Origin of the sequence: Streptomyces tubbatahanensis (genome assembly GCF_022699385.1) — a bacterium.
In the GTDB taxonomy this organism is placed as follows: Bacteria; Actinomycetota; Actinomycetes; order Streptomycetales; family Streptomycetaceae; genus Streptomyces; species Streptomyces diacarni.
Genome location: NZ_CP093846.1, coordinates 3,087,501 through 3,202,843 on the forward strand (window position 1 = coordinate 3,087,501; position 115,343 = coordinate 3,202,843).

88 protein-coding genes, 1 tRNA gene and 2 pseudogenes (1 of these 91 only partly in view) are annotated in these 115,343 nt (G+C 72.0%); 33 read left to right on the forward strand and 58 right to left on the reverse strand.

Annotated elements, in window-relative coordinates:
- Nucleotides 1–942, reverse strand: the 5' portion of a protein-coding gene (locus tag MMF93_RS13215; RefSeq protein WP_242751494.1) for a stage II sporulation protein M. 66 nt of this gene lie to the left of the window's left edge; 942 of the gene's 1,008 nt are visible here — the first part of the coding sequence; its start codon is at nt 940–942; its stop codon lies off the left edge, out of view.
- A gap of 95 nt (nt 943–1,037) precedes the next feature.
- Here MMF93_RS13215 and MMF93_RS13220 point away from each other — a divergent pair, with 95 nt between their 5' ends.
- Entirely contained in the window at nt 1,038–2,042 is a 1,005-nt protein-coding gene (locus MMF93_RS13220; protein WP_242751495.1) for an RDD family protein, read from the forward strand.
- A 231-nt stretch (nt 2,043–2,273) separates the two neighbouring features.
- Here the strand turns inward: MMF93_RS13220 and MMF93_RS13225 are convergent, their stop codons facing one another.
- Both MMF93_RS13225 and ahcY read right to left on the reverse strand, forming a co-directional pair.
- Nucleotides 2,274–2,900, reverse strand: coding sequence for a hypothetical protein (locus MMF93_RS13225; RefSeq protein ID WP_242751496.1), 627 nt, complete (start codon nt 2,898–2,900; stop codon nt 2,274–2,276).
- Nucleotides 2,901–3,183: 283 nt separating this feature from the next.
- On the reverse strand, nt 3,184–4,644 hold the full coding sequence (gene ahcY, locus MMF93_RS13230) for an adenosylhomocysteinase (protein WP_242751497.1): 1,461 nt from the start codon (nt 4,642–4,644) through the stop codon (nt 3,184–3,186).
- 751 nt (nt 4,645–5,395) lie between these two features.
- On the opposite strand from ahcY, the gene MMF93_RS13235 reads away from it, so the two are divergent.
- Nucleotides 5,396–7,774, forward strand: a complete 2,379-nt coding sequence (locus tag MMF93_RS13235) for a fructose-specific PTS transporter subunit EIIC (protein WP_274709458.1) — start codon at nt 5,396–5,398, stop codon at nt 7,772–7,774.
- Between the two features lie 141 nt (nt 7,775–7,915).
- On the opposite strand, the gene MMF93_RS13240 is transcribed toward MMF93_RS13235, so the two are convergent.
- The 6 genes from MMF93_RS13240 to MMF93_RS13265 all read right to left on the reverse strand — a co-directional run bounded on the left by MMF93_RS13240 (nt 7,916) and on the right by MMF93_RS13265 (nt 14,107).
- Entirely contained in the window at nt 7,916–8,884 is a 969-nt protein-coding gene (locus MMF93_RS13240; protein ID WP_242751498.1) for a cation diffusion facilitator family transporter, read from the reverse strand.
- A gap of 97 nt (nt 8,885–8,981) precedes the next feature.
- The gene (gene manA, locus MMF93_RS13245; protein WP_242751499.1) at nt 8,982–10,250 is read right to left on the reverse strand and encodes a mannose-6-phosphate isomerase, class I; all 1,269 of its coding nucleotides are present in this window, start codon (nt 10,248–10,250) and stop codon (nt 8,982–8,984) included.
- 75 nt (nt 10,251–10,325) lie between these two features.
- Nucleotides 10,326–11,657 (reverse strand): SIS domain-containing protein, encoded by a 1,332-nt coding sequence (locus MMF93_RS13250; RefSeq protein WP_242751500.1) that lies wholly within the window; start codon nt 11,655–11,657, stop codon nt 10,326–10,328.
- A 303-nt stretch (nt 11,658–11,960) separates the two neighbouring features.
- Nucleotides 11,961–12,134 carry a Trm112 family protein gene (locus MMF93_RS13255; protein WP_114014170.1) on the reverse strand — a complete coding sequence of 58 codons (174 nt, stop codon included), beginning with the start codon at nt 12,132–12,134 and terminating at the stop codon, nt 11,961–11,963.
- A gap of 103 nt (nt 12,135–12,237) precedes the next feature.
- Nucleotides 12,238–13,623, reverse strand: coding sequence for a phosphomannomutase/phosphoglucomutase (locus tag MMF93_RS13260; RefSeq protein WP_242751501.1), 1,386 nt, complete (start codon nt 13,621–13,623; stop codon nt 12,238–12,240).
- A gap of 85 nt (nt 13,624–13,708) precedes the next feature.
- On the reverse strand, nt 13,709–14,107 hold the full coding sequence (locus tag MMF93_RS13265) for a DUF3499 domain-containing protein (protein WP_181856274.1): 399 nt from the start codon (nt 14,105–14,107) through the stop codon (nt 13,709–13,711).
- Nucleotides 14,108–14,600: 493 nt separating this feature from the next.
- On the opposite strand from MMF93_RS13265, the gene MMF93_RS13270 reads away from it, so the two are divergent.
- Complete coding sequence (locus MMF93_RS13270; protein ID WP_242751502.1) at nt 14,601–15,050, forward strand: metallopeptidase family protein; 450 nt, start codon at nt 14,601–14,603, stop codon at nt 15,048–15,050.
- A gap of 167 nt (nt 15,051–15,217) precedes the next feature.
- On the opposite strand, the gene MMF93_RS13275 is transcribed toward MMF93_RS13270, so the two are convergent.
- The 3 genes from MMF93_RS13275 to MMF93_RS13285 all read right to left on the reverse strand — a co-directional run bounded on the left by MMF93_RS13275 (nt 15,218) and on the right by MMF93_RS13285 (nt 21,836).
- Nucleotides 15,218–16,849, reverse strand: coding sequence for a DUF5719 family protein (locus MMF93_RS13275; RefSeq protein ID WP_242751503.1), 1,632 nt, complete (start codon nt 16,847–16,849; stop codon nt 15,218–15,220).
- Nucleotides 16,846–20,784: a glycosyltransferase family 2 protein gene (locus MMF93_RS13280; RefSeq protein ID WP_242751504.1), complete on the reverse strand. Its 3,939-nt coding sequence runs from the start codon at nt 20,782–20,784 to the stop codon at nt 16,846–16,848. Before MMF93_RS13280 ends, MMF93_RS13275 begins: the two co-directional genes overlap by 4 nt.
- Before the next feature lie 788 nt (nt 20,785–21,572).
- Nucleotides 21,573–21,836: a WhiB family transcriptional regulator gene (locus tag MMF93_RS13285; protein ID WP_016910644.1), complete on the reverse strand. Its 264-nt coding sequence runs from the start codon at nt 21,834–21,836 to the stop codon at nt 21,573–21,575.
- An 823-nt stretch (nt 21,837–22,659) separates the two neighbouring features.
- Here MMF93_RS13285 and MMF93_RS13290 point away from each other — a divergent pair.
- The 3 genes from MMF93_RS13290 to MMF93_RS13300 all read left to right on the forward strand — a co-directional run bounded on the left by MMF93_RS13290 (nt 22,660) and on the right by MMF93_RS13300 (nt 25,788).
- Complete coding sequence (locus tag MMF93_RS13290) at nt 22,660–23,148, forward strand: cysteine dioxygenase (RefSeq protein WP_242751505.1); 489 nt, start codon at nt 22,660–22,662, stop codon at nt 23,146–23,148.
- A 154-nt stretch (nt 23,149–23,302) separates the two neighbouring features.
- Nucleotides 23,303–24,280: a 2-phospho-L-lactate transferase gene (gene cofD, locus MMF93_RS13295; protein WP_242751506.1), complete on the forward strand. Its 978-nt coding sequence runs from the start codon at nt 23,303–23,305 to the stop codon at nt 24,278–24,280.
- The gene (locus tag MMF93_RS13300) at nt 24,277–25,788 is read left to right on the forward strand and encodes a coenzyme F420-0:L-glutamate ligase (RefSeq protein WP_274709459.1); all 1,512 of its coding nucleotides are present in this window, start codon (nt 24,277–24,279) and stop codon (nt 25,786–25,788) included. The genes cofD and MMF93_RS13300 overlap by 4 nt, the downstream gene beginning before the upstream one ends.
- Before the next feature lie 91 nt (nt 25,789–25,879).
- On the opposite strand, the gene MMF93_RS13305 is transcribed toward MMF93_RS13300, so the two are convergent.
- The 3 genes from MMF93_RS13305 to MMF93_RS13315 all read right to left on the reverse strand — a co-directional run bounded on the left by MMF93_RS13305 (nt 25,880) and on the right by MMF93_RS13315 (nt 29,814).
- A complete protein-coding gene (locus MMF93_RS13305) occupies nt 25,880–26,803 on the reverse strand; it encodes a DNA-3-methyladenine glycosylase family protein (RefSeq protein ID WP_242751507.1) in 924 nt (307 codons plus the stop codon).
- Between the two features lie 179 nt (nt 26,804–26,982).
- Complete coding sequence (gene manB, locus MMF93_RS13310) at nt 26,983–28,065, reverse strand: mannose-1-phosphate guanylyltransferase (protein WP_242751508.1); 1,083 nt, start codon at nt 28,063–28,065, stop codon at nt 26,983–26,985.
- Between the two features lie 177 nt (nt 28,066–28,242).
- Entirely contained in the window at nt 28,243–29,814 is a 1,572-nt protein-coding gene (locus tag MMF93_RS13315; RefSeq protein WP_341483254.1) for an N-acetylmuramoyl-L-alanine amidase, read from the reverse strand.
- Between the two features lie 111 nt (nt 29,815–29,925).
- Here MMF93_RS13315 and MMF93_RS13320 point away from each other — a divergent pair, with 111 nt between their 5' ends.
- The 4 genes from MMF93_RS13320 to MMF93_RS13335 all read left to right on the forward strand — a co-directional run bounded on the left by MMF93_RS13320 (nt 29,926) and on the right by MMF93_RS13335 (nt 36,150).
- A complete protein-coding gene (locus MMF93_RS13320) occupies nt 29,926–30,690 on the forward strand; it encodes a TIGR03089 family protein (RefSeq protein WP_242751510.1) in 765 nt (254 codons plus the stop codon).
- A 352-nt stretch (nt 30,691–31,042) separates the two neighbouring features.
- Nucleotides 31,043–32,239: an LCP family protein gene (locus MMF93_RS13325; protein WP_242751511.1), complete on the forward strand. Its 1,197-nt coding sequence runs from the start codon at nt 31,043–31,045 to the stop codon at nt 32,237–32,239.
- Nucleotides 32,240–32,387: 148 nt separating this feature from the next.
- On the forward strand, nt 32,388–34,238 hold the full coding sequence (locus MMF93_RS13330) for an LCP family protein (protein WP_242751512.1): 1,851 nt from the start codon (nt 32,388–32,390) through the stop codon (nt 34,236–34,238).
- Between the two features lie 70 nt (nt 34,239–34,308).
- Complete coding sequence (locus tag MMF93_RS13335; protein WP_242751513.1) at nt 34,309–36,150, forward strand: LCP family protein; 1,842 nt, start codon at nt 34,309–34,311, stop codon at nt 36,148–36,150.
- 109 nt (nt 36,151–36,259) lie between these two features.
- On the opposite strand, the gene MMF93_RS13340 is transcribed toward MMF93_RS13335, so the two are convergent.
- A complete protein-coding gene (locus MMF93_RS13340) occupies nt 36,260–37,315 on the reverse strand; it encodes a glycosyltransferase family 2 protein (protein ID WP_423835415.1) in 1,056 nt (351 codons plus the stop codon).
- 192 nt (nt 37,316–37,507) lie between these two features.
- Here MMF93_RS13340 and MMF93_RS13345 point away from each other — a divergent pair, with 192 nt between their 5' ends.
- Nucleotides 37,508–38,932: an LCP family protein gene (locus MMF93_RS13345; protein WP_479685625.1), complete on the forward strand. Its 1,425-nt coding sequence runs from the start codon at nt 37,508–37,510 to the stop codon at nt 38,930–38,932.
- A gap of 164 nt (nt 38,933–39,096) precedes the next feature.
- On the opposite strand, the gene MMF93_RS13350 is transcribed toward MMF93_RS13345, so the two are convergent.
- Nucleotides 39,097–39,633 carry an acyl-CoA thioesterase gene (locus tag MMF93_RS13350; RefSeq protein ID WP_242751515.1) on the reverse strand — a complete coding sequence of 179 codons (537 nt, stop codon included), beginning with the start codon at nt 39,631–39,633 and terminating at the stop codon, nt 39,097–39,099.
- 129 nt (nt 39,634–39,762) lie between these two features.
- Here MMF93_RS13350 and MMF93_RS13355 point away from each other — a divergent pair, with 129 nt between their 5' ends.
- Entirely contained in the window at nt 39,763–41,067 is a 1,305-nt protein-coding gene (locus tag MMF93_RS13355; RefSeq protein WP_242751516.1) for an LCP family protein, read from the forward strand.
- A 139-nt stretch (nt 41,068–41,206) separates the two neighbouring features.
- Here the strand turns inward: MMF93_RS13355 and MMF93_RS13360 are convergent, their stop codons facing one another.
- Nucleotides 41,207–41,593 carry a VOC family protein gene (locus MMF93_RS13360; protein WP_242751517.1) on the reverse strand — a complete coding sequence of 129 codons (387 nt, stop codon included), beginning with the start codon at nt 41,591–41,593 and terminating at the stop codon, nt 41,207–41,209.
- Between the two features lie 103 nt (nt 41,594–41,696).
- Here MMF93_RS13360 and MMF93_RS13365 point away from each other — a divergent pair, with 103 nt between their 5' ends.
- Nucleotides 41,697–42,242 carry a CGNR zinc finger domain-containing protein gene (locus MMF93_RS13365; protein ID WP_242751518.1) on the forward strand — a complete coding sequence of 182 codons (546 nt, stop codon included), beginning with the start codon at nt 41,697–41,699 and terminating at the stop codon, nt 42,240–42,242.
- Between the two features lie 93 nt (nt 42,243–42,335).
- On the opposite strand, the gene MMF93_RS13370 is transcribed toward MMF93_RS13365, so the two are convergent.
- Nucleotides 42,336–43,679, reverse strand: a complete 1,344-nt coding sequence (locus MMF93_RS13370) for a UDP-glucose dehydrogenase family protein (protein WP_242751519.1) — start codon at nt 43,677–43,679, stop codon at nt 42,336–42,338.
- 176 nt (nt 43,680–43,855) lie between these two features.
- On the opposite strand from MMF93_RS13370, the gene MMF93_RS13375 reads away from it, so the two are divergent.
- A complete protein-coding gene (locus MMF93_RS13375) occupies nt 43,856–45,028 on the forward strand; it encodes an acyl-CoA dehydrogenase (RefSeq protein ID WP_274709460.1) in 1,173 nt (390 codons plus the stop codon).
- A 90-nt stretch (nt 45,029–45,118) separates the two neighbouring features.
- Here MMF93_RS13375 and MMF93_RS13380 read toward each other — a convergent pair whose 3' ends face one another.
- From MMF93_RS13380 to MMF93_RS13395, 4 genes are all read right to left on the reverse strand, one after another.
- Entirely contained in the window at nt 45,119–48,439 is a 3,321-nt protein-coding gene (locus MMF93_RS13380; RefSeq protein WP_423835416.1) for an amidohydrolase family protein, read from the reverse strand.
- 125 nt (nt 48,440–48,564) lie between these two features.
- The gene (locus MMF93_RS13385) at nt 48,565–49,764 is read right to left on the reverse strand and encodes a dipeptidase (protein WP_242751520.1); all 1,200 of its coding nucleotides are present in this window, start codon (nt 49,762–49,764) and stop codon (nt 48,565–48,567) included.
- Entirely contained in the window at nt 49,761–50,276 is a 516-nt protein-coding gene (gene purE / locus MMF93_RS13390; RefSeq protein WP_114014315.1) for a 5-(carboxyamino)imidazole ribonucleotide mutase, read from the reverse strand. Before purE ends, MMF93_RS13385 begins: the two co-directional genes overlap by 4 nt.
- Before the next feature lie 86 nt (nt 50,277–50,362).
- Nucleotides 50,363–51,475: a 5-(carboxyamino)imidazole ribonucleotide synthase gene (locus MMF93_RS13395; protein ID WP_423835600.1), complete on the reverse strand. Its 1,113-nt coding sequence runs from the start codon at nt 51,473–51,475 to the stop codon at nt 50,363–50,365.
- Nucleotides 51,476–51,892: 417 nt separating this feature from the next.
- Between MMF93_RS13395 and MMF93_RS13400 the strand changes: the two genes are divergently transcribed.
- On the forward strand, nt 51,893–52,600 hold the full coding sequence (locus MMF93_RS13400; protein WP_242751521.1) for a GtrA family protein: 708 nt from the start codon (nt 51,893–51,895) through the stop codon (nt 52,598–52,600).
- Here MMF93_RS13400 and MMF93_RS13405 read toward each other — a convergent pair.
- Both MMF93_RS13405 and MMF93_RS13410 read right to left on the reverse strand, forming a co-directional pair.
- Nucleotides 52,520–53,809, reverse strand: a complete 1,290-nt coding sequence (locus tag MMF93_RS13405) for an ATP-binding protein (RefSeq protein WP_242751522.1) — start codon at nt 53,807–53,809, stop codon at nt 52,520–52,522. The genes MMF93_RS13400 and MMF93_RS13405 overlap by 81 nt on opposite strands.
- A 118-nt stretch (nt 53,810–53,927) precedes the next feature.
- Nucleotides 53,928–54,608: a response regulator transcription factor gene (locus tag MMF93_RS13410; RefSeq protein ID WP_181856276.1), complete on the reverse strand. Its 681-nt coding sequence runs from the start codon at nt 54,606–54,608 to the stop codon at nt 53,928–53,930.
- A 339-nt stretch (nt 54,609–54,947) separates the two neighbouring features.
- On the opposite strand from MMF93_RS13410, the gene MMF93_RS13415 reads away from it, so the two are divergent.
- A complete protein-coding gene (locus tag MMF93_RS13415; RefSeq protein ID WP_242751523.1) occupies nt 54,948–56,441 on the forward strand; it encodes a peptide MFS transporter in 1,494 nt (497 codons plus the stop codon).
- A 154-nt stretch (nt 56,442–56,595) separates the two neighbouring features.
- Here the strand turns inward: MMF93_RS13415 and MMF93_RS13420 are convergent, their stop codons facing one another.
- The 5 genes from MMF93_RS13420 to MMF93_RS13440 all read right to left on the reverse strand — a co-directional run bounded on the left by MMF93_RS13420 (nt 56,596) and on the right by MMF93_RS13440 (nt 62,113).
- Nucleotides 56,596–57,987, reverse strand: coding sequence for a neocarzinostatin apoprotein domain-containing protein (locus MMF93_RS13420; RefSeq protein WP_423835417.1), 1,392 nt, complete (start codon nt 57,985–57,987; stop codon nt 56,596–56,598).
- On the reverse strand, nt 57,984–59,042 hold the full coding sequence (locus MMF93_RS13425) for a COG1470 family protein (RefSeq protein ID WP_242751524.1): 1,059 nt from the start codon (nt 59,040–59,042) through the stop codon (nt 57,984–57,986). Before MMF93_RS13425 ends, MMF93_RS13420 begins: the two co-directional genes overlap by 4 nt.
- 470 nt (nt 59,043–59,512) lie before the next feature.
- Complete coding sequence (locus MMF93_RS13430) at nt 59,513–60,298, reverse strand: LPXTG cell wall anchor domain-containing protein (RefSeq protein WP_242751525.1); 786 nt, start codon at nt 60,296–60,298, stop codon at nt 59,513–59,515.
- Between the two features lie 444 nt (nt 60,299–60,742).
- Nucleotides 60,743–61,219, reverse strand: a complete 477-nt coding sequence (locus MMF93_RS13435) for an ATP-binding protein (RefSeq protein WP_242751526.1) — start codon at nt 61,217–61,219, stop codon at nt 60,743–60,745.
- A 495-nt stretch (nt 61,220–61,714) separates the two neighbouring features.
- Complete coding sequence (locus MMF93_RS13440; RefSeq protein ID WP_114014196.1) at nt 61,715–62,113, reverse strand: STAS domain-containing protein; 399 nt, start codon at nt 62,111–62,113, stop codon at nt 61,715–61,717.
- Between the two features lie 261 nt (nt 62,114–62,374).
- Between MMF93_RS13440 and MMF93_RS13445 the strand changes: the two genes are divergently transcribed.
- The gene (locus tag MMF93_RS13445; protein WP_114025338.1) at nt 62,375–63,367 is read left to right on the forward strand and encodes an RNA polymerase sigma factor SigF; all 993 of its coding nucleotides are present in this window, start codon (nt 62,375–62,377) and stop codon (nt 63,365–63,367) included.
- A gap of 135 nt (nt 63,368–63,502) precedes the next feature.
- Here the strand turns inward: MMF93_RS13445 and MMF93_RS13450 are convergent, their stop codons facing one another.
- Both MMF93_RS13450 and MMF93_RS13455 read right to left on the reverse strand, forming a co-directional pair.
- On the reverse strand, nt 63,503–64,075 hold the full coding sequence (locus tag MMF93_RS13450; protein WP_242751527.1) for a MarR family winged helix-turn-helix transcriptional regulator: 573 nt from the start codon (nt 64,073–64,075) through the stop codon (nt 63,503–63,505).
- A complete protein-coding gene (locus MMF93_RS13455) occupies nt 64,072–65,526 on the reverse strand; it encodes an MFS transporter (RefSeq protein ID WP_242751528.1) in 1,455 nt (484 codons plus the stop codon). The genes MMF93_RS13450 and MMF93_RS13455 overlap by 4 nt, the downstream gene beginning before the upstream one ends.
- A gap of 430 nt (nt 65,527–65,956) precedes the next feature.
- On the opposite strand from MMF93_RS13455, the pseudogene MMF93_RS13460 reads away from it, so the two are divergent.
- Nucleotides 65,957–66,295, forward strand: a pseudogene (locus MMF93_RS13460) (helix-turn-helix domain-containing protein); the annotation flags it as partial.
- A 192-nt stretch (nt 66,296–66,487) separates the two neighbouring features.
- On the opposite strand, the gene MMF93_RS13465 reads toward MMF93_RS13460, so the two are convergent.
- The 6 genes from MMF93_RS13465 to hutU all read right to left on the reverse strand — a co-directional run bounded on the left by MMF93_RS13465 (nt 66,488) and on the right by hutU (nt 74,678).
- Nucleotides 66,488–68,416, reverse strand: a complete 1,929-nt coding sequence (locus MMF93_RS13465; RefSeq protein WP_242751529.1) for a hypothetical protein — start codon at nt 68,414–68,416, stop codon at nt 66,488–66,490.
- A 158-nt stretch (nt 68,417–68,574) separates the two neighbouring features.
- Nucleotides 68,575–68,889 (reverse strand): hypothetical protein, encoded by a 315-nt coding sequence (locus MMF93_RS13470; RefSeq protein WP_242751530.1) that lies wholly within the window; start codon nt 68,887–68,889, stop codon nt 68,575–68,577.
- Between the two features lie 215 nt (nt 68,890–69,104).
- Nucleotides 69,105–70,283, reverse strand: coding sequence for an imidazolonepropionase (gene hutI, locus MMF93_RS13475; RefSeq protein ID WP_242751531.1), 1,179 nt, complete (start codon nt 70,281–70,283; stop codon nt 69,105–69,107).
- 62 nt (nt 70,284–70,345) lie between these two features.
- Complete coding sequence (locus MMF93_RS13480) at nt 70,346–71,764, reverse strand: formimidoylglutamate deiminase (RefSeq protein WP_274709461.1); 1,419 nt, start codon at nt 71,762–71,764, stop codon at nt 70,346–70,348.
- Nucleotides 71,761–73,008: an allantoate amidohydrolase gene (locus tag MMF93_RS13485; RefSeq protein WP_242751532.1), complete on the reverse strand. Its 1,248-nt coding sequence runs from the start codon at nt 73,006–73,008 to the stop codon at nt 71,761–71,763. Before MMF93_RS13485 ends, MMF93_RS13480 begins: the two co-directional genes overlap by 4 nt.
- Nucleotides 73,008–74,678: a urocanate hydratase gene (gene hutU / locus MMF93_RS13490; protein WP_242751533.1), complete on the reverse strand. Its 1,671-nt coding sequence runs from the start codon at nt 74,676–74,678 to the stop codon at nt 73,008–73,010. Before hutU ends, MMF93_RS13485 begins: the two co-directional genes overlap by 1 nt.
- 380 nt (nt 74,679–75,058) lie before the next feature.
- Here hutU and MMF93_RS13495 point away from each other — a divergent pair, with 380 nt between their 5' ends.
- Nucleotides 75,059–75,772: a type 1 glutamine amidotransferase domain-containing protein gene (locus MMF93_RS13495; protein ID WP_242751534.1), complete on the forward strand. Its 714-nt coding sequence runs from the start codon at nt 75,059–75,061 to the stop codon at nt 75,770–75,772.
- Between the two features lie 138 nt (nt 75,773–75,910).
- Nucleotides 75,911–77,695, forward strand: coding sequence for an alpha-L-fucosidase (locus MMF93_RS13500; RefSeq protein ID WP_242751535.1), 1,785 nt, complete (start codon nt 75,911–75,913; stop codon nt 77,693–77,695).
- A 36-nt stretch (nt 77,696–77,731) separates the two neighbouring features.
- Here the strand turns inward: MMF93_RS13500 and MMF93_RS13505 are convergent, their stop codons facing one another.
- A complete protein-coding gene (locus tag MMF93_RS13505) occupies nt 77,732–78,910 on the reverse strand; it encodes a PP2C family protein-serine/threonine phosphatase (RefSeq protein WP_242757545.1) in 1,179 nt (392 codons plus the stop codon).
- 387 nt (nt 78,911–79,297) lie between these two features.
- On the opposite strand from MMF93_RS13505, the gene MMF93_RS13510 reads away from it, so the two are divergent.
- Nucleotides 79,298–79,708, forward strand: a complete 411-nt coding sequence (locus tag MMF93_RS13510) for a VOC family protein (RefSeq protein ID WP_242751536.1) — start codon at nt 79,298–79,300, stop codon at nt 79,706–79,708.
- An 8-nt stretch (nt 79,709–79,716) separates the two neighbouring features.
- Nucleotides 79,717–80,400 (forward strand): TIGR03086 family metal-binding protein, encoded by a 684-nt coding sequence (locus MMF93_RS13515; protein ID WP_242751537.1) that lies wholly within the window; start codon nt 79,717–79,719, stop codon nt 80,398–80,400.
- Nucleotides 80,401–80,461: 61 nt separating this feature from the next.
- On the opposite strand, the gene MMF93_RS13520 is transcribed toward MMF93_RS13515, so the two are convergent.
- The 5 genes from MMF93_RS13520 to MMF93_RS13540 all read right to left on the reverse strand — a co-directional run bounded on the left by MMF93_RS13520 (nt 80,462) and on the right by MMF93_RS13540 (nt 86,001).
- A complete protein-coding gene (locus MMF93_RS13520) occupies nt 80,462–81,313 on the reverse strand; it encodes a MurR/RpiR family transcriptional regulator (protein WP_242751538.1) in 852 nt (283 codons plus the stop codon).
- Between the two features lie 145 nt (nt 81,314–81,458).
- Nucleotides 81,459–82,706, reverse strand: coding sequence for a Gfo/Idh/MocA family protein (locus tag MMF93_RS13525; protein WP_242751539.1), 1,248 nt, complete (start codon nt 82,704–82,706; stop codon nt 81,459–81,461).
- A 103-nt stretch (nt 82,707–82,809) separates the two neighbouring features.
- Nucleotides 82,810–83,715, reverse strand: coding sequence for a carbohydrate ABC transporter permease (locus MMF93_RS13530; RefSeq protein WP_242751540.1), 906 nt, complete (start codon nt 83,713–83,715; stop codon nt 82,810–82,812).
- Nucleotides 83,708–84,715, reverse strand: coding sequence for a carbohydrate ABC transporter permease (locus MMF93_RS13535; RefSeq protein ID WP_242751541.1), 1,008 nt, complete (start codon nt 84,713–84,715; stop codon nt 83,708–83,710). Before MMF93_RS13535 ends, MMF93_RS13530 begins: the two co-directional genes overlap by 8 nt.
- Nucleotides 84,712–86,001, reverse strand: a complete 1,290-nt coding sequence (locus tag MMF93_RS13540; RefSeq protein ID WP_242751542.1) for an ABC transporter substrate-binding protein — start codon at nt 85,999–86,001, stop codon at nt 84,712–84,714. Before MMF93_RS13540 ends, MMF93_RS13535 begins: the two co-directional genes overlap by 4 nt.
- Before the next feature lie 167 nt (nt 86,002–86,168).
- Between MMF93_RS13540 and MMF93_RS13545 the strand changes: the two genes are divergently transcribed.
- Nucleotides 86,169–86,591 (forward strand): hypothetical protein, encoded by a 423-nt coding sequence (locus tag MMF93_RS13545; protein WP_242751543.1) that lies wholly within the window; start codon nt 86,169–86,171, stop codon nt 86,589–86,591.
- 1,182 nt (nt 86,592–87,773) lie between these two features.
- Here MMF93_RS13545 and MMF93_RS13550 read toward each other — a convergent pair.
- Nucleotides 87,774–89,162: a cystathionine beta-synthase gene (locus MMF93_RS13550; protein ID WP_242751544.1), complete on the reverse strand. Its 1,389-nt coding sequence runs from the start codon at nt 89,160–89,162 to the stop codon at nt 87,774–87,776.
- Nucleotides 89,163–89,579: 417 nt separating this feature from the next.
- Between MMF93_RS13550 and MMF93_RS13555 the strand changes: the two genes are divergently transcribed.
- The 3 genes from MMF93_RS13555 to MMF93_RS13565 all read left to right on the forward strand — a co-directional run bounded on the left by MMF93_RS13555 (nt 89,580) and on the right by MMF93_RS13565 (nt 93,719).
- Nucleotides 89,580–90,611 (forward strand): SGNH/GDSL hydrolase family protein, encoded by a 1,032-nt coding sequence (locus MMF93_RS13555; RefSeq protein WP_242751545.1) that lies wholly within the window; start codon nt 89,580–89,582, stop codon nt 90,609–90,611.
- A gap of 332 nt (nt 90,612–90,943) precedes the next feature.
- Nucleotides 90,944–92,164: an acetyl-CoA C-acetyltransferase gene (locus MMF93_RS13560; protein WP_242751546.1), complete on the forward strand. Its 1,221-nt coding sequence runs from the start codon at nt 90,944–90,946 to the stop codon at nt 92,162–92,164.
- A gap of 292 nt (nt 92,165–92,456) precedes the next feature.
- Complete coding sequence (locus MMF93_RS13565) at nt 92,457–93,719, forward strand: hypothetical protein (protein ID WP_242751547.1); 1,263 nt, start codon at nt 92,457–92,459, stop codon at nt 93,717–93,719.
- Between the two features lie 14 nt (nt 93,720–93,733).
- Here MMF93_RS13565 and MMF93_RS13570 read toward each other — a convergent pair whose 3' ends face one another.
- The gene (locus MMF93_RS13570) at nt 93,734–94,063 is read right to left on the reverse strand and encodes a hypothetical protein (RefSeq protein ID WP_242751548.1); all 330 of its coding nucleotides are present in this window, start codon (nt 94,061–94,063) and stop codon (nt 93,734–93,736) included.
- Nucleotides 94,064–94,177: 114 nt separating this feature from the next.
- Between MMF93_RS13570 and MMF93_RS13575 the strand changes: the two genes are divergently transcribed.
- Nucleotides 94,178–94,405 (forward strand): DUF4287 domain-containing protein, encoded by a 228-nt coding sequence (locus MMF93_RS13575; RefSeq protein ID WP_242751549.1) that lies wholly within the window; start codon nt 94,178–94,180, stop codon nt 94,403–94,405.
- 215 nt (nt 94,406–94,620) lie between these two features.
- Here the strand turns inward: MMF93_RS13575 and MMF93_RS13580 are convergent, their stop codons facing one another.
- Complete coding sequence (locus tag MMF93_RS13580) at nt 94,621–95,505, reverse strand: Bax inhibitor-1/YccA family protein (protein WP_242751550.1); 885 nt, start codon at nt 95,503–95,505, stop codon at nt 94,621–94,623.
- Nucleotides 95,506–95,732: 227 nt separating this feature from the next.
- The gene (locus MMF93_RS13585; RefSeq protein WP_242751551.1) at nt 95,733–96,359 is read right to left on the reverse strand and encodes a DoxX family membrane protein; all 627 of its coding nucleotides are present in this window, start codon (nt 96,357–96,359) and stop codon (nt 95,733–95,735) included.
- 128 nt (nt 96,360–96,487) lie between these two features.
- On the opposite strand from MMF93_RS13585, the gene MMF93_RS13590 reads away from it, so the two are divergent.
- Nucleotides 96,488–97,051: a MarR family winged helix-turn-helix transcriptional regulator gene (locus MMF93_RS13590; protein ID WP_242751552.1), complete on the forward strand. Its 564-nt coding sequence runs from the start codon at nt 96,488–96,490 to the stop codon at nt 97,049–97,051.
- On the opposite strand, the pseudogene MMF93_RS13595 reads toward MMF93_RS13590, so the two are convergent.
- Both MMF93_RS13595 and MMF93_RS13600 read right to left on the reverse strand, forming a co-directional pair.
- Nucleotides 97,000–97,913, reverse strand: a pseudogene (locus tag MMF93_RS13595) (nitroreductase/quinone reductase family protein). The gene MMF93_RS13590 and the pseudogene MMF93_RS13595 sit on opposite strands and share 52 nt — an antisense overlap.
- 508 nt (nt 97,914–98,421) lie before the next feature.
- A complete protein-coding gene (locus MMF93_RS13600; RefSeq protein WP_242751553.1) occupies nt 98,422–99,039 on the reverse strand; it encodes a TetR/AcrR family transcriptional regulator in 618 nt (205 codons plus the stop codon).
- A 196-nt stretch (nt 99,040–99,235) separates the two neighbouring features.
- Here MMF93_RS13600 and MMF93_RS13605 point away from each other — a divergent pair, with 196 nt between their 5' ends.
- The gene (locus MMF93_RS13605) at nt 99,236–100,756 is read left to right on the forward strand and encodes an MFS transporter (protein WP_242751554.1); all 1,521 of its coding nucleotides are present in this window, start codon (nt 99,236–99,238) and stop codon (nt 100,754–100,756) included.
- Nucleotides 100,757–100,982: 226 nt separating this feature from the next.
- On the opposite strand, the gene MMF93_RS13610 is transcribed toward MMF93_RS13605, so the two are convergent.
- On the reverse strand, nt 100,983–102,206 hold the full coding sequence (locus tag MMF93_RS13610) for an aminotransferase-like domain-containing protein (protein WP_242751555.1): 1,224 nt from the start codon (nt 102,204–102,206) through the stop codon (nt 100,983–100,985).
- A 292-nt stretch (nt 102,207–102,498) separates the two neighbouring features.
- Here MMF93_RS13610 and MMF93_RS13615 point away from each other — a divergent pair, with 292 nt between their 5' ends.
- Entirely contained in the window at nt 102,499–102,858 is a 360-nt protein-coding gene (locus MMF93_RS13615) for a hypothetical protein (RefSeq protein ID WP_242751556.1), read from the forward strand.
- 141 nt (nt 102,859–102,999) lie between these two features.
- Here MMF93_RS13615 and MMF93_RS13620 read toward each other — a convergent pair whose 3' ends face one another.
- The gene (locus tag MMF93_RS13620; RefSeq protein WP_242751557.1) at nt 103,000–103,638 is read right to left on the reverse strand and encodes a hypothetical protein; all 639 of its coding nucleotides are present in this window, start codon (nt 103,636–103,638) and stop codon (nt 103,000–103,002) included.
- Nucleotides 103,639–104,257: 619 nt separating this feature from the next.
- Here MMF93_RS13620 and MMF93_RS13625 point away from each other — a divergent pair.
- Complete coding sequence (locus MMF93_RS13625) at nt 104,258–105,301, forward strand: hypothetical protein (protein ID WP_242751558.1); 1,044 nt, start codon at nt 104,258–104,260, stop codon at nt 105,299–105,301.
- Nucleotides 105,302–105,578: 277 nt separating this feature from the next.
- Here the strand turns inward: MMF93_RS13625 and MMF93_RS13630 are convergent.
- Nucleotides 105,579–105,664, reverse strand: a tRNA-Leu gene (locus tag MMF93_RS13630).
- 487 nt (nt 105,665–106,151) lie between these two features.
- Here MMF93_RS13630 and MMF93_RS13635 point away from each other — a divergent pair.
- Together MMF93_RS13635 and MMF93_RS13640 are read left to right on the forward strand one after the other, a co-directional pair.
- Nucleotides 106,152–106,967 (forward strand): ABC transporter ATP-binding protein, encoded by an 816-nt coding sequence (locus MMF93_RS13635; RefSeq protein ID WP_423835418.1) that lies wholly within the window; start codon nt 106,152–106,154, stop codon nt 106,965–106,967.
- Between the two features lie 75 nt (nt 106,968–107,042).
- On the forward strand, nt 107,043–109,589 hold the full coding sequence (locus MMF93_RS13640; RefSeq protein WP_242751559.1) for an ABC transporter permease: 2,547 nt from the start codon (nt 107,043–107,045) through the stop codon (nt 109,587–109,589).
- Nucleotides 109,590–109,694: 105 nt separating this feature from the next.
- On the opposite strand, the gene MMF93_RS13645 is transcribed toward MMF93_RS13640, so the two are convergent.
- From MMF93_RS13645 to MMF93_RS13665, 5 genes are all read right to left on the reverse strand, one after another.
- A complete protein-coding gene (locus tag MMF93_RS13645; protein ID WP_242751560.1) occupies nt 109,695–111,065 on the reverse strand; it encodes an SAM-dependent methyltransferase in 1,371 nt (456 codons plus the stop codon).
- 245 nt (nt 111,066–111,310) lie between these two features.
- On the reverse strand, nt 111,311–112,753 hold the full coding sequence (locus tag MMF93_RS13650) for an NAD(P)/FAD-dependent oxidoreductase (protein ID WP_242751561.1): 1,443 nt from the start codon (nt 112,751–112,753) through the stop codon (nt 111,311–111,313).
- 467 nt (nt 112,754–113,220) lie between these two features.
- A complete protein-coding gene (locus tag MMF93_RS13655; protein ID WP_274709538.1) occupies nt 113,221–114,180 on the reverse strand; it encodes a Ppx/GppA phosphatase family protein in 960 nt (319 codons plus the stop codon).
- 2 nt (nt 114,181–114,182) lie between these two features.
- Nucleotides 114,183–114,743 carry a DUF501 domain-containing protein gene (locus MMF93_RS13660; protein WP_242751563.1) on the reverse strand — a complete coding sequence of 187 codons (561 nt, stop codon included), beginning with the start codon at nt 114,741–114,743 and terminating at the stop codon, nt 114,183–114,185.
- Between the two features lie 66 nt (nt 114,744–114,809).
- Nucleotides 114,810–115,289 carry an FtsB family cell division protein gene (locus tag MMF93_RS13665; RefSeq protein ID WP_114024579.1) on the reverse strand — a complete coding sequence of 160 codons (480 nt, stop codon included), beginning with the start codon at nt 115,287–115,289 and terminating at the stop codon, nt 114,810–114,812.
- Between the last annotated feature and the right edge of the window lie 54 nt (nt 115,290–115,343).

Here is a 115,343-nt window from a genome sequence, read left to right on the forward strand (position 1 = left end):
CGCCGCTCGACGGCCCACCACGTACACGTAGCCGAGGAAGGCGAGTTCGGCGAGCACGCCGACCAGGACGCGCGCCCACGTGGGAAGGCCGGACGGAGTGACGAAGGCTTCGATCAGCCCCGAGACGAGGAGTACTGCGGCGAGGCCGATGGCCATGCCGAGGGCGGAACGGCCCTCCTGCGCCAGTGCGGTTCGCCGGCTTCGTGGGCCCGGATCGATCACCGTCCATCCGAGACGGAGGCCCGTGCCTGCGGCCACGAAGACGGCTGTCAGCTCCAGCAGGCCATGGGGGAGGAGAAGTCCGAGGAACGTGTCGAGACGGTCTGCGGAACCCATGAGTCCCAGTCCGACGCCGAGATTGACGACGTTCTGGAAGAGCACCCAGAGCACCGGAAGTCCGAGGAGGGCGCCGAAGACGAGACAGATGGCGGCGGCCTGAGCGTTGTTCGTCCAGACCTGCGCGGCGAAGGATGCCGCCGGATGGCTCGAGTAGTACGTCTCGTACTGGCCGCCCGGACGTGTCATCTCGCGTAGCTGGTCCGGGGCGCCGATGGTGGCGCGCACTTCCGGGTGGGTGCCGATCCACCAGGCGATGACGGCTGCGAGAACGGTGGACAGCAGGGCGGTCGGCACCCACCAGTTGCGGGACCTGTAGACGGCTGCGGGAAAACTCGCGGCGAAGAAGTGTGCGGCATCGCGCCAGCCGGCTGCGCGTGCTCCTGTGACCGCGCTCCTGGCCCGGGCCACCAGGTGGGTGAGCCGGTCGGTGACGGCGGGGTCCGGCGCACTCGACCGGATCTGCGAGAGGTGCGTGGCGGCACGTTGGTAGAGCGTGACGAGTTCATCCGTCTCCGGGCCGGTCAGGCGGCGGGGACGGCGCAGCAGCTCGTCCAGGCGTTCCCAGTCGGCACGGTGGGCCGAGACGAACACATCCAGGTCCATGAGGAGAGCTTGGCAGAGCGCCAGGCGGATCGTCGTACTGGGAGACTGTGCGGGACGGGTCACGCGGGGCGCGGAGGGAGCGAGGGTGGTGCGCGGTGAGTGAGCTGATCACGGGGGACGCGGTCGTGCTGGGATTGCGCTCTGCCCGGCTGCCGAGCAGAGCACTGGCCGTCTGTCTGGACCTGCTGTTGGCATGGGTCATCTATCTCGCGCTGACGCTGGCTTTGTCCGTGGCCACGGCGTCACTCGACGCGGCGGCTTTCGCGGCCGTACAGGTGGCGCTTTTCCTGCTGATCCTGGTCGGGGTGCCGATCGCCGTCGAGACGCTGACGCATGGCCGGTCCGTAGGGAAGCTCGCCGCCGGCCTACGGGTCGTGCGGGAAGACGGTGGGCCGATCCGCTTCCGGCACGCGCTGGTGCGTGGAGCGATCGGTGTGGTGGAGATTCAGTTGCTGTTCGGCCTCGTCGCCTGCACGGCCTCCCTTGTGTCCGTACGGGGGCGGCGTCTCGGCGACGTCTTCGCAGGAACGCTGGTGGTGCGCGAACGGGTGCCTGTACCAAAGGGTGAATCCGTGCCGCCTCCACCGGCGTGGCTCGCCGGGGAGTTCGCCGCGCTCGACCTGTCGCGCGTACCGGATCCGCTGTGGCTCTCTGTACGGCAGTACCTGATGCGGGCCGCCCAGCTGGATCCCGCTGTGAGCCGTTCGCTGTCCGAGCGGCTGGCGGACGACGTCACGGCTTGGACCGGTGCGCCGGCTCCGCGGGGCATGTCGGCCGCTGTCTATCTGGCGGGCGTGGTGGCCGAGCGCCGTCGTCGAGAGGGAGAACGCTTCTTCCCCGCGGCGTCCGGCGCGCGTGCGGCTGCTGAGGGAACGACAGCGTCGCGGCTCCCCGCTTCTTCGGACGGTCCGGTTGCTTCGGAGTCGCCCCAGGCGGACACCCCCGGCCATGTGCACGCCTCGAACCGCCTGGACGGTTCGGACAGTGCGTCGCGCGCGGACGGCTCGGACCATCGACGCGGCAGCTCGGACGCGCCCTCCACCGACCACGATGAGGGGCCGACGACGCGTCGGGGCACCGGGTTCGTCCCGCCCACATAGCCGGGGCCCCGGCGAGAGGCGCCTGCCACCTCAGCCAGAGGCCGCAGTGCGCGTGCGCGGACGCGTTCGCGCTTTCGATTCGTTGTTCCCGGTTCACGGTTCGCGGTGCCGCGAGGGTCTTCCCCTGAGGCGCCCCCGCGCCTGGGGCGGCCCCGCACGCGTCGGCCACAGTGACGCCGCGTACGTCCACTGCGATGGCACCGCATACGTGTACGACGGTGGCGCATACGTCTACGACGGTGGCGCCGCGAAGCTCGACGGCGGCGATTCGAGGTCCTCCAGCTCGATGCCGGGCGCCGCGAGCACCACGTCGCCGGCGAGGTGCACGGCGTGCTGCTCCCCTGTCTCCAGGTCGTTGACCTGGTAGTTCTCCACGATGAGGGGGGCGTTGTCAGTGGCGTGTGCTTCGCTGTTCTCCAGTGCCCAGGACTGGTCGAGAGTGCGAGGTGCGAGGACGGGGGGTGTGAACGCGACGAGACGTACGCGGGTGGCCCGGTCGCCGGGGGCCGGCCGCAGCAGCCGGGACGTCGCGATGAGGAATGCGGGGGAAGCCCCGGTGAAGGTGTGCGCGGCGGCGTTGCCCTCTTGGGCTCGCTCGCCGGCCGGGTCGGAGCGCACCCAGGTGACGCCGTCCAGTGCCGCTCCGCGGACCTGCCAGCCGGCCGCGTGCAGCTCGAGGCGGAGGGGACGGCCGAGTTCGTCGAGGGTGAGGTCGACAGAGCCCGCGTGCTCGCCGGTGGGGGTGGTGAGTTGCGAGACGTAGCGCCAGCCGGAGGGGCCGGTGGCGCAGTGGAAGTGTTCTTCGCCGAGAAAGGAGTGATCGTGCGGATCGTGGAGCGAATAGCGGCCGCGGGGCATGGGCGGTTTCCAGGGTCGGTGCGGTGACGGGGCAGTTCTTCGCCCGATGACGCGGAGGAAGGCCGACACCCGGACGCCTCCTCGCTCGCCCAGGGTAGGCGGCTTCGACTCGGCCCTTTCCCGCGGCCGCCCCTGACACCTCTCCGGCTCCGGAGCACTCAGGGGCGCCCTTCCCGATCAAAGGCCTGGAACCCGCTGCGCCCCGCCGCACCGAGGTGCAGCGGGGCGCTGGACGCCGGCACCGGTCTGGCCCGGGCACACCGTGCCAGGCCGGTGGGTCGGGTCAGTAGCGGTAGTGGTCCGGCTTGTACGGGCCCTCGACCGGGACGCCGATGTAGGCGGCCTGCTCCGGGCGGAGCGTGGTCAGCTTGACGCCGAGCGCGTCGAGGTGGAGCCGCGCGACCTTCTCATCGAGGTGCTTGGGCAGGACGTAGACGTCGGTCGGGTACGACTCGGGCTTGGTGAACAGCTCGATCTGGGCGATCGTCTGGTTCGCGAAGCTGTTGGACATCACGAAGGACGGGTGTCCCGTGGCGTTGCCCAGGTTCAGCAGCCGGCCCTCGGACAGGACGATGAGGGTCTTGCCGTCCGGCCAGGTCCAGGTGTGGACCTGCGGCTTGACCTCGTCCTTGACGATGCCGTCGATGGCGGCGAGGCCGGCCATGTCGATCTCGTTGTCGAAGTGGCCGATGTTGCCGACGATGGCCTGGTGCTTCATCTTGGCCATGTCCGAGGCCATGATGATGTCCTTGTTGCCCGTGGTGGTGACGAAGATGTCGGCGGTCTCGACCGCGTCGTCCAGGGTCACCACCTGGTAGCCGTCCATCGCCGCCTGCAGGGCGCAGATCGGGTCGACCTCGGTGATCAGGACCCGGGCGCCCTGGCCCCGCAGGGACTCGGCGCAGCCCTTGCCGACATCGCCGTAACCGCACACGAGAGCGACCTTGCCGCCGATGAGGACGTCGGTGGCGCGGTTGATGCCGTCGACGAGGGAGTGGCGGCAGCCGTACTTGTTGTCGAACTTCGACTTCGTGACGGAGTCGTTGACGTTGATCGCCGGAAAGAGCAGCGAGCCGGCCTGCTGCATCTCGTAGAGGCGGTGGACGCCGGTGGTGGTCTCCTCGGTGACGCCGCGGATCTCGGAGGCGAGCTGCGTCCACTTCTGCGCGTTCTCGGACAGGGTCCGGTTGAGCAGCTGCAGGATGACGCGGTGCTCGTCGTTCTCCGCGGTGTCGACGGAGGGGGCCGCGCCGGCCTTCTCGTACTCGACGCCCTTGTGCACGAGGAGGGTGGCGTCACCACCGTCGTCGAGGATCATGTTCGGGCCGCCGGTGGGCGTGTTCGGCCAGGTGAGGGCCTGCTCCGTGCACCACCAGTACTCCTCCAGGGTCTCGCCCTTCCAGGCGAAGACCGGGATGCCCTGCGGGTTGTCCGCGGTGCCCTCGGGGCCGACGGCGATCGCGGCGGCCGCGTGGTCCTGGGTGGAGAAGATGTTGCAGGAGGCCCAGCGGACCTCCGCGCCGAGGGCGACGAGGGTTTCGATGAGCACGGCCGTCTGTACGGTCATGTGCAGGGAGCCGGTGACGCGGGCGCCGGCGAGCGGCTTGTCCGCCGCGTACTCCCTGCGGATCGCCATCAGGCCGGGCATCTCATGCTCGGCCAGCGTGATCTCCTTGCGGCCGAAAGCGGCCAGCGAGAGGTCCGCGACCTTGAAGTCCTGGCCGGTCGTGGAGGTCGTCGTCATGTGCGAGCTGCTCCTCGATGTCGAGATATGGGGCTGACTGGTCCGTGCTGCGGCGCGGGACGGCGGCGGCGCCGACCGCGCGGTGCGCGCTGTCGTCACCGGACACACTCGTCCCCTGCTCGCAGCTCAGTCCGTCGGAGGCCCTCTCTCCCTCGGTGGCCCGTCGTGCGGGCTCTCCCGACCGCCATCAGCAGCGACGTCTGACCCTACGAATTTACACCGCCTGTCCAGGGGACCGGATCGGCGCCGTCGACAGCAAGTACGGCTCGGGGTCGGTTTTCGGCCGCTTGCGTTCTTGTCGGTCCGGCTGGTTCTGTGCACTCTGCGGTCTCTGCGACCGCGGGAGCGACCGCGTCGGCCGTCGAGCACCGTCCGGGCTCTGTTCGGCCTCCGTCCGGACTCCGTTCGGGCACAGGCAACCTGGGAGCGCTCGCGCTACGGCACGTCCGGCGTACGCGCGTACGCGTCCGCGGCTCGACCGGGCCGCCGCGTGCGACTGCGGCTGCGACCGCGGCACGGCTGTCGGCGCGTGGCCCCGAGGCGCCTCGTGGTTCAGCGTGACGTCTCGTGAGTGCGGCGGGACACGGTCGGGCGTGGGGCTCGGTCCGGGCGCCAGGGGCCTGCGACCGGCTGCGGGAGTGAGCGGCTCGGCCGGGTCGCGCGAGCTGGGAGCGTCCGGTCGCGGCCGCGGCCGCGACTGGCGACGGCGCAAGAAACACCCTCCACATACCGGCTGATCTAGGAGTTTCACGTGACCGGTCCTGTCGATCCACGCGACGGAGCGTCGCCGCCGTCCGAGTCGGGGCGGAAACTGCTGGCTGTGACCGCGTGTCCCACCGGAATCGCGCACACGTACATGGCGGCGGAAAAAATGACCAAAGCGGCCGAAGCCCGTGGGATCGCCATGAAGGTGGAAACACAGGGCTCCATCGGGGCTGAGAACGTACTCTCTGACAACGATGTCAGCTCCGCTGACGGCATCATCATCGCCGCTGACAAGGACGTGGACCTCAGTCGGTTCGCCGGCAAGCGGGTGCTGCTCGCCGGGGTGGCGGACGGTGTCAGCGATCCGGACGGCCTCATCGACCGCGTACGCCAGGCCCCTGTGCACCACGACGGGATACCCGTCGCCGCCACCACTGGGGAGGGCGGCGCCCAGGAGGGCGAGGGTGGCGGCCCAGCCGGCCGGGACGGCAGCGGGCGCGGGCGCGGTGGCACGGGTCCGGGTCCGGATTCGGGTGCCGGTGGCGGTCGTGGGGGTCCTCACGGCTCCGGGTCCGCAGGTGCGGCACCGGGGCCTGCCGGAGCGAAGGGCCGGGAGCGCAGCGTCGGCTACAAGGCGCTGATGAACGGCGTGTCGTACATGATTCCGTTCGTCGTCGTCGGCGGGCTGCTGATCGCCGTCTCGCTCGCTCTCGGCGGCCACCCGCAGGCCGACGGCGGGCTGGTGATTCCGGACGGCAGCTTCTGGAAGCACCTCAACGACGTCGGCACCATCGGGTTCACGCTGATGGTGCCGATCCTCTCCGGCTACATCGCCTACGCGATCGCGGATCGTCCTGCGCTGGTGCCCGGGATGATCGGAGGCTGGATCGCCAACACGGGTGAGCTGTACGACTCCGAGTCGGGCGCGGGCTTCATCGGGGCGATCGTGACCGGGTTCCTCGCCGGCTACCTGGTGCGCTGGATCAAACTGGTGCCGGTCTCGCGCTTCGTCCGGCCGATCATGCCGATCATCGTGATCCCAGTCGTGTCGACGTCGGCGCTCGGACTGTTCTTCGTCTACGTCATCGGTAAGCCGATCTCGTGGGTCTTCGAGAGCCTCACCGACTTTCTCGGCAGCATGACCGGCACCAGCGCGGCACTGCTGGGCGTCGTGCTCGGATTGATGATCACGTTCGACATGGGCGGCCCCGTCAACAAGACGGCGTTCCTCTTCGGCACCGGCCTGGTCTCCAAGAGCCCCGAAGTGATGGGCATGTGTGCGGTGGCCATCCCGGTGCCGCCGCTGGGCCAGGGTCTGGCAACACTAATGCGGCGCAAGCTGTACTCGGATCAGGAGCGGGAGACGGGCCTGGCCGCCCTGTTCATGGGCTTCTTCGGCATCACCGAGGGCGCCATTCCGTTCGCGGCCGCGCGGCCCGCCCGGGTCATTCCGGCCAACATGCTCGGTGGCGCCGTGGCGGGCGGTGTCGCCGGTCTGGCGTCGGTCGGTGACAACGTGCCGCACGGCGGGCCCATCGTGGCCGTGCTCGGCGCGGTCGACGGCATCGCGATGTTCTTCCTGGCCATCGTCGTCGGTACGGCCGTGACGACGGCCACGACGGTCGGTCTGGCAACGCTCGGCGCCCGCCGCGAGGGGCGGAGCGCCAAGGTCGAGCGCTCCGCCCCGGCGGAGCGCGCCGCGGCCGCCAATGGGTCGGAGCCCGCGGACCGTAGGGAGCCCACCGACCGTTCGGGGCCCGCGGACCGTACGGAGCCCGCCGATGCGGAATCGCCCGATGCGGAGCTGCCCTACGCGGACTCCCCGGAAGAGAACGCGTCCACCGACGAAAGCGTGCCCTCCGACGAGAGCGCGCCCGCGGCGCTAGGCAGCGTCGGGGCCCAGGCCTCCGGTGCGCGGCAGCAAGGGACTTCGGGGCTGCCTGGGCCCGACGGGCGCGGTTCGCAGCCGCGGGTGCTCTCCGGTTATCTGACCGAGTCGACCGTCGCGGAGCAGTTGGCCGCCGGGGACAAGGAGGACGGTATCCGGGAGATGGCGGCGCTGTTGGGCCGCAGCGGCAAGGTCGTCGACGGTGAGGCACTCGTGCGGGCTGCGTTGGCCCGGGAGGAGCAGGGCACGACGGGGCTGGGTGAGGAGATCGCCATTCCGCATGCCAAGACGGATGCGGTATCCGCGCCGGTCGTCGGGTTCGCGCGGTCGGCTGAGGGGGTCGAATGGGGTTCGCTCGACGGGTCGAAGGCACGGCTCGTTTTCATGATCGCCGTGCCGGAGGAGGCGGCCGGCGACGAACACCTGCGGATCCTCGCGTTGCTGTCCCGCACGTTGATGGATCCGGCCTTCCGGGAGCGGCTGTTGGCGGCGCCCGACAAGGAGACCACCTTGCGGACACTCGCCGAGATCGGGTGATCCCGAGCCAAGAGCGCACGAGCCCCCCGAGCCCCTGAGTACATGAGCCCGTGTGCCCCCGTGAGAGGCGACGAGGCCCGCTCCGCGTGCGCGGAGCGGGCCTCGTCGCGTCCGGCCCTCGGCGCGGCTCCGGGAGGAGCCTCAGGCGCCCGGGCTCCCGGCGTCGGACGGTTCGGTGGCCGCGGTCGGCTCCGTACCCGTGGCGCGGTAGATGTCCGGCTCCAGGTAGATGACGCGGGCGATGGGTACGGCCTCGCGGATGCGCTGTTCGGCCGCGTCGATGGCGTGGGCGATCTCGACGGCCGTGTCGTCGTGCTGCACGGCGACCTTGGCGGCGACCAGGAGCTCTTCGGGGCCGAGATGCAGGGTGCGCATGTGGATGACGCGGGTGACGGTGTCTCCGTCGACGACGGCCGCGCGGATCTTCTCCCGTTCGGCGGGGTCGGCGGACTCGCCCAGCAGCAGCGATTTGGTCTCCACTGCCAGTACCAGCGCGATGACGACGAGGAGCGCGCCGATGCACATGGTGCCGACGCCGTCCCACACGCCGTTGCCGGTCAGCAGCGCGAGGCCGACGCCGCCGAGGGCGAGGACGAGGCCGATGAGGGCGCCGAAGTCCTCCAGCAGGACGACGGGCAGTTCGGGTGCCTTGGCGCGGCGTACGAACTGGCTCCAGCTGAGCTTCCCTCGGAGCTGGTTGGACTCCTTGATGGCGGTGCGGAAGGAGAACGATTCCGCGATGATGGCGAAGAGCAGGACGCCCACCGGCCAGTACCAGTGCTCGACTTCGTGGGGGTGCGCGATCTTTTCGTAGCCCTCGTAGAGCGCGAAAACGCCACCGACGGTGAACAGGACGATGGAGACCAGGAAGCCGTAGATGTACCGCTCGCGGCCGTAGCCGAAGGGGTGCTCCTCGCTGGCCTCCTTCTTGGCCTTCTTGCCGCCGAGCAAGAGGAGCGCCTGGTTGCCCGAATCGGCGACCGAGTGGACGCCCTCCGCGAGCATCGAGGCCGAGCCGCTGAAGGCCGCCGCCACGAACTTGGCGACGGCGATGGCCAGGTTGGCGCCCAGCGCGGCGACGATCGCCTTCGTTCCGCCTGATGCACTCACGTCTTCCGGGTCCTTCCTGCTGCGGATGCGGCCGTCCGCACGGACGACTCCTCCTGCGGTGCGGCCGCTCATGTAGGCGGCCACCGAGGCGCGTCTGTCAGACGGCCACCGTGGCGCGGAAGAGCGTACCGTCACCCGAGATCCGTACCTCCTCCCCGGCGGGCACGTAGGCGGAACGTCCCGGAGTGAGGGTCAGTTCGGCTTCGCCGTGGGGTCCGTCGGCCCCGCCCTTTGGCGCGCCGCCGCCGGAGGCCGCGCTCTCGCCGGAGCCCGTACTCTCGTCTGAGCACGCGCCCTCGGTGCCATGCAGCACGGCCGTCCCCTCCGTGCACAGCAGGATCTGTGCGGCGGGGGCGTGCAGCGCGTGCGGGACGGCTCCTGGTACGAGGGCGAAGCGGGAGAGCCTGAACTCGCCCGCGGGGGTCTCGTAGACCTCTTCGCCCGTGTTCTCGTCCGCCTCGGGACGCAGCACGCCGGGGTCCGTCGGTTCGAAGCGGACGATGCGCAGCAACTCGTCCACGTCCACGTGCTTGGGCGTCAGGCCGCAGCGCAGCACGTTGTCGGAGTTGGCCATGATCTCGACGCCGAGTCCGCTGAGGTAGGCGTGCGGGACACCCGCTCCGAGGAAGAGCGCCTCCCCCGGGCGCAGGACCACGTGGTTGAGGAGCATGGCGGCGAGGACGCCCGGGTCGCCCGGGTAGTGCCGGGCGATGTCCGCGTAGACGGCGTGCTCGGCGCTTCCTGCCGCCGCCTCGGCGGCCGCGGCGACCGTGGCGGCCATCTCGTCCTTGTCGGCCGTCAGCAGGGCGGTGAGGACCTCGCGCAGCGCGTCGGTCTCCGGGTGGGCGCGCAGGATGTCGGCGTACGGCTTGAGGCCGTCGACGCCGAGGCTCTCCAGCAGCGCCGCCGCCTGATGCGGGTGGCGGAAGCCGCACAGCCCTTCGAAAGGGGTGAGTGCGCAGATCAGCTCGGGTTTGTGGTGGGCGTCCTTGTAGTTGCGGTGCGGCGCGTCCAGGGGCACTCCGCGCTGCTCCTCGTCGGCGTGGCCCGCCGCCGCCTGGGCGCTGTCGGGGTGCACCTGGAGGGAGAGAGGGGCGTCCGCCGCGAGGAGCTTGAGCAGGAACGGCAGCCGGGGACCGTACGTCTCCACTGTCCGCGCACCCAGTTCGCGCTCCGGTTGTGCCGCGATCACCTCGGACAGCGGCTGCGGACCCGCTCCCCGCACGACGCGGGAGGGCGCGCCCGGGTGTGCGCCCATCCACAGCTCGGCCTGGGGCTCCCCGGTGGGAGCCTCACCGAACAGTGCGGGCAGGGCGGTGGTGGAGCCCCAGGCGTACGGCCTGACGGTGTTCTCCAGACGATCCATGAGGTGTGCGTTCCTACTCGTGCAGTGGCTGGAAGGGCGTACCGCCGCACCGGCACGGCGTGGTGCCGGGCCGGTTCATGCCCAAGGGGAGTCGGTGTCGGCGAGCGCGAGGTAAACGGCGCAGAAATCGGCGGTGGCGATCAGTTCGGCCGCCGCCTGGAGGGAGCTGCTGCCCTCGGCCGGCTCCAGCTCGCTGAGCGGTGTGTCGTGCGCGTAGACCAGGTCGCGCGCCGCGACCGTGGCCGAGTCGGCGCCCGGGGGCGCCTCCCGCAGCAGTACGACGCGTGGGCGCAGGATTTCGGGCTCCTCCACACGGTCGCGGAAGAAGTCGTCCTCTCCCGCACCTGAGGCGTACGGGCCCGCCAGCAGTGCCCCGTGCACGGTCATGGCCTCGGGCAGTTCTGCGGGGAGCGCCGGCCTGCCCGGCAGCGCCGTGAAGGCCGCCGTCCAGTGGCGGGCCGCGGCGCCCGCGATACCGCCCTCGCTCCACATCAGCGGGAGGGCACCGGCCAGTTCGACGGCCAGCGTCTTGCCCGGATTGCTGTACGGAGGGATAGCGGGGCCGCAGCGCTCGGCGACCTCGTCGAGCCGGTCGGCCAGCGCACCGAGTGCGGAGGGGCCGCTCTCGGTCAGTCCGAGCCGGTCGGTGAGCAGCAGCAGCGGTGCGAGGAGTGCCCAGAAGGTTCCGGGTGCGCCGACGGGCCGTCCCGCGTCGCCCACAGGGGTGCCGTTTCCGCGCCGGGCGGCGCTTCCACCCGCCGCCGCGGTGGCGCTCTCGCCGTCTGCTCCCACTGCGGCGCTCTCGCCGTCTGCCTGTTCCGCCTCGCCTGCGGTGGAGACGTCACGGAACCGGTCGTCCGTGTCCTCGGTAACGGGGCCTCCGGGCATGTCGGGGGAGGCGTAGATCTCGTACGGGCCGGGCGCCAGCGGCACGGCGAACCCGCGCCTCTCGCCCAGTGCGTCGGTCAGCGGGGCGCCCTCCGGCGTGACGGCGACGACGGCACAGCCGCGTCGGTAGGCCTGTTCGAGCAGCGCCGTCAGGCCGGGTTCCGTCCCATCAGGCGTGACGAGCAGCAGAAGGTCCACAGGGCCCGCCCACCCGGGCAGCGACCAGCGCAGCGCTCCGGCGGCCGTGTGCGCGCCGGAGGGGCGCAACAGTGTGACGGGTACGGCGCCTCCTGTGAGGGCGCCGAGCAGGTCGGCGACGCACGCGGTGGCAGGCCCGGGGCCGGCGACCAGGAGCGCGCGGGGACGGCCCTCCGGGCGGAGCTTCTCCAGGCCCGCCTCGGTGGCGTGCCGCACCCCCGTACGGACGCGTGCCCCGGCTTCCGCCACCCCGCGCAGCAGGCCGCGGACGTCGGCGCGGGCCAGCGCCTCGGGTGCGTCGAGGAGCGTCTCGTCGAGCATCTTCCGTAGCCTCCGATCGGCTTCCGGTTGCTTTCCGGTGGTTCCTTGGGCGCGGCCTGGGGGATCGGTGGGACGGCCGGTGGTACCTCAGCCCGGCCGGTGGCTTCCTCGTGGCGGCCGGTGCCGTCCTTTGGTGACCCCGGGCGCGATGCTGCCGCCACGGTTCTGTGACCCGAGGGACGTCCGGAAGGGCGCCGGAGAAGCCGTCCGAAGAGACACCCCGACGAGGCTCCGGCAGAGCGTCCGGGGAGAGCCGTCCGACGGGGCTCCCGGCGGGCACCGTCCGACAGCGACGCCTGCCGGTCAGGCGGGGCGGCGGGCCTCGTCCACCAGGAGGACCGGAATCCCGTCACGCACCGGATACACCAGGCCGCACTCCGCACCCTGGGTGCACTGCAGCTCGTCGCCCTCCTCGCGCAGCGGCGCGTGACACGCCGGACAGGCGAGGATCTCCAGGAGTCCGGCTTCGAGCGGCATGTGTTCCTCCAGGTGCGGGGCGCGACGGCGGTGTGCCGACTGTGTTGTGCTGACTGTGCCGTCAGGGTACCGCCGCGGACGGGGGACGGGGCCAGGGGCGCCGTCAGGCCTGGGCGTCCCGTTCGGTCTCCGCCCGCACGATGGCCAGCACCTCGTCCCTGATGCGCTCGACCGTCTCCGTGTCGCAGGCCTCCACGTTCAGACGGAGCAGCGGTTCGGTGTTGGAAGGGCGGAGGTTGAACCACCAGTTGACGCCCGTGACGGACAGCCCGTCCAGCTCGTCGATGGTGACGCCCTCGCTGCCCGCGAAGACGGCCTTTACCGCGTTGGTGCGGTTGAACTGGTCCTCGACGGTGCTGTTGATCTCCCCGGAGGAGGGGTAGCGGTCGTAGTGGGCGACCAGCTGGGAGAGCGTTCCCTCCTGCCCGCCGAGTGCGGCCAGGACGTGCAGGGCCGCGAGCATGCCGGTGTCGGCGTTCCAGAAGTCGCGGAAGTAGTAGTGGGCCGAGTGCTCGCCACCGAAGATCGCACCGGTGCGAGCCATCTCCGCCTTGATGAACGAGTGGCCGACGCGGGTGCGCACGGGCGCGCCGCCGCTCTCCCTGACGACCTCGGGGACCGCCCGGGAGGTGATCAGGTTGTGGATCACTGTGGCGCCCGGAGCCTTGGCCAGCTCGCGGGAGGCCACCAGCGCGGTGATCGCGGACGGCGGTACGGGCTCGCCCCGCTCGTCCACGACGAAGCAGCGGTCGGCGTCGCCGTCGAAGGCCAGGCCGATGTCGGCCCCGGTCTGGAGCACCCGGTGCCGCAGATCGACGATGTTCTTCGGATCGAGCGGGTTGGCCTCGTGGTTGGGGAAGGTGCCGTCCAGCTGGAAGTACATCGCGTCCAGTTCGACCGGCAGTTCGGCCAGCACGGTGGGCACGGTGTGGCCTCCCATGCCGTTGCCGGCGTCGACGACGACCTTCAGGGGACGGATGCCCGACAGGTCGACCAGGGACCGCAGGTAGGCCGCGTAGTCCTCCAGCATGTCCCGCTGACCGATGGCGCCTTGGGGAGTGTCGCCCGTCGGTGCACCGCCCGCGTCGAGCCACCGCTCGACCAGGGAGCGGATCTGTGCCAGCCCCGTGTCCTCGCCGACAGGCGCGGCGCCGCGGCGGCACATCTTGATGCCGTTGTACTGGGCCGGGTTGTGGCTGGCGGTGAACATGGCGCCGGCCATGTCCAGTTGGCCGCTGGCGAAGTACAGCTGGTCGGTGGAGCACAGGCCGATCTCGGTGACGTCGGCGCCCTGGGACGCCGCGCCTTGTGCGAACGCACGCGCGAGGCCCGGGGAGGAGGGCCGCATATCGTGCCCGACGACGATGGCGGGGGCCTCGGTGACGCGGACGAAGGCGGCGCCGAACAGTTCGGCGGTCTCCTCGTCCCACTGGTCCGGCACCACACCGCGCACGTCGTACGCCTTCACGATCTGAGACAGATCAGCCACGGCCAGCCCTTTCTGGGTTGTCGGTCGGCAACGGGCACAAATCTACCCGTGGGTGTGACAGGTGCGGCGCGGCAGCACGGGTGACCTACGGTTCCGGGGACCGCAGGACCCTCAGATGGCCGCGCCGGGCGACCTCCATCGGGTCGGCGTCCCGCCCGTCGGCACCCCGCAGCCCTTCCTGCGGTGACGGGTCCCGGGGGTCGGGGCGCGGCGTACGGGCGGCCTCACGCACGGCGTTGGCGAGAGCTTCGAGGTCGTCACTGCTGGGCCGGGCCGCGGCGGTGTCGACAGCGAGCCGTACGACCTCCCAGCCGCGGGGCGCGGTGAGCCGTTCGGAGTGCTCGGCGCACAGGTCGTAGCAGTGGGGCTCGGCGTAGGTGGCCAGCGGCCCCAGGACGGCGGTGGAGTCCGCGTAGACGTACGTGAGCGTCGCGACGGCGGGACGACCGCAAGCGGTGCGCGAACATCGACGTACAGGGCTCACGACGTTGGACCGTACCGCACTCACGAGCGGGCCGCGACGACTCTCCCCGACGTCACCCTGCCGTGTCGTCCGTGTTCGCCGGAAACGCCTGATCTGCAGAAAGGGCCCGCGGGAAGGGCTCGAAGACCCTTCGCCCCCTGCCGCCAGTGCGTGCCAGGACCCGGAAGCGGGCGCATTTCACCCGGTTACGGTCATTTCACACTCGGCGTTCGGCCGAAAGAGGCGCTCATCAGGGCAGAAGGGAGGCACCGTTCCACCCACGCGGACAAGGCGTCGACAAATTACCGGCGAGCCGCCGTCGGATGGTCGCAAGGGACCCGCAAGCGGCCCGCCAGGGCATCGCGAGGCGACCGTCGGGCGCGCGCCGAGGGTCCAGCAGTGCCCCGCACGAGGTGGCCGCGGGGACGCGGACCTGGCAGCCGCCTGACGACAGGGCTCCCGGCGCGCCGGTGGCCCCCCGCGCGACGTGCGCGGCGGGCTACGCTCAGGGGTGATGGACAGCCCCGTACCGCCGCGCAGGACCACTGCCCGGCCGCACAGCCGAGACCGCCACGGCCGTGGCATGCGCGGCCCCATCGCGCCGCCCCAAGTACCGCTCGCCGTCAGCCGTGCCGAGGCGTTCGACGACCTGGTGCGCGATTCGGTGGCCCGTCTGGAGCGGCACTGGCCCCAGCTGGCCGGTGTCGAGTTCGCCGTCCAGGAGGTGCCCCGCTCGGACAACGGAGAGGTGCGGGAGGAAGACGACGCCGTACCGCTCGGACGGGTCACCGAGGGCGGCGGCAGCCGGCCGGACCGCGTGATCGTCTTCCGGCGTCCGGTGGAGATCCGCAGCCGCACCAGGGACGAGCGCGCCCTCCTCGTGCACGAGGTCGTGGTGGAACAGGTGGCCGAACTGCTGGGCCTCGCCCCCGAGTCGGTCGACCCCCGCTACGGCCAGGACTGAGCCGGCCCGAGGGAGCCCGCCAGCGCCCCGGAGGGACGCAGCGCGGGTCCAAGCGGACAGCCGACCGGACGGTCAGCCGCCTGTACGGACAGTCGACCGGACGGACAGCCGGCCGGGCGGACAGCCGGCCGGGCGGACAGCCGGTGTCCGGTGACCCGCTCGGAACCTCAGTCGTCGTTCAGCACCGACAGGTCCTGTGCCGACCCGGGGACCGCGACCGTGCTCCCGTCGTCCGGCAGCGCCTGGAGCGTGAAGGCGGGCAGTCCCGACTGCTCTCGCTCCAGCATCCGCGAGGCGTACAGCGGTCCTCCCGTCAGGCGCTCCACCGTCACCGCGTAGGTGCCCTTGCCCCCGGACGGGTGCGGCGGGGTGACGGCTGTGGTGGTGTGCGCCTTCACGGTCACGGTGGTGCTCTTCGGGCTGCCACCGCCGCTGCCGGCCGACGCGGTCACCCGGACCTTCGCCTCGTCCTTCGGGGCGGTCAGCGACAGCGTGGAGCCCTTCTCGCTGTTGTCCGCGGCCGTCGCGCGCTTTTTCACGGGCTGTGTCGCCGGCACGAACGCAGACTCCTGCTTGTCGCCCTTGCCGCGCAGCACGCGGGCCGCTGCGACGATCCCGGGAGCCTCGGCCTCGCCCTCCGCCGGGGAGAGCACCAGGGAGCCCGCCTCGCCCTGTGTGAGGTCCTTGAGGTCGACCGTGGTCACCATGCCCGCCTTCACGTGCAGCCGCTCGTGCCCTGCCGGGCTGATCAGGCCGGAACGGCCGGCCAGCTTCACCGTCAGGTCGGCGTCGTGGCCGCCCGGGGCGAAGACGGCGAGCCGCACGGAGGTGGCGTCCTTGGGGATGCCGGGAAGGACAGCGCCGGGGCTCGGGGTGGCGGCGGGAGGGAGCCAGTCGCCGCCCAACTTCCGGTCGGACGCCTGCACCTGTGCGCCCACCCGGCCGGACCGTGCGGTGACGTGCAGCGTCACATTGGTGACCGGTTCGGGGGTCAGCGTGGACAGCAGGACGGGCACCGTGGAGCGCGGCGGGACGGTGATGCCCTCCCCCGTGCCGCCGCCGGCCTTGATTTTGCCCTCCTTGCCGTACAGGTCCAGATCGACGACCGCGCTGGTGCTGTCCGGGTTGGTCAGGTGCACGTAGTCCTGCCGGTCCTCGGCGGTGCTGGCGCCGGGGAACCAGAAGGTGGTGTCCGGGGCCGAGCACGAGGTACCCAGGAGCCCGCGTCCCGCGCCCGCGCTGATGCTCGTCGTCTGCTGCACCGTCCAACTCGGCGCGAACGGGCCGTCCGCCGTGCCGGTGAGCGCGGGCGCCTTGGCATCGCTGGTCTCCTCGGTGACCGGCGTGCCGGGGCTGCTGAGAGGGAGGAAAGGCTTGCCGTCCTTCTTGCCGTCGCCCTTCCCGTTCCCGTCGTCCTTTTCGCCCTTGTCTTCTTTCTTGTCTCCCTTGCTGTCCCCGTCGTTCTTGCTGTCCTTGCTGTCCTTGCTGTCCTTGTCGCCCTTGCTGCTCGATCCGGAGCCTGCGGGGGCCTCGGTGTCGGCGAGTTCGGCGGGGTAGAGGGCCGCGCTGCCCTTCTTGCCCGGGCCGCCCTTGGGCGTGAACGCCGTGTAGGAGGTCTCCGCGACGTCGGACGTGGTCGGCCGGGGGCACACCAGCGTCGAGCGCTCCACGGGCTTGTACGCGGCCGGCTTGGCGCTGTCCCCGTTTGCCGCCTCCTCAGGCGCCCAGAGGGTGGCCAGACCGGTCACGGCAGCCAGCGCGACGACGGTGCCGCCGAAGCTGAGGACTGTGCGGTTCACTGCTGCTCGCTCCCGTTGCCGTACCTGTTGTCGTAGCCGTCGTGCGCCGCCGTCCCGCCGTAACCGGGCGTGCCGTCGTAGCCGGGCGTGCCCTCGTGACCCTGCGCCCCTTCGTACCCCGTCCCCTGTCCCGGCTGGTAGCCGTAGGCCTCGGGGCCGCCCTGTGCCGCGTACTGCTGTGCCTGCCAGCTGTCGTAGCCGCCCTGCTGGTCGTAGGACTGCTCCCCGTACGCCTGCGGGCCGTGGGCCTGCCGGCCGTACGGCGGCTGATCGTAGGACTGCTGAGCGTAGGACTGCTGGTCGTACGGCGCCTGGTCGTACTGCTGTTGGTGCGGTACCTGGCCGTAGACCGGCTGCCCGTAGGCGTCGTACCCGTAGGCAGGCTGCTCGTAGGACTGCTGCTCGTAGGCCGACTGCTCGTAGGGGGCCTGCCCGGCGTACCCCGTCCCGGCCGCGGGATCGTACGGGGGCCCGGGGTGGTGCCCGGGCTGCTGCGGCACGTAAGGCTGCTCCTGGCCGTACGGCTCGTGGGCGGGCTGCTCGGGCAGGCCGTGCGGCTCGGCGCCGACGTCGGTCTCGGGGGCCGACGATTCCTCCGACCCGCCCGGTGCGGCTGCGGCCGCTTCGGCGGCCGCTCGCAGCCGGCGGGCCCTGCGGCCGTCTCCGACCGCCGGGTCGGGCGCGGGCGGAGCGTCCGGCAGGTCGTCGTCCACCTCGCGCCTGCGGCCCGGCAGGGCGAGGACGAGGACGACGAGGAGGAGGAACCCCTGGGTCCACACCCACACCGTGTGGGTGAAGGGTGTCTCGTACGTGAGGGACAGTTTGCCGCCCTCGGTGGGCAGTTCGAAGCCCTGCGCCCAGCCGTCGACCGTGGTGCCCTTGAGCGGGCTGCCGTCCAGGCTCGCCTGCCATCCGCTGTCCGCCTCGTCGGCGAGCCGCAGCACGCGCCCGGAGGGCCCGGCCGGCAGGGTCGCGTGCGACTCGACGGGGCCTGACGCCACGGCGACCGGCGCGGTCACCGCGCCGCCTGCGCCGCTCTCCTCGCCGCCCGGGACGATCGAGACCCGCGAGACCTGCCGGTCGACGCGCCACAGTGCGCTGCCGTCCTCCTGGCTGAGGCGGGTGAGACCCGGGGTCGCGTCCAGCGTGCGGCTGACCTGGCGTGCGGTGCCGTCGCGCAGCAGGACGTAGCGCACGGCGTAGCCGCCCAGTTGGCTCGTCTGGTCGGCTCCTGACCCCGCGACGAGGTGGGAGACCACGTCGTCCAGCCGCGCGTCGTCGCCGCCGACGGCGGCCAGGTCGGCGTCCCCCAGGCGGGCGCCTGAGCCCCGTACCAGGGTGTAGCCGACCTCGGCGGCGCCCTCGGGCTGATCGAGGACGAGGGTGCGGGCCTGGTCGCTGGTCGTGCTCTCCTCCGCGACGAAGGCGGGCACCTGCACCGGGTCGCGCCGCGAGAGGGGACCGTCGGCGCCACCGGCCATCCACCCCACGGCCGCGCACAGGGGCGCGAAGACGGCCGCGGCCGCGACCAGCGCGGCGACGGGCTGGCGCCAGCCGAAGCTCTGCGCCGCCACCCGCTCCTTCGCGCCCTCGGCACCGACCGCGGCGGCGCTCAGCAGCCCGATCCCGTACACGAGAGTGGCGGGACCCGCCCAGGCCGAACCGTTGGACAGCGCGGCGAAAACCAGCCCTGTCAGCGCCACGGCCCACGCCACGCGCACGGCCAGCTGCCGCTCGCCGCGCAGCAGTGCGGCCAGCCCGGCGAGCACCAGGCCGACGAGGAAGAGACCGTCCGTGGTGCCGGGGCCGCCCGGCGAGACCGTCAGCAGGTCGATGGCGGAGGCGGCACCGGTGCCGTACTCCAGACCGACCTCGCTCAGGAACATGCCGGGGTCGGTCAGCAGCGACAGCGACCAGGGGGCGAGCAGGAGCACAGGCGTCACGAGGGCGACCCCGAGACGCACCGCGCGCATGCCGGGCGAGCCGCCCTGCCGTACACGCACCACGAGCACGACGAGCGCCAGCACCAGAGCCAGCGGCCACACCAGGGGGGTGAACGCCGTCGTGAGCGTCAGCAGCAGCGCGTACGCCCACGCGGACCGCCAGCCGCCCTTGCCGTACAGCCCGCAGGCCGACACGGCGGCCCGCGCCAGCAGGGGCAGCAAAATCGCCAGGACGGCGGTACCGATGCGCCCCTGCGCGAGGGCGCCGGTGGCGGCGGGAAGGAACGCGTAGGCGACGCTCCCCCAGGCCCGCACCAGCCGGGAGTCGACCAGCGGACGGGAAGCGAAGTAGGCGGTGAGTCCCGCCAGCGGCACGGAGCACACGAGCAGCAGGGTCAACGCCAGGCTCGTACTGCCGAACAGCAGCGTGGCGAACGTGGCGAGGACGGCCAGATAAGGCGGGGCCGACTCGGTACCGCCCGTGCCGACGGGGTGCCAGCCGTCCAGATAGCGCGCCCACAGGTCCGAGACGGTGTCGGGCACGGGCAGCAGTGCCCCGCCCGCCAGCGCTCCGCCGCCCAGCAGCGACCGGCAGGCGACCAGGGAGACGATCAGCAGGACGGCGAAGAGGACGGGCCCCGGCTTACGCGCGACCCGTTTGACGCGCGCGAACTGCTCGACCTCCAGGAAGTCGGCGTCGTCGTCCGAAGGACCGGACTCCACGGCACCGTGCCGCCCTCCGGCGGACAGCTCCGCCTCGGAGCGGCCTGAAAAATTGCTGGTGATCTGCTCCACAGTGGCGCGCAGTGTGGCACCCGGCGGAGGGAACAGGGGGCGCAGCTCCTTGTGCGGCACCACGGGCCTGCCCCGTCTGCGCCGTGCGCCGAGCACCCGGCCGGCCCGCAGCAGCGTGCCGGACAGTCCCGTGATCTCGTCCAGCGCCTGCCCCGGCACCTTGCCGACGAGATAGGCGAGCGTGCGCACGAGAGTGCCGAAAACCAGCCGCAGCAGCACCCAGGGGAGCATCGCTCCCGACGTGTTGGCGAGCAGCGTGTAGACGGCACCCGCCTTGTCGACGCGGTGCGGGCTCGCACCACTGCGGCTCGCCCGCCCCACGCAGTCGACCGGACGGCGCTCCCGCGAGGCCGCCTCGGCGTGCCGCACCACGGCGTCCGGCGCGACCAGAACCCGGTGCCCCGCGGCCTGCGCACGCCAGCACAGGTCGACGTCGTCCCGCATCAGGGGCAGCGCGCGATCGAAGCCGCCCAGCTGGTCGAAGACGTCGCGGCGGATGAGCATGCCCGCCGTGGAGACGGCCAGCACGGGCCGCACCTGGTCGTACTGGCCCTGGTCCTGCTCGCGCCGGTCGATGCCCGTCCAGCGCCGGCCGCTGTTGGCGAGCGAGACGCCCGCCTCCAGCAGCTGCCTGTGGTCGTACCAACTGCGCAGCTTGGGCCCCGCGATGCCGACGGACGGATCCGTGTCGACGACGCGCAGCAGTTCGGCCAGGGCGTCCGCCTCCGGCGCGCAGTCGTCGTGCAGCAGCCACAGCCACTCGACGGGCTCCCCGTAGGGCAGCTCAGGCATGTCGTAGGCGTCGTCGCGCCAGGCCCTGTTGACCGGGTCCCAGCCGCTGGGCCGCTTCAGGTACGGCAGGTCCTCGGGGGTGAGTCTGCGGGCGGTGCGGGAGGCCTCCTCGACCGCGGTGCCGAACCCGGTGCGGCGCGCCATGTGCAGCACGCGTTCGGCACCGAGCGACTCGGTGAGCAGTTCGGCGGAATTGTCCGCGCTGCCGGTGTCGGCAGCGATGATGTTCTGCACCGGGCGGCTCTGCTCCAGCAGCCCGCGCAGCGCGTCGGGGAGCCAGCGCCTGCCGTCGTGCGCGACGAGCACGGCGGTGACGACGTGCCGGGGGAACTCGGGCGGCTCCACGGTGGCCAACCCTGCTGCGGCCGCCTCGTAATGGGCCGCCATATGGCTGTGCACGGACATCGAGGTAGGGGCCCTCCCCGGGGTGCCGGGGCCTCGCGGCGGTGCCGCGCTGTGGCTGCAAGCCCCCGGAAGACGCGAATCGGAGCGGTGAACGCACCCCCTGTGCCAGGGCGGTGCGTCGCGGACGGCCCCACACTAACGGCTCCCACAGGTGCGTCCGGCGCCTTGGTGCAACTGGCCCGAGAGGGCTTCACACGACCCGAGAGCGCTCACGGCGGCTCCCGCTCACCCGATACGGACAGCCGAACGCGGCGCGAACGGGCGGCCGGGGAGGCCGCCCGTAAGGCCGCTGTCGGACAGCAGGCAGGCCAGTAGGTCTCCGGCAGGCTCCGAGACGCCGGACGAGAGGGCGGTCAAACGGGAGGGGTGGGCAGGCGTCGGACGCCCAGCCGGGCGCCGGTCGACAGGCCGACCGGTACGCCGGTCGAACACCGCGATACGTCGTCTGTCGAACGCTGGAAGTCCCGGTCGGACACCACAGGTCTCGGCCGGACGCCGGGCGCGGCGCGAACGGGCGGCCAGACTCCGGGCGCCACACGAGCGGACAGCCGGACGCAGCCGGAAGGCCGGAGCGGCCAGAAGGCCGGAGGCAGGCCGTGCGAGGAGCGCGAGTTGCGCGCTCCGGCGGCAGGTGGGTTTCCGCTTGAGCGGCAGGCCGTCGGCGTGGCAGGCCGCCGACGCGGCGGGCCGTCAGCGCGGCAGACCGCCGACGCGGCAGACCGTCGGCGCGGCGGGCCGACCAAGCGGCGGAGCGGTGGAACAGCGGGGTCGGTGCGGTCGGTGCCCCGTCAGATGGCGGCTTTCTTCAGCCGACGCCGTTCCCGTTCGGACAGGCCGCCCCAAATACCGAAACGTTCGTCATTGGCGAGGGCGTATTCGAGGCATTCCGAGCGGACTTCACACGCGAGGCAGACCTTTTTCGCCTCGCGGGTTGAACCGCCCTTCTCGGGGAAGAACGACTCCGGGTCGGTCTGGGCGCACAGCGCGCGCTCCTGCCAGCCCAGCTCCTCGTCCGCCTCTTCGACCAGCAGTTGTTGGAACAGCTCGGTCATGTGCGCCCCTCGATCCGTCTCTGCGACCCCGTGATGCTGTCGTTATCGAACCTTCTTGAACGACACGAGTGAAATTACAAGTGTGCCGATCCGGGGCAGTCAAGCCGAGATCTGCTATTGAGCCCGTTATTCACCCGGCGGAACCAAGCGTTCGCCGTAAGTGTTCAAATCAGCATGAACTATGACACTCACATCCGGAGGCCGTCCTATTTGTCCGGCTTCTGTATGGAGAACGTGATGACCTGCTTTCACGTTCCGCACCAACCCCCGGATGGCCCTGATCACGTTCCGGTCACGGAAGGACAACGGCGATCCGAGTGCGGTTGGTGCGCCGTATCTCCCGTGCGGAGCAGCACAAACCTTTCGCCGTCCGCAGCGACCGGAACCGGTGAAACTTCACTCATCCACGCGGCGTCAGGTTGACACCGCTGTCCCGGAACGCTCTCCTTGGACGCATGTCAGCGACCTCTGAGATCCGCACGGCCCGTGGCGCCCTCGCCCTGCGGCCTGCCGGGGGTGCACACGTCTCCCCCGTCGCTTCTCACGTCCTGGAGCCCCGCCGCTGTCGCTGTTCCCACGACTGTCCGGCGCGCTGTCGCTGAACCCTCCACCCTGACCTCGGGCCGGGTCTCTGCCCGCCCACCGACCGGCTGACGAGCCGCGCGGCCACTGTCCGGCCGACGAGTACCGCTCCAGCCGGGCGGCACGCCAGGGTTCCTCCCGCACCTGTCTTCCCGCGTTGGCTGCCGCTGCCGAAGCACGCAGCCCTCCGGCGCGCCCAACCCAGCCTCCTGTCCAGCTCTCTGCGAAGGCACCGCCGCACGTGAACAGCGACGTCGAAATCGCGGGCGATCCGCTCGCCCTCCCGCACCTCCTTCCGCACGCGCCCGCGCATCCCGGCACCGTCGCGGGGTACGCCGGAGTGATCCGCGAACTGGCCGCCGACCGCGCCTCCTGGGCGCCCCTGGTGCGCTACGACCCCACCCTGCGCTGGTACCACCGTCTGCGCACCGGGCCCGGCTACGAGGTGTGGCTGCTCAGTTGGCTGCCGGGCCAGGGCAGCGGGCGGCACGACCACGGGCGCTCGTTCGGCGTCTTCGGCGTGCTGGCGGGCGAGTTGACCGAGCACGGGAGCGGCACCCGGCTGCTCGCCCCGGGCACGGTCCGGGTCTTCGCCCCCGGATACGTGCACGAGGTGGCCAACAACGGGCTGGACCCGGTCGTGAGTGTGCACGTCTACGCACCGGGACTGACCGAGATGCCCCTGCACTGCTCTGTCGGTGCTGCCGCCACCCGGAGCGCGCCGGCCTGACGGCGCCGTGCGGGCTGCCCGTGCTCTTCGACGGTCCGACCCCCGCCATGCCGCCCACCGCGCCATCCGCCACGTCACCCGTCGCGCCGTTTCCCAGGGGGTGGCCGGGGCGGGCTGATGTCCGCGGCGGGTGCCGGGCTGCGAGACTGGGCGCATGCAGCGCATTGTGGTTCTGGCCGGGGGCATCGGCGGTGCCCGTTTCCTGCGCGGACTCAGGTCCGCGGCGCCCGACGCGGAGATCACCGTCGTGGGCAACACCGGTGACGACATCCATCTGTTCGGACTGAAGGTCTGCCCGGACCTCGACACCGTGATGTACACCCTGGGTGGCGGCATCCACGAGGGTCAGGGCTGGGGCCGGGCCGACGAGACGTTCACCGTGAAGGAGGAACTGGCCGCCTACGGCGTGGGCCCCGAGTGGTTCGGGCTGGGCGACCGCGACTTCGCCACCCACATCGTGCGCACCCAGATGATCGCCGCCGGGTATCCGCTCAGCGCTGTCACCGAGGCCCTGTGCGCGCGCTGGCAGCCGGGGGTGCGGCTGCTGCCGATGACGGACGACCGCGTCGAGACCCACGTGCTGATCGACGATCCGGAGGCGCAGGGGGAGGAAGGCGGCCGCAAGGCCGTCCACTTCCAGGAGTACTGGGTGCGGCTGCGGGCGTCCGTGGACGCACACGCGGTGGTGCCCGTCGGTGCCGAGACCGCCAAGCCCGCACCCGGCGTTCTGGAGGCCATCGCCGCGTCCGACGTCGTCCTCTTCCCGCCGTCCAACCCGGTGGTCAGTGTCGGCACGATCCTGGCCGTGCCCGGTATCAGGGAGGCCATCGCGGACGCGGGCGTGCCGGTCGTCGGCCTCTCCCCCATCGTCGGTGACGCGCCGGTGCGCGGGATGGCGGACAAGGTGCTGTCGGCCGTCGGAGTGGAGACCACCGCGGCGGCCGTCGCCGCGCACTACGGTTCGGGGCTGCTGGACGGCTGGCTGGTGGACACCGTGGACGCCGGCACCGTCGGGGCCGTCGAGGACGCCGGAATCCGGTGCCGCGCCGTACCACTGATGATGAGCGACGAACACGCGACCGCCGAGATGGCCCGGGAGGCGCTCCGGCTGGCCGAGGAGGTGCGGGCGTGACAGCGACGACGGCCGCGACGCCGCCGCTCCCCGACCCGGACGGCTCCGCTTCGACCCCTTCCCCCGCGGACGCGCCACCCGCGTCCGGGCCGCACGCGACACCCGAGTCCCGGCCGCACGCGACACCCGAGTCCCGGCCGCACGCGTCCGGGGGGCACGCCTCCGCGTCACCCGCTTACGAGGTCTGGGCGCTGCCCGGCATCCCCGAGGTGCGGCCCGGCGACGACCTGGCCGCACTCGTCGTCCGTGCGGCGGGCGCGGACGGGCGCACGCTCGCGGACGGTGACGTCCTCATCGTCACGTCGAAGATCGTGAGCAAGGCGGAAGGCCGCGTCGTGGAGGCCGACGACCGCGACGCCGCAATCGACGCGGAGACCGTGCGCGTCGTCGCCCGGCGCGGCCCCGCGCGCATCGTGGAGTCGCGGCACGGGTTCGTGATGGCCGCCGCCGGAGTCGACGCCTCCAACACGCCCAAGGGCACCATTTTGTTGCTCCCGAAGGACCCGGACGCCGCGGCCCGCCGGGTGCGCGACGGGGTGCGCGACGCGCTGGGTGTCACAGTCGGCGTCGTGGTCACCGACACCTTCGGACGGCCCTGGCGCGAGGGACTGACCGATGTGGCCATCGGCGCCGCCGGTGTGCGGGTCCTGGAGGACCTGCGCGGCGGCGTCGACGCCCACGGCAACCCACTGGGCGTGACGGTCACGGCCGTCGGCGACGAGCTGGCCGCCGCGGGCGAACTGGTCAAGGGCAAGGCGGACGGACTGCCCGTCGCCGTGGTGCGCGGGCTGGCCCGGCACGTGCTGCCCGCCCCGCAGGAGGGCGGTGAGGACGGTGACACGGAGCCCGCGGCCACGGCACGGGCGCTGGTGCGGGACGCCGCGGCGGACATGTTCCGGCTCGGCACCTCGGAGGCCGTACGGGAAGCGGTGACGCTGCGGCGCACCGTACGGGAGTTCACGGCCGACCCCGTGGACGGGCAGGCGGTGCGGCGGGCCGTCGCAGCCGCTGTGACCGCGCCCGCGCCGCACCACACCACGCCCTGGCGGTTCGTCCTGCTGGAGAGCGAGAGCTCCCGGCTGCGGCTGCTGGACGCCATGCGGGACGCGTGGGTCGCCGACCTGCGCGCCGACGGCAAGAGCGAGGAGAGCATCGCCAAGCGCGTCAAACGCGGCGATGTGCTGCGCAACGCGCCGTACCTCGCCGTTCCCTGCCTGGCCACGGACGGCGCCCACACCTACCCCGATACGCGGCGCAACGCCTCCGAGCGGGAGATGTTCGTGGTGGCGACCGGCGCGGGCATCCAGAACTTCCTCGTCGCACTGGCCGGCGAACAGCTGGGGTCGGCGTGGATCTCCTCCACGATGTTCTGCCGCGACGTCGTCCGTGACGTCCTGGAGCTGCCCGCCGACTGGGACCCCATGGGCGCTGTCGCCATCGGGCGGCCCGCGGCACCGCCCCGGCAGCGCCCGGCACGCGCGGCGGAGGACTTCGTCGTCGAGAGGTGAGCCCCTCGGGGCCCCGCCTGCAGCGGTACGTCCCCGACTACAGCGGCACGTCCCACTAGACGGGTACGTCCCACGACAGGGGTACGTCCCCCTACAGCGGGGCGATGTTCCCCACCGGGAAGCGGGGCTGACGGCGCGGCATGCGGGGGCCGCCCAGCAGGACCAGGCGGGAGGCGCGGTGCCGCTGCCCCTCGTAGGGGGCCAGCAGTTCGAGCATGCCGTCGTCGTCGACGCCCCGCTCACCCGTAAGGGCGTACCCGACCAGGCGGGGCAGGTGCAGATCGCCGACCGTGACGGCGTCCGGCTCACCGTTGCAGCGCTGCAACACCTCCGCCGCCGTCCAGGGGCCGATGCCGGGGATCGCCTGGAGCCGGGCCTGCGCCTGGGCGAGCCCCATGTGCGCGGCCTCCTCCATGCGGCTCGCCCGCTGGAGAGCACGCACAACGGCGGCGGAACGCTTCTGGTCGACCCCGGCGCGGTGCCACTCCCACGAGGGAATGCGCAGCCAGTCACGCGGATGGGGCATCACCCACAGGTTCGGATGCGGCCCCGGGGCGCGCTCGCCGAAGCGGCGGACCAGCAGCCGCCAGGCGCGGTACGCCTCCTCCGCGGTGAACTTCTGTTCCAGGACGGAGGGGATCAGCGACTCCAGCACCCGCCCGGTGCGGATCAGCCGCAGCCCGGGGTGGCGGCGGTGCGCCTCACGGGTGAGGTCGTGGTGCGGGACGAAGGCGTCCGGGTCGTCCTCGGCACCGAGCAGCCGGGGAAGCCACTCCAGCAGCCATCCCGCGCCCGGCCCCCACGCCTCGGCGCGCACCTCGCCGTGCGCGCCGCCGGGCCGCAGCCGCACGCACAGCGCCGCGGGCCCTTCCGGGGTGCGCGTGCCGCGCCATACCGCGCCGCCGGTGCCGCCCTCGGCGCGGTACGTCGGATCGTAGGGACCACGGCACAGCACGCCCAGGCTGCCGTGCAGGTCGTACGGGCCCGGCGGGGTCCAGGAGCGGGTGAGTGACACGGAGAGCAAGGGTAGAGCCCGCCACCGACAGTCCCGCACCGGCAGTCCCGCACCGGCCGCCGCGGCAGCCGGCCGCTCCCGGTCCGGGCAGGGCTACTGGCCCGAGGGGGGCTCCCGGCCCGGACAGGGCCGCTGGCCCGGGAGAACCACTGTCCGAGAAGAACTACTGATCAGGAGGGCTACTGGTCCGAGGAGAAACGGACCGCGCCTGCGGGGATGCGGGCGTCGCACCAGACGCGGATACCGCCGCGCAGCTCGTTGCCCTCTCCGATGACGGCGCCGTCGCCGACGACCGCACCGTCCAGCACGGTGTCGGCACCGATCCGCGCACCGGCACCGATCAGCGAGTCCCTGATGCGCGCGCCGGGCGCGATCACGGCGCCGTCGAGCAGCGCGCTGCCGTCGATCCGGGCACCCGCTCCGACCTCGGCGCCCGCACCTGCCACCGAACCGCCCGTCAGCTTGGCGTCCCCGGCGACCTGCGCACTGGCCAGTATCAGCCGCTCACCGCACCGCCCCGGGACGGCGGGAGAGGGCGCACGGCCCAGTACCAGGTCGGCGGAGCCGCGCACGAACGACGCGGGGGTGCCCAGGTCGAGCCAGTAGGTGGAGTCGACCATGCCGTGCAGGTGCGCCCCCGCCTCCAGCAGCCCGGGAAACGTCTCCCGCTCGACCGAGACCGGGCGCCCGGCCGGGATGGTGTCGATGACCGACCGGGTGAAGACGTAGGCGCCGGCGTTGATCTGGTCGGTGACGATCTCCTCGGGCGTCTGCGGCTTCTCCAGGAAGGCCGCCACCCGCCCGGAGGCGTCGGTGGGCACGAGCCCGAAGGCGCGCGGATCGGTGACCCGCGTCAGGTGCAGCGAGACGTCGGCGCCCACCCGGGTGTGCTGATCGACCAGGGCGCGGATGTCGAGCCCCGAGAGGATGTCGCCGTTGAAGACGAGAACCGGTTCGTCGGGCGACGAGTACAGCCGGGAGGCGACGTTGCGGATGGCGCCGCCGGTGCCCAGCGGTTCCTCCTCCGTGACGTACTCCAGATGCAGGCCGAGCTGGGAGCCGTCGCCGAAGTACGGCTCGAAGACCTCGGCGAGGTAGGAGGTGGCCATCACCACGTGGTCGACACCCGCCGCACGGGCGCGTGCCAACTGGTGGGTGAGGAAGGGCACACCCGCGGCCGGGACCATGGGCTTGGGAGTGTTCACCGTGAGCGGACGCAGCCGGGTGCCCTTGCCCCCGACCAGGAGGATCGCCTCTGTCACCTGTCGTCTCTGCTTCCTGCCGGGGTCCGCCGGCCACCCTTCCGTGCGGCCGGCGGACAGTTTATGCAGACGCCCGCGCTCCGGTTCCCCGGCCCGGGCCCCTCCGTGCGCACGCCCGGCAGGCGCCCGACAGACCCCTCAGTCGCCCGTACGGTGCCGTGGCGGCCGGCCCGTCCGTCAGCGGCCCTGGAGGCGGGCCGCCGCGGTGCGGATCGTGCCGAGCTTCCCGTACAGCCGGGCTCCGGGGCACTCGGTGACGAAGCCGTCCTTGTGCCCCGACACCGTGTGGAACTCGACCTTCTTCCCCTTCTTGAACTTGCCTCCCCCAGAGGTCAGCCACGTCTTGCCCGCCGGGTCGACGCCGGAGAGGCCCAGCTTCCACGCGGTGAGCTTCTCCAGCGCTTCGAGGGCCTTTCGCGGGGGCTCCGTCTTGTCGTACGAACCGAGGACGGCGATGCCCGTGCTGTTCGTGTTGAACCCCAAAGTGTGGGCCCCCATCACCGGCTTGGCCACACCTCCGGCTCGTCCCTCGTAGATCGTGCCGCACTTGTCGACCAGGAAGTTGTAGCCGATGTCCCGCCACTTGCTGCTCTTGACGTGGTAGCGGTACATGCCCCGGATGATCTTCGGCGCCTGCTTGCAGCTGTAGTCGTTGGTCATGGCGGTGTGGTGCACGAAGGCCGCCTTGACCTTCTTGGTGTAGGAGAACCCGGACTCGCGCAGCTTCTCGTCCGCGTGCCAGCCCTTGCGAGTCACGATGCGCGGCCGCGGTCCCGCGTACTGACCGGCCGCCGGATACTCCGTCCGGGTCGCGTCCTTCGTCAGCGCGGGCAGGACGGCGCCCGCGGCGATCTGCGCGGACTCGGCCGGGTCGCTTCCCGCGCCTTCCCCGGCCGACTCCGCTCCTGATCCGGCCGCTCCGTTGTCCCGGGCACCCGCGCTCGGCGGGGCCGCCTCCTGGCCGGGAGACGCGGTGTCAGACGGTGCGCTCGGCTCGGGGGGCACGTTCGGATCGGGGGGTGCGTCCGTGGGAGCGGGCGCGTCCGTGGGGGCCGGTGCGTCTGCGGGGGCAGGGTTGTCCGTTTCGGGGCCGGGGTCGACCAGTTCGAGACGGAGCCCTTCGGGAAGCCGCACGGAAGCGTCCTCCTCGCCCGTCGCTTCCGTCCCCGTCGTTTCCGTCGCTCTGTCGGGCGTTTCCGTCGCTCCCTCCGGCGACTCCGCCGCCCCCTCCGACGCTCCCTCCGTGGCTTCCGGCGCTCCCTCCTGCGGCCTTTCCGCTGCCTGTTCCGGCAGCACGCGGGCCTCGACACCGTCCGAGGGACCGACCCAGAGGGGTGCCGTCGCGCCGCGCGCCTGGCGGTCGGCGACCTCGCGGCCGGCGTCGCCGGAGTGGGCGTCCAGGTCCTGCCATCCGGACCACTGGCCGGATCCGGCGTGCCGGGTGCGCACCTGGACGCGGGCCCCGAGAGGACGGTCCGCGCGGTCCCACACCACGCCCAGGAGGGAGTACGGGTGCACCGTACGGGCGGCGATCCGCACGGCGGAGCGGTTGTGGCCCCCGCCACGCTTCGTTGCCGTCTGCCCGGCGAAGGCCAGCGACTGGGTGTGGCCCGGTACCCGGTCCCGGGAGGCATGCGAGGAGTTCCGGGCCTTCGAGACCTTCGAGGCCTTCGTGGACGGCCCGGGTGCGGAAGGTGTCGTGGCGGAGGCGAGGGGGGTGAGCGACAGCAGCAGGGCGGCAGCGCCCACAACGCCGATCGAATGAGCACAATTGGCACGCATAGCCATGATCATGGGCATATCCGATCATCGGTGTCCATTACCGCACCGCCAGCCGGACGCAGGCGTACGCTGACGCGGATGAACGCCACTGACCGCACCCCCGCCGACCTGCTGCGGACCGCGCTGTCCGACGACCCGTCACGTCCGCTGGTGACCTTCTACGACGACGCCACGGGTGAACGCGTCGAGCTGTCCGTCGAGACCTTCGCCAACTGGGTGGCGAAGACCGCCAACCTCCTCCAGGACGAACTCTCCGCCGAGCCCGGCGACCGGCTCGCGCTCCTGCTGCCCGCCCACTGGCAGACGGCCGTGTGGCTGCTGGCCTGCTCCTCGGTGGGCGTCGTGGCCGATCTGGGCACGGGCGCCGAAAGCGCCGCCCGCGCCGACGTGGCGGTGTGCGGCCCGGACACGCTGGAAGAGGGCCGCGCCTGCTCGGGCGAGCGGATCGCGCTGAGCCTGCGGCCGATGGGCGGGCGCTTCCCGGAACCGCCGGAGGGTTTCCTGGACTACGCCGTCGAGGTGCCGGGGCAGGGCGACCAGTTCGCCCCGTATGTCCCCGTCGACGCCGACGGCCCCGCGCTGGTGCTGCCCGACGGCAGCGAACTGACGGGGGCACAGGTGGCCGACCGCGCACGCGCCGACGCGACGGACCGCGGTCTGACGGCAGGCTCGCGACTGCTCTCCGCGCTCCCCTACGACGGCTGGGACGGCTACAGCGCGGGGCTCCTCGCCCCTCTGGCGGCCGGCGGCTCGGTGGTCCTGGCACCACGTCTGGAACGGCTGGACACCGCGTCCCTGGACCAGCGCAAGGAGAACGAACGGGTGACCCACACGGCCGCCTGACGCCCTGCGGAGCGACGCTCCACAAGGCCGGCACTTCCCGGGAGTGACGCTCCACGAGGGCGACATCCAACGGGAGCGCGCTCCACGAGGGCGACATCCAACGGGAGCGCGCTCCACCAGAGCAGCGCTCCACCGACGTGACGCTCCGCAGGGGCGACGCTTCACGGCCGTGGGCCGGCGGCTGCCGGCCCACGCGTGGGCGGCAGCCGGGACGCCGCGGCCGCCCACCCGCCCCGCCCACTCCGCGCGGCACTGTCGCCTCAGATACAACCCTGCGCGGGTTTCGTACGTCTGTCTTCATGACCGGCGCAGCCGTACGTGTGTGCGGACCGGCGCTGCCGCGATGCGAGGGATGACACCAGCCGTGACCGACCCGGGCACCACCGACACCGATTCCGGCGCGTCCGCCACGGCTTCCGCCCGCCCCCGCAGACGCCGTCGGCTGCGCTGGGCGGCGCTCGCCACCGCGGGTCTGCTCCTGACCGTCGCCGCCACCGGCTGGTCCCTCTACACGAAGCTCGACGCCAACATCCGCACCGACTCGGACACCGCTCAGGCCCTCGCGCCCTACGAGCTGGAGCGCCCCGCGCCGGTCGAGGGGACCGGCGAGGCGCGCAACATCCTGCTGCTGGGCTCCGACAACCGAGGCGACGGCAACGGCGCGTGGGGCAGGGACGAGGGAAGTGAGCGTTCGGACACGACGATCCTGCTGCACATAGCGGCCGACCGGGACAGCGCGACGGCGATGTCGATACCGCGGGACCTGATGGTCGACATCCCCGACTGCCGGCGGCGGGACGGTACGCCGACGCGTGCGCAGTTCGCGCAGTTCAACTGGGCGTTCCAGAACGGCGGCGCGGCCTGCGCGATCCGGACGGTCGAGAAGATGACGGACATCCGCATCGATCACCATCTGGTCGCGGACTTCCAAGGGTTCACGGAGCTGGTGGACGCGGTCGGCGGGGTGGAGGTGTGCCTGGCGCGGCCGGTGCACGACCGGGAGGCGAAGCTGGATCTTCCGGCGGGGCGGCAGACGCTGGGCGGCCAGGACGCGCTCGGTTATGTCCGGGCTCGGCACGGTCTGGGCAACGGCAGTGATACCCAACGCATCGAACGTCAGCAGCGTTTTCTGGGATCACTCGTGAAGAAGGTGCGCAGTAACGGTGTACTGCTGAATCCGGCCAAGGCCTATCCGGTGCTGGATGCGGCGACCTCGTCGCTGACCGCTGATTCCGGGCTCGATTCCCTCTCTGAACTGTACGAACTGACGCGGAGTGTGCGGGATATCCCGCAGGATCACATCCGCTTTCTTACAGTGCCCCGACAACCGTACGAACCGGACATCAATCGTGATGCGCTGGTGCGCCCGGCGGCCGACGAGCTCTTCGCCAAACTGCGCGAGGACCGGCCGATACGCGTCGAGAGCAAGGACGCGGACAAGGGCGAAGCCAAGAAAGATAAGAACGACGTGGCGGAGGATGGGAGGGACAAGGCAGGTCAGCCCTATCGCGGAACAACAGCCGCCCGGGACATCTGCACGAACGAATGAAGCTGGGAATGGGCCGAATTGACCGTTTCCGGCTGCATGGAATTTGTCACCGGCGTCGCTAGCGGCCGAACCTGCCGGATAGTGTGAGCGCTCCGGCCGGCCCCGGGGCGGCCTCAGTAGCCGGTTCTTATGGAGGACTTACGCAATCGTGGACGCGCAAGGCCGTGGGCACGCGGGAGATGTCGACCCCGCGGATCAGTGGGTGTTCAACCCGAACACCGGCAGCTATGAGCTGCGACTGAACCCCGTCGCCGACGACTCCCCGAGTCAGTACGGCGGCCGCCGCACCTCCGCCCCGCGTCAGAGACAATCCTCCCCCGACGAGGACACCTCGACACCTTCCGGCGCCTCGGACGCCCAGGGACGCTCGGGGTCGCGCTCCGGCAGCCGCTCGGAGTCGGCCGGCCACGCCGGTGGCGGGCGGGCCGGGTCCAGGGCGAGTGACCGCCCGGGCTCGCGCGCCGCGCGCCGCGCCGAGGCCAAACTGCCCGCGCAGCGGCGGGCACGCGCCTCCGAGCGGTCCTCGTCGGCCGACGGCGGGCGCGGTGGTGGTCACGGCCGCAGGAAGGCCAAGCGGAGGCTGTCGAAGAAGCAGAAGGCGCTGCGGATCGGCGGCGGCGTCGTCGGGTTCGTGATGGTGGCCGGCTGCGTCGGCGGCGTGTACATGTACCAGCGGCTCAACGGCAACATCAACAAGGTCGACGTCGGCGAGGAGAACCCCGCGGTCAAGGACGGCCCGGTCAACATCCTCGTCATCGGTACCGACGCCCGCTCGGGCAAGGGCAACACCGGGTACGGCGACGCGGGCAGCGTCGGGCACGCGGACACCACGTTCCTCTTCCACGTCTCCGAGGACCGCTCCAACGCCACCGCGCTCTCGATCCCGCGCGACATGGTCACCGACATCCCCAAGTGCGAGACCAAGGGGGAGAACGGCGAGACCAAGGTGATCAGGGGCGAGCAGAACGTCCGCTTCAACACGAGCCTGGGCCAGGAGGAGCGCGATCCGGGCTGCACCTGGAACACCGTGGAGAAGCTGACCGGTGTGGAGATCGACCACTTCATGATGGCCGACTTCAACGCGGTCAAGGAGCTGTCCACGGCGGTCGGCGGCGTCGAGGTGTGCACCGCCAAGGACATCAACGACCCGAAGTCGCACCTGAACCTCAAGGCCGGGCGGCACACCGTCAAGGGCGAACAGGCGCTCGCGTTCGTCCGCACCCGCCACTCGGTGGGCTTCGGCAGCGACCTGAGCCGGATCAAGCTCCAGCAGCAGTTCCTCAGCGCGATGATCCGCAAGATGAAGTCCGGTGACACGCTCACCAACCCCTCGAAGCTGTTCAAGCTCAGCGATGCCGCGACCAAGGCGCTGACGGTGGACACGGGCATCGGCAGCGTCAAGAAGCTGATGTCGCTGGCCAACGACCTCAAGCGGGTCAACACGGACAACATCACGTTCGCCACCGTGCCGGTCCTGGACAACCCCGAGGACCCGGCGACCGTCATACTCGACGAGGCGAAGGCCGAGCCGCTGTTCAAGATGGTCCGCGCCGACAAGTCCCTGACCAAGACGGAGAAGGCCAAAAAGAAGAAGAAGGCGGAGCCCAAGCCGAAGGCCAAGAAGGCGCCCGTCTCCGAGGTCGACGTCTCCGTCCGCAACGGCGGCGGCCCCGCGGGGGCGGCGGCCGGGACGGTGGAGTGGCTGACGAACAAGGGGGTCGGCAACGCGACCTCCGGCGGCAACGCGCCGCAGAGCCTGGACAAGACCAGGATCGAGTACACCGCGTCGCAGGAAGGCCAGGCGGTCCGGTTGGCGGACATGCTCAAGCTGCCGGCGTCGGCGCTGAAGAAGACCGGGGACACGGGTTCCGGGTCGAGTATGACGCTGACGCTCGGCAAGGACTTCACGACGGCGGGGAAGCCGGTCGGGGCGCCCGACAAGGCCCCCTCCGGCGTCGAGAAGGTCAACGCCGGCGACAAGAACGTGTGCGCGAAGTGATGTCTACCCCTCCGGCGCGTCCCGCCAGGCGGCCGGGGGCAGCACGACCTGAAAACCCCGGGGAGGTCCCGTGCGGCAGTACAGCAGCGACGGCGGCGAGGGAGCGCGAAGTAGCGCTCCCACCGCTGCCGACCGCGGGTGGGACGAAAGCCTGTACGAGGACCGCCCCGCACCACAGTCCAACGCCCCGCAGGCCGGGAGCGCACCACAGTCCAACGCCCCGCAGGCCGGGAGCGGAGCGCAGCCCGGCGCCCCGCGGGCCGGTGCCCCACAGCACGGCAGCGCGGGACGCCCTGTGGCCGCGTCCGACGCGGCGGCGGGCCCCGAGCACGGGGGCTCAGGCCGCCGCCGTCGCAGGCAGCGCGGCGGCGGTCGCGGGGGTGGCAAGGTGAACGCGGCGGCGGCCGGCGGCCCTCCGCGGCGCGGGCGGCGCGTGCTGCGCTGGTCGGCGATCGTCCTGACGCTGCTCATACTCGCCACCGCGGGAGCGGGCTACCTGTACTACCAGCACCTCAACGGGAACCTCGACAAGGACGACCTGAACCTCGGCGACAGCAAGCTGGACAAGGCCGACCCCAACGCCGAGGGGCAGATTCCGATGAACATCCTGCTGCTGGGCTCCGACTCGCGCGCCTCCGCGGAGAACGTGCGGCTCGGCGGCTCCCGCGCGGACCGGGACCGGCCGCCGCTGGCGGACGTCCAGATGCTGCTGCACGTCTCCGCGGACCGCAGCAACATGTCGGTCGTCTCCGTACCGCGTGACACCCGTACGACGATCCCCAAGTGCACGGACCCGGACGACGGGAAGGTGTACCCGGAGACGGTCGACAAGATCAACACGAGTCTCCAGCACGGCGGCCCCGGCTGCACCGTGGCGACCTGGGAAGAGATGACCGGCGTCCCGATCGACCACTTCATGATGATCGACTTCGCGGGCGTGGTCTCCATGGCGGACGCGGTCGGCGGCGTCCCGGTCTGCGTGGACAACAACGTGCACGACCCGAAGTCGAAGCTGAAGCTGAAGAAGGGCACCTCCGTCATCAAGGGCGAGCAGGCGCTCAGTTGGCTGCGGACCCGGCACGGCTTCGGGGACGGTACGGACATAGGCCGCGCCAAGGCGCAGCACATGTACATGAACGCGATGGTCAGGCAGCTCAAGTCCGGCACCAAGCTGACCGACCCGGGCAAGCTGCGCAGCCTGGCGGAGGCCGCGACGAAGGCGCTCACCGTCGACAAGGGCATCGGCTCGGTCAAGAAGCTCTACGACCTGGGCAACGACCTCAAGCGCGTCCCCACCAAGCGGATCACCATGGCGACGATGCCGTGGGAGTACGGTCCCGGCGGCAGCTACGTGGTGCCCGCGAAGGACGACGCGGACAAGGTCTTCTCCCTCATCCGCAACGACGTGGCGTTCGACGGCAAGGACAAGAAGAAGGCGGAAGCCGGCAAGTCGGCGCAGCCGACCAAGCCCTCGCAGCCCAAGGGCGAGATTCCGGTCAGCGTGATGAACGGCACGGGCACCTCGCTACAGCCTCCGGTCACGGGCCGCGCCGGCCTCATCGCGGGCGAGCTGACGAACAAGGGCTTCAGCCAGGCGGTGGCCGACCAGACGCCCCAGTCGCAGGCGGACACGACCATCCGCTACGCACGCGCCGAGGAGCGGGGCGACGCGCTGGCCGTCGCCAAGGCACTGGGTCTTCCCGAGCGGCTGGTCAAGCACTCCTCAGGGGTGCAGAAGGTCACCCTCGTCATCGGCGCCGACTGGCGGGAGGGCACCGCCTACCCAGGCAGCGGCTCCGGGTCCTCCGACGACGGGAAGCAGGAAGAGCAGAAGGCGCCGGACAGCGCGGACGCGCTGCGCGGTGACGACAAGAAGGCGTGCATGGAGGTCAATCCGAACTACACGTGGTGACGCTCTGTGGAGCGGACACAGGTAAGGGGCGCCCTCCCCGGAGGGCGCCCCTTACCTGTGTCCGCTCACCCCTGTGCGCGTGTCACCGCGCTCGCCGCACTCGCCGGGCTCACTGCGTGGCCAGAACCGGCTCCCTGCGGCTGGCGATGACCTTGCGGGCCAGCTTCTTCGGGCTCGTCAGGAAACCCCAGCCCCAGGTCATGTGCATGGTCGCCAACGCCACCGGGATCTGGACCCTGGCCTTGAACGACAGACCCTTGCCCGCGGGAAGCGAACCGGCGACGATCGCCGCCAGGTAGCCGCCCGGCACCACCAGCGCCCACGGGGTGACGGAGACCCCCACGACGAGGCCGGCCGCGATGGCGCACAGGGCGACCGGAGGCGCCAGATAGCGCAGATTGATCGACCCGGCGTGGTAGCGCGCGACGACGTGCCGCCACCGGCCGTAGTTGCGGTACTGCTTGGCCAGCGCGCGCACGCTGGGCCGGGGCCGGTAGGAGACGCGCAGCTCGGGTGAGAACCAGACCAGCCCGCCCGCCTCACGGATGCGGTAGTTCAGCTCCCAGTCCTGCGCGCGGATGAACTCCTCGTTGTAGCCGCCCTGCCGCTCCAGCACCTCGCGGCGGAAGACGCCCAGGTAGACCGTCTCGGCCTCGCACGCGGCGCCGCCGGTGTGGAAGACGGCGTTGCCCACGCCGATCTTCGAGGTCATCGCCGCGGCGACGGCGTCCTCCCAGGCGTTCTCGCCCTCGGCGTGCATCACCCCGCCGACGTTGGCCGCGCCCGTCTCCTCCAGCAGCCGCACCGCGGTGGCGATGTAGTCGGCGGAGAGCATGCCGTGCCCGTCGACCCGGACGACCACCGGGTGCCGGGACGCCTGGATCGCGGCGTTCAGCCCGGCCGGGGTGCGCCCCGTGGGGTTGGGCACCGTACGCACGCGGGGATCCTCGGCGGTCAGCTCGGCCGCGATCTCGTCCGTACGGTCGGTGGAGGGCCCCAGCGCGATGACGACCTCCAGCTCACCCTCGTACTCCTGCTGGAGGATGTGGAGAACGGAGCTGCGCAGATGCCGCTCCTCGTTGAGCACCGGCATGATCACGGAGACGGGGCGCAGGGCCGCGTCCGCCAGGGCGTCCGGGGAAACACGTGGGTTCTCGCGAGTCACGGCCCTCACGTTACCGCGATCGGGGGAACGCTCCGCACGCCTGCGCCCCTCCTGCCACCGAGGCCCGCCCGGGACGGCGTGTACGCACGATCCGGAGATCGTACCGGCATACAGTGTGGGAACTTACCGTTGCCGTAACGTCACCGAACGTACAGCCCGCGTTCGTTTCTCCCCCGCGGAAGGTGGCCACCTTTGCCTCGACGCGCCCCCTCCCCCAGCAAGCGCCGCCCCCGGTGGGGTCTGCGGATCGCCACCATGACTTCCGTGCTGGTGCTGGCCGCGGGCGGCGTCGGACACGCGATGGTGACGGGACTGAGCGCCGACGTGCGCCGGGTCGACCCCTTCCACGGGCTCACCGACCGCCCCCGTGCCGACAACGGCGTCAACTTCCTCGTCGTCGGCACCGACCGGCGCGACGGGCTCTCCGCGGAGCAGAAGAAGCGGTACAACCTGGGCGGCTCGGCCTGCGACTGCACCGACACCATGCTGCTGGTGCACCTCTCCGGCGAGCGCAAACGCGCCAGCGTCGTCAGTCTGCCCCGCGACACCTACACCAAGCTGCCGCCCCACAGGAACCGCGCCACCGGCGAACGGGTGGACGCCAAGCCCGCCAAACTCAACTCCGCCTACACCGCGGGCGGCCCCTCACTCACCGTGCGCGCCGTGGAAGACCTGACGGACGTGCACATCGACCACTACCTCGAGGTCGACTTCACCAGCTTCATGAGCACCGTCGACGTGCTCGGCGGCGTCCCCGTGTGCACCGAGAAACCGCTCAAGGACAGCTACTCGGGGCTCGACCTGCCCAAGGGCACCACGAAACTCAACGGCGGCCAGGCCCTGCAGTACGTGCGGGCCCGCCATCTGGACGACGGCTCCGACCTGAGCCGGATGAAACGCCAGCAGCGCTTCATCGCCTCGGTGATCTCCCGGGCCACGGACACGGGCGTACTGATGAACCCGGTGCGCTTCGAGAAGGTCGCCTCCACCCTGCTGCGGTCCGTACGCGCCGACCACGGCTTCGGTACCGAACAGATGATGGAGCTCGGACAGGCGATGCGCGGCTTCAGCCCCGCCTCCTCCGAGTTCGCCTCCGTCCCCCTGGCCGACGCCGACTACCGGGTCCCCGCACTCGGCTCCACCGTCAAATGGGACCAGGAAGAGGCACAGAAGCTGTTCGAGGCCCTGCGCCAGGACGAGCCGCTGTCAGAGCCCGAGGAACCCGAACCCGAACCGCACGGCACCCCCCGCGTGGCCGTCCCGCCCCGCAGCATCAGCGTCGAGGTGGCGAACGCCACGGGGAAGCAGGGGCTGGGCAGACGCGTCGACGACGAGCTGCGCGACGCCGGCTTCTCCACCACCCGCACCCCCTCCAACGCGCCGCGCACCCAGGACGGCCGCACCACCCTCACCTACGACCCCGGCTGGGACCGCTCGGCGCGCTCCCTGGCCGCCGCGCTGCCCGGCGTGAAACTGGTGGAGGCCCCCCACCAGGGGGCCCGTATGAAAGTCGTCGTCGGCGATCCCGACCAGCGCGTACGCGAGGTCCGCGCGCCCGAACCCGGCAGCCGCCCCGCAGAGGCCCCGATGCGCGGGGACGAGGTCAGCTGCGACTAGGGATTTCCTGCGGGGGTTGTTCCGGACAGGGGGTGCCACTGTCCGCAGTGTGCGGTCCGCGGGTCAGTTGTGGCTTGCCGCGCCGTTCCCCGCGCCCCTCCGGGGCGCCTTCCACGTCCCCCTGGTGCCCTTGGGCAGCCCGAGAGATACGGCTGCCGAAACGGTTACTCCGCCGGGCGGGCCGCACGCAGGTCCTTGATGGCGCGGCGGCGGGCCAGGCGGTGAGTGCGGCGGATCTGGGCCTCCTGGTAGCGGCGGCGGTCCTGGTCCGTCTCGGGGACCACCGGCGGCACCGACCTCGGCTTGCCGCCCTCGTCGATCGCGGTGAACACCAGGTAGGCGGAGCCGACCTGGGTGGCCGGCGTCGACTCGTTCCACCGCTCGGCCAGCACCCGGACCCCGACCTCCATCGAGGTCCGTCCCGTCCAGTTGACCTGGGCCTTCACATGCACCAGATCCCCCACCCTGACCGGTTCGAGGAACACCATCTCGTCCATGGAGGCGGTCACGGCGGGCCCCTCGGAATGGCGCCCCGCCACAGCTCCGGCCGCGTCGTCGGCCAGCTTCATGATCACGCCGCCGTGCACGGTCCCGTACAGATTGGTCTCGCTGCCCGTCATGATGTGGGAGAGGGTCGTACGGGAGGCGGCCGTCGGCTTGCCCGGAAGCTCACTGTGCGCCGCATGCGCCTGATCGGTCATGACCTCCACCCTATGGGGCACCGCACAGGTCACCCGAGCCCGGCATTTTGCATCAGAACTGCTACAGCTCGTCCCCGAAGCGGTACCCGCCCTGTGTTCCGCCATCCGGGTGCAGGCACACTGCGGGACATGAATCAGTGGCCCGATGGCTGGACCGACAGCTCCCGGGGCCGGGAGGGCCGCGGCAGCGGTACGCCCCGCCCCGACCCCACACGTGTCATGCCCCACACATCGGCCCCCGGTGTCCCTCCGCAGACCCGGGGACCGGGCCAGGGTTCGCACTACGGACAGAACTACGATCCCGGACGCGATCCCCGTGACGGCCAGGGGTACGACCAGCCGCCTCCGGGCAGCTACGACTCGGGCTACAGCGACGGCCAGGTCTACGGCGGCGGAGGCGGCAGAGGTGCCGACCGCGGACCCGCCGGGTACGACGGCCGCCCGCGCCCCGACTGGCGGCGCCGGTTCAAGTGGGGTCTGATCACCCTGGTCGTGGTGGTCCTGGCCTGGTCCGTCGGCACCTACTTCTGGGCCGACTCCAAGCTCCGCCGCGAGGTGGACCTCAGCATCGTCGAGAAGCGGCCCGAGGGCGGGGACGGCACCAACTACCTGATCGTCGGCTCCGACAGCCGCGAGGGCATGACCGCCGAGGACCGCAAGAAGCTGCACACCGGCGGCCCCACCGACGGGGGCAGGACCGACTCGATCATGATTCTGCACGTCGGGGACAACGGGAGCACCATGGTCTCGCTCCCGCGCGACTCCGACGTCGAGGTGCCCTCCTACGTCGGCTCCGAGTCCGGCAAGCACTACCCGGCACAGCACCGCCACACCAAGATCAACGCGACGTACGCCGAGGACGGTCCGCCGCTCCTCGTCCGCACGGTGGAGCACAACACCGGGCTGAAGATCGACCACTACGCGGAGATCGGCTTCGGGGGCTTCGCGAAGATCGTCGACGCGGTGGGCGGCGTCGAGATGGACATCCCGCAGGACATCCACGACGACAAGTCCGGCGCCGACTTCAAGAAGGGCAAGCAGACCCTCGACGGGAGGGAAGCCCTCGCCTTCGTGCGGACCAGGTACGCGCTCAAGGGCAGCGACCTGGACCGCACCAAGAACCAGCAGAAGTTCCTCGCCGCCCTCGCCAACCAGGCGGCGACCCCCGGCACCGTCCTCAACCCCTTGAAGCTCTACCCGACGATGGGTGCGGGGCTCGACACGCTCAAGGTCGACAAGGACATGAGCCTGTGGAACGTGGCTTCCATGTTCTGGGCCATGAAGGACGTCTCCAGCGGCGAGGGCAAGTCCATGAACATGCCGATCTCGGGGAACGCGCCGGGCGGCAATCTGCAGTGGGACAAGGCCAAGATGCGGAAGCTCGTGGACCAGCTCAACAACGACGAGAAGGTGACCGTCACCTCCGACCGCTGAGTGAGACCCCCGCGCGAGCGGTGGGCCGCTCGCCCGCACCACCGGCTGTGGCCGGGTCCCGTGCCAGGGGCCCGGCCACAGGTGCGCGCAAGACGCGCGGGGCGGCGGCGGGCCGCCTTGCGCTCCGCGTCGTCGCCGCTCAGCGGTCGACCAGGCACAGGCAGAACGGGTGTCCCACCGGGTCGAGGTAGACGCGGAAGTCCCGCGCGCCCCCGCCGTCGTCCTGGAGCAGCCGCGCGCCGAGCGCCAGCACCTCGCGTTCGGCCTCGTCGATGCGTGCCGGAGAGACGTCCAGGTCGAGGTGGAGCTGCTGCGAGTGCTCCCCGCTCGGCCACTCGGGCGGCACGAGGTCGGGCGCCTCCTGGAAGGCCAGCCGCCTGCGTCCGCTCTCGTCCACCACCTCGGTCCAGGTGCTGTCGCTCCTCGACTCGTCCACCTTCCAGCCGAGCATCCGGGCGTAGAAGTCCGCCAGGCGCCCGGTGTCCGGGCAGTCCAGGACGACAACGCCCATCGTGGGGATGGCCATCGTGTTCTCCCTCTCGTCGCGCTCGTCGTGTTACCGCCATGACGCGGTGACTGGTAACGGGCCGGTTACCTCATGATGGGCCGCCACCGGTAACGTGGCAAGGGTGGGAGACAGACAGGCCCCCGCATCACTCGTTCTGGTGCAGGAGTTGGCGAACACGCTGGACGTCGAGTCGGGGAAGGACCGCCTGGGCACGGCGGACGACCTCGCCCGGTTCGTCCGCGCACACGAGCTGACCGCCTTCCGGCTCGGCGCGCGCGACCTCGCGGGACTCCGCGAGCTGCGAGAGGCGCTGCGCGCCGCCTGCCTCGCCCACACGGGCTCTCCCGCGCCCCCCGAGGCCGTCACCGCGCTGGACCGCCAGCTGAGCGAGGCGCCCCTCACCCTCCGCCTGGACGGCGACGGAGAGGCCGGCCTGCGCCCGGCGCACGGGCTGTCCGGGCTCCCGGCGTTCACCGCGCACCTGGCCGTACGGATCGCCACCGCGGCGGGTGACGGGACCTGGGCCCGGCTCAAGGCGTGCGAGGCCCACGACTGCCAGTGGGTCTACTACGACCGCAGCCCCGCCGGCCGCAGCCGCTGGTGCACCATGGCCGTCTGCGGGAGCCGCGCCAAGATGCGCGCCTACCGGGCGCGGCGCACCCGGTAGCCCAGCCCCGGGCCACCCGTCCCGTCAGGGGCCGGGCAGACGAGAGGCCGCACGGAGCGACGAGAGGCCGGATGGAGAACGGTGGCGGCCCGGTCAGAGCGTGGGGCGGCCCAGGGCGCGGAAGGTCCAGCCCGCCTTGCGCCAGAGGGCGGGGTCGAGGGTGTTGCGGCCGTCCAGGATGTGGCGGGCGGCGGTGACGTCGCCGAGCGCCGCGGGGTCGAGCTCCTTGAACTCGGCCCACTCCGTGAGGTGGAGGACGACGTCGGCGCCCCGCACCGCGTCGAGCGCCGAGGGCGCGTAGCCGAGTGTGGGGAAGACGGCGCGCGCGTTGTGCATGCCCTTGGGGTCGTAGACGGTGACCTGCGCGCCCTGGAGGTGGAGCTGTCCTGCGACGTTGAGCGCCGGGGAGTCGCGTACGTCGTCGGAGTCGGGCTTGAAGGTGGCGCCGAGGACGGCGATGCGCTTGCCGAGCAGGGCGCCGCCGAGCGCTTCGCGGGCGAGCTCGACCATCTGGGCGCGGCGCCGCATGTTGATGGAGTCGACCTCGCGCAGGAAGGTGAGCGCTTCGGAGGCGCCGAGTTCGCCCGCGCGGGCCATGAAGGCGCGGATGTCCTTGGGGAGGCAGCCGCCGCCGAAGCCGATGCCGGCGCGCAGGAACTTGCGCCCGATGCGGTCGTCGTGGCCGATGGCCTCGGCGAGTTTGACGACGTCGCCGCCGGCGGCCTCGCAGACCTCGGCCATGGCGTTGATGAAGGAGATCTTGGTGGCGAGGAAGGAGTTGGCCGACGTCTTGACGAGCTCGGCGGTGGGGAAGTCGGTGACGAGGAAGGGGGTCCCCTCGGCGACGGGTGCGGCGTAGACGTCGCGCAGGAGTGCTTCGGCGCGGGGGCCGCCGACGCCGATGACGATGCGGTCGGGGTGGAGGGTGTCCTTGACGGCGAAGCCCTCGCGCAGGAACTCGGGGTTCCAGGCGAGTTCGGCGTCCGCTCCCGCGGGGGCGAGTGCGGCGATGCGGGCGGCGAGCCGCTCGGCGCTGCCGACGGGGACGGTGGACTTGCCGACGACGAGCGCGGGCCGCTCCAGGTGGGGGGCGAGGGAGTCGACGGCGCGGTCGACGTAGCTCATGTCGCAGCCGTACTCGCCGTGCTTCTGGGGGGTGTTGACGCACAGGAAGTGGATGTCGCCGAAGGCGGCGATCTCCTCCCAGGAGTCGGTGAAGCTCAGCCGTCCGCTGGAGCCCTCGACGCCGGCGACGTGAGAGCGCAGCAGCTCCTCGAGCCCCGGCTCGAACATGGGTGCGCTCCCCTGTTCGAGTTTGCGCATCTTCTCGGGGACGACGTCCAGGCCGAGCACCTCGAAGCCGAGCTCGGCCATGGCGGCGGCGTGGGTGGCGCCGAGATAGCCGAGACCGATCACGGTGATCCTGGGCGAGGCCATAGAGGTGCTCCTTGTGACGGCTGAACGCTGCCCGCGAGCATAACGGGACCCCGGCTGTCGCGAACCTCACGTACCCCCGGGGAGGCCGGGGCCACTAAAATTGCGGTTACTTAACGGTAATTAGCGTTCCCGCAGTGCAGGCACGTACGGGCAGGCTCTCGAAGGAGTGAGACACCTTGGCGTCTGATTTCGATCTCTACCGCACCTCGGAGGAGCACGAGATGCTCCGCGACTCGGTACGCGCGCTCGCCGAGGCGAAGATCGCGCCGCACGCCGCCGAGGTGGACGAGGAGTCCCGGTTCCCGCAGGAGGCGCTGGACGCGCTGGTCGCCAACGACCTGCACGCCGTCCACGTGCCGGAGGCGTACGGCGGCGCGGGCGCCGACGCGCTGGCGACCGTCATCGTCATCGAGGAGATCGCCCGGGTCTGCGGCTCCTCCTCGCTCATCCCGGCCGTCAACAAGCTCGGCTCGCTCCCGGTGATGCTCTCCGCCTCCGAGGAGCTGAAGAAGCGCTACCTGTCGCCGCTGGCCAAGGGCGACGCGATGTTCTCGTACTGCCTGAGCGAGCCGGACGCCGGCTCCGACGCGGGCGGCATGAAGACGAAGGCCGTGCGCGACGGCGACCACTGGGTGCTCAATGGCGTCAAGCGCTGGATCACCAACGCCGGTGTGTCCGACTACTACACGGTGATGGCCGTCACCGACCCCGACAAGCGCACGAAGGGCATCTCCGCGTTCGTCGTGGAGAAGGGCGACGAGGGCGTCTCCTTCGGCGCCCCGGAGAAGAAGCTCGGCATCAAGGGTTCGCCCACCCGCGAGGTCTACCTCGACAACGTGCGCGTCCCCGCCGACCGGATGATCGGCGGGGAGGGCACGGGCTTCGCCACCGCGATGAAGACCCTCGACCACACCCGCATCACCATCGCGGCGCAGGCGCTCGGTCTGGCACAGGGCGCGCTCGACTACGCGAAGGGCTACGTCGCCGAGCGCAAGCAGTTCGGCAAGCCCATCGGGGACTTCCAGGGCGTGCAGTTCATGCTGGCCGACATGGCGATGAAACTGGAGGCCGCCCGTCAGCTGACCTACGCGGCAGCCGCGCGCTCCGAGCGGGTCCACGAGGGCAGTGACGGCGCGAAGGAGGACCTGACCTTCTTCGGTGCCGCGGCCAAGTGCTACGCCTCCGACGCGGCCATGGAGATCACCACCGACGCGGTGCAGCTGCTGGGCGGCTACGGCTACACGCGCGACTACCCGGTCGAGCGGATGATGCGCGACGCGAAGATCACGCAGATCTACGAGGGCACCAACCAGGTGCAGCGGATCGTGATGGCCCGCAACCTGCCGTAGGGCACCCGTAGGGAGCGACGGTGCGGGGCCGGTGTCCGGCAGGACACCGGCCCCGTGTGTGTCCACGGGCACGGCGGGGGCCGGTGCGGGTCAGTGCCCCATGTCGCAGCACCCGTCGCGGCGCAACTGGCGGCTCACGTGGCGCCAGTGGTCCGTCTCGTGGGCGCGCACCTCGGCGGTGCCGTACGCGCCGACCAGCTCCTCCCGCTCGTACGGCACGCCGCCCCGCACGGTCGTCACCGTCCGCACCAGTGCGTCGAAGTCGCGCAGCGGGTCGCCGTCGACCAGGGTGAGGTCGGCGAGCTTGCCCTCCTCGACGGTGCCTAGGTCCTTCTCGACGCCGAAGACGCGGGCCGGCAGCGCGGTCGCCGTGCGCAGCACCTCGTGCGGCCGCAGCCCGGAGCGGTGCAAAGCGCGCAGGGCCAGATGCAGGTGGAGCCCGACGGGGACGAGCGGCTGGTCGGTGCCGAGCGCCACGGTGCCGCCCGCGGCCAGGACGCGGCGGTAGACGGCGGTTTCCGTCTCCAGCGTGGCCAGCTGCTCCTCGGTGGGCGGGGCGCCGGCCAGTTCGCGCACGGCCTGCACGTCCCACGGCGGCATCAGCCGGGTGACGCGTTGGTCCTCCGCCAGTTCGGGCTGGGCACCCAGCAGCGGTGCGGCGGTGAACGGCGTCGCGACGAGGTGGAAGTCGCCGGGTGTGCTGTAGATGCCCACGACGTCCTCGCAGGCGTGGCCCGTCGCCGTGGTGGCGTGGCCGTACTCCAGGCGCTGGGTGGCCTGCAGGTGGGTGGTCAGGTCCTGGCCGACCTGCACGCCCGGGGTGCACAGGTGGCTGCCAGAGCGCACGCCCAGCTTCTCGTGGGCGTAGGCGGCGGCCGTGCGCATCGTCGTCGCTGGCGCACGCACGTACGTCTTGACGAAGTCCCAGTCGAGCGCCCCGGCGCGCTCCAACGAGCGGCGCAGACCGTCCTCGGTGCGGTGGGCCCTGCCCATGCTGTAGGCGACACGTGCGCCGTCCAGCAGCTCCCCGGTGGCCAGCAGCCTGGGCCCGGCCAGCTTGCCGGCGGCGACGGCCTCGCGCAGCCTGGCCTGCTCGTAGGCGAAGCCGCCGAAGGAGACGGCGGTGGTGATGCCGTAGGCGAGCTGGGTGACGGTCTGCCGGCCGCCGTAGGTGGTCTGCCAGGGGTGCGTGTGGGTGTCCCACAGGCCCGGCAGCACGGTCAGCGAGGAAGCGTCGAGGCGGCGTGCGGCGCGGCGGCCCGCGCGGTGCGGGGCGATCTCGCTGATCCGGCCGTCGCGCAGCACCAGGTCCACGTCCTCGCGCACGCCGGGTCCCGTGCCGTCCCACAGCCGCCCTGCGTGCACCACGGTCTCCTTGGGCGCGGGCCGCCGCCAGGACAGCCGCATCCGTACGGTGCGGGCGTGCCCACCGTCGACGTCGCGCAGCCGCAGCGTGCTCGCTGACAGGTACAGCAGCGTGCGCGAGTCCCCGGACCAGGAGGGGTGGTCGGCGCTCTCGTCGGTCAGCCGGCGGGCCTTCCCCGCGGGGCTGCCGTCCTCGCGCACGGGCAGCACCCACAGCGCCGACTCGCTCACGGCCGCCATCCAGCGTCCGTCGGGCGACCAGACGGGACCGGCGGCGTACCGGTCGGCGAGCGAGGCGTGCGCGGCCAGCGGGTGCAGGGCGTCCTCGCCGCTGTCTGCGTCGAGGACGCGGATGAGGTTGTAGCCCTCGCGGAAGCGGAAGTTGAGCCGGTTGCGGTCGCACAGGGCGATGCGGCGCCCGTCGGGCGACCAGCTGGGCGGCCCGGGGATGCCTCCGCCGCCCAGGGGCGCGGCCAGGGTGCGCTCCTCGCCGCTCGTCAAGTCCTTGACCAGCAGGTTGCCCGCCATGTCGAGACAGGCGAGCCGGTCCCCCGCGGGCGAGAGGGCGCCGAAGACCCGGCCCCCGCCGGCGAGTTTGCGCTCCTTTCCGCTGTCGAGTTCGCGGCGGCGGACGGCGAGCAGTCCGTCGCGGTCGTCGCTGTAGAGCACGGCCTTGCCGTCACGCGTGAAGGAGGGCGCGCACACGTAGTGGGAGGCGTGAGCCCGCACGAGTGCGCGGGGGCGGCCGTGTCCGTCCGCGCGGGCGAGCCAGAGGGCGTTGAGGGCGACGAACGCGAGGTGCTCGCCGTCCGGGGAGAGCACCGGCTGCTGCACGCCGCGCACCCGGTGGCGCCCTGCCGCCTCGAAACCGTAGTCCTTGACGCGGTAGCGCGGGCGGCGGGTGGGGAGTTCGGCGGTGAAGTCGATGCGTTCGGCGGCCTCGGGCCTGGCGGGGCGCAGCAGCCGGAAGGTGCCCGAGACGGTCAGCAGCAGCGTCTCGCGGTCGGCCCAGCGCGGCGGCACCGGCGCCAGGTCACCGTCGACGTCGACCGCCTCGCCGTCCACGACCAGCGTGCACGTCGCCCGGGGCGCAGGTGTGGTGCGCAGGTAGGCGAGCTTGCCGGAGGGCGAGACGGCGGGCGTCATCAAGGAGACGCCCTCGGTGGGGTCCTCGTGCTCGGTGCGCACGTCGCCGGAGCCGTCGGCTGCGACGGAGACGAGGGTGCGCGCCTGGAGGACCGGCCCGTCCTCACCGTCCTCGACCGAGCCCCGGACGCACAGCACCCGCGTGCCGTCCGACGACCAGGCGGGGTCGAAGTCCTCCCACGCGCCGCCCTGCAACGGGCCTTCCTGTCCTTTGCGGCCGGTCAGCCGACGCGTCTCGCCGGTGCGCACGTCGAGCACCCAGAGGCGGTACGGGCTGCCCTCCACCGGGTCACCGCCGCGCTCCGAGGCGAACGCGAGGCGGGTGCCGTCGGGTGACCAGGCGGGGCCGCGGTCGTCCCACGGCCCGTCGGTGCGCTGCTTGAGCCCCGAGCCGTCCGGACGGAGGGTCCACAGGTGGAAGCCGCCGCCGCGGTAGGCGCACACGGCCAGCGTCTTGCCGTCGGGGGCGAGGACCGGGCGGGTCGGCTCCAGCCCCGGGACGCTGAGCGCCCGCGCGGCGCCACCCGAACGGGGGACGGACCACAGGATGTTCTGCATCTCCGCGATCAGCCTGCCGGCTCCCGGCACGAGGGTGGCGGCGCCGTTGGTGGCGGCGGAGAACGGCACGGTGCGGGAGCGGCCCGCGGCCTCGGCGGGGGCCGCGGCGGCGGATGCCGGAGCGGCGGCGGCAGGTGCCGGGGCGGCGGCCGCGGGAGCGCTCAGCGCGGGGCCGCCGACGGCGAGCGCGCCGCCCGCCGCGGCGGAGGCCTGGAGCAGACGCCGCCGGGCGAGGGGGCCGGGCGGCGTGCCGGAATCGGTGTCGGTGGAGTGGTCAGGGGTGGAGGAGGCGGGGGTGGGGGAGACGGGGGCGGGGTGCGGGGACGATTCCGAAGTGGCCAACGGTCCTCCCTGGACACGAGCGGGGGCCCGCTGATGCTCGCGGGCCCCGAGGGCGCGGTCAAGACCGCTCGCCGCTCGGGGCCCGCGTCAGTCGGCTCCGGTGCCGTCGGGGAGTTGACGCGTCCTCAGCCGTCCAGCTCGTCGATCGTGGCGATCGAGGGGCCGCGCCGGGTCTGGAGGGTCAGCGCCGCCTCCTCCGCCTCGCGCAGTACCCGCACCGCGTTCGACCAGGTCAGCTTGGACAGGTCCGCCTCGGACCAGTTGCGGTCCAACAGTTCGGCCACCAGGTGCGGGTAGCCGGAGACGTCCTCCAGCTGAGCGGGCGTGAAGGGGGTGCCGTCGTAGTCGCCGCCGATGCCGATGTGGTCGATGCCCGCGACCTCGCGCATGTGGTCGAGGTGGTCGGCGACCGTGCGGGCGTCCGGCACGGGACGCGGGTTCGCCGTCTCGAACGCCTGCTGCACCCGCCGGCCCTCCTCGCCCAGGTCGAGGTGGTGCAGCCCGTGCGCGCGCATGTTCTCGTCGGCGGCCCGCGTCCAGGCCACGGCCTCGGGCAGGATGAACTTCGGGACGAACGTCGCCATCGCCACGCCGCCGTTGGCGGGGAGCTGGGCGAGCACGTCGTCGGGGACGTTGCGCGGGTGGTCGCAGACGGCACGCGCCGAGGAGTGGGAGAAGATCACCGGGGCCTCGGCGACCCGCAGCGCGTCCCGCATCGTCTCCGCGGCCACGTGCGAGAGGTCGACCAGCATGCCCAGCCGGTTCATCTCGGCCACGACCTCCTCGCCGAACCGGGACAGGCCGCCCGCGCGCGGCTCGTCGGTCGCCGAGTCGGCCCAGTCCAGCGAGTTGTTGTGGGTGAGCGTCAGGTAGCGCACACCGAGCTGGTAGAGGGCGCGCAGCGTGGCCAGCGAGTTGTTGATGGAGTGGCCGCCCTCGGCGCCCATCAGCGAGGCGATGCGGCGCTGCGCGTGCGCGGCCTCCACGTCCTCGGCGGTGAAGGCCAGTTGCAGGTCCTCCGGGTAGCGCGCGGCCAGCATCCTGACGGCGTCGATCTGCTCCAGGGTGGCGCTCACCGCGTCGTCGCCGGTCAGCTCGCCGGGGACGTAGACGGACCAGAACTGCGCGCCGACGCCGCCGGCGCGCAGCCGCGCGAGGTCGGTGTGCAGCCGCGCGTGCTGGTCGTGGGCGATGTCGAGCGCGTCGAGGTCGTAGCGCACCTGTTCGCGCAGCGCCCAGGGCAGGTCGTTGTGGCCGTCCACCACGGGGTGCTCGACCAGCAGGGCGCGGGCGCGCTGGAGGCTGGGGCTCGCTGCCGTCGTCATCGTGCGCCTCCCGTCGGGCCGCCGAAGCCGAACCCGGTCTCGCCGGCCGCCTTGGCGCGCAGCCGCTTGCCCTTCTCGGTGGCCTGCGCGTTCAGTTCCTGCTGGAAGTCGCGCATCCGCTCGCGCAGCTCCTCGTCGTGGGCGCCCAGCATCCGGGCGGCCAGCAGCCCGGCGTTGCGGGCCCCGCCCACCGAGACGGTGGCCACGGGCACGCCCGCGGGCATCTGCACGATGGACAGCAGCGAGTCCATGCCGTCCAGGTACTTCAGCGGCACGGGGACGCCGATGACGGGCAGCGGGGTGACGGAGGCGAGCATGCCCGGCAGGTGCGCCGCGCCACCGGCGCCCGCGATGACCGCCTTGAGGCCGCGGTCGACGGCGTCCTCACCGTAGGCGAGCATCTCGCGGGGCATGCGGTGCGCGGAGACGACGTCGACCTCGTAGGCCACCTCGAACTCGTCGAGCGCCTTGGCCGCCTCCTCCATGACGGGCCAGTCCGAGTCGGACCCCATGACGATCCCCACGAGGGGGCTGGCAGTACTCAATACGGCTCCTAGGTTCCTGGGTGGGACGGCCGGCGCCGGCGGCCGGGGCACGCTCACTCGGTGATGGTGCCCCGCAGGTACCCGGCGGCGTGCGCGGCCCGCTCCCGCACGTCGGCGAGGGCGTCCCCGTAGACGTTGACGTGACCCACCTTGCGTCCCGGCTTCACGTCCTTGCCGTACATGTGGATCTTCAGCTGGGGGTCCCTGGCCATGCAGTGCAGGTAGGCGGGGTACATGTCCGGGTAGTCGCCGCCGAGCACGTTGGCCATCACCGTCCAGGGGGCGCGGCAGCGCGGGTCGCCCAGCGGCAGGTCGAGGACGGCGCGCACGTGGTTGGCGAACTGCGAGGTGACGGCGCCGTCCTGGGTCCAGTGCCCGGAGTTGTGCGGGCGCATGGCCAGCTCGTTGACGAGCACCTCGCCGTCCGCGGTCTCGAACAGCTCGACGGCGAGATGGCCGACGACGCCCAGTTCGTGCGCGATGCGCAGCGCCAGCTCCTGGGCGCGCACGGAAGCGTCCCGGTCGAGGCCGGGCGCGGGGGCGATCACGGTGTCGCACACGCCGTCCACCTGGATCGACTCGACGACGGGGTAGGCGACGGCCTGCCCGTGCGGGGACCGCACGACGTTGGCCGCCAGCTCCCGCGTGAAGGCGACCTTCTCCTCGGCGAGGACGGCGACACCCGCCTTGAAGGGTTCGCTCGCGTTCGGGTCGTCGGCGCCGCGGACGACCCACACGCCCTTGCCGTCGTAGCCGCCGCGCACGGTCTTGAGGACGACGGGGAAGCCGTCACCGTCGCCGGTGGCGCCCTCGCGCGCGAACGCGGCCACGTCGTCCGGATCGCTCACGAGGCGGTTGCGCGGCGCGGGAACGCCCAGCTCGCTCAGGCGGGCGCGCATCACGCCCTTGTCCTGCGCGTGGACGAGCGCGTCGGGCCCGGGGCGCACCGGGATGCCGTCCGCCTCCAGGGCGCGCAGGTGCTCGGTGGGCACGTGCTCGTGATCGAAGGTGATCACGTCGCAGCCCTGCGCGAAGCGGCGCAGCGTGTCCAGGTCGCGGTAGTCGCCGACGACGACTTCGCCGGCGACCTGTGCGGCCGAGTCCTGGGCCGTATCGGAAAGGAGCTTGAATCTGATGCCGAGCGGGATGCCCGCCTCGTGGGTCATACGAGCGAGCTGGCCCCCGCCGACCATGCCGACTACCGGGAACGTCACGGTCCCCAGGGTACGGGGCGCGGGACGGCCTCCTTTCCGCCCCTTCCCCACCACGCTTCTCCCCCCTCCCCCACCACGGGCCGCCGGGACCACCGAAGGGCGCCGTATGAAACAAGCCACGTCGTCTCACCGCTGGGGTGACCGGCCCGCGCCGACGGCTGCTGACCTGCGCCGGGGCGCCGGGGCGCAGCGGAGCGGACCGCTCCGGTGTGCGGCGGCGCGCCACCGGTGAGACGATGGCGCGCCCAGCCGAGGACCGCGGGCTGCGCCAATCGCCCCACGAGGCGAACTGGTGGCTGGTTAGCATGGGGCAGCCTCTGACGCCGACCGAAACGGGGCCGAAGCATCACTATGGGTGAATGGCGCTCTGTGCGCCCGAGACTGGAACGACTCGTGCGCGAACTGGCCAAGTTCGGCGCCGTCGGCGCGCTGGGCTTTCTCGTGAACGTCGCGATCTTCAACCTGTGCATCCACACGTTCCAGCTCGCCCCCATCCGCTCGGGTGTCGTCTCCCAGGTCGTGGCCATCGGCACCAACTACCTGGGCAACCGGTACTGGACCTACCGGCACATCGACAAGAACCAGATCCACCGCGAGACGGTGCTGTTCTTCTTCTTCAGCGGTATCGGCCTCGTCCTGGAGAACGGCATCCTCGCCCTCTCCCACTACGGCTTCGGCTACACCTCGCCGCTCGCGGACAACATCTCCAAGAACGTCATCGGCCTCGCCATCGGCACCGTCTTCCGCTTCTGGGCCTACCGGACCTGGGTCTTCCGGGTCGGCGCCCAGCAGGCACAAGGCGGCTCCGGGGCCGGGGAAGGCACCGGGGACGAAGCCGACGACGAGGAGCCGGCCAGAGCCGGGACCGAGGCCGGGACCGAGGCGCCGAACGGGCACAGGACCCCGGCCCAGAGCCGGGGCGGGTCCGCGGCCGCCTCACCCGCCTCCGGCGGTGTCCGGCTCACCCGCGCCAGGAGCACCCCCGCGGCGTCCGGCTCACGCGGCGTCCGGGGCGTCGAGGTCGGTGGCCTCGCGGCTGAGGAACAGCGCGAAGACCGGCGGAAGCTGCTGAAGTAGCTCCAGCCGCCCCCCGTCCGCCTCCGCGAGGTCCCGGGCGACGGCCAGACCGAGTCCCGTGGAGTTGTGACCGCTGACGGTGCGCTCGAACACCCGCGAGCCCAGCGCCTCGTCCACCCCCGGGCCCTCGTCCGTGACCTCCACCACCACCTGGTTGCCCGTGACGCGGATCCGCAGCGCCACCGTGCCGTCCCCGTGCATCAGCGAGTTCTCGATCAGCGTCGCCAGCACCTGCGCGACCGCGCCGGGGGTGCCGACCGCCCGCATCCCCGTCTTCCCCGAGTGCACGATGGCCCGCCCCGCGCTGCGGTAGGCGGGCTTCCACTCCTCGATCTGCTGTTTGACGACCTCGTCCAGATCGAAGCTGACGGCGGAGCCCGTACGCGGATCGCGCGAGTTGGTCAGCAGCCGCTGCACCACGTCCGTGAGCCGTTCGACCTGGGCGAGCGCGATGGTGGCCTCCTCCTGGACGACGGCCCGGTCCTCGGGGGTCGCGCCCTCGGAGGTGGCGATGATCTCCTCCAGCCGCATGGAGAGCGCCGTCAGCGGCGTCCGCAGCTGGTGGGAGGCGTCGGCGGCCAGCCGCCGCTCGGCGGTCAGCATCCGGCCGATCCGGTCCGCGCTGGCGTCCAGCACGTCGGCCACCCGGTCCAGCTCGGGCACCTGGTAGCGGCGGTGCCGCGGGCGCGGGTCACCCGAGCCGAGCCGCTCGGCCGTCTCGGCCAGGTCGGTCAGCGGAGCCGCGAGCCGGTGCGCCTGCCGCACGGCGAGCGCGGCGGCGGCGATCACCGCGAGCAGCGCCACCGCCAGGATGATCAGCAGTGTGCGGCCGACCTCCGCGCGGACCGCGGCCCGCGACGCCTGCACGGTCACGCGTTCGCCGTGCGCGCCCGTCTGTTTCGACTCGACGACCTCGCCGTCGGGCCGCTCACCGACCTCGATGGCCTTGCGGTCGCCCGGCATGTCGACGCGGATGTAGCGGACGTAGCGGTCCTTGGACGCCGTGACGCCGATCGACGCCTTCGTCACCCGCTCCCCCGCGACCAGCCGGCTCTCCACCGTGGAGACCAGCCGGGAGGCCTCGGCGCGCACGCTGTCCCGGGTGCTGCTCTCGATGGTGCGGGACTCGACGATGACGAGCGAGATGCCGAAGACCGCGACGACGACGAGGACGACGGCGAGCGTGGACATGATGAGCCGACGGCGCACGTGCTGGCTTCTTTCCTCACTCTTCCCGGATCACCCGGGACTCACCCCGGACCACCGGGGCTTGCCGGTGTATCCGGCGCTTTCCGGGTGTGCTGACTCTCCCCCGGTTTCCCGGGGTCTAGCTCTTCTCGAAGCGGAAACCGACCCCGCGCACCGTGGCGATGTAGCGGGGGTTCGCCGCGTCGTCGCCGAGCTTCTTGCGCAGCCAGGAGATGTGCATGTCGAGGGTCTTCGTCGACGACCACCAGGTGGTGTCCCACACCTCGCGCATCAGCTGGTCACGGGTGACGACCCGGCCCGCGTCGCGCACCAGCACCCGCAGCAGGTCGAACTCCTTGGCGGTGAGCTGGAGCTCCTCCTCGCCCATCCAGGCGCGGTGCGACTCGACGTCGATCCGCACCCCGTGGGTGGCCGGGGGCTGGGCCGGCTCGGCGGGGGTGCCGCGGCGCAGCAGCGCCCTGACCCGCGCCAGCAGCTCGGCGAGCCGGAACGGTTTGGTCACGTAGTCGTCCGCGCCCGCGTCGAGGCCCACGACCGTGTCCACCTCGTCCGCGCGTGCGGTCAGGACGAGGACCGGGAAGGTGTGGCCCTCGTTGCGCAGCCTGCGGCACACCTCCAGCCCGTCCATCCCCGGCAGGCCCAGGTCCAGCACGACGAGATCGATGCCCTCGCGCAGCCCCGCGTCGAGCGCGGTGGGACCGTCCTCGCGCACCTCGACCTCGTATCCCTCCCTGCGCAGGGCGCGGGCCAGGGGCTCCGAGATCGATGCGTCATCCTCGGCGAGCAGTACACGGGTCATGCACCGATGGTAGTCCGCGTGGCCGAGCGTAAGGGGCACGCGGTGCGCTCCCCCATGGCGCACTGTTGATCTCCAGGTGAAGTGAACACGTCACCATCGAATACGGCTCAGGGTTCCACGTTTCACCTGCGATCTATGTCACAAGCCCTTCCCCGCACCCCGAGACGGTGACTTATGGTGAGGAGAATTGTCGTGACCGACAGGGGCCCGTGTTCCTCCCGACATCCCGTGGCCCCGTAGCTGTGCGAGCTGCGGTTCCCGACCGCGGTCCATCCCCCCATCCCGGGCGCGCTGCCCCACCAACGTGGCCTGCGCGTCCCGACACCGAGGAATCCCCACATGGCGTCCAGTCTCACGAAGGACGCGGCCGGCAACACCGGCGGCAAGACCTTCTTCGGCCACCCACGAGGCCTGGCCACTCTGTTCATGACCGAAATGTGGGAGCGCTTCAGCTTCTACGGCATGCGTGCCCTGCTGGTGCTCTACCTCACGGCTGCCGCCTCCGAGGGCGGCATGGGCATGGCCGCGTCCACGGCAGTGGCGCTCTACTCCGTGTACAACGCCACGGTCTACCTGATGTCGATGCCGGGCGGCTGGCTCGGAGACCGGGTGTGGGGGCCGCGCAAGACGGTCTCCATCTCCGCGGGCGTCATCATGGTCGGGCACGCCCTGCTGGCCGTCGGCGTCAACGCCCTGTTCTTCGTCGGCCTCGTCTTCATCGGTGTCGGCTCCGGGTTGCTGAAGGCCAACATCTCCACGATGGTCGGCCACCTCTACAAGGGCCCCGAGGACCCGCGCAGGGACGGCGGCTTCACCGTCTTCTACATGGGCATCAACGTCGGCGGCTTCTCCGCGCCGCTGCTCATCGGCTGGGCCGGCGAGAAGGTCAGCTGGCACCTGGGCTTCGGCCTGGCCGCCGTCGGCATGGGCCTCGGCCTGATCCAGTTCCTGTACGGCAGCCGGCACCTGGCCGCCGAGTCCAGCGCGATCCCGAACCCGCTGACCGCCCCGGAACGCTCCAGGGCCATCCGCAACCTGGTCCTCACCGTCGTGGTGCTGGCGGTCTTCTACGCCGCCATCGTCTTCGCCGACCTGTTCACCATCGACTGGGTCCTGTGGCCGGTCAGCATCCTCGGCCTGCTCCTGCCGACGTACCTGTTCACCCGGATGCGGCGCGACCGCGAGGTCACCGGCGAGGAGAAGTCGAAGCTCACCGCGTACATCTGGTTCTTCGTCGCGGCGGCCATCTTCTGGATGATCTTCGACCAGGCGGGCTCCACGCTGAACCTGTTCGCCGAGGAGAACACCTCCAAGAGCCTCCTGGGCATCACCTTCCCCACCAGCTGGTTCCAGTCGATCAACTCCCTGTGGGTGATGATCCTCGCGCCGGTCCTGGCCGCCCTCTGGGTCAAGCTCGGCCGGCGGAACCCGTCCACCACGACCAAGTTCTCCATCGGCCTGATCGGCATCGGCGCCTCCTTCGGCCTGATGATGCTGGCCATGGGTGCCGCCTCCGGTGGCGTCCAGGTCAGCCCCATGTGGCTGATCATGGTCTACCTGATCCAGACGATCGCCGAGCTGTGCCTGTCCCCCGTCGGCCTCTCCGTCACCACGAAGCTGGCCCCGGCCAAGTACGCCAGCCAGCTCATGGGCGTCTGGTTCCTGGCCGTCACCGCGGGTGACTGCGTCTTCGCGATCGTCAAGCTCATCGTCGGCGACGCGGCCAGCGGGACGACGGGCTTCGCCGTCCAGGGCATCATCGCCGCGCTGGCGGGCGTCGCGTTCCTCGCCGCCCGTAACAAGATGCGGCCCCTGCTGGGCTCCGTGAAGTAACCCGGCGCCCTGCCGCCCTGCACGACCGCGCCCTCCCGCCTCCTGGCAGGAGGGCGCGGACGTGTTCGCGGTCGTGTTCCCGGTCGTGTGACCGAAGTCTGCTCACCGTCCGTAGCCAGTACCGTCGCCGCGCGACGGCGGAGCCGCGGACGGCTCAGCCGGCGCCGCCCCGGCGCTCCCCCGGCTCCCCGGATTCGCCCGGCTCGGGCGCTCGCTCCTCCCGGGGGCGGGACCGGGCGGCCATGTCCGGAACGAACCAGGGCCTGCCGCGCCCCTCCGCGCGCGCGGGGCGCGGAGCGTGCTCGGGTCCCGCGCGCAGGGCAGCGCCGGCACGGAGACGGTCCCGCAGGCGGGTCCCGGAACCCCGGCGCGTCGTACGGGCACGCGTCGCGGGGGTCGGCGCGTCCGCCCCGGCGGGTGGGCCGGTGTCGGCGGACGGTTCCCTTTCGGGTGAGGACTCGGCATCCGGGGGTGGCTCCGGGCCGGCGGCAGGCCACCGGGCCCGGCCGCCCACTCGTCCGGTCCGGCGGCGGCGCCGCCCGCGGGGCGGTCCGGTCGGGGCGGCGGCCGGGTCGTCGGGGCCACGCGGGCGCAGGCGGTCGACGATCAGCATGCCCACCCTGAACACCACCGCGGGAACGACCACGCACAGCAGCAGCCAGAACAGGGTGACGCCCCAGGGCCGTCCGACCTCCCAGGGCTGCTCGGTCAGGACGCGGCGGTCCAGCTTGGCGGCGACCGTGTACGCGCCGTGAGCGCCGGAGGCCAGCTCGACGGGCAGCTCGATGCGCGCCTTCTCGCCCGGGTCGACGGTGCCGCGCCACTGCTGGCGCTCCCACTCCGGGGCCAGGACACCGTGCGAGGTGCCCACCTCGAAGACCGGGTCCCTGGCACGGTCGGAGCCCAGGTTGCCGACCGTCAGCACGAGCGTGCGTTCCTGCGGGGCGCCGAACCAGTTGAGGAGCCCGCCTTCCCCCTCCAGCCGCGCCGCCAGAACGGCCAGCCGCCCACCGGTACGCCGCTCCGGCAGCGGTTCGACGGGATGGCCCGCGACCTCGAAGGCCGCGTCCGCCGCCGCGTACTCGCCCGTCACCGTCGCTGCCCGTACGACGCACGGACACGCTTCGGGCGGTTCGGCGACGGGGAGCTTCTTGCTGAAGCGGCCGCTGCCGTCGGTGGTGACGGCCTGTCCCTCCGCGTTGGCGCACGCGTTCGTGCCGCCGATCGCGTTCTGCCCGCACAGCAGGAGCGTGAGCAGGGTGTCGGGCCGCCACCCGCTCCCCCGCACCGTGACGGTCGCCCCGGCGCCGGCCTCGTCCCTGGACAGGGTGATCTCCGGCTTGTCCTTGTCGCTCGCGGCCTGGGCCTGGGCCTGGGCCGAAGCAGGCGTAGCCGTAGCAGACGTCGCCGAAGCAGGCGTCGCCGAAGCAGGCGTCGCCGTAGCAGGCGTCAGGGAGGGCAGGGCGAGGCACGCCAGGACCGCGGCCACAAGCGCGGCTCTTCCGGCGCCGTTCGGCGTGCCGTTGCGGATGCTGGTCGTCCTCACGTCGCCGCTCCCGTCAACTCGTGCTGCTCGCCGCTGCCTTCGTCCTGGGAGCCGCTCCCACGCACACCGACGGGCGCGTCACCGGAAGTGCCGGCGGCGCCCGCCGGGCCACCGTCCGCTCCCTCGTGCCGGGTGCCGCCCCCCTGCGTATGCGCGGCCCCCGCCCGTCCGGGGCCGTTCCCGCGCCGCCTGCCTCGCAGGTACCAGCCCGCGCCTCCCGCCACGGCCACCAGCAGCACTCCGCCGCCCCAGCCCCAGGGAACAGCGGTGTAGGAGGCCGTGGACTGATCGCGGGCACCACCGCCCGCCGTGACGGTGATCCGCACGTGGGCCAGGTCGGCAACGGGCGGGTCCGACCACCGTTCGTGCCGGGTGACGCGCTGCCCCGGCAGCAGTTCGAGAGGCAGTTGACGCGCCGCGCGGCGCGTCAACTGCCCGAACAGTCCGTCTGCGCGGAACGCGAGACGCGGACGCAAGGCGGTGTTCCCGCGGTTGACCAGCGTGTAGGTGAGCGCTGCCGAGCCGTCGGCCCGCTCGTGGACGGAGACGTCCTCCACACTCAGCGCGGCCAGGGAAGGACCGCTCACCCGCAGGTGCAGGCGGACGCCCGCGCTGTGCTCACCGTCGCTGACGACGACGGCGGCGGGATGGTCGCCGGGCACGGCGCTGTCGGGCACGGTCACGCGCAACGGGACTTCCGCGCGGGTGCGCGGCGGCACCTCGACGGTGTCCTCCGCGAGGTCGAGCCACTTCCCCGCTCCCTCGCTGCGCCCTTCGTCGCGTACGGCGAAGCCGCCGTCACGGGCGTTGTACGCGTCGGCGGCGCGCAGCCGGAAAGTACGCGGCTCGCCGCTCTCGTTGGTCAGCGCGAGCGTGTCCTTCAGTACCGTGCCGGGCGGCCCCTCCAGGTAGAAGAACGGTCTGGCCTCGTCGGTGGCCGCCCCCTCGGGCGGCACCGGAGAGACGGACCAGGACGGGTCGTCGGCCGCCGGCGCGGCCACGGCCGCTCCGCCCCCGAACAGACAGCTCACGGCCAGCACGAGCCCCGACCCCACCCGCGCTCCCCACCTCAGCGGACTCCTGCGCGGGCGGCCCCGCGCCGCGTCCCCGCCGCGCCCGCGCCCCTCGGCCCTCGCCGTTCCCACGGCACTCGCCCGTGTCACAGCACGCTCCGGCATCCCCAGCCCCTCGCTCCGGCCGATCCACCCCGCGCTCCACCCCGACCCGGCCCTCTTGCTCGTCCCGCCGCGTCCGTCCGGCCCGGCCACACCGGACAACCGCGCTCCGGAGCCCCCCGCACCCCCGGCGAGCTCGAAGCCGCGCTCCGTCGACGACCCGGTTTCCGCCACCCAGGCAAGCCCGCGCCACACGCGGCCACGGACTCGGACGCCCATACGGTCACGAACACGGCGGGCGGTGAGGTCGTCACCGGCTCGCCCGCCGGAGGCCCGGGCGGACAGCACCGGGGCGGACAGCACCGGGTCAACTGGCCCACCCCGTGCGAGGTCGACACGGCCCCGCACGGTCAGTGCCGCACCGCGGCCTTGCGCCGCGTGATCCACAGCGTGCCGCCGATCCCGGCGAGCAGGACGGTGCCGCCGAGGGTGCCCAGGGCGACGGCGGAGTCGGCGGGTCCGGTCTTGGGCAGTTCGCCGCCGCCGGAGGCGGACTGGCTGCCGCCGCTCGCCGCGCCGCCGCTCGCCGCATCACCGCCGCCGGAGGCCGCGCCGCCGGACGCGTCGCCGCCGCCCGAACCACCGTCGGAACCGCCGTCGGAGCCGCCACCCGAGGCGGTCACGTCCAGGGTGAGCGAGGGCTTGGGGTTGTTCTTGGGCTCGCAGGTGGTGGTCGTGCCCAGCGCCTTGATGGTGAGGGTCCCGGCGGTGAAGGTGACTTTGCCGCTCTTCTTGGGCGTGTAAGTCCCGGAGAGGTCCGGGATCTTGATGGGCGAGTTGGCGGGGATGGCCTTGTCGTTGGGCGGGCCCTTCACCGAGACGTCTCCGGTCTCGGCACCGCCCAGCTTGATCTTGGCGCTGGGGTTCATCGCCCCCTTGCCGAGCTCGACGGGGCTGGAGGAGACACCCTTCTCGAAGGACATGGTGAGCTTGTAACCGCTCCCGCTCTTGGTCGACTTGATGTCGATGGGCGAGACAGCGCCCTTGTTCCCGATGGGCGTCTTGCACTGGTAGTCGACGTCCACGGTGGTGGCGCTCGCGGCCGGGGCGCTCAGCAGTACGGCTGATCCGGCTACGAGGGCGGCCACGGCCGTGGCGGCGGCTGTTCGGGCGGGGCGTTGCTTGCTGTGGGACACGGGGGTTCCCCCTTCATCCGGACTCGCAAGTTACTGACGACACATCAGATTTGGCGCCGACAGTAACCCCGCCCCCTTGACGATGGAAGAGCGTCGGCAAGGGCGGGGCGAAAAGCGAGCCGGGCACGCGGCGACCGCGCCAACCACAGCTGCCGGCGGGCCCGGAGAGAGGCCGTCGCCCCAGTGAGTGCCCCGCGTGTGCCGGTGCGGTTCCGGGTCCACTGGGACGGTCAGACAGTGCCGCGGGGGACCAGAGCCTGGCCCTCTTCGATGCCCTGGCCGGCCTCGCCGGCAGCTGGCGGAACCGTCACGCTGACGATCAACGGCTACGAGCCGTGGTCGACAGGGGGAACGTTGCCCGGTGCGGCACCGGGAAGGAAGGCCGTGGCCATCGGCCCTTCTCGCGTGAGAGCGCGGACGGCCCGCCGAGGGAGGGGCGGCGGATCAGTTGGGAGCTGCCAGCTCCGCCCACACCGTCTTGCCCGGCCCCTCCGGATTGCGCACCACGCCCCAGTCGAGGCACAGCCGCTGGACGATGAACATGCCGTGCCCGCCGGGGCGCCCCGCGCGGTGCGGGGTGCGCGGCGAGGGGGACCCGCTGCCGAGGTCGACGATCTCCAGCCGCAGCACCTTCGCTGTGGCACCGACCCGCAGCTCCTCGGGGCCGCTGGCGTGCAGGCAGGCGTTGGTGACCAGCTCGGAGACGACGAGCAGGACGTCCTCAGCGGCGGCGCGCTGATCGGCGGTGGCGGCGGGCAACCACCCCCAGTCCTGGAGTGCCTGGCGGGTGAAGTCCCGCGCCCTGGGTACGGCGCCGCTGGCGCCGACGAGCCGCAGTCTGCGCACCTGCCGCATCGGCCGCCCTGCCTGGCGTGTGGCCCCTGCGGCGGCCGAGCCCGCACTCTCCGCAGCGGTCTCCATGGCGCCACTCCCCCCTTCGGGTTCGGGTGCGGACGTGGAAGCAGCCGCGGAATTCGTGATTCCGGAGGTCGGCCCACGCCCAGTATCCGTTCCGGCCCGCACCTGCGCGTCGGCGCCCCCCGCCTGACCGGGCCCCGGCCGAGCGGCGTCCGACCAGGAAGAGCCCGGCAGTGCGGCGCCCCTCCCCCCGGAGTCCGGCCCCGCCGGATCCGGCTCCGCGCTCCCGGCCGCGCGGCATCCGCGGGCCGCGGTCGCCGGTGGGCCCTCGGGCTCCGGACCGCGGTCGCCCGCCGGTTGCGGCCGGGTGGTGCTCATCAGTGGTTCACCTCACCGATCACCGGTTTCCGATTCGCCGTACCACGCACCACACACCGCACACGACGGGCCGACGCGCTGTACACGAATGTCTGACAGATTCCAGGAACTCCTGCCCGGCCGCACCGCGAGAACACTTACGGATTCGGCCGGACCTGTGTGATGCGTGTAACGCGGTGGTCACGCGTCGGGCTGCTGTGACGCGCCCGAGGGACGCCGCAGGGCCGAGGCGAGGTCGTCGTGCACGGTGAAGACCGCGTTGGCCCCCGTGATCTCGAACACCCGCGCCACCACGGGAAGCATCCCCGCCAGGTGTACGGCGCCGCCCTCGGCCTCCGCCTTCAGCCGGGCCCCGAGCAGCACGTTCAACCCGGTCGAGTCGCAGAACTCCAGCCGGGAGCAGTCCACGACCAGGCGGCTGTACCCCTCGTCGACACTGCGCTCCAGCGGCTCGCGCAAGAGCTCCGCGGTGTGGTGATCGAGCTCACCCTCCGGGGTCACCACGGCACTGCCTTCCTCGTGCCGTAGGTCGACCGTCAGCCGGCCCTGGCTCGTGCTGCCAGGCATCCCGCGGTCCATGCACACCCCTTCTGATCGCGTGAGGGCCTTCACTGCTTCCCCCGTCAAGCGGTTCGAACCCTACGCCTTCGACCGCTCTACCGGTACCCGAACATTAGACAGAACACACCAAAACCAGACACAACGAACTTGCTCTGGCTGTGGGGAAACAGGTAGGTCTAGTAGGGATACCGAACCAACGTCGGCCCTGGAGGCGCCGCACCCCGTAGTGCACGTCACGGCTTCGGCAGCCATATGCCGAGAAAACCATGGAGGACAGCCATGTCACCCCGGCTCGACAACGGGATATCCGACCCCGCTGATATGCAGGTCGCGACAGCTCCCGCCGTTCCGGAGCAGTACAGCCCGGACCGGCTGCCGGATACCCACCCCCTGCCCACCGACGCCCTCACAGGCGACCAGGCGAGCCCGGAAGCGATCGCCGAGGCGGTCGAAGCCGACCTCTTCGAGCAGTTCCAGCTCCCTGAGATCCCACCCTATGACGAGGTCGGTCCGCTGGACGCGCGGGCCCTGTCCAAGACGCTCTTCCGGCGTCTGGAAACCCTCGAAGAGGGCACCCACGAATACGCGTACGTACGCAACACGCTGGTCGAACTCAACCTCGCGCTGGTGAAGTTCGCCGCCTCCAGGTTCCGCTCCCGCAGCGAGCCCATGGAGGACATCGTCCAGGTCGGCACCATCGGCCTCATCAAGGCGATCGACCGCTTCGAGCTCGACCGCGGCGTGGAGTTCCCCACCTTCGCCATGCCGACCATCGTCGGCGAGATCAAGCGCTTCTTCCGCGACACGTCCTGGTCGGTACGCGTACCCCGCCGCCTCCAGGAGCTCCGGCTCGACCTGGCCAAGGCGGGCGACGAACTCGCCCAGAAGCTGGACCGGGCACCGACGGTCGAGGAGCTGGCCAAGCGGCTCAACATCTCCACCGAGGACGTCGTCGAGGGCATGGCGGCGAGCAACGCCTACACCGCCAGCTCGCTGGACGCGCAGCCCGAGGAGGACGACACCGAGGGCGCTCTGGCCGACCGCATCGGCTACGAGGACCACGGCCTCGAAGGCATCGAGTACGTCGAGTCGCTCAAGCCTTTGATCGCCGAACTCCCGGCGCGCGACCGCAAGATCCTCTCGCTGCGGTTCGTGGCGAACATGACCCAGTCGGAGATCGGTGAGGAGCTCGGCATCTCGCAGATGCACGTCTCCCGTCTCCTCTCCCGCACCCTGGGCAAGCTCCGCAAGGGGCTGATGATCGAGGAGTGACGCGGGGCGCCCCACGCGGTGACGCGTGTGCGGCTCACTCCGTGTGCCGAGGGCCCGGCCGGACGGTGACACACCAGTCCGGCCGGGCCCTCGGCCGTGCCGGACGACGGCGGACCTGTGCCCCGCCGTACGAGGTCACTCCGTGCGCAGCGCGCTGTCCAGGATGCGTTCGAGCGTCGTCAGGTCCGCCTGCGAGAGGCCGCGCAGAGCGGGGGGCGGCGTGTCGGAGACCCGCGCCATCACGGCCGCTGCCCGTGCCCCCTGCTCGGTGACCTCGACCAGCTTGGACCGCCGGTCGGCCGGATTCGGCTCCCGCGTGACGTGACCGCGCTGCACCAGGTACTCGACCGTGAGCGTGGTGTGCGGCGCGTCCGCGAACAGGCCCGCCGCCAGCGCGCTCAACGTCAGCGGACCCTCGGTGGCGATGTGCCGGAGCGCCTTGGCCCGGAAGTAGCTCATGCCCAACTCCTCGGTCACCCGCGTACGCACATCGGCCACCTCGAGCACGAGCGTGCGCAGGTCACGCCAGACCCGCACAGCGGACGGCCCGGCGCCGACACCGGCCGCCGGGCCGGACGCCGACTCGGCCGCCGGGCCGGACGGCGGGGAGGCCGCCGGGGCGGTCACCGGCTCGGGCGCCGGGGCAATCGCTGGGGCGGGTGGTGGGGGGTGGTGGTTGCGGGAGTTGCCAAAGGGTGCTGTGTTCATTGCGCTGTGCCCTTTCCGCCCGTTGGGGCCGAACGGGGTGCGGGGTGGGAGGCGGGTGCGGGCGGGGCGTCTGCCGGCTCCTCCAGCAGGTGGGCCGCGCGGCGTGCCGTCGCGCGCGCCCAGCGGCCCGTGGTCGCCGCGCCGAGCGCGAAGACCGCCACGCCGCAGCCCGTGATGATCCACCAGGCGGTGCGCTGCGCGTCCTGGAACCCGGCCGCGTCGCGCAGCCCGCCACCCGCCGTCGCACCGGCCATCACCGCACCGATCACGGCCACGCCCAGGGAGGAGCCGACTTGGCGGCTCGTCGAGGCGACCGCCGCCGCCACCCCCGCCTGGGCCCGCGGCATACCGGAGACGGCGGAGTTGGTGATGGGCGCGTTGACCAGGCCGAAGCCCACGCCGAAGAGGACGAAGGCGGTGAAGAGCACCCCGAGTGGCAGGTCGGCGGATGCCGTCCGGGCGAGCAGCACGCCGCAGGCCGCCAGGCCCACCCCCGCCGCGAGCAGCGGCAACCTGGGCCCCCGGTTGCCGACCAGGCGGCCGGAGAGCGGCGCGAACAGGAGCGTCATGACGGCCATGGGCAGCATGCACAGGCCGGCGTGCAGCGCGCTCATACCGCGTACCTCCTGCAAGTACAGGGAGGTCAGGAACAAGAAGCCGCCCAGCGCGGCGAACGCGCACACCGCGGTGGCCGTGGCACCGGCGAACGGGACGCTGCGGAAGAAGCGCGGATCGATCAGGGGTTCGCTGCGGCGCGCCTCGTACAGCGGCAGCGCCACCAGGGCGAGGAGGGCGACGGCCGCGCAGCCCCACACCAGTGGCGAGAGCAGCCCCCGGTGCGGACTCTCGATGATGCCGAAGGTGAGGCCTGCCAGCAGCACGACCATGAGCGCCTGTCCGCCGGGGTCCGCCCTGCGGGCCCGCGGGGCGCGGGACTCGGGGATGTACCGCGTCGTCAGCACCATGGCGGCCAGCCCCACCGGCACGTTGACCCAGAAGATCGCCTGCCATCCGCTCACCTGGACGAGCAGTCCGCCCAGCAGGGGGCCCGCCGCCATGCTGATGCCGACGACGCCGCCCCACACGCCTATCGCGCGGGCGCGTTCGCGCGGCTCCGTGAAGGTGTTGGTGATGATCGACATCGCGACGGGGTTGAGCATCGAACCGCCCACCGCCTGCAGCGCTCTGGCTGCCACGAGCCATCCGAGCCCGGGTGCGAGGCTGCACAGCAGCGAGCCCAGGACGAAGAGCGCGAGCCCCCAGCGGAAGACCCGGCGGCGGCCGAGTCTGTCCGCCGTCGAACCGGCGAGCATCAGCAGGCCCGCGAGCACGAGGGTGTAGGCGTCCACCACCCACTGGAGCCCGGAGACGGACGCGTCCAGGTCCGCTCTGATGTCGGGGAGCGCCACGTTGAGCGCTGTGGTGTCGACACTGACGATCAGCAGCGACATGCAGCAGATCGCCAGGACGAGGTACCGGCGGCGCGTGGGAACTCCAGCGCCCGCGTCCGTGCCCGTGCCCGTCAAGTGGCCCCCCGCATTGCTTGTACGGCTACAACGATTGTGACTCTACAACCAGTCGCCGACAACGCCCCGGGAGCCGGGGCCGGACGGGGCGGTTACGGGGCGGGAGCCCGCGGCAGGGCCGGCGGCCGGGGTCGGCGGGCCGGGAGCGCGGCCTACTCCGCCGGGACGACGCGGAGGCCGCCTCAACCCCTGGTTCCACACGCAAGGTGAAACCTGCACGGGATGTGCCGCGGCCTGCGGTTTCCTACCGTCGGTGGGACAGCGAGGACGGCTCGGACCGACCGGGGGACGACACGTGCACACCTGCCAGAAGGACCACACGGTAACCAGCGGCGCCGGGGAAGCGGCGGCCTACCGCCGTGCGCTCTTCGCCCGGATCCAGAGCTTCGTCTGGCAGCACCTGGGCGACCCGGGTCTGTGCCCCGACGCCATCGCCGCGGCTCACCACATCTCCACCCGCAGTCTGCACCGGCTCTTCCAGAGCCAGGGCTGCACCGTCAGCGCGTGGATACGCCGCCAGCGTCTGGGGCGCGCACGCCGCGATCTGGCGGACCCGCGACTGGCCGGTCGCACCATCCAGTCGATAGCCGCCACCTGGGGATTTCCCCGCCCTGCGGACTTCACCCGGGCGTTCCGCGCGGCCTACGGCATTCCCCCGCAGGACTTCCGCGCCGGGGCGCTGCGGGTCTCCTGAGCCGGGCGGCCAGGCAATCCCGCCGCAGCGGAGCGGCAACCGGTGCCTCCGGCGGGTGCGGGACCGGCGACGAAGGTCACCCGAACGGGCAGCCTCAGGGCGAGAGGGACCGGCGCGCGCTCGCGTAAGGCGGAGGAAGACGTTCCTGCGACAGGCAACGCCTGCCCTGCGGCAACAGGGCGGGCGAGCGTCTTAGTTGGGTGGGGCCGGCGGGGTGCTGCCGCCGGTGGTGCGGCCTGCCGCCTCGGCCGCGTCGTCGACCTTGTTGTCGAACCTGTCGTTGTCTTGGCCCGCTGTGGAGTCCGCCCAATCGGTGAGCATCTGCAGTTTGCGCTGGAAGGCCGCGTTGGGATCCTTGCCGCCCTCCTGCTGGGCCTCCTGGTGGAGTTGCTGGAAGGATTTGAGGGTGCCGTCGGGGTTGAGGGCTTCCTTCGGCGGAGGGGGCTGCACCGGGTAGCCCGAGTCGTAGAGGTACTGCGTCATCCGGAAGCGCTGCATCCGGTCGTAGTTCGCGTACTCCTGTGTGACCGCCTTCTCGTGCGGACTGTCGCCCTGCTGCCAGGGGTCCAGCCCCCACTTGCCAAAGGCGAACTGCGCGCCCTTCCAGATGTACTCGCCGGTCTTCGAGGCGAACGGCACCTCCCCCAGCCCCAGCGAGATCACGTCCTTGAGTACGCCGCGGACGGAGGCTTCCTGCTTGTCCATGTCCTTCCCGGCCGTGACCTGCGCCCGGTACTCGGACGCGGCCAGTTTGCCGAAGGCGCGGGAGACGCGGGTCATGCGGCCCGGGTCGGGCAGGCCGGCGTTGACCGCGTCCGCGTCGTGCTTCGCCGCCGCCCTGATCGCCTGATCGCTGAACGCACCCGCCGCGCGGTCGAAGACCTCGGTCGCCGGGTCGCTGCCGGCGAACGTCGACAAGAACGTGTCGACGTCCTGCGGGCTCAGATAGAACGACGGCGTGAGCCCCGGCAGGTCCGTCCAGTTGGCCGGCCTGCCCATACCGGACTGACGGTAGGGCGCGTCGTCGTCCCGGGCCCCGCTGGTCAGCTCGTGGAGGTAGGAAGCGCCCAGGTTCGCCATGGAGACCTTCATCGACCAGGGAATGTCCTTGCCCTTGCTGCCCAGGTGCGTCATGGCGGTGAAAGCGAACCGCGACGCCTCCAGACTGTGCCGGCCCGGCTCCTCGGCCCCCACCCCCGAGCCCGCCTCGACGGCCTTGCCCAGCCCCGCAGCGACCTGGTCGCCGGTGCCGTAGCCCTTGGCGTAGTCGAGGAAGAGGTCGTAGGTCTTCTTGATGTCGCCGTGCTGCATGCCGTTCAGCACCTGCCGTGCCGCGGCGCCGTCCTTGCCGAGCAGGTTGAGCGCGAGAGCCAGGTTGTCCTCCGAGAGGCCGTACTTGGCCGCGTCGAACCCGTTGCCGCCGCGCCAGTCCGTACCCCCCGGGTCCTTGTCGAACTGGTCCAGCGCGAGGTTCTTCGCTGCCGTCTTGAGGTATTCGGTGGGGAAGTGCCCGTACTGCATCAGTGCGAGGCGGCCCCAGGCGTCCGAGGGGTGCTCCGACGGGCGGAGCATCGCCTGGTTGACCTTGTCGAAGCCGGGTGTGGCGAGGAACGTGGCGCTGGTCGCCGTGGCGAGGGCGCGGCTGAAGATCTTGAGGTCTCCGCCCGCGGTGGTGCTGCCCGACTGGGTCATGAACGTCGGCAGCGTGGACAGCCAGTTGGGGTGCACGGAGGCGTAGAAGGCCGCCATGAGTTCGGGGTCGTCCTGGTAGCGCGCCAGTTCACCGGCGATCCGGTGGATTTCCTGTGCGCCCCCCTCGTCGGTGCGGTTGACGCCGTTCATCCGGTCGGCCAGCTCCCTTCCGAGGCGTTGCGCCTCTTGGAGGGAGCGGAAGTTGTCCGGGATCTGCACCATCTCGCGGCCCGGTTCCGGGTGGTTGCGCTCGTAGGCGGCCGCCAGGTCGAACCGGCGTTTGAGGGTGGGAAGCTGCCCCTCCACCCAGGCGCCGACACCCGCCAGGCGGGTCAGGCCACCGGTGTCCACGCCGTGCTCGGCGAACCGGCTGTTCCATCCGTTCGCGCTCTTGAGGATGTGCGCGGCGTCGCCCAGGGAGTCGATCATGCCCTTGAGTCTCGCCGGGTCGATCCCGCTGAACGTGCCCGATCCCGGACCGCCTCCTGGCGGCGGAGTACCCATCGTCGTCTCCCCCTCACACGACTCACTCGGTACGGCTCACGCACTACGCTCTGCTCGATACGGTCTGTCCGGGGCCGGCCCGGTCACCGCATACGACGGTAGGCCTGGGCCTGGGAGAGCGTCACCTGTTTCGGGGTACTCCGCAGCACCGCGTCGACCGCTTCGACGATCTCGTCGGCCAGCCGGTGCACGTCGCGCTTGCGCCCGCCGACCTCCGAGGCGAACGTCTTCGCTGTCGGGCCCTCCCAGACCCCGCCGCCGCCCATGTCCTGTGCCGCCCGGTCCAGGGTGGTGGCGATGTGATCGTGCTGGGAGGCCACGCTACGACGCAGCTCCTCCAAGTCCGCGTGCAGCGGGCTGTCCACCATCCTCTTGCCGGCGTCGTCGTGTTCGCCCATCGCCCTCGCCCCCGTCCCCTGTTCCGCGTCGCGCGACGCGCTTCCTGGTGCCCGTCGCCTCGACGGTGTCCTCGGCGGCCGCCCCAGTGGCCTTCCCGGCCACCGGCGCTCCCGGCCACCGGCTCACGGTCCTCCCGATCGTAAGCCGGTCGGCTCGCCACCTGGCCGTGACGGCACCTCGACCTCGCAATCAAGCCACTGTGTGAGGACGGCTCCTAGGCGACCCGTGCCCCTTCGCGCCAGACCTCCGACACCAGGGGGACGCCTGGCCGGTAGGAGAGGTGGACGTGGGAGGGGGCGTCCAGGAGGGCCACGTCCGCCCGGCAGCCCGGCGTGAGGCGGCCGACGTCCGTGCGGCGCAGCGCCCGCGCGCCGCCGGCCGTCGCCGACCAGAGGGCCTCGTCGGGCGTCATGTTCATCTCCCGTACGGCGATGGCCAGGCAGAACGGCATCGACGAGGTGTAGGAGGAACCCGGGTTGCAGTCGGTCGACAGCGCCACCGTGACGCCCGCGTCGAGGAGGCGGCGGGCGTCCGGGTAGACCGCGCGGGTGGAGAACTCGCAGCCGGGCAGCAGCGTGGCGACGGTGCTGCCCTGGGCGAGCGCGTCGACGTCCTCGTTTGTGAGGTGGGTGCAGTGGTCCGCCGAGGCGGCGTCCAGTTCGACGGCGAGCCGGACGCCGGGCCCGTAGGAGAGCTGGTTGGCGTGCACGCGCGGGATGAGCCCCGCTTCCCTGCCCGCGGTGAGGATCGTGCGGCACTGCTCCTCGTCGAAGGCGCCCTCCTCGCAGAACACGTCCACCCAGCGGGCGTGCGGGGCGCACTCGCGGAGCATCGGTCCTGCCACCAGTGCGGTGTAGGCGTCCGGGTCGTGCGCGTACTCGGGCGGTACGACGTGGGCCCCGAGGTAGGTGACCTCGTCCACGTCCGAGAGGGCCGCCACCCGCAGGGCGCGGGCCTCGTGCTCGGGGCTGAGCCCGTAACCGGACTTCGTCTCGAGAGTGGTCGTGCCCTGGGCGTACATCTCCCGCAGGTGCGCGTTCAGGGTCGCCGCCAGCGCCTCGTCGCTCGCCTCGCGGGTCGCCTGGACGGTGGTGCGGATGCCGCCCGCCGTGTAGGGGCGGCCTGACATGCGGGCGTTGAACTCCTGGGTGCGGTCGCCCGCGTACAGAAGGTGGGAGTGGCTGTCGACGAAACCGGGGATGGCGGCCCTGCCGCCCGCGTCGTGGGCCGTGTCGGCGGGCGGGGCCTTCTCGGTGGGGCCCACCCACGCCACCTGGCCGTCCTCGACGATCAGGGCGGCGTTCTCGATGAGGCCCAGGGGGCTCCCGTCGCCCTGGGCGGGGTCGTTGGTGACCAGAGCGGCGATGTTGGTCAGGGCGGTTGTCTGGGGCATGGGGTTCCTTGGCGGTGCTGCGGTCTCGGGGCGGGGCCGGGGGCCGTACGTGTGAGAGGCGGTCAGGGGCGGAGGGCGCTGATCGCCTCGGTCAGCGCGTGGGGGACGGAGTCCACCAGCGTGTGGGCGCCGTCCCGCACCACGTGGCGGCCTGCGACCACGGTGTGCCGGACGTCGGCGGCCGTGGCGGCGAACACGGCCGTCTCCGCGGCGAGGCGGGCGACGGGGCCCGCGGTGCGGACGGAGTCGAGGGCGACGGTGGTGAAGTCGGCGAGGGCGCCGGTCTCCAGCCGGCTCGCCTCGGGCCAGCCGAGTGCGATCTGTCCGCCCTCGGTGGCGGTGCGCAGCAGCTGCCCCGCGGTCCAGTGGCCGCGGGTGCGGCTGGCGAGGCGCTCGTCGAGCTCCAGGGCGCGAGCCTCCTCGAACAGGTCGATGACGGCGTGGCTGTCGCTGCCCAGCGACAGGGTGGCTCCGGCACCGTCGAGCGCGAGGGCCGGGCCGATGCCGTCGGCCAGGTCGCGTTCGGTGGTGGGGCACATGCACACGCCCGTGCCCGTACGCCCCACCTGGCGGATGTCGCCGTCCGTCATATGGGTGGCATGGACGGCGACGGTGCGCGGGGAGAGGACGCCGTGTTCGGCGAGCAGGGCGGTCGGCGTCATGCCGTGCACGCGCTCGCACGCCTCGTTTTCGCCGGTCTGTTCGGACAGGTGGACGTGCAGGGGGGCACCGCGCTCCTCGGCCCACTGCGCGACGGTGCGCAGCTCTCGCGCGGGCACCGCGCGCACGGAGTGCACGGCGGCGCCCACCCGTGCGTGTCCGCCTTCGGGCCTGAAGGCGGTGGCGCGCTCGGCCCAGGCCTCGGCGGTGCCGTCGCTGAAGCGCAGCTGCTGCCGGTTCGGCGGCTCGCCGCGCCCCTTGGGGCCGATGCCGGAGGCGAGGTAGGCGGTGTCCAGCAGGGTGATGCGGATGCCGGCGTCCGCGGCGGCGGCCACCAGCGCGTGGCTCATCGCGTTGGGGTCGTCGTAGCGCGCGCCGCCGGGCGCGTGGTGCAGGTAGTGGAACTCGCCCACGCAGGTGATGCCCGCGAGCGCCATCTCGGCGTACACCGCGCGGGCCAGCGTGTAGTAGCTGTCGGGGGTGAGCCGGGAGGCCGTCTGGTACATGGCGTCCCGCCACGTCCAGAAGGTTCCCGAGCCGACCTGGACGGTGGAGCGCAGGGCGCGGTGGAACGCGTGCGAGTGCGCGTTCGCCAGGCCCGGCAGGGTGAGTCCGCGCAGCACGGTGGCGCCGGGCGGCGGCGCCTCGACGTCCCTGCGGACGGCGCCGAGCCGCCCCTGTGCGGTCACCTCCAGGGCGACGTGCGGCTCGGCGGTGCCGTTGAGCCAGGCGAGCTCGCACCAGTAGACCTTCTCGGCGGGCGCCGCGCCGGGTTCCGGAGCGGCGCCGTCGCCCGTCGGGTTGTTTCGCGTGGTCGTCACACCAGGCCTTCCAGTACGTCGGCGAGCGCGGTGACGCCCGCCGCACAGTCGTCCTCCTCGGCGGACTCGGCGGGTGCGTGCGAGACGCCGGTCGGGTTGCGGACGTACAGCATCGCCGTGGGCACCGAAGCGGACAAAATACCCGCGTCGTGTCCTGCCCCCGTGGGCAGGACAGGGATGGTGTCCCCCAGCAGCGCGGCCATCCGATCGCGCAGCGCGTGGTCGAACTCGACCAGCGGTGTGGCCGACTCGCGCGTCACCCGTACGTCCACGCCGTCGCGGCCCCCGCGTTCGCCGGCCGCGCGTTCGATCTCGGCGACGACGGACGCCAGCGTCTCCTCGTCCGGAGCACGCGAGTCCAGCCAGCCCCTGACCAGAGAGGGGACGGCGTTGACGCCGTTCGGCTCGACCGCCACCTTGCCGAAGGTGGCCAGCGCGCCGGCCAGCCGCGCCTTCTTGCGGGCCGCGAGCACCGTGGTGGCGTAGGTGAGCATGGGGTCGCGGCGGTCCTCCAGGCGGGTGGTGCCCGCGTGGTTGGCCTCGCCGTGGAAGTCGAACCGCCAGCGGCCGTGCGGCCAGATCGCCGAGGCGACCGCGATCGGGTGGTCGGTCTCCGCCAGCGCGCGGCCCTGTTCGATGTGGAGTTCGACGAACGCGCCGATGCGGGCGAGCCGCTCGGGGTCGGGGCCGAGCGCGGCGGGGTCGTGCCCCGCCGCCTCCATCGCCCTGGGCAGGGTGATCCCCTCCGCGTCGCGGAGGGCGTGGGCGCCTTCCGCGGTGAGGGACCCGGTCATCAGCCGGGAGCCCACGCAGGCCAGGCCGAAGCGGGCGCCCTCCTCGTCGCAGAAGTTGACGATCGCGAAGGGGCGCGTGAAGGCGGTGCCCCGGCTCCTCAGTTCGTCGTAGGCGGCGAAGGCGGACAGGACGCCCAGCGGTCCGTCGAAGGCGCCGCCGTCCGGGACGGAGTCGAGGTGCGAGCCGGTCACGACGGCGCCGGAGGCGTTCTTGTCGCCCGACCACGCCCACTGGTTGCCGTTGCCGTCCACCTCGTAGGCGAGGCCTCTGGAGACGGCCTGGTCCCGGAACCACTGGCGGCACTCCTGGTCGGGTCCCGTCCAGGCGAAGCGGCGGTACCCGCCCGAGCCCGCCCTGCCGAGGGGCAGCAGCTCCTTCCACATCTGCTGGAAGGAGGGCCGCGGCCCCGGCGGTGCCGTGGCTCCCGCGGCGGAGGAGGCGGGGTCCATCAGGCGTCCCCCTCGCGCATCGGGACGCGGACCCCGCGCTCGGCGGCGACCGCCTCGGCTTCGGGGTACCCCGCGTCGACGTGGCGGATCACTCCGGTGCCGGGGTCGTTGGTCAGGACCCGGCGCAGCTTCTCGCCCGCGAGGGCGGTGCCGTCGGCGACCGTGACCTGCCCCGCGTGCAGGGAGCGGCCCATGCCGACGCCGCCGCCGTGGTGGAGGGAGACCCAGGAGGCGCCGGAGGCGACGTTGAGCATGGCGTTGAGCATCGGCCAGTCGGCGATGGCGTCGGAGCCGTCGCGCATGGCCTCGGTCTCCCGGTAGGGGGAGGCGACGGAGCCGCAGTCGAGGTGGTCGCGGCCCAGGGCGAGGGGGGCCTGGAGCTGCCCTGAGGCGACCATGTCGTTGAAGCGCTCACCGGCGGCGGCGCGCTCGCCGTAGCCGAGCCAGCAGATGCGGGCGGGCAGGCCCTGGTAGTGGACGCGTTCGCCGGCCAGGCGCAGCCAGCGGGCCAGCGACTCGTTCTCGGGGAAGAGGTCGAGCAGCGCACGGTCGGTGGCGGCGATGTCGGCGGGGTCGCCGGACAGGGCCGCCCAGCGGAAGGGGCCCTTGCCCTCGCAGAAGAGGGGGCGGATGTAGGCGGGGACGAAGCCGGGGAAGTCGAACGCGCGGGTGTATCCGGCCAGCTGTGCCTCGCCGCGGATCGAGTTGCCGTAGTCGAAGACCTCGGCTCCGGCGTCCTGGAAGCCGACCATGGCCTCGACGTGGGCGGCCATGGACTCGCGCGCCCTGCGGGTGAAGTCGGCGGGCTTCTCGGCGGCGTAGGTGGTCATGTCGGCGAAGTCGACGCCGGTCGGCAGGTAGGAGAGCGGGTCGTGGGCGGAGGTCTGGTCGGTGACGATGTCGATGGGGGCGCCGTCGGCGAGCAGCCGCGGCAGCACCTCAGCGGCGTTGCCGAGCAGGCCGATGGAGAGCGGGCGGCGGGCGTCGCGGGCCTCGACGGCGAGGCGGAGCGCCTCGGCGATGCTGTCGGCACGCACGTCGCAGTAGCCGTGTTCGATGCGGCGTTCGATGCGGGAGGGGTCGCACTCGACCACGAGGGCGACACCGCCGTTCATGGTGACGGCGAGCGGCTGCGCGCCGCCCATCCCGCCGAGCCCCGCGGTCAGCGTGATCGTCCCGGCCAGCGAGCCGCCGAACCGCTTCTCGGCGACGGCCGCGAACGTCTCGTAGGTGCCCTGGAGGATGCCCTGGGTGCCGATGTAGATCCAGGACCCCGCGGTCATCTGGCCGTACATGGTCAGGCCGAGCTGTTCCAGGCGGCGGAACTCCTCCCAGTTGGCCCAGTCGCCGACCAGGTTGGAGTTGGCGATCAGTACGCGCGGCGCCCACTCGTGGGTGGTCATCACGCCGACGGGGCGCCCCGACTGGACGAGCATCGTCTCGTCGCCGCGCAGGGTGTGCAGGGTGCGGACGATGGCGTCGTAGGAGGCCCAGTCGCGGGCGGCCTTGCCCGTGCCGCCGTAGACGACGAGCTTGTCGGGGTGCTCGGCGACCTCGGGGTCGAGGTTGTTCTGCAGCATCCGCAGTGCGGCCTCCTGCTGCCATCCGAGCGTGCTCAGCTCGCTGCCGCGCGACGCCCTGACCGGGCGTGGTCCTGCGGTGCTGGTCATGTGGCCCTGCCTCCTCGACTCCAGCCGAATCAGATCTATTCACTAACCATACGCAGTGAATAGATCTAGTCAACGGGTGGTCGGGCACGAACCGGGGAGCGGACCGGATACGGCGGTCCCGAACCCCCACCGCACACCCCGCGCCACCCGGCGGCGGTGAACCAGCGGTAGGACAGCCGGAGGGACACGCGGCGGGTGGGGCCGCTCAGGACACCGCCCGGCGCGGGAGCGGCCTACCGTCGTCGAAGAGCGCCCCGGCGGTCGCATACGGAGGCCACGCTCCGGGTACGGCACGTCAGCGCGCTCCGCACCAATCGCACCACCCGCCCCACCCGGCTCCCTGGCCCCACGCTCACCCCCACGCAGCCCCGGAGAACGACATGTCGCAGATCCTTTTCGTGCTGACCGGCGCTCAGCACTGGACCCTCGCCGACGGCACCCAGCACCCCACCGGCTTCTGGGCCGACGAGGCGGTCGCCCCCTACGAGGCCTTCAAGGCGTCGGGCCACCAGGTCGTCGTCGCCACCCCCGGCGGGGTGGTCCCCAGCGTCGACCAGACCAGCCTGTCCGCCGACGCGAACGGCGGACAGGACAACGCCGACCGGGTGGCCGCGGGCCTCGAGGCCTTCACCGAACTGGGACAGCCGCTGAGCATCGAGGACGTGCGGATCGACAGCGGAGGCGGCCCGGCCGGCTTCGACGCCGTCTTCTACCCGGGCGGCCACGGCCCCATGGAGGACCTGGCCACCGACAGCGACTCCGGCACGCTGCTGGTGCGCACCCTGGCGTCGGGCCGGCCGCTGGGCGTGGTCTGCCACGGCCCCGCCGCGCTGCTGGCCGCCCACACGCAGGAGGGCGCCAGCGCGGTGTACGGCTACCGGCTGACCGGTTTCAGCAACGCCGAGGAGCAGCAGGCGGGCTTCGCGAACAAGGCGAAGTGGCTGCTCCAGGACCGGCTGGTCGAGGCGGGCGCCCACTTCGACGAGGGCGAGCCGTGGGTGCCGCACGTGGTGGTGGACCGCAACCTGGTCAGCGGCCAGAACCCCGCCTCCGCCGGCCCCGTGGCGGCGGAGGTCATCAAGATGCTGGGCTGAGCCCTCGCCGGCCGGCCGCCCGTACGGCGCCGGATAGATAGGATCTCTCTCCGCACCGGAACCGGACTCAGTACGCACTCTTGACACGCGCGCCCCCCTCTCGGACTCTTTCATCGGATGTCCGAGAGGGGAGGACCTGTGAGGTCTGTGCTCAGCCGGTCACGAGGGCGGGCGCTGCGCGGGGTGTGCGCGGGCGCGGCGCTCGCGCTGCTGCTGTGCGCGGCTCCGGCGGGAGGCGCCGCTGCGTCCGCACCGCCCGAAGCCCCCTCGGCGCACCCGTCCACCGCACGCGCCGTCCGCGGTATCCCCGGTGAGATCCCCCGCTCCGCGGACCCGCGCGTCGCGGCGTGGCAGCGGCTGCGGTACGGCATGTTCATCCACTGGGGCCTCTTCTCCGAGCTCGGCGGCGTCTGGAAGGGCAAGCCCGTCACCGAGGGGTACAGCGAACAGATACAGATGTGGGCGAACATCTCCGGCAAGGAGTACGCCGAGGTCGCGGACCGCTTCCGCGCCGACCGATTCGACCCCGGCGCCGTCTGCGCGCTGGCGAAGGACGCCGGGATGAAGTACGTCGTCATCACCGCCAAGCACCACGACGGCTTCGCGATGTTCGACACCGGCACCACGGACTACGACGTCGTGGACCGCACCCCCTACGGCAAGGACCCGCTGCGGGCGCTGGCCCGCGAGTGCCGCGCGCAGGGCCTGGAGTTCGGTGTCTACTTCTCCCTCGTCGACTGGCACGCGGGCCACTCCTTCGACCCGGACAACAGCAACCCGATCCCCGCCTCGATGGAACCGCTGATCGAGGGGCAGCTGCGGGAACTGATGACCGGGTACGGGCCGATCGCCGAGGTGTGGTTCGACATGTCGGCGCCGACGGCCGCGCAGAGCCGCCGCTTCGCGCGTCTGGTGCACCGGCTCCAGCCGGGCGCGACGGTCAGCAGCCGGGTGTGGAACAACGCGGGCGACTTCCGGGTGATGGGCGACAACGAGGTACCGGACGTCCCCCTGGACGGTGCCTGGCAGACGCCCGCCTCCGTCTACCACGAGACGTGGGGCTACCGCAGCTGGCAGAGGCGCGAGGACAAGCCCGGCAAGATCCGTTCCCTGGTGCGCGGTCTGCTGAGCGTACGGGCCCGCGGCGGGAACTACCTGCTCAACATCGGGCCGCGCGGTGACGGTTCCGTCGTCGGCTTCGAGGCGGACGTGCTGCGCGGCGTCGGCGCGTGGCTGAAGCGCCACCACCGCGCCGGGTTCGAGGCGTCGGCCACCCGCTTCGGCGGGCAGCCCTGGGGCGAGGTGACGGTGGACGGGCACGAGCTGTACCTCCACGCGGTGCGGCCACCGTCCGACGGGCGGCTGCGGCTGCCGGGCCTGGCGACGCGCGTGGCCGGGGTGGCGGAGGACGGCCCCGGCGGAGCGCGGCTCGACTGGCACCGCGAGGGCGACGACCTGGTGGTCCAGTTGCCCGAGCATCCCGCTGATCCGGTGCTGCCGGTCGTCCGCGTCCGGCTGCGCGGGCCACTGCGCCTCGTCCCCGACGAGACCGTCGACCTGGGTGCGGACGGGCGCGGCACCGTCACGGCGAAGGACATGGAGACCGGGCACGGCTACGCGGACGAGGGCTCCTACCGCTCGCAGCGGCGCACCACCGTGCGCAGCACCGCCTACGTCACCACGGCCCGAGGCGGCCGGGCGGACGTCAGGTTCGCCGGTGAGGCCGACCCCGGCACCTCCTACCGGCTCACCGTCGGCTCGCGCTCGCGGACGCTGAGCGGACGCGCGCTGATGTCGGGCAAGCCGCTGTCGTTCTCACTGCCCCGCGACCGTGTCGTCCCCGTCACCCTCACCCGCGCCCACCCGGCCCACCCGGGCGAGGACCTGGACGCGCGGGTGCGGCGCATCACCCTGACGCCGTAGCCGGCGGACCGTCCGCCGGAGCGCGGGCCACGAAGGTCAGGACGTCTCCCGGTCGCGGCCGTGCCAGTCGACGCACATGAGGACGGCGTCGTCCTGGAGCGGCGCCTCGCCCCGGTAGGCGGCGAGTTCGCGCAGCAGGGCGACGGGTACCTGGGTCGCGGGCAGGAGCTTGTGGGCGGCCAGGGCGCGGGCCAGTGAACGGTCGCCGTACTTCTCGCCCCCGCGCCCCGGGGTGTCGTAGACGCCGTCGCTGCCGAACAGCAGCCGGTCGCCGGGCAGCGCCGTGAAGTGCTCCTCGGTGTAGACGGTGTCCTCGAACATGCCGAGCGGCAGCTGGCTGTCGAAGGAGAGGGTGTCCACCGTGCGGCCGCCGCGCAGTCGCCAGGTGCGCGGCGAGCCCGCGTCCACCACCTCGACGGCTCCGGTGGCCAGGTCCAGGCGCAGCAGGAGCACCGAGACGTAGGCGGAGCCCTGGTACTGCGCGTAGACGGCCTGGTCAGCGAGCGTCGCCTGGCCCGCCAGGTCCAGTCCGGCGCGGCGCGCGTTGCGCAGCGCGTTGGTGGCGAGGTTGGTCAGCAGCGCGGCCTCCATCCCCTCGCCCATGCCGTTGGTGATGCTGAGCGTCAGATAGCGCTCGGAGGCCTCCCAGTCGAACCCGTCGCCGAAGATCGCGTACGCCGGCTCCAGGTGGGCGCCGACCTCGAACTCCGGGCGTACGCAGGCGCGGCCGGGCAGCAGCTGCCACTGCATCTCCGCCGCGAGCGTGAGCCGGGTGGCGCGGCGGGCCAGCAGGAACAGGTCGGTGTCCCGTCCGGCGACGAGGACTTCGTGTCCGACGACCTCGCACAGCTCGCGCAGCTCGGGCAGCAGCTCGCGCGTGTCCCGCGAGCCGGGCAGCCCCACCGACAGCGTGCCGAGCCGGTCGCCACGCGCCGTCAGCGGGAGGTGGACGACGACCCCGTCACCTGTCTGACGGGTGACGTGCGGTTCCTGGGCGCCGAAGGCACGCCCCTGCGGGCTGTCGTACACGGACACCGCGTCCTCGTCGGCCGGATGTCCGTCCACTCGGCGGAGCGACGTCATGCCGTAGTCGATCATGCGGAGCTCGACGAGCCCCGCGCCGTATCCGGCCCGCAGCTCGTCGGCGAGGACGTCGGCGAGGGACTGCGGGGGCGCGGTGCGCAGCCTGTGCTGGACAGCGGCGAATCGGTCCACGACGGTCCTGATCTGTGCGGGGCTGCCCAGGATCCCGTCCGGGATCACGACGGCTCAGCCGAACTTCCGTGCCACGTTCCGTGAAGCCGTCACGGTATCGCAGTCATGTGCCCGGCAGCCTTGCCGTCCGCTCCGGCGTTGTGCCGCCCCGCGGCGCCCGCCACCCGAACGGACAGCCACCCGTACGGACAGCCACCCGTACGGACAGCCACCCGTACGGCCAGCCGCCCGTATGGACAGCCACCCGTACGGACAGCCACCCGTACGGGCGGCCTCGGGCCAAAGTGCGGCGCCTTCCGCGATGAGTTTTCCGCCTCCCTCCGGTCCCTCTTTCCGGGACCGGTGCACTGGGCCCGGCGACCTGAGAAGTGCGGGAGGCGGCACGCCATGAGCGAGACGACGGAACCGGGCAGCCCCCGGGTGGGCGGGATCGTGCTGGGCAGCACCGATCCGAGGAGGCTGTGGGAGTGGTACCGGGACGTGTTCGCGCCCGGCCTGACGCGGGACGGCGCCGAGGACGGGGGCCCTGTACGGCATCTGCGACTGGGCGGCACGTACGTTCTTTTCGAGGCCCGTGACGACGTGGGCCGCAAGTCCGTCGAACCGGGCCGCGTGCTGGTCAACGTCGAGGTCACCGGCATCCGTGACATGGAGAGGCGGCTCAACGCGCAGCTCAACCCACGCTGGATCCGCCCGATCGAGACGGTCGACGAGCACATGCTGCTGGGCACGCTGGAAGACCCGGACGGCAACTACGTCCAGCTCTGCGACACCACCGACGACGGCACACCCGCCTGAGCACCGCCGTGTTCCGCCAGGAGGAGGACGAAGGATCCGGCACGGAGGACGGGCGCCGCGGGGACACCGCCGAACAGGCGGCCGAACTGCTGCGCCGCGCGGTCGGATACGCGCTGGGGGCCGCCCAGTGCGTGACCCCCGCACTGCTGGGACGCCCCACCCCCTGCGCCGCATGGGACCTGGGCGCCCTGCTGTCCCACGTGGACGACTCCCTGGCAGCACTGCACGAAGGCATCACCGAGGGCGCCGTCGCACTCCACCCGCACGACCATGAGCCGGGCTCGGCAGCGCTCGCGGCCCCGGACCAGGACCCCGCGGCCGCCTTCCGGCGGCGCGCGGCGCGCCTGCTGGGTGCCTCGGCCGGCGCCCGCCCCGGCGTCCGCATCGTCGCCGTGGCCGACGCGCCCCTGACGGCGACGGCCCTCGCCCTGACCGGCGCGGTCGAACTCGCGGTGCACGGCTGGGACATCGCCTGGTCCACCGGACACCCCGAGCGTGCCGTGCCGGTACCCCTGGCGGCCCGCCTGCTGCCGGTGGCCCGCCACCTGGTTCCGCACGACGGCGCCCGGCACCCCCTGTTCGGGCCCCGCCTGCCCCTGCCCGACGACGCGCCGCCCACCGACCGGCTGCTGGCCTTCCTGGGCCGAGCACCGCACGCGCGCGCCCCCGCACCGGTTCCCGGCCGCGGGTAGCCGAGCGGGTCAGGGCAGCTGGGCGCACGCCGTCAGGCTGTCCCCGGCGACCTCTCGGCGCTCACTCCGCGAACAGGCCCCGTTCGCTCGCCCGCGCGTCGAACTCCTCCAGACGGGCCTGCGCCTCGGGCAGGCCGTCGCACATCGCTTCGAGCAGGACGCGGCCCAGCAGCATGGGGGCGCAGGCCGTGTCGAAGGCGAGGCCGGTGCCGACGGCCGCGGGCAGCAGCAGGTCGCCGGGGCGGGCGACGGGTGCGAAGGCGCTGTCCGCGACGGTGATCACGGCCAGCCCCGCCTCCCTGGCCCGCTCCAGTGCCTCGACCGTCTCGCGTGGATGGCGGGGCAGCGCGAAGCACATCAGCACGCTCGCGCCCGCGCGCACGCAGCCGTCGATCCGGTCGACGAGCATCGAGCCGCCCTCGGTGAGCAGCCGCACATCGGGGTGGACCTTGGCGGCGAAGTAGGCGAAGCCGCCGGCCTGGGCCGCCGCGGCCCGCAGTCCGAGGACGGGCAGCGGGCGGGAGGCGGCCAGCAGCCTGCCCGCGCGTTCGACGGGTGCCGGGTCCTCCAGCAGCGCGGCCAGATGCCGCAGGTTCTCGATCTCGGCGTGGACCGCCTGCTGGTACTCGTTGAGCCCGCCGGGATCCTCGCCTGCCGCGGTGGGTTCCGTCCCCTCCTGCGGTTCGCTCTCGCGCAGGTGGCGGCGGAGTGCCGGGTAGCCGTCGAAGCCGAGCGCCACGGCGAACCGGGTGACGGAGGGCTGGCTGACCCCGGCCAGCTCGGCCAGCTCGACGCTGGAGAGGAAGGGCGCGTCCCCCGCCCTGCGGACCATGCAGTGGGCAATGCGGCGCTGGGTCGGGGTCAGCCGGTGTCCGTCGAACAGTTTCAGCAACCGCGCGCTCGCGCCGCCCATCCCGCACCTCACATTCAGCCCGCTCCTCCCGTGCATAATCCTATGCAGCCAGCGGGCGCCGCGGCAAGACGGCCACCGGAGGGTCGGGAGGCGAGGGTCGAAGGGGGCCCGAAAACCGGGGGACGGGGCCGGGGCCCGGGAGGTGTCAGCCCTGCCCGTCCGCGAACCACCGCGCCAGCTCGGGGGCGAGACGGGAGACCGTCACCGGCGTGCCCCCGTCCCGCAGCGACTCGGTGGCGGCGACCCCGGCCGCCACGGCCTCGCGCGCCGCGACGGGGCTGGTGTCGGTGGCGCCGCCCTCGCTCACGAACCGCAGGAACTCCGCCACCAGCAGCGGATCGGAGCCACCGTGTCCGCCCTCCTCGTCGCTGCGGGAGGGCATGGGGACCACGAGGTCGGCCTCGGCACGGTAGCCCTCCCGGCTGCGCCGGTTCCACACCCGCACCTCGGCGCTCTCCCCGTGGTCGCCGAAGTTCTCCAGCCGGCCCTCGGTGCCGATGACGGTGTAGTTGCGCCAGTAGTCGGGCGTGTAGTGGCACTGCTGGTAGCTGGCGTGGACGCCGCCCTGGAGCCGCATCACCACCATCGACAGGTCCTCCACGTCCACGACCGGGTTGAGCCCCGTGTTCGCCAGCGGCGGCCAGTTGTTCTCCGGGTCGTACCAGTCGGGCATCACCGCGCCCGGCGCCTGGCCCGAGCGGTCGTCGATGTCGCCGTAGAGCGTCAGGCCGCCCAGCGCCGTGACCCGCTCGGTGTAGGCGCCGGCCAGCCAGTGGATGACGTCCAGGTCATGCGCGCCCTTCTGGAGGAGCAGGCCCGTGGTGTTGCGGCGGTCGGCGTGCCAGTCCTTGAAGTAGAAGTCGCCGCCGTGCCCCACGAAGTGACGGCACCAGACGGCCTTGACCTCGCCGATCTCGCCCCGCTGGATCAGCTCCCGCATGGTGCGCACCACCGGCATGTGCCGCATGTTGTGGCCCACGTACAGCCGGGCGCCGCCTTCCCTGGCCGCCTCCAGCACCCGGTCGCAGCCCTCGGTGGTGATGGCCAGCGGCTTCTCCACGAAGACGGCGACACCCGCCCGCAGCAGCTCGGTCGCGAGCTGCTCGTGCGTGTGGTCGGGGGTGATGACGAAAACCGCGTCCAGCTCCTCGGCCTCCAGCAGCTCGCGGTGGCCGCCGTAGAGCCGTACGTCGTCGCCGAACCACTCGCGGGCCCGCGCGAACATCGCCGGAGCCGTGTCGACGGCGGCCACCACGCGGGAGCCCTCGCCGGGGCGGTGCGCCTCCCGCGCGAGGGAGGCGCGCAGCCCGAGCCCGATGACGGCCAGACGCAGATCCCGGGTGCGGGGCCCCTCGGCGCCTCCGGGTGCCGGGGCGAGGGTGGTGTCGCTCATGTGGTCTCCAGCCATTGCGGTCACGTCGTTTCCAGCCGTTCCGGTCACGTCGTTTTCAGCCGTTCCGGTCACGTCATATCCAGCTGTTCCGGTCACGTGGTGCTCAGCCCTTCATGCCGGAGAAGGCGATGCCCTGGATGAAGTGCCGCTGCATCGCCACGAAGACGACGATCACGGGCAGTGTGGCCAGGACGGAGCCGGCCATCAGCACCGGGTACTCCGTCAGGTGCGCGCCCTGGAGGGTGGCCAGACCGGCCGACAGCGGCATCTGGGACGGGTCGGTGTTGACGACCAGCGGCCACATCAGATCGTTCCACGACCACAGGAAGGTGAGGATGCCCAGGGCCAGCAGCCCGGGGCGGGCCAGCGGCAGGGCGATCCGCCAGAAGACGGTGAACGGGTTGGCCCCGTCCAGCCTCGCCGCCTCCTCCAGCTCGGTGGGCAGCCCGAGGAAGAACTGGCGCAGCAGGAACGTCCCGAAGGCGCTGAACATGCCGGGAACCACCAGCGCCTGCAGGGAGTTGAGCCAGCCCAGGTCCTGCATGATCTGGTACTGCGGCAGCAGGAACAGCTGGCTGGGCACCATCAGCACCGCCAGGAACCCGAGGAAGAGCGCTCCGCGCCCGGGGAAGGCGATGCGTGCGAACGCGTACGCCGCCATCGAGCACAGCAGCAGCTGCGCGACGGTGCGCAGCAGCGTCATCAGCACGGTGTTCAGCAGCTGGTCGGTGAACGGTATCGAGGAGAAGACCGTCGCGTAGTTCGACCAGTCCCAGTGCTCCGGCAGGAACGTCGGCGGCACCCTGGTCGACTCGCCGAACGACTTGAAGGAGGTCAGCACCTGCCACAGCAGGGGGAAGACCGTCACGACCGCGCCCAGGGACAGCAGCACGTGCGCCGGCCACAGCCGCCCCTCGCGGTTCCTGCGGGTCGCACGGCGGGCCGCGGCCGGCGGGCGGCCGCCCTCGGGGCGCGTGCGGCGCGGGGCTGCCACGCTCGTCTCAGTCATAGTGGACCCACCTCTTCTGCAACCGGAACTGGAGGGCGGTCAGCGCCATGATCAGGACGAACAGCACACAGACGATGGCTGCTCCGTACGCGCGCTGGTTGTCGTAGAAGGACTTCTGGAAGAACAGCATCACGATGGTCTGGCCCTCGCTGTAGGCCGGATTCGTGACGCCGACGGACGTGTTGGCGCCCAGGATCATGTAGATCAGGTCGAACACCTGGAGCGACTGGATCACCGACAGCACGGTGGTGAAGAACAGCGTCGGGCTCAGCAGCGGCAGGGTGACGGAGAAGAACTGGCGCACGCGCCCCGCCCCGTCCAGGGAGGCGGCCTCGTAGTAGTCCTGCGGGATGCCCTGCAACCCCGCCAGCAGCAGGATCATGTTGTATCCGACGGTCATCCACACGCCGACGGCGGCGACGGCGAACCGCACCACGTCCGGGTCGGAGACCCAGTAGGTGCCGTCGACGCCGATCGCGTCGAGCGCCTGGTTGAGGATGCCGACGTCGCCGTTGTAGAGCCAGCGCCACACCACCGCGACGGCGGCCGGCATCGTGACGACCGGCAGGAAGTACAGCGTCCGGTAGAACCCGGTGCCGCGCATGCCCTTCAGGTTCAGCAGCACGGCCAGCACCATCGAGACGGGGATGCCCAGCAGCACCAGCACCGTGTAGATCAGGCTGTTGCCCAGCGACTGCCACACCTCGGGGTCGTGCAGCATCGTGCGGTAGTTCTCCAGCCCGATCCACGAGGTGCCGCCGAAGGGGCCCCACTCGGTGAAGCTGAAGTACAGGGTCTGCAGCACGGGCCACAGGTAGAACACCGCAAGACCGAGACCCGCGGGGGCGATCAGCGCGTAGCCCCACCACTTGTCGCGGTGCAGGAAACGGCGCTCCCTCTTGCGCAGCGCACGCTGGCTGGGCGCGGAGCGGGCAGCCCCCTCGGACGGGGGCGGTGGCGGCGCCTTCGCCGCCGCGGTGGCCTCGACGTCGACGCTCATGCCTTCCCCTCCTGGGCGAGCAACTGGTTCATCGCCTTGGTGAGGGAACGCGACACGTCGGCCAGGCTCTCGTTCCCGCTCCACGCCCGGGACAGCAGTTGCAGCTCCTTGTGCGACCAGGCGGCGGTGTTGGTGGAGATCGGATACGGCACCGCGTAGTCCACGGCGTCCAGGTGGACCTTCAGGTCGAACTTCGGCATGGAGTCGACCCACGGCTGCTGGGTGCCGTTCCGTGCGGGGATGGCCGTGCCCTTGGCCTGGAGGAGCGCGCCGCGCCTGGAGGAGAGGAAGCGCACGAAGTCCCGGGCGAGCTTCGGGTGCGGCGTCCTGGCGTAGACGACGTTGGCCAGGCCGTGGATGACGCTGGCCCGGTGCTTGCCGCGCGGCAGCGGGGCCACGTCCACCTTGCCGCGCAGCGCCGGATCGGCCCAGAAGACGGCCGCGTTGTACGAGCACTCGTACGTCATGGCCAGCTTGCCCGCCTGGAACATCTGCGTGGCGTCGGTGTCGGTGAGCTGCTGGAGGGTGGGCGAGGCGCGGTAGCGGTGGATCATGTCGATCCACAGCTGGAGCCCGTCGAGTGTCTGCGGGTCCGCGTACCCGGACTCGGTGCGTTCCTTCGAGAGCACCCAGCCGCCGGCCTGCGGTATGGAGTTGTAGTAGTTCTCCTGGGCGCGCACCGGGGCGCCCACGCCGTAGACCCCGCGGCGCCTGTCCGTCAGCCGCTGGGCGCTGGTGATCAGGTCCTGCCACGTCCACGAGTCGTCCGGGTGGTCCACGCCCGCCCGGTCGAACAGCTCCTTGTTGAACCAGAGCGCGACCGTGTCGAAGTCCTTCGGTGCCCCGTACTGGGTGCCCTTCCAGCGGTAGAGCTTCGCCAGGTCGGGCGGGAAGTCGGCCGGGTCGAGGATCGCCTCGGGGCCCTCCGTCTCCAGCGGCAGCAGCTGCCCGTTGTCGGCGTACAGGCCGAAGTTGGGCCCGTTCATCCAGAACACGTCCGGTGCCGAGCCGCCCGAGCAGGCCGTGCGCAGCTTCGTCCAGTACGTGGCGTTCGGGGTGAGCTGCACGTCCACGCTCACGCCCGGTCTGGTCCGCTCGAACTCCCGTGCGGCCTTCTCCATGGCCGGCATCTGGTACACGTCCCAGACGCCGTAGGTGATCCGACCGCGTTCGGCGCCGCCCTTGGACGAGGCGGTGGTCGGTTTCGGGGGACTGCCGCAGCCTGCCGCGAACGCCGTCGTACCGAACGTCGTCGCGGCGGCAGCGAAGAGAGAACGTCTGCGCACGCCGGAGGGCCTTCCTGGGAGCCTGATGCCCGGAAAGCTATGTGCTCGAAGATGACGCGTCAAGACTCGTTTCGATCAACTTCATGCAATGTGGTGCAGCCGGGTCCCGCCGCGGAGGGGTGCTAGCACCACTCCGCTCCACCCCGTGCGCCCGTACCGTGACAGGCATGAGCACACCCGATCCCGAGCTGAAGAAGGAACTCGACGCCACCCTGCACACCCGCAGAGAGCTGGGGCCCGAGTACGAGGGCGAGCTGATCGACGCCTTCTTGGAGAAGGTGGAGCAACGGCTCGACAACGTCGTCGACAAGCGGATGCGCCGGCAGCTGGCGGAACAGCAGATGGTGGCCGCGCGCGGCGCCGCGTCGGGCAGGCCCCACCAGGGATCGCCAGTCTTCTCCGACGGCCTCGGCGCCCGGCTCGGCCTGGCGGTCGCCTCCCTGGTGCTGGCGATCCCCCTCTCGGCGATCGCCGTCGTCAACGCCGGCATGACAGGCCTGTTCACCTGCTGGGCCGGCATCGTCGCCGTCAACGCCCTCCAGGCCAGCCGGTCCTGGTTCTCCCCCGGACGCCGGGACGCGAACGAGTAGCCACAGCCGAAGGCCACACACCACGTGCGGAGCCCCACGAGGCGGGCCGGCACGCACGTGTGGCCCGCCCCGTGGGCACACGGGCCCGTGTGCCCCCTTCCCGGGGGGGGTGGGTCGGCACGAGTAACCCCACACGGAGGGCCGACACCGCACGTGTGGCCCCTTGGGGAGACCCCCACCGAACGAGCGGCCCGTCCGGATACCGTGAGGAGCGGCCACGCCCGGGGAGCCGACACGGCACGAGCAACCCGCCCCGGGGCCGCACGGGTTGCCGCGCCCGGGGCCGGACGGCACGGGGAGCCCGCCCGGGGCCGGCACGGCAGCCCCGCCCCCGGCGGGGCCGACACCACACAAGCAGCCCGCCCCCCCCGGGCCGATACGGCACAGAGCGGCTCGCCCGGGGCCGATACCGCACGGGTGATTCCTCCCCCCGCCGCGCCCCGCGGAATGGCCCCGTTCGGGGGCCGGCACCACGCGGGCAGCCCACCCGGGACCGACACCTCCACGAGCAGCCCGCCCGGGGCCCGCACGGAGTGGCCCACCCCGGGGGGCCGCACCGCACGAGCAGCCCGCCCGGGAACCGCACGGAGCGGCCGCGCCCGGAAGTCATCCCGCACGAGCAGCCCGTCTCCGGCGGGGGCGCACGGACTGGCCCGCCCGGGGGCCGGAACCGTACGAGCAACCCGCACGGGACCGGCCCCGCACGGGCAACCCCGTCCTTGGCGGGGCCGACACCGCACAAGCAGCCCGCCCCCCGGGGGCGGCACGGCACGAAGTGGCCCGCCCGGGGGCGGCACGGAGCGGCCCGCCCGGGGGGGGGCCGACACCGCACGGGTAGTCCCCCCCCGCCGCGCCCCGCGGAATGGCCCCGTCCGGGGGCCGGCACCACGCGGGCAGCCCACCCGGGACCGACACCTCCACCAGCAGCCCGCCCGGGGACCGCACGGAGTGGCCCGCCCCGGGGGGCCGCACCGCACGAGCAGCCCGCCCCGGGGCGGCACACGGAATGGCCCACCCGGGGGCCGGCGCCGTACGAGCAACCCGTGCGGGACCGGCACCGCACGAGTAGTCCCCCGTCGGGCCCCACGGAGTGACCCCGCCCCGGAGGGACGAGAGGCGGCGGCACGGCGAAACGGGCGGGGAAAACCCGGGCCCGGGGGAGGCCTCCCCCGGGCCCCCGTCTCAGCGGGCCAGGTACGCCAACAGGTCCTGCCGGCTGACGACCCCGCTCGGCTTGCCGTCCGCCAGTACCACCGCCGCGTCGGCGCCCTCCAGCACGGCCATCAGGTCGGCGACGGCCTCGCCCGCGCCGACGTGCGGCAGGGGCGCGCTCATGTGCTTGTCGAGCGCGTCCCCCAGGGAGGCCCGCTGCGCGAACAGCCCGTCCAGCAACTCCCGTTCGACGACCGACCCGATCACCTCGGCGGCCATCACGTCGGGGTGGCCGGCGCCGCGCTTGACGACGGGCATCTGCGAGACCCCGTACTCGCGCAGCACCTCGATGGCCTCGCCGACGGTCTCCTCCGGGTGCATGTGCACCAGGGAGGGCAGCGGGCCCTCCTTGTACCGCAGGACGTCGCCGACCCGCGCCCCCGCCGTGCCGCCCTCCTCCAGGAAGCCGTAGTCGTTCATCCACTCGTCGTTGAAGATCTTGCTGAGGTAGCCGCGCCCGCTGTCGGGCAGCAGGACGACCACCACCGCGTCCTTGGCGTCAGGACCCAGGCGCCGGGCCACCTCCAGCGCCCCGACGACCGCCATTCCGCAGGAGCCGCCCACCAGCAGGCCCTCCTCCTTCGCGAGGCGGCGGGTCATCTGGAAGGAGTCCTTGTCGGAGACGCCGATGATCTCGTCGGTGATGGTGCGGTCGTAGGCGTCGGGCCAGAAGTCCTCGCCGACGCCTTCGACGAGGTAGGGCCGCCCGCTGCCACCGGAGTAGACCGAGCCCTCGGGGTCGGCGCCCACGATCCGCACCCGGTCGCCGCTTACCTCTTTCAGGTACCGTCCGGTGCCGCTGATGGTGCCGCCTGTGCCGATGCCCGCGACGAAGTGGGTGATCCGCCCGTCCGTCTGCTCCCAGAGTTCGGGCCCGGTCGTCTCGTAGTGCGAGCGGGGGTTGTCGGGGTTGCTGTACTGGTCGGGCTTCCAGGCCCCGGGGGTCTCCCGCACCAGCCGGTCGGAGACGTTGTAGTACGAGTCGGGGTGTTCCGGGTCGACGGCAGTGGGGCAGACCACGACCTCGGCCCCGTAGGCACGCAGCACGTTGATCTTGTCGGTGGATACCTTGTCGGGGCACACGAACAGGCAGCGGTAGCCCTTCTGCTGCGCCACGATGGCCAGACCGACCCCGGTGTTGCCCGAGGTGGGTTCGACGATCACTCCACCGGGGCGCAGTGCGCCCGACTCCTCGGCCGCCTCGATCATGCGCAGCGCGATCCGGTCCTTCACGGAGCCGCCCGGATTGAAGTACTCCACCTTGGCCAGGACGGTGGCCTGGATGCCTTCCGTGACACTGGTGAGCTTGAGCAGCGGGGTGTTGCCGACAAGCTCGATCATCGACTCGTGATACTGCACCGTGGTCTCCGCGCGTAGTCGTGGTCGCGGGCCGCGGGTCGCGGGCCCGTGCCGACACCATATGGGGCAACACGCGCACGCAGGGGGCGCGTTGCAGCACGGTCCGGGGCGGGCAACACAGTCTTGAGGGGTACGAGCCCCGGCGCGCGGCGGGACGGTCACCACCTACTGGGCGACCACCCGGACCAGGGCCCTTCGGGAGGCTTCCCGAACGGCCCCGGGGACATCGTCCGCCACAGCAGCGCGCCACTCGAGGAACGGCGCGCACCCCCTCACTGCGAACCGGATGAACCAGCACAACCAGACGAACGAGATGAACGAGACGAACCAGCGCAACCAGACGAATCAACCGACAACAGGTTGACCACAAAGACGGACGAACCATCAGTACGGCAACGCGGGAGGCGGAAGAGCACAATGCCGATGTCGAAGGCGTCGAGCGCGAGAGTGGCCCGGCGAATCGCGACCGCAGCCGCCTACGGAGGCGGCGGAATCGGCCTGGTCGGCGGGGCGGCGGTCGGGCTGCTGTTCACCGAACTCCAACTGGCTAAACGTCATATCGGCGGCTCGGACGACGAGCCGCCCGAGGCCGACGGTCTGTACGGCGGCGCCTTCGGCAGGCTCTACGCCGGGCGCGAGCTGCGCATGGCCTTCCTCGGCGACTCGACGGCGGCGGGACAGGGTGTGCACAGGGCGCGGCAGACGCCCGGCGCCCTGCTGGCCTCCGCGCTCGCGGCCGTGGCGGAGCGCCCCGTGGAACTGCGCAACGTCGCACTGTCCGGGGCCATGTCCGACGACCTGGAGCGGCAGATCACGCTGCTGCTGAGCGCACGGGAGCCGGCCATGGCACCGGACGTGTGCGTCATCATGATCGGCGCCAACGACGTCACCCACCGGATGTCCCCGGCCCGCTCGGTCCGCTACTTGTCGGACGCGGTGGCGCGGCTGCGGACGGCCGGCTGCGAGGTGGTGGTCGGCACCTGCCCCGACCTGGGCAGTGTCGAGCCCGTCGGGCAGCCGCTGCGCTGGATCGCGCGGCGGCTCTCACGTCAGCTGGCGGCGGCACAGACCATCGCCGTCGTCGAGGAGGGCGGGCGGACGGTCTCGCTGGGCGACCTGTTGGGGCCCGAGTTCTCCGCGAACCCGCGCGAGCTGTTCGGCCCGGACAACTACCACCCGTCCGCCGAGGGGTACGCCACCGCCGCCATGGCGGTCCTGCCCACCCTGTGCGCGGCGCTGGGGCTGTGGCCGGACGAGCGTCCCGACAGCCGCCGTCGCGAGGGCGTGCTGCCGGTCGCCCGTGCGGCGGCGGAGGCGGCGGCCGAGGGCGGCACCGAGGTCGCCGGGATGCGGGGCCCCTGGGCACTGCTCAAGCGCCGCCGCCGGCGCAGGCTGCCGCCCGCGGAGGAGACCACCTGGCAGCGCGAGGAGGAACCCGAACACCACTGAGCAGCGGTCGGCGGCCCGCACGAGAGCACCCCGGACGAGAGCGTGCCGGACGAGAGCGCCCCCGACGAGAGCGTGCCGCACGAGAGCGGACAGCGCCGGGACGGGAAGGAGCGGACAGTGCCGGGACGGGAAGGAGCGGACAGTGCCGGGACGGAGAAGGAGGGACGCGGCCGAGCGGCGCGCTGCTCCGCGGGAGTTTCTTGACGCCTTCCCGGGACAAAGCAAACGCTTAGAAGAGGCCCGCATCACACCGTTCAGACCGTGACCGGCACCCTACGGGCGGGTAGCTTCCGCTGCGTACCGCCGATCCGCCGACTCCCCAGGAGCCCCTGATGCCCGAAGCAGTGATCGTCTCCGCCGCCCGCTCCCCCATCGGCCGCGCCTTCAAGGGCTCCCTCAAGGACGTACGCCCGGACGACCTGACGGCCGAGATCATCAAGGCGGCGCTCGCCAAGGTGCCCGAACTGGACCCGCGGGACATCGACGACCTGATGCTCGGCTGCGGCCTGCCCGGCGGCGAGCAGGGCCACAACCTCGGCCGCGTCGTCGCGGTGCAGATGGGCATGGACCACCTGCCGGGCTGCACCATCACCCGCTACTGCTCCTCGTCGCTGCAGACGACCCGCATGGCGCTGCACGCGATCAAGGCGGGCGAGGGCGACGTGTTCGTCTCGGCGGGTGTCGAGACGGTCTCCCGTTCGGTCAAGGGCACCTCCGACGGGATGCCCGACACGCACAACCCGCTCTTCGCCGACGCGGAGGCGCGCACCGCGGCCCGCGCCGAGCAGGGGGGAGAGGGCTGGACCGACCCACGCGAGAACGAGCAGGTCCCCGACGTCTACATCGCGATGGGCCAGACCGCGGAGAATCTCGCGCGGCACAAGGGCGTCACCCGCCGGGAGATGGACGAGTTCGGCGTCCGTTCCCAGAACCTGGCGGAGAAGGCCATCGCCGACGGCTTCTGGGAGCGGGAGATCACCCCGGTCACCACCCCCGACGGCACGGTCGTCGGCAAGGACGACGGGCCGCGGCCCGGGGTGACCCTGGAGGGCGTCGAGGGCCTCAAGCCCGTCTTCCGCCCGGACGGCCTGGTCACCGCGGGTAACTGCTGCGCGCTCAACGACGGCGCCGCCGCGCTGGTGATCATGTCCGACACCAAGGCCCGCGAGCTGGGGCTGACCCCGCTGGCCCGCATCGTGTCGACCGGCGTCTCGGCGCTCTCCCCCGAGATCATGGGGTACGGCCCGGTCGAGGCCAGCAACCAGGCGCTCGCCCGCGCGGGCATGTCGATCGGCGACATCGACCTGGTCGAGATCAACGAGGCCTTCGCCGCGCAGGTCATCCCCTCCTACCAGGACCTCGGCATCGACCTCGACAAGCTCAACGTCAACGGCGGCGCCATCGCCGTCGGTCACCCCTTCGGGATGACCGGCGCCCGCATCACCACCACGCTGCTCAACTCGCTCCAGTGGCACGACAAGCAGTTCGGCCTGGAGACGATGTGCGTGGGCGGCGGCCAGGGCATGGCGATGGTGCTGGAGCGCCTGAGCTGACCTCGGACCGCGGCGGTCCCCGGCCGCTCACCCGCTGAGACGCCGCCGAGACAAAAGCGCCCCCAGGATGTGATATACACCCTGGGGGCGCCGCATTTCCGCAGGTCAGAGCGGTATGCCGGGGACGGCGCCGGTCTCCCACCTGTCCAGTTCGCCGGGATTTGCACTACGGTCGAAGAGCCTTGGACGACCTCACCGACACCGTGTACCGACACCGCTGTTGTAGGAATTCAGGGTGAACGACCGGGGGGACCGCGTCAGGGGGAACGAACCGGAACCGGGAGTCAAGTCAGTGAGCGCCATATCCCTCATCCTGCTGTGTGCGGCGGCCGTGGCCACCGCATTGGGCGGTGCGGCACTGCACACGGCGCGTGGCCTGCGCCGCCAGCTGACGGCGCTGCGCGCCGAACTGGAGGCGGGGCGGCACGACGCCACGGGCGCGCCCACCGTGGTCCCGCACGCCCGCACGGCATCGGCTGACGGAGCCCGTGTCGCAGCGGCCGAGGAAGCCCGCGTGGCCGCAGCGGCCACCGACGCCCCCACGGCAGCGGCCGCGGAGGGCGACACGGAGGCGGCAGGCCCCTTCTCCCGGCAGATCCGCGCCGCGGTCGCCGCCGCGCTGGCGGACGAGCGGGAGCGCGAACTCGCCGAGGCGCGCGCCTTCTGGGCGGCCCAGGAGGCACGCGGCGACGCGGGACCGGAGTCCGGCGCCCTGCTGGCGGGGCACGGCACCGAGTACGAGATCGCGCCCGGTGACCTCGCCGACGGCTTCACCGACCCGACCCGGTGCACGGACAGCGACCCGGGGGTCACCGACCTCACCGGCCTCGCGGACTTCACGGATTCCGCCGGTTCCACCGGTTCCACCGGCTCCACGGGCTCCACCGGCCTCATCGGCCCCACCGGTCAGCGGCCGGCGCCGCACGGTTCGGAGACCGGTCAGAGGTTCATCCCGCGCCAGCCGGGCCCCGAGGACGGGGACGTCGACGTGGACGTGAACCTGGCCGGCCTGGCCGGCCTGGCCTCGTTCGACGCGTGGGACACGTGGGACACGCATACGGGCGAGGACGAGGAGGAGCCGGACGGTGCCCCCGCCCGCCCCTCGTCCCACGCCCAGGACGTGAGCGCGGAGACCGACGCGGAGTCGCCCGACCTGGCGGCCGCCCGGCGCCGCCATCCCTCCCAGCCCGACTACACCCTCAGCGGCGAACCGGTCGCCGGGCAGGCGTCGCCGTCCCCCGCGCCCACGGTCACCTACCACGAGCGCACCATCGAACGCCTCGCCGGCCTCGCCGAAGCCCGTACGCCGCTGACCGACGTACGCCCGGGTCCGCTCGGCACGCTGGACGTCTATCTCTTCGAGGACGGGACGACCGTGTGCCTGTCGCCGGGCCACCGCGCCACGAGTGAGGCGCTGGCCGAGGCGGTACGCCGCGGGGAGGCCCCCGTACTGATGGGCGGCTCCGGCGTCTCCGGCTCCTACACGCTCACCTTCGGCTACCCGGACGGCAGCACGGCCTACCTGCTGGCCGACCGCGTCATCACCCCGCTGTAGCGGCGAGGGGCCGCCTACAAGGGCGCTGCCTCCACCGCGCGCAGGGCTTCCGCCAAGGCGGGCTCGGCTTCCGCGTCGGGGGCCTCCTCCAAGGCCACGGCCAGGTCGTGTCCGGCGACGGCGAGTTGGTCGCCGACGGCGAAGACGCCCGCGTCGGGCAGCGTGCGGCGCGCGGCACTTACCGCTCCGAACTCCAGGCGCTGCGCCAGCGCGGCCAGTTCCCGCGCGAGAGCGAGGCCGTCGGCAGCGGCGCCGCGGGTCAGGGCGCTCTGCGGCGCGGCCCGCAGCCGGTCGGCGAGGCGCTCCACGGCGTCGGTCAGGGCACGGGTGTCAACACGGGGCACGGCCTCACCCTATCCAGCCCTCTCCCGGTGCGGACCGGCCACACTGTTGCCAACGCCCGCGCGCTCAGGCAACGTGTGGCCAAGGACTCATTGCAAAAGCGTCCGGAGGCGCCGATGTCCCAAGTCTTCTCCGAAGAGACCCACCGGAACATGCTCTCCCGCATCCCCCAGTGCACCGGCCGTGAAGTCTCCGACTGGCTGCGCATGGTCGACGAAGGTCCCGCTCTCGTCCGCTTCGAGGAGAAGGTGAGCTGGCTCCGTGGCGCGCACGACCTCGCCTACGGGCACGCCAAAGCGATCATCCACGAACACGACCTGCGGCGCGCCGCGCGCCACCTCTAGGGGCGGCCGTATGTCCAGGCAGGCGCGAACGCTCCGAAGACCGTAGGACACCGGCAGGAGCGGCCGCCGGGCGCGCCCGGACCAGCAGGACGCGCGGCCAGGCGGTCGGAAGGGTCGGAAGAACAGCCGAGGGCCCGGGAGGTGTTGCACCTCCCGGGCCCTCGCGGTGTGCGGCGCACCGCGGTGCCGGGCATCGCGCCCGGCCCCGTCCTTCGCTAGTTGTCGCCTTGCAGAATGGCGATCAGGCGCAGGAACTCCATGTAGATCCACACGAGAGTCAGCGTCAGGCCGAAGGCGGACAGCCACGCCTCCTCCTTCGGCGCGCCGTAGGCGATGCCGTCCTCGACCTGCTTGAAGTCCAGGGCGAGGAACAGCGCGCCGAGCACGATGCCGACGACACCGAAGAGGATGCCGAGGCCGCCGCTGCGGAAGCCGAGCCCGTCACCGCCGCCGAAGGCGGCGAAGAGCAGGTTGACGGCCATCAGCAGTACGAACCCGATCGCCGCGGCCATCACGAAGCGGTAGAACCGCTGGGTGACCCGGATAATGCGGGTTTTGTACATCACCAGCACGGCGGTGAACACCGCCATCGTGCCGAGCACCGCCTGCATCGCGGCGCCGTTGACCCACTGGTTGACGTAGTTGCTCAGTGCGCCGAGGAAGAGGCCCTCGAAGGCGGCGTACGCCAGGATCAGCGCGGGCGAGGCCTTGCGCTTGAACGCCTGGACGAAGCCGAGCACCATCGCCACCAGCCCTGCGCCCAGCGCGAGGCCGAGCGAGAGACCGGTGAGCCAGGCCACCGCGGCGGTGACGACGACGAGGCCGAGGGTCATACCCGTACGGGCGACCACGTCGTCCATGGTCATCCGCCCGGCTGACGGCGGAGCCTGCGGCGCCGTGTACGGCTGACCGGGGGTCTGCGTCTGCTGGCCCGCGTACGGGCTGGGCTGGGCGTACGGATTGCCCGCCTGGGGGTTGGCGGCGTAGGGGTTGGACGCGTACGGGTTCCCGGCCTGCGGCTGCTGCTGCGCATTGAAGCCGGCGTAGCCGCCCGCGCGGCTGAACCCCCGTCGCGAGAAGACCGGGTTGCTGCTCCTCATCTCACTCCTCCATGGCCACACTGCGCGGCCTCGCAGTCCAGCGTAATGCGTTAGTAAAAACAGCACGCTAGTGCAGAGTCAACAACGAAGAGAAGACACGCGTTGTTCCCTGTGCCACACGGCCATCACGTCCTCACCCGCGCGGGTGACCGCTTTCCGGCGGAACAGTCCGATCGGTCCCGGCCCTTCCCCTCCGGACACACCCCCTTCAGGAGCGCACGAGCCCTTCAGGAGCGCACGAGGAGAAGAGCGCCCGCGACCACCGCTCCGAGGACGAGCGCGGCGGCGCCGTGGCTGAGCCGGTGCCGCCACGGCGCCGGAAGCGGCAGCGCCGAGTCCGCCGCCAGCCGGCCGGGCCCCGCGAGGGTGAGCGCGGCGGCGGCCAGGGTCAGCAGCAGCTCGTACTCGACGCCTTCGGGGGCGAAGAAGCCTCCGCCCCACTTCACCGCGAGCGCGTTGAGCAGGGTGCCGAAGACCGCGGCGCCCGCCAGCGGGGTGAGGAGGCCGAGCGCGAGTCCGAGCCCGCCGAGGGTCTCGGTCAGTCCCGCGACGACGGCCATGGCCCCGGCCGCGGGGTAGCCGGCCGACTGGAAGAACTGCTCCGTCCCGGCGAGCCCGCCGCCGTCGAACCAGCCGAAGAGCTTCTGGGAGCCGTGCGCCGCCATGGTCAGGCCGAGCGCGAGGCGCAGCAGGAGCAGCCCGGCGTCGTGGGCGGACCGCGCGGAGGGGGCGGGCTGGGCGGCGAGTGCGGTGCCTGACTGCCCGGAGGTGCCGGAGAACCGGGCTGCGGCACCGGTGGCGGGCGGACTGTCCGGGGTGGCCGAAGTGTCCTGTGCGGCGTGGGGGGACGGCATGAGCGGAGCCTCCTGCGTCGGCGTGGGAACCGGGTGACGGGACGGTGCCACCGGTTGTTCAAATTCGAAACGTACTGCCTGACGGTAACAAGGCGGTTTGAATTTGAACAACACGTAGGATGGGGTTCATGGAAGGGACCAGGTGGCTCGATGAACGTCAGATGGCGGCCTGGCAGGGCTTCCTCGAAGCGACCAGCCGGGTCTCCCGCCACGTGGAGCAGCAGCTGAAGGAGGACGCGGGGCTCTCCCACCCGCAGTACGAGGTACTCGTCCGGCTCGCCGGAGCACCCGGCGGTGAGCTGCGGATGACGGATCTGGCCGAGGGACTGTTCATCTCCAAGAGCAACCTGACCTACCAGGTGGGCCAGCTGGAGAAACACGGCCTCGTGCGGCGCCGCTCGTGCCCCACGGACGTGCGCGGAATCCTCGCCGTCCTCACCGAGGAGGGCCGCGACACCCTGCGTGCCGCGGCCCCCGGTCATGTGGCGGCCGTCCGCGCCGCCCTGATCGACGTCCTGGAACCCGACGAGACCGACACCATCGCCCGTGCGCTCGGCCGGGTCGGAGCCCGGCTACGTCCCCCGGCCCGCAACCCGGAGGGAATGGAGGCCGCGGAAACGGAGGCCGCGGAAACGGAGACTCAGGGCGCCGGCAGCTCGGAGAGCGGCGGGATGAGCACCTCTTCCTCGTAGTCCAGGTGGGCTTCCAGCTGACGGGTCATCCGCGCGAGCTCGGCGCGGAAGCGGCCGGGTTCCGCGGTCGTCAGGTCGGCCAGCAGGCGCTCCAGCTCCACGCGGAGGCGGTCCACCGTCTCGTGCTCGGCGCGCAGGCGCGCCAGCGCGGGAGCCAGGTGGGGGTACTTCTCGGCCAGCACGGGGAACGCCCCCTGGTCCTCGGAGACGTGGTGCGTGTGCATCGACTCGCAGAAGGCCAGGCAGTGCTGGCGCAGCTGGAGCCCGAGCGGGACCTGCGGCGCCTCGGTGCCGTCGGGCCGCTGCGCCCTGGCGCGAAGTAGGCGTCCGCCTCCGCGGAGACGCGGCGCAGCTGTCCCCGCAGCCAGGTGTGCACCTCCAGGAGCTTGTCGACGAGCCCGGTGAACGGCGCGTCCGGGTAGGAGCGTTCGAGCCGGACGACGGGCAGCACACGGGAGACGCGCGCCTGGTAGTCGGCGTATCCGGGCACCTGCCGTACGACGTGCGCGAACAGCCGGTCCCGCTCGGCGCCCTCGGCGGGGACCGCGACGGCCCCGAACGACTCCTCCCCCACCTCGACCCTGGCCATGGGGTGCGCGAGCAGGTTGCGGTACCAGGCCGGATGGCGGGGTGCGCCGCCCGCCGAGGCGACGACGAGGAGATGGCCGTCCTCGTCGCGGACGTACCCGAGGGGGGAGGTCTGCTCCAGGCCCGAACGGGCACCAGTGGTGGTCAGCAGCAGCAGATCCCCGCCCTCGAACGGGCCGCCGACGCGGCCGGAGTTGGCGCGGAACTCCTCGACGACCGCGCGGTTGAAGCCACTGACGCGGGGCGGAGTGGGGGAAAGGGGCGAAGGGGTCAAGGAAACAGCTCCCAGCAGAAGAGACGACCCGGCCCACGGCTGCGTCCGAGCGCCCGTGCGGGCACACCTGGGCCCACCGCGTGGCCACGAGCGCGCGCGTGAGCGGCGCCCGTGGCCACGCGTGTGAGCGCACGTCGATGCGCGCGAGTCAGCACCCGGCCAGGCAGGGCCAGAGAAACGGAGAAAGAAGAAGAAAAGGAGGAAGAAACAGAACCCGGCGCGCGGCCGAAGGGACGGCGGCGGCGCGGACCACGGCTGCGCTGTGCGTCAGCCGCGTCTCAGATACGTGTCAGACGAGCCTGGCGGTGTGTGTACCCACGATGCACTCTCCTCACGTCAGGGTGCCTCCATGCCACTGCCGTACCAACGACAGCGTCACGCGACACGGCCCCTATTCAACGTGCTTCGTCCGCCCGGGGCAAGGGGTTGCAGCGCGTGCGGCGTCGCGCACCGTCACGGGGCTCTCGTACAGGGCGGACCGTAGGCCCGCTGGCGGACCGTAGGACGCTCAGCGCTCCAGGGCGGCTTCGAGCGCCGTACGGAGCGTGCGCCGCGCGCTCGGGGCTCCGGTCGTGCCCAGCAGCACGTGATAGGCGAGGCCCTCCGCCTGGGCCACCAGAGCGACAGCCGCGGCCTCGTGGCCTCCCGCGGGCTCACTCGCGCCCGCCCCGGCCAGGCACGCGGCCAGGCTCCCGTGGAGACCGGCGTAGAGGCCGCGGACGCGCTCGGCGATGGCGTCGTCGGCCAGGGCGCCGGCGTTGAACGCGTGCCGCACGCGCATGTGGGCCCGCGACTCCTCGTCGTGGGGGATCAACTCGTCCAGGACGACGGCGAGCACCTCGGCGGGCGGCGCGTCGGCGGTGCCGGCGCCCAGGCGCGCCCTGATCCGTCCCTCACTGCGCTCGTTGCCACGGTCGAATGCGGCCTCCAGCAGCTTCTGTTTCGTCGGGAAGTAGTGCTGGACCCGTCCCGGTGAGACGCCGGCCTGAGCGGCGACCTCCGTGAGGGAGACGGCAGGCAGTCCCCTCCCGGCGACGACCGCGAGCACCGCGTCGGCGATCTCCGTGCGCCGGCGGTCGTGGTGCAGCCCCGGCCCGCGGCCGCGGATGGATGCGCTGGACGGCACGTTCCCTGCCCCTCTTCGCCCTGTTCGGCGGTTCCCTGTGTCGGCCTCCCGATAGTGCCATCCCGAACATCCCGATGCTGCCGCATTGAAAAGCACGCTCGGCAGGCTTTACGGTGTGACCACATCGAAAAGGCCGCCACCCGTGCGGTCCGTGCACCGGCGCGGTCAGGGCGCGGAAGCACACGAGGGAGAAGCCGTGCGCTCCACCACACCCGCCACCACCTGCACGACCCCCACGACAGCCGAGACAGCCACGTCAGTCACCGCAACCGAGGCCGCCGCCGTCCTGACGCTGGCCTGTGCGGCGCAGTTCATGGTCGTCCTGGACGTCTCCGTGGTGAACGTCGCGCTGCCCGCCGTCCGGGAAGCGCTCGGCTTCACCACGAGCGGCGGCCTCTCCTGGGTCGCCACCGCCTACGCACTGGCGTTCGCCGGCCTGTTGCTGCCGGGCGCACGCCTGGCCGACCTGCGAGGCCACCGCCAGGTGTTCGCCGCTGGGCTGGCTCTCTTCACCCTCGCGAGCCTCGTCGGCGGGCTCGCCACCTCCCCTGGCCTGCTCATCGCCGCCCGCGCCGCCCAGGGGCTGGGAGCCGCCGTGCTGGCCCCCGTCACCCTCACCGTCCTGACGACCACCTTCACGGAAGGGCCGCGCCGCACCCGCGCGCTCGCCGTCTGGACGGCCGTCTCCTCCGTCGGCGGTGCCGCGGGCAATGTGCTGGGAGGAGTGCTCACCGAGGCGTTCTCCTGGCGGGCCGTCCTGCTCGTCAACGTCCCCCTCGGCTGCGTCGCACTGCTGCTCGTACGGGCGCTGCCGCCGAGCGGCCTCCCGCAGGGCACGGCACGCCCCCGGCCGGACCTGCCAGGGGCCCTCGCCGCGACCGCCGGCATGACGGCCCTCACTTACGGCGTCAGCCGCACCCGGGACGGTTCCTGGTCGGATCCCGCCACCCTCTGGGCGCTGACGGGCGGAGTCGCCGCCCTGCTCCTCCTCGTCGCCGTGGAGACCCGTTGGGCGTCCCGGCCGCTGATCCCTCCGGCGCTGCTGCGGCGGCGCACGGTGGCGGTCGGCAACACGATCGTGCTGCTGGCCGGTGCCTGTCTCCAGATCCCCGTCTGGTACTTCCTGACGTTCTTCATGCAGGACACACTCGGCTACTCGGCACTCCGCACAGGGCTGGGCTTCCTGCCGCACACACTGATCGGCGCGGCGGCCGGTGTATGGGTGACGCCCCGTCTGATGCGCCGCTGCGCACACCGGACGCTCATCCTGGCCGGGGCCGTGCTGTGCGGTGCCGGTTTCTGGTGGCAGAGCACGGCGTCCGCCGACAGTGGCTATCCCTCCGGCGTGCTGGGGCCCGCGATCGTGTTCTCTCTGGGCGCCGCCGTGTTCGTCACGCCCGCGACGGCGGTGGTCACCTCCGGCGTTCCGGCCGGTGACGCGGGGGCCGCCTCCGGTCTGATGAACACCGCCAAACAGTTCGGCGGCGCACTCGGGCTCGCCGCGCTCTCCGCCGTCGCGGGGCCCGGCCACTCCGCCCACGGCCGGGTGTTCGCCACCATGACCGGCGTACTGGCCGCCATCGTGCTCCTCGCCCTCGCCCTGCCCCGCGAGCGGGCGAGTGGGGAGATCACCGCGCGGGCGGACAGCGGCGACGGCGCGGACAGCGGCGAGACCCCAGGGCAGAGGGCGGCGACGCCGGAAGGCGAAGAGCGGTGACGCCGGAGGGTCGAGGGCGGTGACGCCGGGGGGGGAGGGCAGCGACGCGGGAGGGTGGGGAGCGGCGCGCTGAGTCGATGGGCGGAGCGGTCCCTCCGTCCGTCCCGCGAACCGCGCCCTCCGTTCGCCCCGCGAACCGCGCCCTCCGTCCGCCCCGCGAACCGCACCCTCCGTCCGTCCGAACCGCACCCTCCGTCCGTCGGGGCCGGGCCTCCGTCGGTGTCGGTTACGGCGCCGTCCGCAGGGCCTTTCCGAGCCGGTTCAGGCCCTCGCTGATCTCCGATGGGGTGTGCGTGGTGAACGACAGGCGCAGCGCCGCGTGGTCGGGCGGGCCGGCGAAGAAGGGGGCGCCGGGGACGTAGGCGACGTCGTGCGCGACGGCCTCGCGCAGCAGCGAGGTCGCGTCGTACCCCTCGGGCAGCCGGGCCCAGACGAACATGCCGCCCTCGGGGCGGTTCCACGTGCTGCCGTCCGGCAGCGCCGCGGCGAGTCCGTCCACCAGGGCGTCACGGCGTCGCCTGTAGGCCTCGCGGACCCGCGTCAGGTGGGTGTCCAGGTCGCTGTCCGCCAGATACCTGGCGGCCGCGGCCTGGTCGATGGTGGAGCAGTGCAGGTCGAGGGACTGCTTGGCGACCACACAGGCGCGGAGCAGCGCGGCGGGGGCCCGCAGCCAGCCGAGCCGCACGCCGGGGGCCATCACCTTCGAGAAGCTGCCCAGCAGCACCGTCCGGTCGGCCGCCCGGGGCAGCGACGCGAGCCACGGCACGGACGCGCCCTCGAAGCGCAGTTCCCCGTACGGGTCGTCCTCGAGGAGCCACAGACCGTTGTGTGCGGCGATCTCGGCGACCTCCTGCCGCCGCGCGAGCGGGAGGGTGCGTCCGGTCGGGTTCTGGAAGGTGGGCACCAGGTAGAGCAGCTTGGGCCGCTCGCGCTCGACCGCTTCGGCCAGCGCCCCGGGATCCACACCGTCCTCGTCGGAGCGGACGGGCACCACACGGGCCCCCGCGAAACCGAAGCACTGGAGCGCCGCCAGGTAGGTGGGGTCCTCCACCAGCACGGTGTCTCCTGGCTCCAGCAGCGCGGTCGCCAACAGGGTGAGGGCCTGCTGGGAGCCGGTCGTCACCAACAGCGCCCGAGGATCCGTCGGCAGGCCGCGGTCTGCGAGCCGCCCGGCCACCGCGGCCCGCAGCGCCGGGTCCCCCTCCGTGGTGGAGTACTGCAGCACCCGCTGCGGCTCCTCGCTGAGCACTCGGTCGTAGGCGGCGCGGATGCCATCGGCGTCGAACAGTTCGGGCGCCGGCAGGCCACCGGCGAAGGAGATGACCTCGGGACGCTCGGTGAGCGCCAGGATCTCCCGTACGGGCGACGAGCCCACCGAGGCGGCGCGGGCGGCGAGCGGGGGCACGGGGGCGGTGGCCAGCGCGGAGCCGGTGAGCGTACCGGGAGTCATTGCCGCAGCTTAGGAGCGCTTCCCGCGCGGGCCGAGCGCCATCCGGCATGTGGTCACAGGCCCGCCGGCTGCCCGGCTCGCCGGTCCCCCGGCGAATCGCCGGTTGGGATCCCGCCGGATGGGTACCTGCGGGCCGATATTGGGGCCTGGAGCGAATTCGCGAGCCTTGGCCCGCGAGGGAAGCACCCGCGGGGAAAGCGTCCGCGGGAGCTCCCGCAAGGGAAGCTCCCACGAGGGAAGCGCCCGCGGAGAAGGCGAGCCAGTGAGTAGGCGAGAGAGGGAGGCCCGGGACATGACGGCCGAGATGTCCGAAGGCGAGTGGGAAGTTTCCGTGGAGCTCAGCGACTGTGCCTGTGAGGACGCCGAATCGGTGTTCCGGGTACTGGGCGGACTCTTCCGCTCCGACTGGAACGAGTTGCAGCCGGAGGGCCGCAGGGCCAACGTGTGGCTGTCCCGGTTCGACGTCTCCGGCGACGGAGGCAGGCCGGACGCGGTGACACTCGGGTCCCCCGTGACGGCCGAGCTGCAGGGCTCCCCGCACGCGGTGGAGCGGCTGCACGGCGTGCTGACGGAGGCGTTCGGCGTGGTGGAGGTGCTGGAGGTCGCGGGAGACCAGGAGAAGCAGCTGCGGCTGCGGCTGGAGACCCGCTGACGCGCGGCCCGTCAGTGCGGGGGCACGGCCGCTCGTGCCCCCGCAGGTCGACCTCGTGCCCCCGCACGTCGGCCTCGTGCCCCCGCACGTCGGCCTCGTCGCACCAGGTCGGCTCGGGCCGTCGCCCGCGCACCTTCGTCCTCAGTAACTGCAGTCTTCGAGTGGTTCGGGATTGTGCTTGGCGAGCTCCGTTTGACCACCCGATCCTCTGGGCGTGCTCGACCGCTCCGCTTTCCTTATTTTCCTCTCCACGTTTTTCCACAGGCGACTGGGTTCGAGGAAACTCGTCCCTCGGACTTCTTCCGGCGGACCCGCCGCCTCGCGGGCCCACTGCCTGCCGTTCGTGTCCAGGAACCTGACACCCCACATGCTGATGCCGCCCTTGGGCGCGTGACGCCCCCTCAGTTCTTTCAGCTTGTCGGGCGCGATCACTATCTGGGAGCAGCCGGCCAGGCTCGTCGCCGTCAGCTCGTAGTAATACCCACCAATGGGAATACCGAAGCTGTCGTCGTACGCCCAGAAAACGAACATGAGCGGACCGACGGGGTCCGGGGAACGGTTGGCCACGATGCCTGCGCGCTCGGGGAAGTCGGTCGCCCAGACGGAGACGAGATTGGCCTGCCGCTGGATTTTCCGCTGCGCATCCGCACGCGACTGTTCGAGCTGGTCCTCCGCCACACGTGCGCCGTAATACGTGCTGATCGCGGTGAAGACCAGACCGACTGCGGCGGTGAGGGCCGCGACAACGGTGGCACCGTTGGCCCAGTTGATTCCTCGCACCCAGGCCCTGAACCGTCCCCGGCCGCTCGCGGGCCGCGGCGTACGAGCCCTCCCTGCACCTCTCACTCGCCCGGAGCGCGGGCGCTGCCGGGCGAGCCGGGCACGCGCCTGCCTGTCCTGTCGATCCCGCCTCATCTCTTCCCCCACCGACGCCGCAGAAGCAACCAGAGCGCTCGCCCCGCCCCCAGGGCGCGACACTTCCGTGCCCTGACCGGAAGATCCAGAAACGCTGTCGAGCGGGGAGACGAGGTGCTGCCGCCCCGCCGGTACTCCGCGCGCTGGGTGGTGGCCACGAGGGGCCGAGGTGGACGAAGCGGCGAGGAGCGGACGCCACCATGGCGACGAAGGCCTCCGCCTGCCCCTCCCGCCACCCTGGCTTGTCCGGTCCGTCGGTACGCGGGGCCGCAACGGTGGGGACTTTGGTTGTGCTCCAGGGGACCAAAGGCTGATCCGTGCGCCGAGGCAGCGTGTCTACGGTCGTGGCGAGTTCCAGAGCGGCTGCGGTGAGGTGGCGCTCCGGCTCGTTTCTCGCGCTGTCCACCAGGGGGTTCGCATGCGCATGGAATCGATAAGTTCTGTCTCACTCGGGCGACCACCGCTATGTCGACGGTTGTCGGCGGTGCTGGCGCTCCTCATTCTGTCTCCTGTCTGCGCCGAATACCTCATCGGCTATGACAGCATCATCGGCCGCCCCTGGGAGCTCGTTTCCGGGTTGCTGTTTCTCGCTCCGCTCTATGGAACGGTAGCGGTGCTCATCAGAGAGGTCGTGCGCCGGTCCGGCCGGGGATGGCCGAGCATTCTTCTGCTGAGCGCGGCGTTCGGACTGATCCAGGCCGGAGTGATCGACCAGAGCCTGTTCAACCCACATTTCGTCAGCGATCCCTTCTGGCCCCAGGAGCGCCTGCCCACCCTCGTGCCCGTCGCCGGGATCAGTGTTCACCATCTGCTCGGATTCGTCGTCGGTCACGTGATCTGGAGCTTCGCGGCACCGATCGTCGTGGTCGAGTCCTGTGTTCCACGACTGGCTGACCGCCCGTGGCTGGGACGTTGGGGCATCGCGGTTTTGCTGGTGTTGTACGTCCTGGCGTTTGTGGTGTTCTTTCACGAGCACACCAGAAAATTCCTGGCGAGCACGGCACAACTGGGCCTCACCGCAGTTGTCGCCGCCGCGCTTGCCGCGACCGCGCTCGCCTTGCCGCGCCGGCATGGGGCCTCCTCGGGCTGGGTGCCACCACCGTGGCTTGTCGGCGGTGGAGCGGTGGGGGTGATGGCCACCCACCAACTGGCACCCGCCGGCTGGTGGGGCGTCCTTGCCGATGTGACGGTGCTCTCACTGGGCGGCGGTCTGCTCCTGCTCTGGTCGGGCCGGGCAGGCTGGGACCGACGCCACGCACTCGTGGCCGGTGGCGCCGCCCTTGTGGTGAACGCGGTCCTCTCGTTCGCAGTCGAACCGCTGGGTGGACACACTTCTTATGCCGCGAAGTACGCGGCCAACGCCACGCTGTTGGCGGCCGTGCTCGCTCTGCTGGCCTCGGCCTACAGGCGCGTGCCCAGCCCCGGGCCAGCGACCGCGACAGCTTCCACGGCCTTTCGGCCGCACCGTGCTCCCGGCCCTTCTTTCGCCAAGGTGCCGCCTTCGGTCACCGACTCGGACGACTACTGATCTCTTCGTCAGTTCAGTAGGTGTGGTGGCAGATCCCGCGCACCCACTCACCCCGGAAGCGATCCGCTGTCGCGGCACCGCCTGAACTGGAAGGTAACTGGCTGTGGCGATCGGGTAGGCGCCGCAGGAGACGCGGGGCCGGCCAGTGCGCCAGCCGCTTCCGTGCCGACGGCCGCTTCCCGTACCGTCGGCCGTCGGTCGCCCACCGTGCGCCCGCAGCGCGATCACGGGGCGCCCTTACAGGTGGACTACAGCAGGTCAGGGCCGCCAGGGGTGTTGGTGCCCGGAGCCGGACTCGAACCGGCACGGCCCTGAGGGCCAACGAGGTTTAAGCTCGTCGTGTCTGCATTCCACCATCCGGGCACCGGTCGCCGGGACCGCTCCGTGCACCGCCGGGCGCACACGGCCCACCCCAGGACGCGGGACGAGCCTATCCAGGGTCATCCCCCGAACAGCGGATCGACAGACCGATGTTGTCTTATTTTATTGGCAACTGACGGGGCATCAGTACCACATCGACCACTTCGCAGCGGTCTTCTTCCTACGTTCACCTCTACAGAAATGACGGAAAGTCGCCGTTCGGTCACGCACTTCCGTGTCACACACCTCCCTCTGGCATATGCCAGAGGTCTCTGCCCAGCTCAGTCGGGTGGCGCGGGCCCCCGATCCCGCCGTCTCAGGGTCGGTCCTCATACCCAAGGAGGACGAAGGTGGGGCGGGCTACCTCCGAAGACTCCCCCGCAAACAAGAGCCGGGGCGGATCCGGGAGGGGAGGAAGGGCGAAACGATGGAGGTCATTCGGAAGTTCCCATCCGGCTTCTTCCACCGACGACCCGACAGGAGCCCCGCCGTGACGACCAGCACCCGTCCGCACCACTTCGCGGGTGGCCCGCACCCCGGAGCCCCCGCAGCCCACACCAGCGCCGGCGTCGCCGCGGCGCAGGCCACCGAACTGTCCAAGGTCTACGGCCAGGGCGAGACCCAGGTGGTCGCCCTCGACCGGATAACGGTGGAGTTCCGGCGGGCCGAGTTCACCGCGATCATGGGCCCCTCGGGGTCCGGCAAGTCCACGCTGATGCACTGCATGGCGGGTCTCGACGCCATCTCCAGCGGCAGCGCGCGCATCGGTGAGACGGAACTGACCGGTCTGAAGGACAAGAAGCTGACCCAGCTGCGCCGCGACCGCGTGGGCTTCATCTTCCAGGCGTTCAACCTGCTGCCCACGCTCAGCGCGCTGGAGAACATCACGCTGCCGATGGACATCGCGGGCCGCAAGCCCGACAAGGCGTGGCTGGACCGCGTCATCCAGACGGTCGGCCTCGCCGACCGGCTCAAGCACCGCCCCAACCAGCTCTCCGGCGGTCAGCAGCAGCGCGTCGCGGTGGCCCGCGCCCTCGCCTCCCAGCCGGAGATCATCTTCGGTGACGAGCCGACCGGCAACCTGGACTCGCGGGCCGGCGCCGAGGTGCTCGGCTTCCTCCGCAACTCCGTACGCGAACTGGGCCAGACCGTCGTCATGGTCACCCACGACCCGGTGGCGGCCGCCTACGCCGACCGCGTGGTCTTCCTCGCCGACGGCCGCATCGTCGACGACATGGCAGGACCGACGGCCGACAGCGTGCTGGAGCGGATGAAGTCCTTCGACGCCAAGGCGCGCAGGAGCTGAGCCTCCCCCCGACACCCGAGCCGACCGGCCGACCGACGTCGGCCACATCCCAGAAGGACCCCCGAGGACTTCCTCATGCTCCGAACAGCCTTGCGCAACGTCTTCGCGCACAAGGCCCGGCTGCTGATGACGATGCTCGCCGTGCTGCTCGGCGTCGCCTTCGTCTCCGGCACCCTGGTCTTCACCTCCACGATCTCCGACGCGTTCCAGAAGAGCTCCGAGAAGGGCTACGCGAACGTCGACGTCTCCATAAGCCAGGACGGCAGCGACGCTCCCCAGGGCCGCGAGACCGTCTCGCCGCTGAGCCAGCGCACCCTCGACAAGGCCGCGAACCTGCCGGGAGCCGCCTCGGCGACCGGCGTGGTCTCCGGTTTCGCGGCGCTGTCCGACAAGGACGGCAAGCTCGTCGGTGACGGCTTCTCCACCCAGGGCGCGAACTACTACGCGGGCCGGGACGGGAAGGGCACCGACGCGCGCTACCCGATGAAGGAAGGCCAGGCGCCCCGCGCCGAGGGCCAGATCGCGCTGGACGCCAAGACGGCCGAGCGCACCGGCTACCAGGTCGGTGACACCGTGCGCACGTCGGTCAACGGCCCGGTGCGCGAGGAGAAGGTCACCGGCATCTTCACCACCGACGACGGGAACGTCGCCGCGGGCGGCACGCTGGTCCTCTACGACAACGCCACGGCCCAGAAGCTGTTCGCCGAGCCCGGCGAGTACACCGAGATCGCGCTCAAGGCCGACCCGGGCGTCTCGCAGACCGCGCTCAAGGAGCAGGCCGAGAAGGTGCTGCCCGCCGACACCAAGGCCGTCACCGGTCAGAAGCTCGCCGACGACGAGTCCAGGGCCATCGAGAACAGCATGTCCGGCATGAAGACGAGCCTGCTGGCGTTCGCCGGGATCGCGCTGTTCGTGGGCATCTTCATCATCGCCAACACCTTCACGATGCTCGTCGCCCAGCGCACCAAGGAGCTGGCGCTGCTGCGCGCGGTCGGTGCCAGCCGCCGTCAGGTCACCCGTTCGGTGCTGATCGAGGCGCTGGTCGTCGGGGCCGTCGCGGGGCTGGCCGGCATGGCAGCCGGGGTCGGCATCGCCGCCGGGCTGCGCGCGCTGGTCGGCACCATGGGCGGCATGCCCGACGGGCCGCTGGTCATCGAGCCGAACACCATCGTCGTCTCGCTGATCGTGGGCGTCCTCGTCACCCTTCTGGCGGCCTGGCTGCCGGCGCGGCGCGCCGCCAAGATCCCGCCGGTCGCGGCCATGGGCGCACTCCACGCCCCGGCCACCACGCGCTCCCTCATCCTCCGCAACACCATCGGCGCCCTGTTCTCCGCGGCCGGTGCCGCGCTGGTGCTGATGGCGACGACCGTGGGGGACATGGAAGACGCCAAGGCCCCCATGGGTCTGGGCGCCGCGCTGCTGGTGATCGGCGTCTTCATCCTCACCCCGCTGCTGTCCCGCCCGCTCATCGCGGCGGCCGCACCGGTGCTGCGACTCTTCAACGTGAGCGGCAAGCTGGCCCGCCAGAACGCGGTCCGCAACCCGCGCCGCACGGCGGCCACGGCCTCCGCGCTGATGGTCGGCCTGACCCTGATCACCGGGCTGACGGTCATCGCCAGCGGCGTCCAGCAGGCCGTCAACAAGATGGCGTCGGACTCGCTGAAGGCCGACTACACCATCTCGATGGCCAACTTCACCCAGCTCTCGCCCGAGGTGGAGAAGAAGCTCGCGCAGTCCGACCAGGTCACCGCGACCTCCCCGCTGCGCAACGCGTACGCCGACATCGGTGACGACACCGAGTACCTCACCGGCGTCGACGGCTCCTCGATCGGCAAGCTGACCAACGTCGACTTCACCGCGGGCGGCTGGGCGGGGCTCTCCAGCGGCACGAAGGTCGTGGTCGACAACGCCACCGCCAAGGAGAAGGGCTGGAAGGTCGGCTCCGACTTCACCGCCACCTACGAGGACGGCAAGAAGGGCACGCTGACGGTCGGCGGGCTCTACGAGGGCAACCAGATGATCAAGGGCATCCTCGTCGACAACAAGGCCGTCACCCCGCACATGAGCGAGATCGCCGACATGCAGGTCCTCGCCAAGACCAAGGACGGGGCCAGCGACGAGGTCAAGGAAACCCTCACCAAGCAGCTCGGCGACAACCCGGCGATCCTCGTCGAGGACAAGAAGGACATCTCCGAGGGCATCGCACAGATGATCAATATTCTGTTGAACATGCTGTACGGGCTGCTCGCGATGGCCGTCATCGTCGCCGTCCTCGGCGTGATCAACACCCTCGCCATGTCGGTGTTCGAACGCGGTCAGGAGATCGGCATGCTGCGCGCCATCGGGCTCGACCGGCGCGGCATCAAGCGGATGGTGCGGCTGGAGTCGCTGGTCATCTCCCTCTTCGGCGGGGTGCTCGGCATCGGTCTCGGCATCTTCTTCGGCTGGGCCGCCGGCGAGCTGATCGCCGGGTCCGGGCTCGACACCTACACGCTGGTGCTGCCGTGGGACCGGCTGGGCCTCTTCCTCGCCCTCGCCGCCGTCGTCGGTGTCCTCGCCGCGCTGTGGCCCGCTCGCAGGGCGGCCAAGCTCAACATGCTGGCCGCCATCAAGACGGAGTGAGCCGGGGGCCCTTCGGCCCCGTCTCCCCCGTCTGAGACCGCCTCGCCCCCGCCCGTTGACCAGGGCGGGGGCGAGCTGCTGTGCCGTCTGCGCAGGTACGCCGCGTCAGGCGCGTCCGGTGTCGGCCGCTTCGGCGTCCGCCGTCCACCTGCGGGTGCGCAACGGCAGGCCCGAGGCGCCGGACTCCGGCGTCCTGACGGCCAGCACCTGGTTGACGCCGATCCTGTTGCGCTCGAAAGCCAGCGCCGAGGCCGCCATGTACAGCCGCCACACGCGGGCCCGCCCCGGAGAGGTGAGGCGGGCCGCCCGCGCGAAGTCGGACTCCAGGTTGCGCACCCAGGCCCGCAGCGTCAGCGCGTAGTGCTCGCGCAGCGCCTCGACGTCCCGCACCTCGAACCCGGCGTCCTCCAGCAGTCCGACGGTGCGCCCGACGGGCGCGAGCTCCCCGTCGGGGAAGACGTAGGCGTCGATGAACTCGTCGACGGAGTACGCCTCCTCGTCGGCCAGCGGCCGCCGCCCGATCTGGTGGTTGAGCAGCCGGCCTCCCGGCGCCAGCAGGGCGTACAGGTCGTCGGCGTACTCCCGGTAGCGCGCCGCGCCCACGTGCTCGGCCATGCCGACCGACGAGATCGCGTCGTAGGGGCCGTCGTTCACTTCCCGGTAGTCCTGCACCCGGATCTCCACCCGGTCCGTCAGCCCCGCCTCGGCGATCCGCTTGCGCCCGTAGGCGGCCTGTTCGCGGGAGAGCGTGACGGCGACGGCGCGCACGCCGTACTCGCGCGCCGCGTGCAGCACCAGGGAGCCCCAGCCGCCGCCGACGTCCAGCAGCCGCTGCCCCTCCCGCAGGGCGAGCTTGCGGCAGATGAGGTCCAGCTTGTCGCGCTGGGCCTGCTCCAGGGTGCCGCCCGGCTGCCAGTAGGCGCAGGAGTAGACCATGCTCGGGCCCAGCACCAGCTCGTAGAAGTCGTTGCCGACGTCGTAGTGGTGGCTGATGGCCTTGCGGTCGCGGCTGAGGGTGTGCCGCAGGCCCGTGCGGCGCCGGGCCTCCTCGGGGGGCGGCGGAGGCGGCAGCCCCGGGCCCGCCAGCTTCAGCAGCTCGGCGACGGCCTCACGGGCTTCGGGTTCACGGGCGAGGGTGAGCGCACCCCGCAGCCAACCGGGCCCGGACGCGGCGGCGCCGCCGAACGCGGGGGCGCCGCCGTCCGGGTCGCTCTCCCAGATCAGTCCGGCGAGCACGTCGAGCGCCTCGTACAGGTCGCCCTCCACGTCGAGGTCGCCCGCGACCCAGGCGCGCGCCAGGCCCAGCTCGCCCGGCCGCCACAGGATGCGGCGCAGTCCCCTCCGGTTGCGGATCACCAGCAGGGGGGCGCCCGGCGGGCCCGCTTCGCTGTGGTCCCAGGCCCGTACCCGGACCGGGAGCGGAGCCCCCAGAACCCGTTCTCCGAGCGCGACGATCCGGTTGGCGGCACCGGCCATTGAGCACACCTCCGTGACAGGCAGGGGTGGATTCCCCCTACACGTAACACTGTCGCGGGGTGATGTATGCCCACCGTGCACGCAAATCCGGCCGTTGCCGTAAGGGTTCTGCAGCCGTCCGGGTAGGCAGCCGGGTCGCGCGGCCGCCGACGAGGGGGCGCGGACACGACGAAGGGGCGTGAGCCCCACGGATGGCTCACGCCCCTTCTCAGGCGCGGTGCGGCGGCGGCTGCCGCCGCGGAGGGTCAGGAGGAGGCCGCCGCCTTCTCCTGCTTGCCGTCGACCGGGGAGTCGGCCCGGCTGTCGGCGGTCGCCTTCGCCTTGTCGGCCGAGGCCTCGGACTTGGCGAGGGCCGCGGCCGTCACCGGCGCCGCCGCCTCGTAGAACTCGCCGCGCGGGTGCTCCATGGCGCCCAGCGAGACGACCTCGCGCTTGAGGAACATGCCCAGCGTCCAGTCGGCGAAGACCCGGATCTTGCGGTTCCAGGTGGGGACCGCCATGCCGTGGTAGGCGCGGTGGAAGTACCAGGCCAGCCGGCCGCGCAGCTTGATCTTCGTCTTGCCGAAGACGATCATCGCGACGCCCTTGTGCAGGCCGAGGCCGGCCACGGCGCCCTTGTTGGCGTGCTTGTACTTGCCCTGCGGGAAGCCCCGCATACCGGAGATGACGTTGTCACCCAGCGCCTTGGCCTGCCGCAGCGCGTGCTGCGCGTTGGGCGGGCAGAACGCGTTCTCCTTGTCGGAGGTCAGGTCGGGCACCTGCGCGTTGTCGCCTGCGGCCCAGGCGTAGTCCATGCCCTTGACCTGCATGCTGGCGTCGACGTCGACGTGGCCCTTGGGACCGAGCGGCAGGCCGAAGCGGGAGAGGACCGGATTGGGCTTGACGCCCGCGGTCCACACGATGGTGTGGGAGTCGACCTCCAGGCCGTTCTTGAGCACCACGTGACCGTCGACGCAGGACTCCATGGAGGTGCTGAGGTACACCTCCACGCCGCGCTTCTTGAGGTGCTCCAGGCCCCACTCGCCGAGCTTCGGGCCGACCTCGGGGAGGATCCCGGGGGCCGCGTCGACGAGGACGAAGCGCATGTCCTCACGGCTGAGGGAGGGGTAGTACTTGGCGGCGTCGCGCGCCAGGTCCTCGACCTCGCCGATGGTTTCGGCACCGGCGAAGCCACCGCCGATGAAGACGAAGGTGAGGGCCTTGCGACGGGCCTCCTCGTCCTGCGTGGAGTCCGCCTTGTCGAACTGCTCGAGGACGTGGTTGCGCAGGCCGATGGCCTCCTCGACGCCCTTCATGCCGATGCCGTTCTCGGCCAGTCCCGGCACCGGGAAGGTGCGCGAGACGGCACCCATCGCGATGACCAGGTAGTCGAAGGGCAGCTCGTACGCGTCACCGGCCAAGGGGGTGATCGAGGCGACCTTGCGGTCCTGGTCGACCGAGGTGACGCGGCCGGTGAGAACCTCCGCCTTGGGGAGCACGCGCCGCAGGGGGACCACGACGTGGCGGGGGGAGATGCTGCCGGCAGCAGCTTCGGGGAGGAAGGGCTGGTACGTCATGTACGAGCGCGGGTCGACGACCGTGACGGTCGCCTCGCCGTACCGCATCTTCTTGAGGATGCGGCGCGCGGTGTACAGACCGACGTACCCGCCACCCACTACGAGGATTCGGGGACGCTCCGTGGTGCTCATGAAATCGAGTATCCACCCAAGCCCGGGGGTCACTTCGTGAGGGTCTTCACAAGCATGGGCCGACCCTCTGCTACACTGCGCCGCCCCGTGATCGACCCCACAGGCGGGCGAGGGAACCACCGGGCCGTCCGGACCGTTGACGCACCTTTTGAGCTGCGAAGATCGGCGGCGCCTCACGTGGACCACCCGCCGTGCCGCCCCTCACCCGGGGAAGCCCCCACGGAGGCCCCACCGTCGTTTCCTGGCCTCGCCGCCCCCGGAACCCTTCAATCGTCGGCAAAAACCGGGCCTCACCGGGCACTTTTCCATGTGAAACAATTCACGAAAGTTCTCAGGCAGAGCCCGGGGCGACCCCCGTCGAGAGCCCTCCATGCCTATCAGGCGAGTGAGCGACCGCTCAAGTGAGGGCCGCGCACCCCTCCCGACAACGACCCCCGGCCGGCCTCGCACGCCTGGCGGCGCGCCTCCTACCGCGCGTCGAGTGCCGTATGGAACGCGATCCCGTCCAGGATGTCGTGTTCGCTCACCACGACCTCCTCGGCGCCGATCCGCTCCATGAGGGCGAGCAGCACCAGGGCACCGGCGTTGATGACGTCCACGCGGCCCGGATGCATCACCGGGATGGCGGCGCGTTCGTCGTGGGTGGCGGCCAGCAGGCGCGAGGTGAGCTCGCCGACCTGGGCGCGCGTCAGCCGGCTGTGGTGGATGCGGGAGGAGTCGTAGGCGTCCAGACCGAGCGCGATGCCGCCGAGCGTGGTGACCGTGCCGGCCAGCCCGACCAGCGTGCGGGAGCGCTCCAGCGGCACCGTCGAGGCCACCTCGTCCAGGGCGGCCGCCACGTCGGCGCGGATCGCCGCGACCTGCTCCTCGGTCGGGGTCTCGCTCAGCGAGCCGTCGCCGTGGGTGAGGTGACGTTCGGTCAGCCTCACGCAGCCCACGTCCACGCTGCGGGCCGCCTCGACCCTCTCGTCGCCCAGCACGAACTCCGTGGAGCCGCCGCCGATGTCGACCACCAGGTAGGGCGGCGCGAACGTGCCGCGGGACAGCTCCCTGGTGGCGCCCGTGAAGGAGAACTCGGCCTCCTGGTCGCCGGTGATCACCTCGGGTTCGACACCGAGGATGTCCACGACGCCGGCCACGAACTCGTCCCGGTTCTCCGCGTCCCGCGACGCGGAGGTGGCCACGAAGCGCGTGCGCCCCGGCGGTACGCCGAAGCCCGCGATGGCCTCCGCGTAGCGGCGGCACGCGGCGAACGTCCGCTCCAGCGCCTCCGGCGCCAGCCGCCCCGTACGGTCCACGCCCTGCCCCAGCCGGACGATCTCCATCCGCCGGTCCAGGTCGACCAGCGCGCCCGTCTCCGGGTCGAGGTCGGCCACCAGCAGGCGGATCGAGTTGGTGCCGCAGTCGATCGCGGCCACGCGCTGCACGGTCATGACGTCTCCTCGTCCTGCCCCTGGGCGGCCTTCGGGTCGCTGTCCGGCACGCTCACGCACGGGCCCTTGCGCCACCACTCGGGCAGCATCGCCAGCGCCTCGTCCCCCAGCGGGTTGACGCCGGGCCCCGCCACCAGCGCGTGCGCCACCAGCACGTGCAGGCACTTGACCCGGTCGGGCATGCCGCCCGCGCTGGGAAAGCCGACCAGCTCCTCGATGGCGTCCCTGCGCGCCAGGTAGTCCTCGTGGGCGGCGCGGTAGGCGTCGGCCAGTTCGGCGTCCTGACCGAGCCGTTCGGTCATCCGACGCATCACGCCGTCCGCCTCCAGCGTGCCGATGGCGGAGGCCGCGCGCGGGCACGTGAGGTAGTACGTGGTGGGGAACGGCGTGCCGTCCTCCAGCCGGGGCGCGGTCTCCACGACGTCCGGCAGCCCGCAGGGGCAGCGGTGCGCGATGGCGCGCAGTCCGCGCGGCGGGCGGCCCAACTGCTCGCGGAAGGCGGCCACGTCCGCGTCCGTGGGCGGTGTCGGCCGGGTCAGGGGCGGTGGGGTGTCCATGGGTGTCAGGGTGCTCGTCGCTTCGTCTCGGGTGGTCGGGTGCCCTGGAGGGGGCGGCGCGCGGCGTCAGCCGGCGTCGTCCGCGCTGTCCAGTCCGTCCCACAGGTTCTCGTACCAGGGCCGGTCGGCGGGCCCCCGGTCGCGGGGGCGACGCGCGTCGGCTGTGCCGTCCCGCATGGTGTAGCCGGTCTCGTCGGGCCGCACGAAGTGCAGGTGCTCGCGCGCCTGCCGCTCCACGTAGGCGGGGTCCTTCCAGCGGGCCCGCTCCTTGCGCAGCTCCTCGACCGCGTCCCGCGTCCGCTCGGCCTGCGCGCGCTGCTCGGCGATCTCGGAACGCTGGCTGACGTACTGCCGTGTGGGGTACGCGAGCGCGACGACGAGGGAGCACAGGACGAGGGCGAGCAGCGCGGCTCTGCCGGTCAGCCGCCCCTTGCGCGGAGTACGCGGCTTCGCCGGGCCCTGCGCCCGGTAGACCCGCTCCGCGGCCTGTGCGCCGAGGGCGCGCAGGCGCGTCGCGGTGGAGAAACGGTCCCGGTCCGCTCCCATGCCTCTCCCTGCCTCGCCTCTCCCTGCCTCGCGCGCCCGCCGCCCCGGCCCCGC

Excerpts from the sequence above, each read along its gene's own strand:
- MMF93_RS13485 (WP_242751532.1), bottom strand. The coding sequence starts at position 73,008 with ATGGACCCCGCCTCCTCCGCCGCGGGAGCCACGGCACCGCCGGGGCCG.
- MMF93_RS13355 (WP_242751516.1), top strand. The coding sequence starts at position 39,763 with ATGAATCAGTGGCCCGATGGCTGGACCGACAGCTCCCGGGGCCGGGAG.
- MMF93_RS13225 (WP_242751496.1), bottom strand. The coding sequence starts at position 2,900 with ATGCCCCGCGGCCGCTATTCGCTCCACGATCCGCACGATCACTCCTTT.
- MMF93_RS13455 (WP_242751528.1), bottom strand. The coding sequence starts at position 65,526 with ATGTCGCTGCTGATCGTCAGTGTCGACACCACAGCGCTCAACGTGGCG.
- MMF93_RS13255 (WP_114014170.1), bottom strand. The coding sequence starts at position 12,134 with ATGCCGCTCGAAGCCGGACTCCTGGAGATCCTCGCCTGTCCGGCGTGT.
- MMF93_RS13450 (WP_242751527.1), bottom strand. The coding sequence starts at position 64,075 with ATGAACACAGCACCCTTTGGCAACTCCCGCAACCACCACCCCCCACCA.
- MMF93_RS13545 (WP_242751543.1), top strand. The coding sequence starts at position 86,169 with ATGAGCACACCCGATCCCGAGCTGAAGAAGGAACTCGACGCCACCCTG.
- MMF93_RS13325 (WP_242751511.1), top strand. The coding sequence starts at position 31,043 with ATGACACCAGCCGTGACCGACCCGGGCACCACCGACACCGATTCCGGC.
- purE (WP_114014315.1), bottom strand. The coding sequence starts at position 50,276 with ATGGGGTCCGACTCGGACTGGCCCGTCATGGAGGAGGCGGCCAAGGCG.
- MMF93_RS13495 (WP_242751534.1), top strand. The coding sequence starts at position 75,059 with ATGTCGCAGATCCTTTTCGTGCTGACCGGCGCTCAGCACTGGACCCTC.
- MMF93_RS13440 (WP_114014196.1), bottom strand. The coding sequence starts at position 62,113 with ATGGACCGCGGGATGCCTGGCAGCACGAGCCAGGGCCGGCTGACGGTC.
- MMF93_RS13350 (WP_242751515.1), bottom strand. The coding sequence starts at position 39,633 with ATGACCGATCAGGCGCATGCGGCGCACAGTGAGCTTCCGGGCAAGCCG.
- MMF93_RS13465 (WP_242751529.1), bottom strand. The coding sequence starts at position 68,416 with ATGATCGACTCCCTGGGCGACGCCGCGCACATCCTCAAGAGCGCGAAC.
- MMF93_RS13445 (WP_114025338.1), top strand. The coding sequence starts at position 62,375 with ATGTCACCCCGGCTCGACAACGGGATATCCGACCCCGCTGATATGCAG.
- MMF93_RS13520 (WP_242751538.1), bottom strand. The coding sequence starts at position 81,313 with ATGGGCGGCGCGAGCGCGCGGTTGCTGAAACTGTTCGACGGACACCGG.
- MMF93_RS13665 (WP_114024579.1), bottom strand. The coding sequence starts at position 115,289 with ATGGGAGCGGACCGGGACCGTTTCTCCACCGCGACGCGCCTGCGCGCC.
- MMF93_RS13535 (WP_242751541.1), bottom strand. The coding sequence starts at position 84,715 with ATGAGCGTCGACGTCGAGGCCACCGCGGCGGCGAAGGCGCCGCCACCG.
- MMF93_RS13585 (WP_242751551.1), bottom strand. The coding sequence starts at position 96,359 with ATGCCGTCCCCCCACGCCGCACAGGACACTTCGGCCACCCCGGACAGT.
- MMF93_RS13615 (WP_242751556.1), top strand. The coding sequence starts at position 102,499 with ATGACGGCCGAGATGTCCGAAGGCGAGTGGGAAGTTTCCGTGGAGCTC.
- MMF93_RS13415 (WP_242751523.1), top strand. The coding sequence starts at position 54,948 with ATGGCGTCCAGTCTCACGAAGGACGCGGCCGGCAACACCGGCGGCAAG.
- MMF93_RS13395 (WP_423835600.1), bottom strand. The coding sequence starts at position 51,475 with ATGACCCACGAGGCGGGCATCCCGCTCGGCATCAGATTCAAGCTCCTT.
- MMF93_RS13650 (WP_242751561.1), bottom strand. The coding sequence starts at position 112,753 with ATGAGCACCACGGAGCGTCCCCGAATCCTCGTAGTGGGTGGCGGGTAC.
- ahcY (WP_242751497.1), bottom strand. The coding sequence starts at position 4,644 with ATGACGACGACCTCCACGACCGGCCAGGACTTCAAGGTCGCGGACCTC.
- MMF93_RS13320 (WP_242751510.1), top strand. The coding sequence starts at position 29,926 with ATGAACGCCACTGACCGCACCCCCGCCGACCTGCTGCGGACCGCGCTG.
- MMF93_RS13575 (WP_242751549.1), top strand. The coding sequence starts at position 94,178 with ATGTCCCAAGTCTTCTCCGAAGAGACCCACCGGAACATGCTCTCCCGC.
- MMF93_RS13560 (WP_242751546.1), top strand. The coding sequence starts at position 90,944 with ATGCCCGAAGCAGTGATCGTCTCCGCCGCCCGCTCCCCCATCGGCCGC.
- MMF93_RS13270 (WP_242751502.1), top strand. The coding sequence starts at position 14,601 with ATGGACAGCCCCGTACCGCCGCGCAGGACCACTGCCCGGCCGCACAGC.
- hutI (WP_242751531.1), bottom strand. The coding sequence starts at position 70,283 with ATGCCCCAGACAACCGCCCTGACCAACATCGCCGCTCTGGTCACCAAC.
- MMF93_RS13645 (WP_242751560.1), bottom strand. The coding sequence starts at position 111,065 with ATGGCCGGTGCCGCCAACCGGATCGTCGCGCTCGGAGAACGGGTTCTG.
- MMF93_RS13660 (WP_242751563.1), bottom strand. The coding sequence starts at position 114,743 with ATGGACACCCCACCGCCCCTGACCCGGCCGACACCGCCCACGGACGCG.
- MMF93_RS13530 (WP_242751540.1), bottom strand. The coding sequence starts at position 83,715 with ATGACTGAGACGAGCGTGGCAGCCCCGCGCCGCACGCGCCCCGAGGGC.
- MMF93_RS13510 (WP_242751536.1), top strand. The coding sequence starts at position 79,298 with ATGAGCGAGACGACGGAACCGGGCAGCCCCCGGGTGGGCGGGATCGTG.
- MMF93_RS13280 (WP_242751504.1), bottom strand. The coding sequence starts at position 20,784 with ATGTCCGTGCACAGCCATATGGCGGCCCATTACGAGGCGGCCGCAGCA.
- MMF93_RS13555 (WP_242751545.1), top strand. The coding sequence starts at position 89,580 with ATGCCGATGTCGAAGGCGTCGAGCGCGAGAGTGGCCCGGCGAATCGCG.
- MMF93_RS13525 (WP_242751539.1), bottom strand. The coding sequence starts at position 82,706 with ATGAGCGACACCACCCTCGCCCCGGCACCCGGAGGCGCCGAGGGGCCC.
- MMF93_RS13285 (WP_016910644.1), bottom strand. The coding sequence starts at position 21,836 with ATGACCGAGCTGTTCCAACAACTGCTGGTCGAAGAGGCGGACGAGGAG.
- MMF93_RS13470 (WP_242751530.1), bottom strand. The coding sequence starts at position 68,889 with ATGGGCGAACACGACGACGCCGGCAAGAGGATGGTGGACAGCCCGCTG.
- MMF93_RS13610 (WP_242751555.1), bottom strand. The coding sequence starts at position 102,206 with ATGACTCCCGGTACGCTCACCGGCTCCGCGCTGGCCACCGCCCCCGTG.
- MMF93_RS13370 (WP_242751519.1), bottom strand. The coding sequence starts at position 43,679 with ATGGCCTCGCCCAGGATCACCGTGATCGGTCTCGGCTATCTCGGCGCC.
- MMF93_RS13435 (WP_242751526.1), bottom strand. The coding sequence starts at position 61,219 with ATGGAGACCGCTGCGGAGAGTGCGGGCTCGGCCGCCGCAGGGGCCACA.
- MMF93_RS13360 (WP_242751517.1), bottom strand. The coding sequence starts at position 41,593 with ATGGCCATCCCCACGATGGGCGTTGTCGTCCTGGACTGCCCGGACACC.
- hutU (WP_242751533.1), bottom strand. The coding sequence starts at position 74,678 with ATGACCAGCACCGCAGGACCACGCCCGGTCAGGGCGTCGCGCGGCAGC.
- MMF93_RS13580 (WP_242751550.1), bottom strand. The coding sequence starts at position 95,505 with ATGAGGAGCAGCAACCCGGTCTTCTCGCGACGGGGGTTCAGCCGCGCG.
- MMF93_RS13640 (WP_242751559.1), top strand. The coding sequence starts at position 107,043 with ATGCTCCGAACAGCCTTGCGCAACGTCTTCGCGCACAAGGCCCGGCTG.
- manA (WP_242751499.1), bottom strand. The coding sequence starts at position 10,250 with ATGGATCGTCTGGAGAACACCGTCAGGCCGTACGCCTGGGGCTCCACC.
- MMF93_RS13385 (WP_242751520.1), bottom strand. The coding sequence starts at position 49,764 with ATGACGACGGCAGCGAGCCCCAGCCTCCAGCGCGCCCGCGCCCTGCTG.
- MMF93_RS13410 (WP_181856276.1), bottom strand. The coding sequence starts at position 54,608 with ATGACCCGTGTACTGCTCGCCGAGGATGACGCATCGATCTCGGAGCCC.
- cofD (WP_242751506.1), top strand. The coding sequence starts at position 23,303 with ATGCAGCGCATTGTGGTTCTGGCCGGGGGCATCGGCGGTGCCCGTTTC.
- MMF93_RS13250 (WP_242751500.1), bottom strand. The coding sequence starts at position 11,657 with ATGCTCGACGAGACGCTCCTCGACGCACCCGAGGCGCTGGCCCGCGCC.
- MMF93_RS13590 (WP_242751552.1), top strand. The coding sequence starts at position 96,488 with ATGGAAGGGACCAGGTGGCTCGATGAACGTCAGATGGCGGCCTGGCAG.